The organism is Jiangella asiatica (assembly GCF_004349065.1).
Taxonomy (GTDB): Bacteria; Actinomycetota; Actinomycetes; order Jiangellales; family Jiangellaceae; genus Jiangella; species Jiangella asiatica.
On sequence record NZ_SMKZ01000024.1, the window covers coordinates 1 to 92521 of the forward strand.

Consider the following 92521-nt stretch of genomic DNA (forward strand, 5'->3'; position numbering starts at 1 on the left):
CGCCCACCCCGTAGCCCCCCGGCTACACGACGCCCGCGGCCCGGGCGATGTCGCGGTAGGCAGCGGCCAGCGTGTCCAGGCTGGCGTGGGCGTTCAGGCCGCTGGGGTTGGGCGCCACCCACACCTGCGCCCCGGCGAGGTCCCCCGGCTGCCGCCCGGCCGTTGCCGACGGCTCGCCGAAGGCGGAGCGGTACGCGGTGATGCCGAGGACCGCCACCACCGCCGGGCGCAGCCGGGCCGCCCGCGCGGCCAGGTCGCGGGCGCCAGCGGCCAGCTCGCCGGCGGCCAGCTCGTCGGCCCGAGCGGTGGCCCTGGCGACCAGGTTGGTGATGCCGACGCCGCGCTCGACCAGGTGGTCGTGGTCGGCGGTGGACATGCCGCCGGACGGGTCGATCAGCCGGTCGACGATGCCGGCCCGGAACAGCGCCGGGTAGAAGCGGTTGCCGCGCCGGCCGAAGTGCGCCTGCACGGCGGCCGTCCAGAGCCCTGGGTTGATGCCGACGAACAGCAGTTTCAATCCCGGACCGGCGAGGTCGGGCACGGTCGCATCGCGGAACGCCTCGAGCTCGGCGCGGGTGAACCGCACCACGGGCACGGACGGGTGCCGCCCCTCAGTTGACATGTCTTTGTCTCCAAATTAATTTTGCTCGCAAAGCAAAGGTTCTTAGACTCCGATTCTATGCCGACGAGAGGCCTGCCGTGCCAGTCAGCGACACCACACCAGGACCCACGACCCCACCACCGGGCGAGCCCTGGAGCGACCCTGCTCCCGGCGACCGCTCCTACAGTCCTCGCCGACGGGCCGCGCTGGCCATCACGCTGCTCGCGGTGCTCATGGACATGGTCGACGCGACGATCCTCAACGTGGCGCTCCCGTCCGTGCAGGCCGACCTCGACGCGTCATCGACGCAGCTGGAGTGGTCGCTGGCGGGGTACACGCTCGCCTTCGCCACCGCGATGATCACCGGCGCCCGGCTCGGCGACCGGTACGGACGGCGGCGGGTCTACCTGGCCGGGCTGGCCGGTTTCGTGGTCACCTCGACGCTGGCCGGCCTCGCCACCGGCCCGGAGACGCTGGTGGCCGCCCGGGTCCTCCAGGGCGCGTCGGCCGCGCTGATGGTGCCGCAGGTGCTGGCCATGCTGCAGGTGGAATTCCCGCTGGCGGAGCGGGCGCGTGCGATGTCGCTGTACGGGATGACGTTCGCCGTCGGCGGCATCGGTGGTCCGCTACTCGGCGGGGTGCTGCTCGAGGCGGACCTGTTCGGCCTGGGCTGGCGGCCGATCTTCTTCATCAACATCCCCATCGGGATCGCGGCGTTCATCGGGACTCTCGTGCTGGCCCGCGAGTCGCGGGCCGAGCACGCCGACACCGCGGACCTGCGCGGCACGCTGATCGCCACCGGCGGCCTGCTGGCGGTGCTGTTCCCGCTGGTCGAGGGCCGCGAGCTGGACTGGCCGCTGTGGACGTTCGCGCTGATGGCCACCGCGCCGGTGCTGCTGTGGCTGTTCATCCGGTACGAGCGGCGGGTGGTGCGTCGCGGCGAGTCGCCCATCATCGACCCGGCACTGTTCCGCCACCGTGGCGCCGTCGGCGGCCTCACCGTCGCCGTCCTGTTCTTCGCGGCGCAGGCGTACACCCTGGTCATGACGCTGCATCTGCAGGCGGGCGTGGGATTCTCACCACTGCGCACCGCCGCGGCGCTGGTGCCGTTCACCGTGGGGATCGGGATCGGCGCCGTGTTCGCCGGGCGGCTGGTGCCGCTGGGCCGGCGCGTCGTCATGGCCGGCTCCCTGATCATGGCGCTCGGCATGGCTATGATCCTCGTCGCCGTCGACCGGTCCGGCGCCGAGCTGGAGCAGTGGCAGCTGGTGCCCGGCATGGTGGTGGGCGGCCTCGGGATGGCGATGGTGGCGCAGACGCTGGTCACGATCGTGCTGGCCAAGGTGCCGACCACGGCGGCCGGCGGCGCGTCGTCGCTGGTGAACACGTCTATCCAGGTCGGCGTGGCCGCGGGCATCGCCGTCGTCGGCACCGTGTACTTCGCCATGCTCGACGGCGGTGAGCCGCCGGTCGACTCCGCAACGGTCGGCCTGCTCGTCGTCATCGGTCTACTCGTGCTCGCGGCCGCGCTGGCCTTCGTTCTGCCGCCCGACCGGCTGCCCGCCGACGACGGGTCAGAGCAGCGGCGCGGTGAGGAGCCCGACGCCCACGACGACGTCGACGACGGCGCACCACTCGGCGTACGTCCGTGACACCACCCGGTCGCGCCGCAGGTGGATGAGGTCCCAGGTGCCGTGGGCGATCCAGCCGGCCGCGACGACGTACCGTCCGAGGTCCGGGTCGAGCGCGAGCGCGACCAGCGCGACCGTCGTGAAGGCGGCCATCCCGGCTACCTGGAGGCCGACACCGGTGCCCCGGTGCCGGCCGAGCCCGGCGCCCAGGAGGAACACGACCAGGGCGATGCCCAGGTACGCGACCGGTGGTTCGACGACGTCCTGGGCGAGCACGCCGAGATGAACCGGCCCGGACGCGATCAGCACCGGCCAGGTCCAGCGGCGCCGTCCGAGCAGGGCGACGACCAGGTAGATCAGGGCCAGCAGCGGAAGCGTCTCGCCGAGCCCGCGGGCGGTGTCGTCGGTCGTGGCGCCCGCGACGAACACTGTGCCGGCGGCGGCGCCGAACAGGGCCGGCCAGCGCCGGGCCGCGGCGGTGAGCAGGGAGCCGCGCGAAGCGGCCGGGATGGTGGAGACGGAGGTCGATGTCATGGGTCCAGCGTCGCGCCGGTGCCGCCCGGCCCCAAGGTGCGCGGTGTCACCATTCATCCGTGCGTTGTGCCCGGCCGGGCCGTGTGCCGGCCGGGGACCGCCCGCGGGTCAGAGCCAGCCGTGCTCGCGCGCCGTCGCGATCGCCTCGGCCCGGCTGCCGGCCTCGAGCTTGGCCACGGCCGCGGCCAGGTAGTTGCGGACGGTCCCCGGTGAGAGGTGGGCCTGACGTGCGATGACGGCCACCGGCTGGTCGCGCGCGGCCAACCGCAGCACGTCGAGCTCGCGCGGCGTGAGCGGGCACTCCGGGGCGAGCAGCGCCTCGGCGGCAAGCGAGGGGTCGACGTAGCGGCCGCCTTCGTGGACGCGGCGGATGACCTCCGCCAGCACCGAGGCCGGGGAGCCCTTCGGCACGAAGCCGCGGGCACCGCTGTGCAGCGCTCGTTTCAGCAGCGGCGGCCGGCCGTGACCGGTGAGGATGACGACGGCGACGTCCGGCGCCGCGGTGGCCAGCTCGGCAGCGACCTCGATGCCGGTCAGTCCGGGCATCTGCAGGTCGACGACGGCGACGTCCGGCCGGTGCGCGAGCACCTGCTGGACCGCGTCGTGGCCGTCTCCGGACCGCGCCACCACCTCGACGTCGGGCTCGAGCTCCAGCAGCGCGGCGACCGCGCCGCGGATGAGCTCTTCGTCGTCGGCGAGCAGGACCCGGATCATGCGGCCACCGGGACCGTCGCGGTGACGGTGAACGTGCCGGCCGAACCGTCGGCGACCACCGTGCCGCCGACCTCCGCCAGCCGGTCGGCCAGGCCGCGCAGTCCGTGGCTGTGCGGGTCGCGCTCGTCGGTGCGTGTGCTGACGCCGTCGTTGGTGACCACCATCCGCACCTGCTCCGCGCTCGCCTCCACGTCGATGGTGCAGTGTACGGCCCGGCTGTGCCGCAGCAAGTTCGTCACCGCCTCGCGCAGCACCGGCACCAGGTGCGTCGCGACCGGCGGCAGCTCGCCCTCGGGCAGGCGCACGGTGCAGCGCACCCCGGCTGAGTCGAGCACGTGCCGGACGGCGTCGAGCTGGTCACGCAGGTCGATGGCGCGGTAGCCGTGGACCGCGCGCCGGACCTGCTCGAGCGCCGCTCCGGCCAATCGCTGGATCTCCGCGGCCTGCTCACCGGCGCGGTCGGCGTCGACCGGTGCCAGCCGTTTGGCAAGCTCGGCCTTGAGCGCGATGACCGAGAGGTCGTGACCCAGCAGGTCGTGCACGTCGCGGGCGAAACGCAGCCGCTCCTCGGTGGCCGCCAGCCTTGCCCTTGCCTCCTGCCCGTCCCTGGCCTGCACGACCAGCCGCCACATGCCGAGCTGCAGACCGTTGGCCAGCGCCAGCGTGACGCCCACGGACAGGGTGATGACGACGTACGCCAGCACCGACCCGCCCACCGCCAACGCCACGCCCACCGCCGTCGCCACGGTGACGACGACGGCGAGGACCGCCGCCAGGCCGCGCAGCAGCAGCGGCACCACGCCCACGACCACGCCGGCCAGCCACGCCCAGCTCTCCCACTCACCCGACGGCGCACCCACCGGCCCGACCAGCGGCACCGACGCGACCGTGGCGGCGACCAGCGCCACCGACGACGCGCGCACGCCGCCGCCGTCACCGTCGCCGGGCCGGAACTCGTCGTGCAGCGCCCACGCCAGTGCGGCCGTGAACGCCGCGATGCCGGCCCCGCCGAGCACCCGCCACAGCGGCCGCTCCTCCACGACCAGACCCACGACCGGCATGGCCACCCCGGACACGAGCATGACCACGACAAGGGCGACGGTGCCCGTCCGCGCCCGTCGGTACGCGGCGTCGACGCCCACCTCCGCCCAGGCGATCGGCGGGACGGCGCCCAGCCCGGCGTCGTCGGCAGCGCTCGGCATCCCGCCATCGTGGCATACCCCCGCCACCCGCTGCCTTGATCATCGAGGGAGCGGAGCAGCCGTCAGGCCAGGTCGGGGCCGAGCACGCCTGCTCACCGGCGGCGACGCTGATCATCAACGGGTGGCGACGTCATGGTGTCGCCACCGGTTGATGATCATGGAGGATTGGCGATCACGTGGCGATGGACTTGACCTAGAGCGCGCTCGAAGCGGAAGGCTGTGCCCATGACCACGCGGTTGATCCTGGGTGCCATGAACTTCGGCACCACCGTCGACGAAACCACGTCCTTCGCGCTGCTCGACCGGTTCGTCGAGCGCGGCGGGGAGTGGATCGACACCGCCGACTGCTACTCATTCTGGAACAGCGAAACCGGCTACGGCGGGCAGAGCGAGGCTCTGATCGGCCGTTGGCTGGCCGCCCGTCCCGGCATGCGCGAACGGGTCAAGATCGCCACCAAACTCGGCGCCGAGCCTCGCGTCGCGGGCCGGTGGCCGACCTCCCGGACGGGCCTGTCCGCGGCGGCGGTCCACGATGCGTTCGAGGGCAGCCTGCGCCGGCTGGGCGTGGACGCCGTCGACCTGCTGTGGCTGCACATGGAGGACCGCTTCACCCCGATCGAGGAGACCGCCGCCGCCCTGGCCGAGCTCACCGAGTCCGGCCGGACAACCCGGGTCGGCGCCTCCAACCACCCGGTCTGGCGGGTCGAGCGGGCCCGGCAGCGCGCGCTCGCCACCGGCGCCCGGCCGATGGACGCCCTGCAGCACAACCACACCTACCTGCGGGCGCGTCCGCACACCCAGGTGACCGACCACCGCTTCGGCGTGCTCAGCGACGAGCACCTCGACTACGCCGCCGAGAACGGCCTGGAGCTCTGGGCCTACAGCCCGCTCATCGTGGGCGCCTACGACAACCCGGCCAAGCCGATCCCCGAGGTCTACGACCACTCGGGCACCACGGACCGGCTGGCCGTGCTCACCGCGGTGGCGCGGGAGCTCGGCCTGCAGCGCGGCCAGGTCGTGCTGTCGTGGCTGGCCGGCGGCGACCAGCCGATCCGGCCTATCCTCGGCGGCAGCAAGCTCGACCAGCTCGACACCGCGCTCGACGGTGTCGCGTTCGAGCTGCCGGCGGAGCTGCGGGCCCGCCTCGACGACGCGGTCCCCGCCGATCCCGGCCCGGCGCAGGCGGCAGCCGCGGCGCAGGCCTGACCGGCCGAGCCGCGCCCGGGCTGAGCCCGCCCGAGGGCCCGGTCAGCGCAGCCGCACGATGCTGCCGGTCAGCAGCTTCGCCTCCTCCGACACCATCCAGGCGATGACGTCGGCGACCTCCTCCGGCGAGGCGACGTGCGTGTGGTCGGAGCTGGCGGCGACGGCGGCGCGGACCTCGTCGGTGACCCAGCCGGTGTCGGTGACCGGCGGGTACACGGTGTTGGCCGTCACGCCGTACGGCGCCAGCTCGGCCGATGCCGACATCGTGTAGTTCTCCTGGGCCGCCTTCGCCGCGCCGTACGACACCTCCTCCGGGAAACCGTGCTGGCTGCCCGAGGTGAGGCCGACGATGCGGCCCCAGGTGTCGCCCCGGGCCACGTGCCGGCGCGAGAACTCGGCGATGAGCAGCGCCGGCGCCATCGCGTCCACGGCGAACTGGCGCTGGAACGTCTCGGCGCCGACCGGCCGCATGGGCCGGCCGAACCGGTCGGTGGCGGCGGGCTTGAACGTGTCCTGGACCCAGCCGCTGGCGTTGTTGACCAGGATGTCGACCGGCCCGAGCCGCTCCTCGGCCGCGTCGAACAGCGTGGCCGCGCTGGCCGGGTCGGCGAGGTCGGCCTCGACGGCGTGCGCCCGGCCGCCGGCGCTCTCGACGGCGGCGACGACATCGCTCGCGTCGCCCCTGCGGGCGCGGTTGTATGCCTCCTCCTGGCCGGCGTCGTCGCCGGGGCGGTAGAACGTCACCAGCACCGCGACGCCGCGCCGGCCCAGCGCCATCGCCGTGGCCGCTCCGATTCCCTGGTTCGCGCCGGTGACGAGGGCGACGTGACTCCCGATCATCACGTCAGCATCGCAGAGCCGCACACACGCTTCGGCGCCACCCTTTACGCCACTGGCCGCCACGACTAACCTACAACCTAATGGTTGTAAATGAGGTGTCCGACGAGACGGTGGACCAGCTGTTCCACGCGCTGGCCGACGCCACGCGCCGCGACATCCTGCGCCGCTGCGTAGCCGCCGAGGCGTCGGTGTCGCGGCTGGCCGAGGCCTATCCGATGAGCTTCGCGGCGGTCCAGAAGCACGTCGCGGTGCTCGAGCGCGCCGGTCTGGTCACGAAGCAGCGGCGCGGGCGCCAGCAGCTCGTGCGCACCGACGTCGACGCGCTGGCCCGTGCTCGGCGGGCGCTCGACCAGCTCGAGCTGGCCTGGCGCGGTCGCGTCGAGCGGATGTCCGGTCTGCTCGGCGAGGACACCTCAGCCGACGACGACGCATCGCCACACATCGAAGGGAACGACAGATCATGAAGTTGGTCCTCAACGAGTTCCTCAGCCTCGACGGCGTCATGCAGGGCCCCGGCGCCGTCGACGAGGACCGCAGCGACGGCTTCGACCGCGGCGGCTGGATCGTCCCGTTCGCGACCGAGGAGTCGTGGGGACAGGTCGTCGACGGCTGGTTCCGCCGGGTCGAGATCTTCCTGCTCGGCCGCACCACCTACGACATGATGTACGGCTACTGGAGCCGGGTCACCGACCCCGACAACCTCGTCGCCACCAAGCTCAACACCTACCCGAAGTACGTGTCCAGCTCCTCGATGACCGACCCGGCGTGGGCCAACACCACCGTCCTGCCCGGCGACCCGGTCAAGGCCGTCGCCGAGCTCAAGGTCCGCGACGGCGGCGAGCTCCAGGTGCACGGCAGCTGGCGACTCGCGAAGACCCTGCACGAGGCGGGGCTCGTCGACGAGTACCGCCTGCTGACCTTCCCCGTCGCCGTCGGCACCGGCAAGCGCCTGTTCACCGACACCGCACCGGCGACCGGCTTCACCGTCCTGGAGACCCGAGCGCTCGGTTCCGGCATCACCTACCACGCCCTCACCCCTGCCCCGTACGCCCAGGGGGACCTCGACGTCGTCGACGGCCAGGAGGCGGTGACCGACGCCTGACTCTCAGGTGAGCACGTCAGGCCAGCGGCGCCACCGGGTAGTCGACGAAGTAGTGGATCTGCTCGGGCCCGTAGTCCTGCGCCTCGAAGTAGCTTTCGCTCCGCACCTGGACCTGGACGTAGTCGTAGGCACCGATGGCGTACACGCCAAGGAAGATCAGGCCGGCCAGCCACAGGTGCCGCGGTGTCGCAGCACGTGCGGATGGCCGGTCGCTGCCGACGGCGTTCTGCGGCCCACTCGGGTCCACGGCCACCCTTTCACCACGACGGAACGAACATAGCGGCTCAGCGGGGTTAACCCATGTCCTACATCTTTGAGGAGATCATATTCGTCCGCCGCGAGCCGGAACGTGAAGCGCCTGATCCTTGGCGACCGGGCACCGGCCGGAATCTCGATGGCTGATCCGCCGCGGGTCGCCTGAGGTGACCGCGCCAGAACGCACCTCGACCATCGGGACGGACAGAGTGGACCTTCCCCACGCCTTGGGGCATCTTCGCCCTCACCGAACGCTGAGGCCGAACGCGTCGCGCGCAGCCGGGGCCGGCCCGGCCGGCCGTCTCAGGTCAGGAATGAGGAGGCGACCAGACGTACGGCGTGGTGGTGGTCACCGCGTGGAAGCCCAGGCGCCGCAGGATCGGGGCGCTGTTGTCGGAGGCGTCGACCTGCAGGTATCGGACGCCCCGGGCGACGGCGAGCTCGGCGCGTGCGGCGACCAACGATCGGTAGATGCCCCGGCCCCGCCAGGCCGCGAGGGTCGAGCCGCCCCAGAGGCCGGCGAACTCGGTGCCCTGCCTGAAGACCAGCCAGGCCGCCGCGATCACCTGACCGCCGGAGCCGCCGGCCTCGGCCACCAGGATCACGATCTCGTCCGGCGCCGCCGAGACACGGCGAATCAGGTCGTCGCCGAGCCAGCTCCAGTCCTGCCCCCACACCGCCGACTCCATGGCGGCGATTCGGCGCAGGTCGGCGTCGGCGCTCACCTGCCGCAGGGTGACACCGTCGGGGAGGCCCGGCGCCGCCGTCATCTCCCGCGCCATGCCGATGAGGACGGTCTCCTGCTCCTCGCCGGCGAAGCCCGCGGCGCGCAGGCGGTCGGTGAGGTCGGCGGGCAGGTCGTGTCCGCGGGTCTTCCACTCGACCTGCTCACCGCGCGCGCCGAAGTAGTCGCGCTGGCGGGCGATCAGCCGGTCCAGGTCGGCACCGCGTACACCGAGATCGCGAGGGCCGGTGACGAAACCGCGGTGCATCCCGACCATGCGCAACAGCGGGCCGTCCTGCTCGTAGGTGACCCCGGCCGGCGGCGTGGGAGGCGTACCGCGCAGCTGCTCGTCGTACGCCGCGAGCAACCCGTCGATGTCCGTCATGAGGGTCGACAGTACGAGGCGCGGCGACCGGTTCTCCGGCGGGTGCGAGCGACGGCGTTTGGTCCCTCGCCGGCGGTAGCGTGTCGGGTGACCGGTCGGCGCCCGCCGCACGCTCGACGAGAGGACGTTCCGCATCATGGGTTCCATCGCAGTGCACGAGTTCATCTCGCTGGACGGGTTCTTCCAGGACCCGAGCTGGACGGCCGACTACGGGTTCCTACCGGAGATGGGCGAAGCACTCGGGCCGATCACCGACGCGGCGACGGCGATCCTGCTGGGCCGCACCACGTACGAGATGTTCGCGCCGGCCTGGTCCAACCGCACCGTCGAGGACGACGAGGGCGCGCCGTTCTTCAACGACACCCCGAAGTACGTCGTCGGCTCCACCGCACCGAACGTCGACTGGCCGCCGCTCACCCGCCTCGGCTCGTACGACCCCGCGAAGATCGCCGAGCTCAAGGCCGACATCGACGGCGGCATCTTCACCTCCGGCAGCGGCACCCTCGTGCGTGCCATGCTCCGCGACGAGCTGGTCGACGACCTGCACCTGTTCGTCTACCCCATCGTCCTGGGCACCGGGAAGCGGTTCTGGGGCGAGAGCGCCGACCCCACCCGGTTCGCGCTGAAGGGGCAGCAAGTCTTCGACAACGGCGTCGTCCACCTCCACTACGGCCCAGCCTGAGCGGACCGCGGCAGCGCCAGCCGTGGCCGCGCAGTCATTTCGGGCTCTCCTGTGGCTTCGGTGGGTTGTTCCGAGGTTGCTTTGGTGGGGGCGTTCGGATCGGTGCGATGTCGATAGCCGGCGTCGACCGTGATGGCGCCAGACGCGGACCGACTCCGGTTTCGGGTCCTGGAGCGTGATCATGGCCATCGAGGTCGGGCAGCGCTATCTGGCTCAGGCTGTGGCGGTGGGACATCCCAGGTGAGTCGACATCGTCGTCGGGCCTGGTGTGTCGCAACCGCCGGGATGTGCCGGGCGCCTGGTATCGGCCGGCCCGCTCAGGCGCCCTGCGGATCGGGTCGGAGCGCCTCAAATGATCACGTTCAGCAGGATTCCCCGAGCCTCACCATGCTTGCGAGCATGGTGTGACACGAGATCTCGTGCTGAACGTGATCATTTCGGCGTGGGCGCCCCGGGGCGACGACGGCCAGGTTGAGATTCCGAGAACTCAGCGCGTTCGGGATGTCGAGAACGTGGCGCTGGCTCCGTCCCAGCCACACCAGTGGCCCCGACGGGCCGCGCGACGAAGGAGAACCCACCATGACGATCCAGCGGATGGACAACGTCGCCATTGTCGTCGAAGACCTGGATGCCGCCGTCGCCTTCTTCACCGAGCTCGGCATGGAGCTGGAAGGCAGAGCGCAGATCGAGGGCCTCACGGCGGACCGCACCGTCGGACTCGACGGCGTCCGCAGCGACATCGCGATGATGCGGACCCCAGACGGCCACGGCAGGCTGGAACTGACGAAATACCACGCCCCCGCGGCGATCGGCGCCACACCGCACGACCCGCCGCCCAACACGCCGGGCCTGCATCGCGTCATGTTCGCCGTCGACGACATCGAGGACGTCGTTGCCCGCCTGCGCACTCACGGCGCCGAACTCGTCGGTGAGCTGGCCCAGTACGAAAACAGCTACCGGCTCTGCTACGTCCGCGGCCCCGAGGGGATCATCGTCGCGCTGGCCGAGCAGCTCAACTGACGGCCCGTCGCGGCCGACCTGCGACCACCCACAACGATCCGCTTGGACCGACCGAGAACGACAACTGGAGGAACAACCGTGCAACCGAACGAGATCACCGAGGTTCTGAACCGACCGGTCAGTCAGGAACTGTTGGCCCGCGACGTGACCCGCTTGGCCTACGTCGCCGAGGACGGCACACCGCGGAACGTCCCGATCGGGTTCACCTGGAACGGCTCGGAGATCGTCATGTGCACGTCGAAGAATGCTCCGAAGCTTCCGGCCTTGGTCGAGAACCCGATGGTCGCCCTGACGATCGACACCGAGGTGCACCCGCCCAAGATCTTGCTCATCCGGGGCCGGGCCGAGCTGGACTTCGTCGATGGCATCCCGGCCGAGTATCTCCAGGCGACGAGCACCTACGAGATGACGCCCGAGCAACGGGTCGAGTGGGAGGCGGAGGTGCGCTCGCTCTACCGCGACGGCATGGTCCGGATCGTGGTGACCCCGACGTGGGCGAAGCTGATCGACTTCGAGACGACTCTGCCGAGCGCGGTCGAGGAGCTGGTCCGGCGGCGGGAAGAGCGTCAGCGCGCCTGAGCACCGGGCGGTCGTCCGTCAGAATTGTCGCGGGAGGATGTCGAGAACCCGCCCGCGGCTCCGTCCCCGCGGTGAACACGGCCACAATGGCCGTACGCCACAAGGAGAACATGATGGCCAAGTACCTGCTGCTCAAGCACTACCGGGGTGGCCCGGCCCCCGCCGTGGACTTCGCGCCGATGGACCAGTGGACGCCGGACGAGGTCGACGCGCACGTGCGGTTCATGCGCGACTTCGCGGCCCGGCTGGAGGAGGCGGGCGAGTTCGTCGACACCCAGGCGCTGGCGCCCGACGGCGCGTTCGTGCGGTACGACGGCGAGGGGCGGCCGCCGGTGACCGACGGGCCGTTCGTCGAGACCAAGGACCTGATCGCCGGGTGGTACATCGTCGACGTGGAGTCGTGGGATCGCGCGGTACAGCTGGCAGGGGAGCTGTCGGCGGCGCCCGGGCCTGGCGGCAAGCCGGTCTGCGAATGGCTGGAGGTTCGGCCGTTGTGGGGCGACTCGCCCGCGGTCACCGAGTGAACGAGCCGCTGCTGCGGGAGCTGGTGCCCGCGGTGATCGGAGTCCTCGTCCGTCGCGGAGCCGACTTCGCGGCGGCCGAGGACGCCGTGCAGGACGCCCTGGTCGAGGCCGTTCGCGTGTGGCCGGATGCTCCGCCGCAAGATCCCAAGGGCTGGTTGGTCACCGTGGCTTGGCGCAAGTTCCTCGACGCCTCCCGCGCCGATACCTCTCGACGGCACCGCGAGGCACGCGTCGAGAGCGAGCCCATGCCCGGCCCGGGCGAGGCGGTCGACGACACGCTCCAGCTGTACTTCCTGTGCGCGCACCCGTCCCTGACACCGGCGTCGGCCGTCGCGCTCACGCTGCGCGCGGCCGGCGGCCTGACCACGCGTCAGATCGCACAGGCCTACCTCGTGCCGGAGACGACCATGGCCCAGCGGATCAGCCGAGCAAAGCGGACGGTCTCGGGCGTCCGGTTCAACCAGCCCGGTGACGTCGCCACGGTGGTGCGCGTGCTCTACCTGGTCTTCAACGAGGGCTACTCCGGCGACGTCGACCTCGCCGCCGAGGCGATCCGGCTCACCCGTCAACTGGCGGCCATGACCAGCCACGAGGAGGTGGCGGGCCTGCTCGCGCTCATGCTGCTGCACCACGCTCGGCGCCCGGCACGGACCCGCCCCGACGGCAGCCTCGTGCCCCTCACCGAGCAGGACCGCAGCCTGTGGGACACCCGCCTGATCGCCGAGGGCGTCGACGTGCTCCAGACAGCCCTCGCCCGCGACCGCCTGGGCGAATTCCAGGCCCAGGCCGCCATCGCCGCGCTGCACGCCGACGCCCGGACGGCCGAGGAGACCGACTGGGTGCAGATCGTCGAGTGGTACGACGAACTGGTGCGGCTCACCGCCAGCCCGGTGGCCCGCCTCAACCGGGCAGTCGCGGTCGGCGAGGCCGACGGCCCGCGGGCCGGCCTGGCCGCCCTGGCAGAGCTCGACCCCGCACTGCCCCGCCACACCGCCGCCGCGGCGTACCTGCACGAGCGTGACGGTGACCCGGTGACCGCGGCACGGCTCTACGCCGAAGCCGCCCGATCAGCTCCCAGCCTCCCCGAACGCGACCATTTCACGCGACACGCCGCACGGCTCAACGCGCAACTGCGCGGTTGAGCGGCGGGCGCAGTCACTCACCGCCCCGATTGGGACGGTCCGCCCACCCAGTTGGCCGGCCGGACCGCGTCACTACCACTCTTGCCCGTCGTCCCGGAAATGACGCACCTGTGACGCTTGGCCGACCTGAACGCATGTGGTCGGTGTAGGTCGGTGGCTGCTGGGACGATGCGTCTCGAGCAAGACCGAGTCCGTGCAGACCGTGCTCAGGTTCTCGCCCCAGAACCGATGATGAATTCGAGCTCGGCCTCGAGTCCGTCACCTGATTCGAACTGCGTCAGGCGGTCGCGGACCTCCGCCCATGCCTTCGCCCGGTCGGCCTCAGCGAGGTCTGCCAGCACCGCTCGATAGGCCCCGGCGGCCTCCTGCAACATGTGCGTGGCGCTATCGGCGCTCGCCAGCCGCAACGTGGCACCGACGACATGGGTGCGTACGTCCACCAGGCCGCCGTCGATCAAGAGCCGCTCAAGGACACCCGCGTCCCCCAGTGCGAAGATTCCGGGCTGTCCCGGGCCCGGCGGCGCCGCCCCGGCGTGCCGGAGCAGGATCGCCATCGGGTCGGCCATGAACGAATTGTGGAGGGGTGTGGTGAAGACCAGCGATGCGAATCTGCCGCCCGGCTTGAGCGCGGCCCGGACCGTCTCCAGCGCTCGGCCGGGCGCGGCAAAGAGCATGAGCCCCAGCCGGGAGATGGCCGCGTCGAAATGCGCTGTCGGCAGGTCGAGGTCCTCGGCCGGACCTTCCAGCGTCGTGATGTTGTGCAGGCCTGCCTCGGCCGCGTTGTGTAGCACATGCTCGAGCATGGTCGGCGAGATATCGCTGGCGACCACGCCGCCGGCGGGCCCGACTCGCTCAGCTACCCGGAGGGTCTGGCTGCCTGCTCCGCATGCGAGATCGAGGACCTGCATTCCCGGCCGCACTCCGGCCTCGTCGATCATGGTGTCGGTGGCGTCCGCGGCCGCGCGCGCCCACACCGGCTCCCATTTCGCCCAGCCAGGCGCGGCTGCCTCCCAGGTGCTGCGCAATCGCGATGTCGTCGTCTCTTCGACCATCCCGACCTCCCCAGGGAAAGCGGGCCGGCACACTACCGGGGCATCACTGAGGGACCCGCCCAGCCGGCGCCGCACGATCTGCCACGACCAGCGTATCGGTCCTTCAGCCCGCCGCACGGGCCAGGCCTGCCACCGCTCACCGTGAGCGCGTCTACAGCCGAATCGTCGTACCAATGTCAGCCGTGCTTCGGTACGTTCCCCGCGACAGGCCTCGAGGACTCGCAGGACCGGGACGGTCAGCGGCATAGTGGCCGGCTTGCCGCCCTTGTCGCCCTTGCCGACCAGGTGCAGCACCCGGTGCCCGCGCAGCGTCGCGCGGTGACCCCAGTCGCCGAGGTATCGGATGTTGTCCGACATGGCATGCTCCCGGGCGCAACGCAGCTGCTGCCCGGAACGACGGGCCTCGAGTCGCCGGCGAACGCCGACAACCGATGAGTCCGGGCCGCCATCGGAGTCAACCTTGGAGACGTCACGCACGAGGAGCGGATTCCTATGGACAGGACCAACCAGGGTGATTGCGGGCTCTCGACGGCGCGCGGACGGGCGGCGGCCCCGCCCATGATCAAGGGGTTCCGAGCATGGCGGTGATCGAAGACGTTCGGTCGCTGGGTGAGGGGTTGGAGCGCTCATACCAGGTGTACGTACGAGGCGCGTTGAGGTTCCGCGTCGGGCAGATCGTCTACGTGGCGTTCTCCCTCGACGAGACAGTGATGGGCTTCGCGTTCCCCAAAGAGGAGCGGGCGGCCCTCGTCGCGAGCGAGCCGCACAAGTTCCAGATGCCGTCGGCGTCGGAGATGCGCTTCAACTGGGTCCACGCCGACCTGGCGGCACTGGACCCGACCGAGGCCCGCGAGCTCGTCGTCGACGCTTGGCGCATGGTGGTCCCCAAGAAGCTCTCCCGCGCCTACGATCTCACCCATCCGAACGGTCCGGGCTGAAGCCCGGACTCCGTGGCGACTCCGCTCCCAGGCAGATTCCCAGAAAGCATGAACGCCGTCCTGCCGCCCGGGCGTTCAAGTCTGGAGGGACGCGACCACTGGTTCGAGTCTGGCCAGGGGAGCATCTGGCGTACCCGCCACTTCGATGACCTCGGCTCCTCCCGTCAGGTCCTTGTCGTCGGCCAGCTCGAGAAGCGCCGCGGTTGCGCTGTCGCGAACGCATCAATCAGGGAGGTCTTCCCGCTCGCGTGCGTTCCGGACACCACAATGACCATGGTCGGATCGTAGGAACGCGCGGTGGCCGACAAGCTCGCGGTCCATCCGGATCGTCCCCGTCCTGATCGCGACGGAGGGCCGCTGCGCGGCCTGCACCTCCGCGGCCTCCTCGTCGATGAAAACCCGGAGACCTCGCGTCGTTGTCCTGCCACGACTCACTTCGCTGAGCGAGATCGAACACGTTCCGGCGTCGTGGCCACTACCGGACCCGCGACCGAGCCACCGTGGAGTGCGGTGACGGTTGTGGAGTCGCACGAACACCCCGGCCCGCTCTCTTACCCCGCGTGAATGCGGTGACGCTGCGTCCACGACAGCCTGGAAGGACCGGCCCGGTCGCCGGCGAGCTGTTGGCGACCTCGCCGGACCCGCGTCGACTGCGAGGAGACGGAATGAGCATGAACGAGGGCACCGACCCGGCGGCAGCCGATCCGGAGTGGGCCGCGTGGATCGACGGGAGCCTGTGCTCGGGACGTGGGGCGGCCGTGCCGGTCTGGGACCGGGCCTTTCTCTACGGCGACGGCTGTTTCGAGGGCATGCGAGTCCGCGGCGGGCTTCTGTTCCGGCCGCAGGACCACCTTGCCCGTCTGCGCCGGTCCGCGGCCGCCCTCGGCGTCCAGCTCCAGTGGCGGCCCGACCAGCTGATCGCGGCCGTCGCGCAGGTCATGGCCGCGAACGAGCTCACCGACGCGCACGTCCGGGTGATCGTGTCCCGCGGCGCCAGCGCACCCGGCGGGCTCGACCCGCGGCCGGCGACGCGGCCCAGGGTCGTGGTCATCGCGTACCCGCTCCCGCTGCGAGAGCGCCCAGTGCGGGTCATGATCAGTTCCATCACGCGCAAGGCGCCCCGCTCGGTCGACGCTGGCATCAAGTCGCTGAACTCGCTCGACGCGATCCTCGCCAAGCAACAGGCGAACGCCGCCGGCATGGACGACGCCTTCATGCTGGACGGCGACGGGACCATCGCCGAGGCGACAACCACCAACGTCTTCGTCGTCCGCGACGGCCGCGTCGCGACACCGACAACGCGCGCCGCGCTGCCGGGAATCACCCGTCGCACCGTCATCGAGCTGCTGCGCGAGGCCGACGTCGAGATCGTGGAGCGCGACGTCACCTGGGGAGAGCTCTACTGCGCCGACGAGTGCTTCCTGACCGGCACAGCCGCCGGCATCGTCCCGGTCTCCGCGGTGGACGGCCGCGAGCCGGCCGCGGCTCCTGGCCAGATCACGACCCTGGTGAGCGAGGCGTACGCGCGCACGGTCACCAGGGCCGACCTCACCATCGACCTGGCCCAGCAGCGCGCTGAACCGGCGGCAGCCGAGTAGACCGCGCGACCGCCGAGAACGCGCCGCTGGCGTTGGCGGCTGTCGACAGCCGAGGAACGCCGGCTCGAACAGCGCCGCCGACCGCGTGCGGGGGTCCGGACACCGCCAGCACACCGGTCGCGGCCGACGGCGCGGCTCCCCGCATCCCCAGTACGGCCCGGCGGGCTACCGGCAATGGCCGACCGCTCATGAGGCCGTCCTCTCGTAGATGACCGTTGCGATCTCTCCCAGCGCCTCCATCGCGACCGATTGCAGCTCCCGGCCTTCTTCTTCCGATGCGATCGGACGTTCGATGAACGACGCGAAGGCGATCCACTGTCCGTCCGGGTTCTCGATGAATCCACACAGTGCGCGGATGCCGACGGTTTCTCGTGTGCTACCGCCGGTCTTGGCGAAGACGTGGCCGGCGGCCGGCGAATCGACCCCTACATGGGTGAGGGTTCCCTCCTTGCCCAGGACGGGCAGTGCGCCGAGATACTCCGGCAGATAGGTCTGCCGCGACATGTGCGTGAGGAACTGGACGAAGAAGTCCGGGGAGTAGCGGCCCTCTTCCGTGCCCGGGGTTCTCGGATCCAGACCTGCCTGCGTGAACAGGTCATCGCGCATCCGCTCGTACACCGGTTCCGGATTCTCCTGCTCGTGGCCGGCGACTGCGCCGACGACGTACGGCCAGTGAGCGGTGTGAATGTTGTTGCTCAGCTTGAGCATGGGCTTCACGGCCTCCGACAGCGGTGGCGACACCAGCTCGGCCAACTGGTTCGTCGGTTCGCCGTGCGCCGCCGTCAGCTTCTCCGGATGCACATTGCCCCGAGGATGTGGCTCGATGTGGATCGCCTTGTCCCGCAATGCTTCGGCAAAGGCCAGCTCTGCGAACCTGACCGGGTCGGGAAGCCAGTAGGGCAGCAAGGTGTGCGGATCGGTCAGGGAGATGTTGCCGGTGAGCCGTACCGTGTGGCTGCCGTCCGGATTCTCGACGTCGTCGACGAGCCGCAACGGCGCGCCGGATTCCTCTGAGATCGTTGTTGCTTCGTTGATGATGTCGACGTAGCCGAGTTGCGGTGTCACCTCCAGCACGGCTGGATCGTCGGGGTTGGTGCCTGGGCGCACCACGACGTCGATCACGTTGTCGTTGACCATCATCGGGGAGACCGGCACATCGGACGCGTTGCCGGTCGATGCCCGGCCTTCGCGGAAGAGCGAAGCGTCCACCAGTACGCTCCCTTCGACCCGCCGGACACCTGCCGCCGCCACCTGATCCGCGAGATCGCGCAGCGATTGCAGCGGATCGCCCGGCACGGGAAGGGCGTCGCCGCCATACGTGTGATCCGGAGCGACGAGCGACAGCGAGCCATCGGGCCGCACGCGTCCTCCCAGCAGAAGGTCACCGCCGGCCACCAGCAGCACATGTCCTCTGAGGACGCCACGCACGACAGGACCGGTGCGGTAGACCCTGGTGTGGAAACGATGGTCGACGCCGAGCATCTGGTAGGCAGTCCCACCGATGAAGAGCTTCATCGCTGAGGCGGGGCGGCTCGGCGAGTCGGAGTTCAGCGCGAAAATGGGCTCGTGTGAGTCGATGGCCTGGTACTTCAAGGCCCATGTGGCGCCGTCCCACACGGGACGGTCGAGGATCTCCTGAATCCTGGCGTTCAGTTCCGGATCGCTCAGCGCCGATGGCGCCTGGCCCACGGTTGCCGCGTTTGCGGTCCGGGGCAGCGCCAGCAGGCCGCTCGCCGCCAGTGGAGCAGATCCCAGCATGCCCAGCACCGTTCGCCGGGTCGGTCCATCCACGCGCCGTAGCTGGTCGGCCATGACAGGCTCTCCTCACTGTCGACAAGGCTCAGAAGGGATAGCGGGGCGCGGCGCCCCGGATCGTCACCCACTGCTGCTCGGTGAAGGCTTCGAGGTTCGCCTGGAGTGATCCGTGCCGTGACCCGTTCCCCGAGTCCGCCACGCCGCCGAACGGGGCCGTCGCTTCGTCATTGATGGTCTGATCGTTGATGTGCACCAGGCCGCTCGGGATCCTCTCGGCCAGCTCCATGGCTCTCATCAGGTCCTGCGTGAGGATGCCGAGGGAGAGCCCGTACTCGGTACCCGCGGCGAGCCGGGCGGCGTCGTCGAGGTCGCGGAACGGCACGACCGGCGCGACCGGACCGAAGATCTCCCGTGCGTAGGCGGGCGCGGTGGAGGGCACGCCGGCCAGCACCGTCGGCCGGTAGAACAGGCCGTCGTACTCCCCACCGGTCAGCAGCGCGGCGCCGGCCGCGACACTGCTGGTGACCATGGAGTGGACGAGGTCGCGCTGGCCGGCGTCGATCAGCGGCCCGACGGTGACGCCGTCGTCCATCGGGTTGCCGACCGGCAGCTTCCGGGCGTGCTCGGCGAGCACCGCCGCGTAGTCGTCGGCGATGGACGCCTCGACGAGGTGGCGGCTGCTGGCCATGCAGATCTGCCCCGCGTGGTTGAAGGAGCCGAACGCACCGCACGACGCGGCATGCTCGAGGTCGACGTCGTCGAACACGACGAGCGCCGAGTTGCCGCCGAGCTCGAGGTGCACCCGCTTGAGCCGGTCCGCCGCGGCGCGCGCGATCGCCCTCCCGGCCGCGGTGGACCCGGTGAACGCGATGACCGGGATCGCGGGGTCGTCCACGACGGCGGCACCCACGTCCGCGCCGCCCGGGATGAGGTGCAGCAACCCCTCGGGCAGGCCGGCCTCCTCGAAGACCCTGGCGATCGCCACCCCGCCACACACCGCGGTGCGCGGGTCGGGTTTGAGCACGACGGCGTTGCCGACGGCCAGAGCCGGCGCCACGGCACGGATCGCCAGCACCATCGGCGCGTTGAACGGCGCTATGACCCCGACCACACCGACGGGGAGCCGTCGGGTGAGGGACAGCCGGGGCTGGCTGGACCGGATCAGCTCGCCGTACGGGAGGGCCGCCAGCGCGGCCGCCTGCCAGCACTCCTCAGCCGCGCCGGCCAGCGTCTGGTGGCTCGCGAAAGCGCTCGACGCCCCCGCCTCCCGCACGATCCACCGCGCGATCTCCTCGTGGTGTTCGGCGAAGAGCTCGCCCGCACGGCGCAGCACGGCCGCGCGGCGGTCGTAGGTCAGCCCCGCCCAGCTCCGCTGCGCCTCGGCGGCCACCCGCGCGGCGGTCCGGACGTCGGGCGCCGACCCCGCGCCGACCCGGGCCAGCGCCAGCCCGGTGGCCGGCTCGACCGTGTCATACGACCCGCCGCCGCCTGGCGTCCACGTGCCGTCGAAGATCTGGCCGCTCCAGGTCCGTGGTTCGAGAAGACTCATCGTGACCCTCCAGCCGAGCCGGTCAGACGCGCGGTGACGGTGTCGTGCCGGGTAGGTGGTCGTCGCCTACCTCGGCGTCGACCAGCGCGGCGACCTGCTTCTCGAGTCGGAGCAGCTCGTCGCGGTGGTTCTCGTCGTGCGCCAAGTTGCGCACCTCGTCGGGGTCGGACGCGGTGTCGTAGAGCTCCAGGTCGCTGCCTGTCCGCAGGGCGTCCCAGCCGTCGGCCCGGAGCGGGTCGTCGGCGCCGAAGTACCGCGCGTACTTCCAGCGACCGTCGAACACGCCGCGCAGGTTGCGTCGCTGTGCCGAGCCGGCGAACCCGGTGTCCCGGCCGCCGAGCGCCGGCGTGGGCCGGGACATGTTGAACAGCACGCCGGTGTCGTCGCGGCCAGTGCGTGCCGCGTCGCCGGCCACGACGGGGCTGAGGTCGTGGCCGGTGAGCTGCTGGTACCGGTCGGTTCGCTCGCCCTCGGCCACGCCGGCGAAGGAGAGGATCGTGGGGACCAGGTCGACGGTCGAGGACAGTGCCTCGGCCGTCGACCCGCCGTCGACGTCCGGGTGGCAGATGACCAGGGGCACGTTGACCACTTCGCGGTAGACGCTCGTGGGTTTCTCGCGCAGCCCGTGCGCGCCGGCGGCCTCGCCGTGGTCGGTGCTGTAGACGACGAGCGTGTCGCGGTCGTGGCCGGCCTCGACGAACGCGTCGAGCACGGTCTTGACGTGCTGGTCCAGGTCGCGCAGGCAGTTGTAGTAGTAGTCGCGGTAGCGCCGCCACGCGTCCACGTCGTCGTGCGGGATCTCACCCAGACCGGCCGCCACCGCGGCGCTCAGGTCGGCCTGGATCGCGGGCTTGCGGGCGAGGTCGTCGTCGAAGCTCGCGGGGAGGTCGACGTCCCAGGTTCGCTGGTAGATCGCCGACCTGGGCGCGGGCTGCCGCGGCGTCGGTGCCGTCGCCGGCGGCTCGTTCATCCGGCCGGTGGCGTCGAAGTACATGATGTCGTGCGGGTTGACGAAGTTGACCGCCAGGAACCATGGCCGGTCGGCCGGCTTGCCGCCGCTCCCGCCGAGCAGCCAGTTGGCCGCCTCGGACGCCACGGCGGGGTCCTGCCGGAAACCCTCCCAGGCCACCCCGACCGGGTCGCCGCCGGAGTTGAACTCGGAGAAGCCGAATTCCTCCAACGCGTGCACCGTCGACGCCGCGAAGGGCGTCGGCGGGTCGATCACACTGACGTGCCACTTGCCCTTGTACGCCGTGTGGTAGCCCTGGTCGCGCAGCATGCGCCCGACGGTCGCCACCTCGGGCGACATGCTGATCCCGCGGGCTCGGCTCGGGTTGCCGTACACCTTTGTGTGCTGTGTGTGCTGCCCGGTGTAGATGGTCGATCGCGACGGGCCGCACGGGAGGGTCACCACATGGTGGTTGGTGAAGGCGGTGCCGTTGGTCAGCAGCCACCCCAGGCCCGGCCTGGTCAGCCCGGGCGGCAGGATCGACCAGTGCTGCTCCTGGTCGCTCATGATGAACAGGACGTTCGGTCGCTTCACGGGATCTCCCAGGGGACGACGGGGCCGACGGCGGGGCCGGCGACGGCCGGGGTCATTCTTCGAAGTACCAGTTCTCCGGCTCCAGCCGACCGTGCAGGTTCATCGGCGAGGCGCCGCGCAGGTCGCTGTCGACGGCGTTGATGATGCCCACCGTTGCGGGGATCCAGATGTACGGAACCTGCTCGGTGAGGTGGTCTGCGTAGGCGTGGAGGCTCGCCAGCTCGGGCGAGGTGGTCGAGGTCTGGATGAGCTGGTCCGTGGCCGGGTCGTCCCACCCACCCACGTTGCTCGCGGCGGAGCTGGCGTAGGACTGCTCGCCGGTCGGGTAGGCCTGCGGCGGCGCCTGGCCGCCGAGGAAGAACGCGCCCCAGCTGGTGCACTCCGCGACGTCGTCGATGCAGGCCGTGCTCTTGCCCAGCCAGGTCTGATAGGTCTCGCCGGCGACGTCCAGGACGATGCCGGCCTGGGCGGCGTCGGAGCGCCACTGCTCCATGATCACCTCGGCTGAGGGATCACGGCCGGTCGCGAACGTGACGGGGATGACGAGCTCGTGGCCGGCCGCGATACCCGCACCGCAGTTCTCCGGGCCGGTTCCCGGCGACGTGCACACGGCCGGCCCGTTGTCCGGAATCGACCAGCCGTGCGACGTCAGGTAGTCGCGGGCGTTCTCGATGGAGAAGGGATACGGCGGGTCCTGCTGAGCGGGAGAGATGAACTCCGTGTCCGGCCGCAGCGGGATGGGCCCGACGACGGGAACGCCGTAGCCGTTGAGCGCCTTGTCGATGATCAGCTCCTGGTTGACGACCGACGTCAGCGCCTGCCTGATGTAGAGCTGGTCGAACAGCGGGGCCAGCTCGGGGTTGCGGTAGTTCAGTGAGACATAGGCGATCCGCGGGATCTCCTCCACCATGAGCTCGTAGTTCGGTGCGAGTGTCTGGCTGCTAGGCTGGCCGTCGCCGTCCGCGGGCGGCGCGTAGGTGGTCGGCACCTCACCGATCGTGAGGTCGCTGCCGGCACGCAGGGCCGTCAGGATCGCCGACGCCGAGGTGTACGGCACCATCCTCAGCTCGCTGAGCGAGGCCTTGACGGGGCCGGAGTAGCTCTCGTTCGGCACCATCGTGATGTGCCCGTCCGGCGAGAAGCTGGACAGCTTCCACGGTCCGCTCACCACCTGCCACAGCGGGTTGGTCGCGTACGTCGACAGGTCCTTGGCCTGGCCGTCGAGATACTCGTACACCGCGGGGCACGACTGTTCCTGCGCCGCCAGGTCCCCCGACGAGCATTGGCCGGGCTGGTCCCCGGCGACGAGGTCCCACGCCGTGGGCAGCGGGATGATCTGGGTGAGCTGGTCGTTGAGGAACCAGTCCGGTGAGTACGACTGCGTGAGCTCGAGGGTCACGGTGTTGGCATCCTCGTCATAGCTGACCGAAGCGACGTTGTCCGGGAAATAGCCGGGGGTGTACCCGAAGTACTTGTTCTTCTGGGTGATCGCCAGGCCCATCCAGAAGGCCACGTTGGCCGGACCGAGCGTGGTGCCGTCGGAGAACTCATACGACGACTTCAACGGGATCGTCACCGTGCGATTGTCATTGGACCAGATCGGCGGATCGGCGAGCGACTTCTCGAAGTCGACCGTCGGATCATCACCGTCGCCGGTCCAATACAGCGGCCGCCACATCAGCACTTGAAAACGATTGATGTTCGCGGCCAACTGCAGCTGATTGAACGGGAAGATGTAATTCGGCAGCCCGGTCGTGTACACGGGAATGGTGGCGACGTTCTGGTCGCGAGCCGGCGACGACGTCTCCGTGCAACCCGCGCCGATTGCTGCCGCGGTCAGCGCCGTAGCCAGTGCGACAAAGCGCCGTGCCCACCTGGCTCGCATCGCTGTTCTCCCTTGTCCAAGGCATTCAGTCGCTGGGCGAAAGGCACTCCCACCGAGGCCCGATCGTTGACACCAACAATGGCATCGGTGAACAACCGCCACATCGTGTCGTCAGCACAATCGGCCGGCATTGGCTCGGTGCATCGGCCCAGCCGCCGCGGACGCCGTCACCACCAGACGGTGCGCTCACGCCGAGAGGTTCGACGCCGCCGTCAACTGCATGAGGACGGCCAACCGCGTCCTGGAGTCGTTGAGGTCGATGCCGCTCACCTCGTGAATCCGCTTGAGGCGGTAGCGGAACGTGTTCGGATGCACGTTGACCGCGCCCGCGGCCGCTTTCACGTCACCGAAGGCCTCCAGGTATGCGCGCAGCGACACCGTGAGGTCGGTCCCGTTCGACGCGTCGTAGGTCATCAGCCTGGCGATCGGCCCGCGCGCGTGGTCCGCCTCGCCGGCGAGCACGTCGCTCAGCTGATCGAGCACGGTCTCCAGGTAGACGTCCTCGAAACAGGCCACGGCGGCCTTGTTCCCGGCCCGCAACACCCGCACCGTGCGTTCGGCCTCGGTCCTGGCCTTGCCCAGACCCGGCAACGACGGCGCCAGGCCCCCGATGCCGATGACGACACGGTCGCGGGTGCCCAGGCGGGAGACGAAATCGGACGTGATGGACTGCATGTGGCGCAGGACGTCCTCGCGCGCCTTGCGCGCGGCCACCGAGATGACGGCGTAGACGAACCGCCCCACTATGGCCACGGCCGACTGGGCCCGGATGGCGGCCAGGTGCAGGGCGAGGGCATCGGCCAGCCGCTGGCCGGCCGATTCGAACTCCGCGCCCGGCGCGCACAGCGGCTGACCGGCCAGAACGCACAAGGGCCCGTCCCGTAGACCGAGACGACTGGCCGCCTCGGCCGCCCCCACGCCACCGGCCAGGACCGATCCGAGCAGCTCCGCGCTGAGCTGTCGGTCGAAGTCCATGGTGTTGCGCTGGCGCAGCATGTGCAGCGCGGCCAGCTCGGCCGCATCGGCGAGCGCGCGCAAGCGGTGCTCGGGCAGCGGTTCGCGGACGACCACCCACAAGGCACCGAGCACCTCCGAGCCGGCACGGACGGCTACGGCTACCCGCGGCAGCATGCCCGGCCCTATTGCTGGTACGTAAATCGGCTCATGGCTGCTGTACAGGTCGCGGAAGACCCCTCGCTCCTCGAGGATCTGGATCGGGCCCTTGGGCATCTGCCGCCCGAGGATCGTCTCAACCCTGCCCCTGTCGGCCTCGTCCTGCCGCCCGGAGAAGGCGAGCACCCGCGACGCCCGGTCTTCCACCGTGACCGGGGCGTCCACCAGTGCGCTGACCGCGTTCGCGAACGCGAACAGATCACCGACCGGACTGTCGCCGAAATGTCGGCCTTCGATGACGGTCCACCGGTCGAGCAGCGTCTGCAGGAGCACCGCCACCTGGAACCAGGACGCGGTCCCGTTCAGCCCGAGCAACGACACGTCGTGTGCACGGACCGATTCCCTGATCGCCGTGCCGATCTGGGCGGGTGTCTTGATGACCAGAGCCGCGGCGCGAGCCGCCCCCAGCTTGCGGATCAGGTCGATGATCTCGACTTCGCTGTTCAGCCCGACACCGAGCACCAGCTCCCCGGGCCAGATCATGAGCTCGTCGCGCGGATCGAAGATCGTGACCCCCGTGACCTCTGCCGCGAGTGCCTCGGAGCCCTCGATGACCTCGAGCAGGGTCCCGCCCAGGTCGTCCACCAGCCGTTGCAGCCGGACCCGCGCCATCTTCTTCTCGGTATCTGCCATGAACACGCCTGGCCAAGTAGTCGGGATGGGAGACGCGCGGCCCGCCGCTGCGGTCGTCCTCCCGCACAATACCGTCGCGGGCAGCGCGATCATCTGGCAATCGGCCCAACGCAGCCTCGCCTGTTCGTGCGATCGACCAACAGCGTGGCCTGACCTTGGCCTCCTCCCCACCGGGCCACCAGTCAGCTCGTGCATCCACACATAGCCCGATCTGGTCGGAAGGCGGATCATAGTTCGACATTCCTGAACGTGCCGGTTCGCGCGGACCGGATGGCCGATGTCACGCCGACACGCTGGCGCGGCGATGCCCCACCTGCTGCTCCCTGTGTTGAAGCACGTTCGACACGATCCCCGAACCTTCGCCTGTCCCGGCGGCGCTCCGCTCTCTCGTCGATTGATCATCGGAAGGACTGAAGATGGGTGACCACGACCAGACACCACGTCGACCGCCGCGACGCGTCCGGCTCACCGCGCTGTCCGCGGCGATCTGCGGTGCCGCGCTGCTGACCGCGGCCGGCTGCGGTGACTCGACAAGCTCCGGCAATGCCGACTACGACCTCGTGGGGAACGATGTCGTCCTGGTGTCCACGGCAGCGTCGATGCCGAACACCGGCATGGATGGCCGGGAGTTCATCGGTTTCGAGGCCGAGATGCTGAAGCAGGCGCTGGACAACCTGGGCCTGGAGTACGAGGTCGCCCTCAGCGACTTCCCCGGGATGCTCGCGTCCGTCCAGTCGAAACGCGCCGATATCGGCGTGGCCAACATCGCCTGGCTCGAATCGCGAACTGCCGACGGCCTGTTCAGCGATCCGATCTTCTACGGGCGGCCCGTCGTCGCCCAGACCCCAGGACTCGGCGTCGACTCCGTCGAGGGCCTGAAGGGCCACACGGTCGGCACCGTCTCCGGATTCGTCTCCGTTCCGGTTCTGAGCAACATGGAGGGGGTCGAGCTGCGTACCTATCCCGACATCGCGGCCACCCTGGCCGACCTCGACGCCGGGCGCATCGACATCGCGCTGATCGACCCGTTGCTGACGCTCTACACGCACAAGACACGGCCTGATCTGAACTTCGACGTCATGCCCATGACCCCGCCGACGACCGCGGAGATCGAGGCGAACCCGGATCTCGAGGTCTTCGGGCCGCACATGATCGGCTGGTACCTGCCGGAAGGCGGCGAAGAGCTCCGCGACGCTCTCAACGAGGAGATCCGCGCGATGTACGAGAACGGCGAAACCGCGCGGCTGATGCAGGAGCATGGCATCGACGCACCGGACGACCTGCTGACCGTCTCCGACGAGTGGCAGACGTTCTTCACCGATCAGCGCCACTCGGTCGACCGGCCCGACGAGTGGACGCTGCCGTTGGGCTGACTGGCGCCAGCGCGGCCGGGCGGTCGGCCCGGCCGCGCACGTACGAGACATCCGAAGGACGAGAGGTGATGACGTGACACTTGAAGGACTCGGGCTGTCCGTGCCGTGGTTCGACTATCTCCCTGACCTGTGGGCAGGCCTTCTGACCACACTCAAGTTCACCATCTCAGGGTTCGTCGGCAGCATCGTGCTGGGACTGGTCGTCGCCCTGATGAGGGTCTCTCGCGTGGCTCTCATCAGGGCGGTCGCGTCGATCTACACGGAGATCTTCAAGAACCTGCCGCTGATCACCGAGATCTACATCATCTACTTCGGGCTGGCGTCGATCGGCATCCGCTTCGGCATCTTCGCCGCCGCCACTTTGTCCTTCGCGCTCTTCTACGGGGCGTACGTGTCCGAGGTCTTCCGGGGCGGGCTCCAGGGTGTGCCACCCGGCCAGCGCGAGGCATCGCTCGCATTGGGAATGACGCCGCGCTCGGTCACCCGCCACATCATCGTGCCGCAGGCATTGCGACTGGCACTGCCCGGCGCCGGCACGATGATGGTGGACCTGCTGAAGGGGACGGCGTTGCTCGTCACCATCGGCGGCGCCGAGCTGATGACCCAGGGCGCCATCATCACCTCGACGACCTTTCGCGCGCTCGAGGTCTACCTCGTCATCGGGCTCATCTACTTCTCCCTCTGCTACCCCTTGTCGCGGGGGGTGGTGCGGCTCGAGCGCCGCCTCGACAGTGGCGCACCACTGACGCCCTCCCGGCGACGACACCTCAAGCTCGTCGACGAAGCGATGCGTCGCCGTGTACCCAGGACAGGAGACGTACCCGCATGACCAGGCGAGGTGTTTCGTTACCGGACCCCGCGGCCTCGGCGCGTGACCGTGCGACCCGCACCGCCGAGCTAGCCGTCCAGGTCGACGGTCTATGCAAGTCGTTCGGGACCAATGTCGTACTCGACGGCGTGGACCTCCACGTCACCGAGGGTCAGGTGGTGAGCATCCTCGGGCGCAGCGGCAGCGGCAAGAGCACGCTCCTGAGATGCATCAACCTCCTGGAGATTCCCGACGGCGGCCGCGTCCAGGTCGGCCGCCATCGGGCGTTCGACAACGGCCACGCACTGCGGGGGAACGACCTGGTGAAGCTGCGACAGGCAGTCGGCATGGTCTTCCAGAGCTTCCATCTGTTCCCCCACCTGACCGCCATCGAGAACGTCGCGCTGCCACTCATGCAGCTACGCGGCCGCGACGTGTCCAAGGCCATCGCCGAATCGCTGGAGCTGCTCGATCGCGTCGGCCTGGCGGAGAAGTCCAAGCAGGCACCACACCAGCTGTCAGGCGGTCAGCAGCAGCGAGTGGCCATCGCCAGGGCGCTCGCCGTCAATCCGAAGGTCCTGCTCTTCGACGAGCCCACATCGGCGCTCGATCCCGAGTCGACCGTCGACGTGCTCAATGTGATGAGGAACATCAGCTCCGACGGGATGACCATGATCGTCGTCACGCACGAGCTTTCCTTCGCCACCGAGGTCTCGAACCGGATCGTCATGATCGACGAGGGGAAAGTCATCGAGGACGGCTCCCCCACGTCGGTGAGCAGGTCTACGAATCCCCGCACCGCGTCCTTCTTCAAGTTCTTCGACAGAGGACCGCGGCTGCGCCGGGACGACGACCAGCCGTGACCCGCTACCTGGCCCGCAGGTTGGCGCATGCGCTCGTCGTGACGCTCTGCGTCACCGCGGTCGTGTTCGTCCTGCTCCACATGCTGCCGGGCGGTCCCGTGCGCGCATCACTGCCGATCAACGCCACCCCGGCGCAGGTGGCGGAACTGACGCGACAGTACGGGTACGACCGGCCTCTCCACGTCCAGTACGGCACCTGGATGTGGAACCTCCTGCGGGGAGACCTGGGCTTCTCCCCCCAGCTGAACATGCCGGTGCGCGACGCGATCACCGAGCGCCTGCCGAAGACCATGACGCTGATGGTGCTCGGCATCGGGGCGTCGCTGCTGATCGGCGTGCCCATGGGCATCTACCAGGCGGCTCGGCGCTACCAGCGCAGCGACTACCTGCTGACCGGTGCCACGTTCCTCAGCTACGCGGCGCCGGTGTTCTTCGTCGGCCTGCTGCTCATCGACCTGCTGGCGGTGAGCTTCCGGGTGTTCCCGGCGGGTGCGCCGCAGGGCGACTCGGTGGCGGAGATCCTGTCGCAGCCGAACGCCCTCGTGCTCCCGGTCGCGACGTTCGCCTTCTGCGGCTTCGCGCAGTGGAGCAGGTTCATTCGCTCGGCCACCATGGACAACCTGGTCCAAGACTACGTGAGGACAGCGCGGTCGATCGGGGCGAGTGAGCGCCAGGTGCTCTGGGTCCACGTGACCCGCAACTCTCTGATCACCATCGTCACGCTGCTCGGCCTGCACCTTCCCACGTTGTTCGCCGGCGCGGTCATCGTCGAGACGGTGTTCAACTACCCGGGCATGGGGCTGATGTTCTGGCAAGCGGCCCAGAACCACGACTATCCCATCCTGCTCGGCGTCGTGCTCTTCGGCACGATCCTGACGATCGTCGGGAGCATCCTCGCCGACATCGGCTACGCGGTCCTGGATCCGCGGGTGCGGTTGACCGCATGAGAGGAGGGACGAGATGACGATCCGGCGGAGACCGACACTCCGCGGACGCGACCAGGCCGCGAAACCCGAAATGGTGTCGGAGGTCGACGCCACGCTGACCGGGCCGCCGAACGGCCAGCGCCCGGAGCCGGTGTCGGGCACCTGGAGGCGCTTCCTGCGCCATCCGATGGCGCTGGTCGGCCTCGCGGTCATCGCCGCGCTGGTGGCCTTCTCGTTCCTCGGTCCGCTCGTGTACCGCACCGACCAGGTCCACGCCGACCTGGCCCAATCGATGCTCCCGCCCAGCGCCGACCACCCGCTCGGCACCACCGACGCCGGCTACGACGTGTTGGGCCGACTGATGGTCGGCGGTCAGGCGTCGCTCGCGGTCGGGTTCGCCGCCGCGCTGCTCTCGGTCATCTTCGGCACGTTGTACGGCGCCGTCGCGGGCTACCTCGGCGGGGTCGTCGACGACGTCATGATGCGAGTGGTCGACGCGGTCTTGTCGATCCCGCCCATCTTCGTGCTCATCCTCCTGTCGGCCATCTTCCATCCCGACCCCACCGTCATGATCTTCATCATCGCGGCGTTCTCGTGGCTGGGCGTCGCACGGCTGGTGCGCGGCGAGACCTTGACCCTGCGCACCCGCGAGTTCGTGCAGCAGGTGAAGATGATCGGGGGCGGTCCGGTCCGATGCGTGGTCCGGCACATCGTGCCCAACGCCGTCGGGACCATTGTGGTGAAGGCCACCTTCGAGGTCGCCGACTCCATCCTCGTCCTCGCCGGCCTCGGCTTCCTCGGCCTCGGCATCCAGCCGCCGGACACCGACTGGGGCGGCATGCTGTCCAACGGCCTGGCGTACCTGCAGAACGGTGCGTGGTGGCTCATCTACCCGCCCGGTATCGCGATCATGCTCACCGTCGTGGCGTTCAACTTCGTCGGCGATTCGCTGCGCGACACCTTCGAGACTCGGTTGCTTCGCCGGTAGTCCGATCAGAGGAGACGTAGCCGTGGAGCCTGTACTGCGGATCGAAGACCTGCGCGTCGAGGTGAGGCTCAGGGACTCGGTGGTTCGCGCCGTCGACGGCGTCTCGATCCATCTTCGCGCGAACGAGATGCTCGGCATCGTCGGCGAGTCCGGCTGCGGCAAGACGATGACCGCACTGTCGGTCATGCGCATGCTGCCGCCCCGCGGCCGGATCGCCGGCGGCAGCATCCGGCTCGCCGGCAAGGAGCTCACCGCGCTCACCGACGCCGAGATGCGCCACGTCCGGGGCAACGACGTCGGCATGATCTTCCAGGACCCGTTCACGTCCCTCAACCCGACGATGTCGATCGGCCGGCAGATCGCACGGGCGGCCCGCCTGCACCGCGGCCTGTCCCGGGCGGAGGCGGCCGAGCGGGCGACCGACCTGCTCGAGCTGGTCGGGCTGCCGCACGCGCGGCAACGCTTCGACGACTATCCCCACCAGTGCTCCGGCGGGATTCGCCAGCGGGTCATGATCGCCATGGCGCTGAGCCGCGAACCCAAGGTGCTGATCGCCGACGAACCCACGACCGCCCTTGACGTCAGCATCCAGCACCAGATCCTCGACCTGATCGACGACCTGCGCCAGCGGCTGGGCATGGCGGTGCTGCTGGTGAGCCACGACCTCGGTGTCGTGGCCGGCCGCGCCGACCGGGTGGCCGTGATGTACGCCGGTAAGGTCGCCGAGTCCGGTGACACCGACGCGCTGTTCGCGGCGCCGCGGCACCCCTACACCGAAGCCCTGTTCGAGGCACTGCCCGAACGGGCCGCCGCGACCAGGACACCTCTCTACACGATCCCCGGCATGCCGCCGGGCCTGGCCCGGCCACTGGTCGGGTGCCGGTTCGCGCCGCGCTGCCGCTACGCCGAGGAACGATGCACGGTCGAGGAGCCGCCGTTAGCCGTCGCGTTGGACGGTCGGCGCCACGCCTGCTTCCACCCGGTCGGCGACCCGCCGCAGCCGTTGGCGCGTCCGGCCGCCGGCGCTCCCCAGGTCCCGACGGTGGCCGACGACGCGGCGGCCGCGGTGCCGCTACTCTCTGTCCTTGGGCTGGTCAAGGACTATCCGCTGGCCAGCGGCGCCATGCTGCGCCGGCGCGAGGGCACGGTGAGCGCCGTCGCCGACGTGACCTTCGACGTGCACCGGGGTGAGACGTTCGGCCTGGTCGGCGAGTCCGGGTGCGGCAAGACCACGATCGGGCGGCTCATCGTCGGGCTCGAGAAGCCTACGCGAGGATCGATCGAGCTGGACGGCGAGGAGCTCACCACGCTCAAAGGCGCCGCCTACCGGCGGGCGCGACGCGACATCCAGCTGATGTTCCAGGACTCCTCCACGTCGATGGACCCCCGCATGCGCATCGCGGCCACGCTGCGCGAGCCGCTGGCCGTGCAGCGCGTCGGCAATCTGCGCGAGCGGCGGCACCGAATCGAGGAACTGCTGGGCAAGGTCGGACTGCCCGCGGCCGCGCTGCACCGCTACCCGCACGAGTTCTCCGGCGGGCAGCGGCAGCTACTGTCCTTTGCCAGGGCACTGACACTGATGCCGAAGCTCGTGGTCACCGACGAGCCGGTCAGTGCCATGGACATGTCCGTCCAGGCGCACATCCTCAACCTCATGCGGGACCTCCAGCACGATCTCGGACTGACCTACCTGTTCATCTCGCACGACCTGGCGGTCGTTCGGTACCTGTCCGACCGCATCGGTGTCATGTACCTGGGCAAGATCGTCGAGGTCGGGCCGGCCGAGGAGGTCTATCGCAACCCGGCACATCCCTACACGAAGGGACTCGTCGACTCCGCGCCCGTCGCCGATCCGGTGATCGAACGCCAGAAGCTGCGCAGCGGCATCAAAGGTGAGCTGCCCAGCGCCATCGATCCGCCGTCCGGCTGCCGGTTCCGGACCCGCTGCGAGTTCGCGCAGGACGTCTGCGCCGAGGTGGAGCCGCCCGCGCGCCCGTTCGGGCCCGGCGGTCACGTCGCGGCGTGTCACTTCCCGTTGGCTCGCCCCGCGGGCGTGACCGCTTCCCCGGCGACGTGACGACGACCGGGTGCCGATGGGCCTCGGCACCCGGTCGTCAGCGGTACGGCCCGGTCAGCGCGGGGTAACCACGTCCACCACCGCGCACCGGCCGGCGTCGGTGGCGTCCAGCGCCCGGGTGAGGGCCGCCACCAGCTGTGAGCGGTCAGTCACCCGCTCGCCGTGCGCGCCGCACGCCTCGGCCAGCGCTACGAAGTCCGGTGGCCGGCGGAAGCGGGTCCCCGGTACCTCCGCGCTCGCGGCGGCCGCGCCGTCGGGGTAAAGGTCGGTGACCGGCAGCCGGCTGGCTCGGTAACCGTCGTTGTTCAGCACGATCGTGACGAACGGTGCGCCGGCCTCCGCGGCCAGGCACAGCGCCGCGGTCGGCACCCCGAACATGAAGGCACCGTCGCCGACGACGGCCACCACCCGGTCCGCTGGACGGGCCAGCTTGACCCCGACCGACGCACCGAGCGCCCAGCCCAACCCGGGGCCGCCGGGCGTGCACAAGGTGCCGGGCTCCGCGCGCGACAGCCCGCCGGCCACCGCCGCGCTGTTGGTCACCGCCTCCTCCACGACCACGTCGGCCGGGCGCAGGACCTGGTCGAGCGCGGCCACCACGTCGGCGGCCTCGGGAACGCCCCGTGCGGGCCGCGGCGCGGGTGTGACACCGTCGGACCGGCCGGTCGCGGACGCCATCCAGGCGCGTCGCGCCCGGCTCAGGTCTGCGGGCACGCCGCCGCGCTCACGTACCGCCCGCGCGAGCTGGGCCACCGCGACCGCGGGGTCCGCGGTGATCGCGAGGTCGACGGGGAAGGCCCACAGCGGCATGTCAGCGTGCACGGGGTCGAGCTCGATCTGGGCCACCGTCGCGTCCGGCGGCGGCGTCACGGCGCGGGGGATCCACGGCACGTCGCAGTCGAGGCACACCACAAGATCCGCCTCGGCCACGAGCGCGTCGGTCTCAGACGGCGCGACCCGCATCGGATGCGCGGTGACGAGGTTGACCGCCTCGGGCCGCCCGCCGACCGGCACGCTCGCCGCCGCGGCCAGCTCCGCGAGCGACCGCGCCGCCGCGGGCGACCGGCCGAGCCGACTGGTCACGATCACCGGCCGCTGTGCCGTCACCAACAGCTCCGCCAGCCGCGACAACGCGGCCGGCTCGACGGCGGGCGGGCTCGGCCGGGCGAACCGGGTCGCCCGCCGCGAGAGCGGGCTTGCCGGCTCCATGAGAACGTCGCGCGAGACCATCAGGTAGGCCATTCCGGGCCGTCCGCCGGCGGCCACCTGCAGCGCCCGGCCCACGACCACCGACGTGTCCGCGCTCCGGGTGAGCTCCGAGGTCCACTTGGCGTAGCCACGCACGATTCCGGCCTGGTCCGCGACGTCCTGCCGCCAGTGGATCTCGTTCGAGCGCCCTCCGACCGCATCAGCAGCCGTCCCGTACGGCGTCTTGCCCGCCAGGACCACGACGCCGGCGCCGTCGCGGAGGACGTCGTGCACCATGGCGCCGAGGTTCTGCGTGCCCACGTCGACATGGACGAACACCGCCTGCGGACGCCGCGTCAACTGCCAGTATCCGTGCGCCGCCGCCAGCGCGACGCTCTCGAACGAGCAGGTCACCACCCGCGGGATCGCCACGCCACGGGCCTGGAGCGCGGCCACCGCCTCCTGGAGCGGGGCGGAGTCGGTCCCCGGGTTCAAGAACAGGTACTCCACACCGTGCTCGTGCAGTAGGTGGAGGATCTCCTCCGCGCACGTCGCGACGTTCGCGGTCTTCATCGTGCCGCCACGGCCTCGGGCGGGGCGATCAGACCTACCGCGGCGGCCATTCGCACGACGTCGGCCATCGTGAGCAGCCCGGGCCGGGCGTCGGCTACCACCGGGACGAGGTTGCCGATCACCGCGACGGTTCCGACGTCGCCGTTCACGCCGCCGACGATCCGCTGGTGAACGGCAGGCTCACCGTCGATCTCGATGACATCCGTCGCCTCCGCGCCGGCGCTCATCTCCAGGTCGTACTGGATCACGTCACGGCCGCCGGAGGTCGCCACGACCCGCTGCCGCTGGCCGATGACGTCACCGGGCGCGATCACGCCGAGACCGGTCGCGGTGGGCTCGCCGGCGACCACCGGCTCGATCCGCTCCTCGTAGCCGTCGAGCCTCCAGCCGAGCCGGTCCGCGACGACGTGGGCGGACTGCCGCAGGCCGACATGGCCGAGGCGGCCGTGCCGCGCACGTCGTACGAACTCCTCACGGGTCAGGCCGACGCCGGCCTTCACCTGCAGCGGAATGCGCCGGGCGTTCGTGTCGACGACGCGGGTCACGTGTACGCCGCGCACGGCCGTGCACGCTCCGGTCAGCATCAGGACCAGCGTGTCCATGAGGTATCCGGGGTTGATGCCCGAACCGAGCACACTGCGCTCCCGGTCGTGCGCGAGCGCGTCCAGGCGCAGCGCGACCTGCGCGTCGACCGACCAGGGGTGGACCAGCTGCTCACAGGTCGACACCACGTTCCAGCCACGGTCGAGCAGTTCCTCCAGCTGCGGTGCGACGTCGACCAGCCCGGACCCGGTGGCGTGGACCGCGACGCCGCCGGGCGGCGCCGCCGGTACCTCGCTCGTCACGCGCACACCGTTCTTGCCGCCGCCGTGCAGCAGCCCCAGATCGGTGCCGATCTTGTCCGGGTCGATGTCGACCGCGCCGACGAGCGTGACACCGTCGCGCCCGGCGAGCAGGGCCGCGACACCTAAGCCGATCGGACCCAGACCGTAGCCGAGCACCGGGATCCCTTCACTCAGCGGCTGGTGTGCTCCCTCAGACATGTCCTTCCTCCTTCATCCGCTTCAGGGCGCTGGAGTGCGCGGAGATGACGAGGTCCACGTCCTTCTCCGTGTGTGCCGTGCTGAGGAAGCCCAGGTGCACGGGGGCGGACATGACCACCCCTTCCAGCAGCAGGTAGGCGGCCAGCACCCGCGCGACCGACGGGGACGCGGTGGCCAGGTCGCGGACCGTGCGCGGCGACTCGGCCGAGAAGTGCAGGCCCCACAGCGAACCGACCCCGGTGACCCAGCCGCGGATCCCGTGGGCCGCCAGCACCTGGCGCAGCCCGTCGCGCATGCGCTGGCCGAGCACGGCGAGCCGCGGATACGTGTCCGGGTCGTCCAGCAGGACCGACAGCTGCGCGACACCCGCCGCCATTGACAGGGGGTTCGCCGCGAAGGTCCCGCTCGCGGCGACCGGACGGCCCTCGCGTGAGGCGACCCGCCCCATCAGGTCGGCCCGGCCCGCGACCGCCCCGATGCTGAGGCCGCCACCGATGATCTTCCCGAGGGTGACGAGGTCGGCGGTCACTCCGTACAGGCCGCCTGCCCCTGCCGGGCCGAGGCGGAAGCCGCTGATCACCTCGTCGAACACGAGCAGCACGCCGGTCTCGTCGCAGACCGCGCGCAGCCGCTCGAGGAACTCCCGCTCCGTCGGCAGGCCGCCCGCCGCACCCTGGACGGGCTCGACGACGACACAGGCGAGCCGGTGCGCCTCGTCCCGGATCCGGACCAGCGCGGCGTCGTGGTTGTAGGGCAGCACCACCACGTCCCGAGAAGAACTGCGCGACAGCCCCGCCGACGACGGCACCGCACGCGGTGCCGTCAGCTCGCCGTCGGTCTCTGTGAAGCTGTGCAGCAGGAAGTCCTGCGCGCCGTGCCAGCCGCCCTCGAACTTGGCGACAACGTCCCGGCCCGTCGCCGCGCGGGCGATGCGCAGCGCCGTCATCGTCGCCTCGGTTCCGCTGCCCACGAACACGGCACGCTCGGCACCCGGGACGTTGGACACGACCAGCCGGGCCAGGTGCTCCTCCTGGACGCAGGGCGCCCCGAAGACCGTCCCGAGGGCGACCTGAGCCGCCACCGCGTCCGTCACCGCGGGGTGCGCGTGACCGAGGATCATCGACCCGAAGCCCACCAGGCAGTCGATGTACGTGCGGCCGTCGATGTCGTGGAGGCTCACGCCCCGCGCACGCTCGACGTAGATCGGCGCCGGCCACCAGAACCGCCCCCTGCTCGCGCCGCCAGGGATCAGCTCGGACGATCGGCGAAAGTGCTCCGCGCTGGCCGGCAGCACCCTAGACGTCTCCTCATCGATGGAACGTCCGATGGCATGTGCGTCGACCATCCCCGTCATCTCCATTCGGTTGCCTCTTCGTGAGCGCAGGAATCGGACAGAATGCGATGGAATGACGAAACCAGCTCACGGCATTCATCGCGTCGTGTGGACGGCAGGAGCGACCGATTGCCCTTGGTGGAATTGGCCAATGCATCGCTACCGGTCAGCCCGGGTGGCCGGGCGTTGGGCGAGAACACGAAACGGAAGATCCGCGCTCACCTCATTGCACGAAGCAGGCACGCTCCGCGGCTGATCTAATGGCCGCAATAGCAGCCACACTGAGGTCGGATGAGGGAGCGATAGCGGTGACGCCTTCTGCCCGTCAATTCCACGCCTGGTTGACGGCTGTGAATAGTGGCGACGCCACCCGTGTGTCGTCCTTCTTCGCCGACCACTGCGTGCAGCCGTCGGCCGTCGACATCATCCCGGAGACCACCTACTGGCGGACCGGCGGCTTCACGCTGCACAGCACCGAGCAGGACACCGACACCACGTTCGTCGGTATCGTGCGCAGCCGGGCGCGCGGCATCCACGCCCGCGTGTCCGTCGATGTCACACCGCGGGAGCCGTGGCAGGTGACCCGGTTCGACATCCACGACCTGCCGAGCCCACCGGGAACGGCCGTAGAGCGCGAGACGGAGGCGGCGGCCCTCTCGCACCTGAGCCAGCGGCTGACCGACGCCACCGCGGCCGACCAGTTCTCCGGTGTCATGCTCGTCCACCGGCGCGGACTGCCCGTCTTCGGCCAGGCGCACGGCCTCGCCGACCGCGAGCACGGTATCGGCAACACGATGGACACCAGGTTCAGCATCGCGTCGATGGGCAAGATGTTCACCGGCGTGGCTGTTCTCCAGCTCGTGCAGGCGGGCGAGATCGAGCTCGAGGCGACGCTCGACGACTACGTGCCCGATTATCCGAACCGCGACCTCGCGAGCGCCGTCACCGTCCACCACCTGCTGACGCACACCGGTGGCGCCGGTGACTTCTTCGGCCCCGAGCTACCCCGCATCTGGCACGAGCTGGACACGGTCGACGCCTACGTGCGCCACTTCGGCCACCTGGGGCCCGAGTTCGAGCCGGGTAGCCGGTGGGTCTACAGCAACTACGGCTTCGTGCTCCTCGGCCTGCTCATCGAGCAGGTGTCCGGTCAGGGCTACGCCGAGTACATCGCCGACCACGTCTTCGGACCGGCCAGCATGCGGGACACGACGTTCGAGCCCGAGCGGAACGTCCCCGGTCACGCCACCGCCTACTCGAGGACCTCCGTGGCGCTGCCGTGGCAGCCGGTGACCGACCGGCACGACTACCCAGGCTCGCCAGCCGGCGGGGCCTACTCCACCGCGGGCGACATGGCACGGTTCGCCGCGGCACTGCTCGACAACCGTCTCCTCGACGCCGAGCACACCGAGCTGGTCACGACGGGGAAGGTCACCGCCAGGGGCGGCGCGTACGCCTACGGCTTCGTCGACGTCACCGAGAACGGCACCCGCTGGTTCGGACACACCGGCGGCAACAACGGCATCAACAGCGAGCTGCGGATCTACCCCGAGTCCGGCTACGTGCTCGTCGGCCTGTCGAATCTCGACCCGCCCGCCGCCGCCATGGTCATGAGGTACGCCGGCGACCGCCTGCCGGCACGGTGACCCGGCCCGGAATCGCTGACCCACCGCCTGAACCGACCCGAGCCCGCGCCTCGCCGGGCTCACAGCGAGAGGAGTGCTGAATGATCAACGGTCTCGGACACACCGGCCTGTGGGTGAACGACCTCGACACCATGCGGAGGTTCTACGAGGAGTTCCTCGGCCTGACCGTCACCGACGAGGACCCGGAGCTCGGCATCGTGTTCCTCTCCGCGCAGCCCGAGCTCGAGCACCACGAGTTCGTGCTGCAGCGCGGGCGGACAGCCCCGCCGGGCGTGAAGCTGGTGCACCAGATCTCGTGGCGGGTGGAGTCGCTGGAGTCGATCATCGAGTTCCACCATCGATTCACCGCCGCCGGCATCGAGGTGCAGCAGGAGGTCACGCACGGCAACGCGATCGCCATCTACTTCTTCGACCCCGAGGGCAACCGCAACGAGGTCTACGTCCGAATCGAGCGCGACGTGCGGCAGCCGTTCCGCAAGACGCTCAACCTCGACCAGCCGCTCGACGCGGTGCTGCGCGAGGCCGACGCGCTCGTCGACGACGGCGGGCCCGCGTACCAGCCGGTCCAGTAGCCGACGTCGATGCGCGCGACGACGACGCCGGTGCCCGGCGCCGGTCCCCTGGTCACCGAGGTCCTGGTTGTCGGCAGCGGTCCGACCGGGCTCACCGTGGCCAACCTCCTCGGCACGTTCGGCATCACCACTTTGCTGGTCGAGCGCAACACGTCGACCAGTGAGGAGGCCAAGGCGATCAGCCTCGACGACGAGTCGCTGCGCACCCTGCAGGCGGCTGGTTTGGACGCCGAGGTGTACTCCGTCGTCGTACCGGGGACCGGCACGCGGTACTTCTCCGCACGAGGGCGGCCGCTGTTCCACGCGCGCGGGCCGGGTCGCCGTCTTGGCCACTCGTTCAAGAACTCGTTCGCCCAGCCGGACCTGGAGCGTGTACTCGCCGCCGGACTCGCGAGGTTCCCGCACGTCACCGTGCTCTTCGGAACCGAGCTTCACGATCTCGACGAGGACTCGTCCGGTGTCGACGCCGTGCTCACCGACGTCGATGGCCAGGAACGCCGGGTACGGGCGAGGTACGTACTCGGCTGCGACGGCGGCCGCAGTACCGTCCGCGACCTGGCCGGCATCCAGATGACCGGCGTGACCTTTCCGGATCGGTGGCTGGTCGTCGATGCCCTCGGCGACCAGCACGACCAGCGGTACGCGATGCACGTGGGCGACTGGCGCCGCCCGCATGTCATCGTGGCCGGTCGCGACGGCCGCTGCCGCTACGAGTTCTGGCTGCGCCCGGGCGAAGCCGATCCCGGACCCGACCCGCCCTTCGACCTGGTGCGGCGGCTCGTCGGACGCTACCGGCCACTGCGGCCGGACGACGTCGAGCGATCCGTGGTCTACGGATTTCATGCCCTGCTCGCCGAGCGCTTCAGCCACGGCCGCTGCTTCCTGCTCGGCGACGCCGCGCACATGATGCCGCCCTTCGCCGGTCAAGGCCTCAACTCCGGCGTGCGAGACGCGACGAACCTGGCCTGGAAGCTCGCGGCCGTGCTGTCCGGCCGGGCCCGGCCGACGCTGCTCGACACCTATGAGCAGGAGCGCCGGCCCCACGCGCAGGCGACCGTCGACCTGTCCGTCCGGCTCGGATCGATCGTGATGACCACGAGTCGCACCCGGGCCCTGGCTCGCGACGCTTTCGTCGCGTCGGCGATGCGGCTACCCGCCGGCCGGCGCTTCCTGGAGCAGATGCGCTACCGCCCGGCGGCCCACCTCCGCCAGGGATTTCTCGTCGGTGGCGCCGGCGGCGTCGGCGGGCGGCTCGTCGGTCGGCCACTGCCGCAACCCACCGTCCTCGCCGGCGACGACCATGCGCCGGCCAGGCTGGACGACGTCCTCGGCCCCGGCCCGACTGTTCTGGGCATCGACCTCGAACCGGAGCTCTGGGCGGCGCTGAGCGACCTCGACCTCCGGCCGCTCGACGGACGCCGCGTCGACGTGCGGCTGGACGACCGAGCGTCGTGGTCGCGCAACGGCCGCACGGCGGTCGCCGACCTGGACGGTCAGCTCGAGAAGACGTTCGGCCACGCTCGCGGCCGGCTGGTCTTCGTCCGGCCGGACCGGATCGTCGCCGCAGTCGTGCATCCGTCCCGGCTCGGCGGGCTCCCGGCGGCCCTGTCTCCGTACACGCCGGCGCCGGAGGACGTCGTCGCGCCGGCACCCGGTCCCGCAGCGACCCGGACCAACTGATCGATCCCGCGTCACCCACACCGTCGAATCCGAGAGAGGTTCAGCATGCGACTGGCCACCATCCGGCTCCCCGACGGCGGCACGAGCGCAGCTCGCGTCGACCGCGACCGCGTGCGCGTCCTGCCCTGGCCGGACCTCGGCCGGTTGCTCGCGGACCCGAACTGGAGGCAGCTCGCACTCGTCGGCGAGACGCTGCCCGGCGAGGAGGAGCCCCAGTACGCGCCGCTCGTCCCGCACCCCAACAAAATCGTGTGCCTCGGCCTCAACTACGCCTCCCACATCGCCGAGATGGGCCGGCCGACGCCCCAGTATCCGACGCTGTTCGCGAAGTACGACGGCGCCCTCATCGGCGCGCACGACCCGGTCGTGCTCCCCGCCGTCAGCGACGCCGTCGACTGGGAGGCCGAGCTGGGTGTCGTCATCGGCGCTCCCGCCCGTCATGTCCCGCCCGACCACGCACTCGACGTCGTCGCCGGTTACACCGTCGTCAACGACGTCACCGTGCGCGACTGGCAGCACCGCACCCGCGAGTTCCTGTCCGGCAAGACGTTCGAGGCGACGACGCCCGTGGGCCCCGTCCTGGTCACCCCGGACGAGCTGCCGCCCGGAGCGAGCGGCCTCGCGATCACCTGCACGGTCGACGGCGTCGTGATGCAGCACTCGACCACCGCGGACCTACTGTTCTCGGTGGCCCGGATCGTGTCGTACGTGAGCACCATCATCACCCTCAAGCCGGGCGACCTCATCGCGACGGGGACCCCGGGCGGCGTCGGCGCCGGCCGGTCACCGGAGATCTGGCTTCGGCCGGGCAGTGAGCTCGTGACGACCATCGAAGGCATCGGCCAGCTGCACAACCGTTGCGTACGGGAGGAACGCCCGGCTCTGGCCCCCGCGTCGTCGACAACCCGCTAGCGAGGCACCGCGCGCACCGGGACTCCCGGCAGCGCGTCCGGGACGACGTCGCCGTCGCGGACGACCAGCGTGCCGCCCACCATGACGTGGCGCATCCCCACCGAAGGCAGCGAGCTGTTCGCATAGCTCGCGCGGTCGGTGATCGTCTCGGGATCGAACACCGCCAGGTCGGCGTCGCACCCCACCTGAACCCGGCCCTTGCGGCGCATCGCCGGAGCCATCTCCTCCAGCAACAGGGCCGGCAGCAGGCTGCACCTGCGCATCACCTCGACCAGCCCGAGGTCGGCATCGTCCCTGGTGAGCATCCGAATGCTGCGCGCGTACGTGCCGGCCGTCCGCGGATGCGTGAGCCCGCCCGGCGGGAGCGGCCATCGCATGGGGTCCGGCGGCGGCGCGGTCCAGACCAGCGGCATGGCGTCGCTGGCGATCACCGTGTCGGGGAAGCAGAGCGCACGAAGCAGGAAGCCGCGATCGCGTGGATCGTCCTCGCGCAGGTGCTCGTCGACGACCAGGCCGCCCGGGTCGCTGGCCCGCAACCGCCGCAGGTGCTCGGCGTCACGGACGCGCTCGCCGCTGCGCAGGTGGACCAGCGAGTCCGGAGTGCGGCCGCGGCGGGCCAGAGCGTCCGGGTCCAGGAACGCCGCGCCGATCCCCGTCATGGCGAAGCCGTACGGGTAGGCCTCGGTGGAGACCCGTGCCCCTTCCGAGCGCGCCCGGTCGACCAGCGCCAGCACCCGGTCGACATGGCGACTGGCCACGCTGTTCACGTGGCACATGTGCGTGGGCGCGCCGGTCTCCGCGGCCGCCATGACGATCTCCTCCGCCCCGTCGACGACGCCGATCGACGGACCGCCTCCGGCGTCGCCGCGGTCCTCCACCAGCGAGCGTGCATGGGTGAACGTCACACATCCGGCAGCGGCCGCGAGCCGTGCCATCGCCAGGTACTCCTCCGATCCGGTTCCCGGCCCGTAGCCGAGCAGGATGCCGATGCCCAAAGCGCCGCCGGCGAGGTCCGCGCTGACGGTCGCGACGATCCTGTCGATCTCCTGCCGGCTGGCGGCACGTTGCCATTCCGGATGCCCGATGTTGTCGAGGATCGCGTGCTGCTTGCCCTCGGTGCGGATGCCGGCGAGCACCTCCATACGCGCCGCCGCCCATGACGCGGAGAACCCGTAGTTGACCGGCCGCCCCTCGGCCGCGGCCCGCTCGTACGCCCGGCTGATCGGACCGGCGCCGGCCTCCAGGTCCAGGGCCGTCGTGACGCCGTCGAGAGCCTGGAGCCGAAGCTCCGGAATTCCGGGCGAGTGACTGTGCAGGTCGATGAAGCCAGGAGCGACGACAAAGCCGCTCACCTCCAGGCGAAGCCGCGCCTGCGGCAGCGGTCCGGCCGCGACAACCGTCACCGTTCCAGCACTCACCCCGACGTCCCGGATCGCGTCCAACCCCGTCTCGGGGTCGAGCACACGACCACCCTCCAGCACGACATCGAACGTCATAGGAGCAGACCCCTCCAGGCGGAAGACTCCACGATCCCACCAGACTCCACCCGCCGCATCGTGCGCCGGCCAACGGGGCAGGCCGATGCTTCGTGCCGGACTCCAAGCCCTGAGCCCGAGCACGTACACGAGTGCTCAGCCGGTTCAGCCCGCTCTGCCTGCGTACGGTCTCGGACGCGTCGCACGCGGTCGTGCAGGAGGCGAGAAACGTTGGTGTATGGGTGTTCGGCGGCGGCATCGACGAAAACGTTCCGCCTGTCATGGTCGATGGCGACGGGACCGTGGTCGAGGGCACCTACCCGCAGACGAAACAGCTCGAGGGCGGCTACACGGTGCTGGAGCTGCCCTCCCGTGAGGCGGCACTGGAATGGGCCGCGAAGATCGCGACCGCGTGCCGCTGCGCGCAGGAGGTGCGCGTCCAGTACGACCCCGCCAGCTGACGGGCATCGTCGCGGACCGGGTATCCTCCTCAGCTCGCTCCGCGACAAGGTGGCGCACCTGCAACCGCTGCATACGCCCTGGCCAGAAGGCCGGACGTCCTTCGGTAACCAGAAACCGAACGCAGGCCACGACAGATGGCAATCCAGACAAGCTGGAGCACCCGACCCATCCGACGCCCATGAACCACAGCAGCGTATTCACGCGAGTTCTATGGTGTCAGCGACCTCGTTCGGTGGCTCGTGCTCCCAGAATCTCGCCGGGAGAAGGTCGAGGTCGAGGACCTCGGCAGCAGCACCTACCGTCCCGACGATTCGATCGCGACGACGATTCCGGCCAGCGCTGGCCCGCCCCGACGCCGTCAATGCCCTGGGGCCGGCAAGCAACCGCCGTCGGCGATGCCCCCGCCGACGTGAAGGGTGACCTCGGTGTCGCGAACCTCGCCGTAGACGCACCCGGACCCGGTGCTCACGCCGATGGCCAGCCCGCCGTTGGCTACCTCGGACGACCCATGGGCCTGCACGTTTTCGTAGCCCAGTGGTTGCAGGACCGCGAATGCGTCGTCCACCGTCAGCGGGCCGGCCGCGACGGCTTCGGTCAGAGCCGCGGCGATCCGGTCCCGGTGCTCGACGGCGCCGTCCCGCCATTCCGGCGGCAGCTCGCTGCGCTGCCGATAGGCGTCGTTCGCGCGCATGCCGGCGTCAGGGTCGTAGCCCACGCAGTCGTCCGGCACCAGCTGGTCGTGCACCGAAGGGCAGGCGCCAGTGGGCGAGGAACCGGCCCGCCCGTCATCGGCAATCGAGCCGCAGCCGACGAGACAGACTGCGGCCAGGATGCAGAACGCGGGGACGGCGAAAGCCTTCACCGTCTCAGCGAACAGCACCGCGTCCGCAATGTCGAGCCTCGCCTCCTCACTGTGGGGCGGGCCATGAAGTTCGTGCCGAAGCTCTCCGCACTGTGCTGCGCCTAGGCATGGTGTGATGCCGGCGCCGTTGAGCGAGCCGATGCGCGCAGGTCGCCGAGGCGCTCACGGCTGCGACGTGCCTGATGTTCACCAAAGAGCGGCATGCCCGGCGGTGTCGAGCTGCGTGCGGCGCTGAAGCGGTGGGCCATCAACACCCGCCGCCGCGGCGAACCGCACCAGCCCGGCTGGGTGAGCGACACCATTGCGCTGGGCCGCCGGCCACAGCAGGCCGGCCTCCGCGCCCGCCGACACCAACGTGCTCCGCCAGCTCCTCCACAGCCTCGCAGTCCGCCTCGACGGTGGCATGCGCGCAGCCAGCCTCACATCACGGTGGCGGACGATCGGCGAGGTCGGCAAGGTCCCGTCACCACCGGAACTCACCCGCGCTCCATCACCACCTCGACACCTTCGGCACCACACCCGACGGACGCCTGTTCGTCGGCGAACGCAGCACCGACCACCTCCCCGCCCTCACCGTGTTCCGCGTCTGGAACCGCGCTCGCCAAGCGGTGTTCGGCGCCGACGCAAGGCGCTCACTCGTGGCGCTGCGCCCCTACGACCTCCGCCACGCGGCCGTCTCCACCTGGCTCAACCCCGGCGTCCCACCGACCGAGGTCGCGACCTGGGCCGCTCACTCCGTCGACGTCTGCTCAAGATCTACGCCAAGTCCATCGACGGCGACGACGCCGGCACCGCGCGGCGATCGAGCAGGCCTTCCGCGACTGCGGCCCCACCGCCCGTCAGCGATACCGGTCGATGAGGCAGCGGGCCATGTCCTTCGCCCGTTGCGCGGCCTCTCGATCCCCTTCGGCAGCGGACACTATCGAGCCCTTCATCAGGATGTGCCAGGAGCGGGCGAACGCGTCCGGGTCACGCAAGCCCGCCTCCTGCGCCCGCTCCCGGACGATCGCCCGGATGTTCTCCAGGTATTCGATGCTCGCCGCCCCGAGCGGATGATCCCCGCCCATCTCGAGTAGCACGTTGATGAAAGAGCAGCCGTCGAACCCGTCGCTGCCGAACCAGTCGTCGAACACGTCGAAGATGGCCAGCAGCCGCTCCTCCGCGGTGGAACCCCGCTGCTCGGATCCGGCCTTCACGAAGCCGAGAGTCCATTCCTGTTCACGCCGCTCCAGGAAGGCCAGAACGAGATCGGTCTTGGACCGGAAATGCCGATAGAACGTCGCCTTTGCCACCTTCGAACGGTCGATGACCTCGTCGACCCCGACCGCGCGGATACCGCGTCGCGCGAACAGGTCGTAGCTGGCCGACAGGATACGTTCTCTGGCGTCGACGGTTGGCGTCCGATCACTGTGGAGCATGCCACGAACGCTAGCTTGTAACAGACCGTCTGTCTTACGGCTACCCGCTCGTTGCCCTGGTTGGCGGTAGTCGCAACCCCACGCCGCCGCGGTCTGGATCTCCATCGGCGTAGCGATACAAGCCGGGGACGACATGCCCGGGCGGGAACTCCTCCAGCACCGCACGCCCCTCATGCCAACCTCCACATCTTGCCTGGAGTTCCAGACGATGACGAATCGCATCTGGTGCGGCCTCGTCATCGTTGCTGGCTGTCGCCTAGGAAGGTCCGGTCCATCCCACGCTTTCCCATATGGGTATATGATAGGGGTCATGGCACGGGCAGCGACGACGTCGGACGTCTTCAACGCGATCGCCGAGCCGCAGCGCCGGAAGATCCTTGTGCTGCTGCGGGCCGGTGAGCGGCCGGTGACCGAGTTGGCCGTGGAGCTGGGGATGACCCAGCCGGGAGCGTCCAAACACCTACGGGTGCTCCGGGAGGTCGGACTGGTGCGGGACCGCAAGGCGGGCAAGCACCGCCTGTACGGCCTTGACGCCCGCGGGCTGCGACCGGTCCACGAGTGGACCGGCGGATTCGAGCGGTTCTGGAACGAGAGCTTCGACCGGCTGGACGCGTACGTGCGGGACCTCAAGCAGGCAAGGCAGGAGGAGTAGCTGATGAGGGCGACGGGACGAGGAGCGCCGGCGCAGTCCGCGACGGCGGACCGGGAGATCGTGATCTCTCGAGTCATCAATGCCCCGCGGGAGTTGGTGTTCGAGGTGTTCACCGAGGTGCGGCACCGGTCGCGGTGGTGGGGCCCTGACGGGTTCACCACCACTACGCGGGCGTTCGAGTTCCGGGTCGGCGCGGAGTGGGACTTCGTGATGCACGGACCGGACGGGACGGACTACTCCGAGTGGATCACCTGGACCGAGATCGCCCCGCCGGAGCGGATCGCACTGCGCCACGGTGAGTCCCGCGGCGATCCGAACGCATTCGAGTCGGTCCTGACGTTCGCGCCCGACGGGGCGGCGACCCGGATCGAGATGCGCACGGTCTTCCCCACCACGGAACTGCGTGACGAGGCGGTCGAGAAGTACCACGCGATCGAGGGCGGCCAGCAGACCCTGAGCAACCTGGCTGCCTACGTCACCGAGATCGCTCGGACACGAGTTGAGGACTGATGGCCGGAAAGGTGTTCTTCAGCGTATCGATGTCGCTGGACGGGTTCATCGCACCCGAATCGGTCTCGGAGTTGATGGGGCGGCAGTGGGTGGAGCTGCAGGCGTGGATGTTCCCGCTGCGGTTCATCCGGGAGAACTTGAGTCTCGGCGAGGGCGGCAAGGGGGGACGCGACAACGACATCGTGCGGGAGACGTTCGAGCGCACCGGCGCGAGCGTCATGGGCAAGCGCATGTTCGACGCCGGCGAGCAGATGTGGCCGGAGAACGCCCCGTTCCATACACCGGTGTTCGTCGTGACGCACGAGAAGCGTGATCCCTGGGAGCGGCTGGGCGGCACAACCTTCCACTTCGTGAACGACGGCATCGAGCCAGCGCTCGACCAGGCCCGCGAGGCCGCCGGCGACCGCGACGTCCGCATCGCCGGCGGCGGCGCAACGATCCTCGAGTACCTGAGCGCCGGCCTGATCGACGAGTTCACGATCGCGCTCTCACCCGTGCTCTTCGGCTCCGGAATCCGCCTGTTCGAGGGCGTCGACGCCGCCCGCGTGGCCCTCGAGCCGCTACATGCGGAGCCAACCGATCGGGTCACCCACCTGAGCTACGCAGTGCGAAAGCGGTGACTGTCTGATCTCTGCGCCACGGGCGGGGCCAGGGGAGGGTGAGATTCGAAGCTCTGAGCATCGGGAGGCTGTCTCTTCGAGGCTATTCGCCCCACGTGAATACGACCGGGCAGAGCCACCGGGAGACCTGGCCGCATGGCTGGTCACCGACGAGCATGGCAGGGTCGGCTCCGTCACTGTCGTACGGGCGTCGGAGTTCCATCGGGCGCACGTACCACGTCCCGGTTCCCTGGCGAGGATCAGCCTGATCGGTCTCGGATCTCGAAGCTGACTTGTCCCTGGTTTCCGACGTGGGCGTCCAGGGCCTTGTCCTCGAGGGCCGCAACCGCCGTCGGGTCCAGGAAGACACGAGCCCCCTCCGCCTCGATCACCTGGTCGCCGGGCCCAGGGCGGGCGGCGAGCTCAACAGAGAGTGCCGAGGCGCCGTTCGTCGGTGCTGCCGCCGCGATCCGAAGGCCGATCGCCCGCGGAAGCTCAGGCTCCTCGACGAGCGAACGGATCACGGATACGGCATTGGCGGTCAGAGCGAGCACGTCTGCCTCCCATCGAGTCCACCGCTTCTCTGTACGGCAATACCCCTCGGCCGGGACCGCAAGCCGTGGCGGAACACTGCGACATAGCCAGGTGCGCGGGAACTGCCGGGAACCGACAGTTGGTCTGGTGCTCCCACGCGTTGACGGCGAGGACCGGCGAACTACTCGACATCTTCCGGCTTCACACCGGTACCGCCGGCATGCACCTAGATGAGTGATTCCCAACCATGGGTCCGTCGCCGTAGGTCATCGGCGACCGCTTTCGTGGATGCGTCGATCTTCCAGTCGTGCCAGATCGCGACCGTGCACACGAGCTGGCGTTGGGCGACGCGCACGATCACGCCAGCCGGGGTGCGGCGGCCATGCCTGGTCCCTCGAGCGCCCTCGAGCGGCATAGTGCAGCAGGGAGACGCCGTTTCGGTAGCGGCGGGCCTGTACCAGCTGCAACCTCGGCACGTCGCACCCTTCAGGGAACAGCCTCCGCCCGCGGCCCTGGACGGCAGGGTAGACGAACAGGCGGTACTCGTCGACCAGCCCGGTCCCGATCAGCGCATGGCTCAACGTGATGCTGCCGGTGACCACGATGTTGCGGCCCTCCTGCTCCTTCAGGGCCCGCACCTGGGCCATCCAGTCGCCGGCGAGCACGGTTGAGTTGTGCCACTGCGGGTCGGTCATGGTCGAGGAGACCACGTACTTGTGGACCTCGTTGAGCTCGTCGGTGATCCCGGACTGGTCGTCGGTCTGCAGGGGCCAGTAGCCGCGGAAATCCTCGAACGTCTGCCGACCCAACAACAGGACGTCCCCTGCTCCGGCCGCAGGCGTCCCGCCTCCACCAGTTCCTGATCCTGATCGGCGGGATCGAACCAGTCGCCGAGCATCTCGATGGAGCCGTCGAGGGTGATGTTCTGGGTGATCGCGAGTGTCATCATGTGTGTGCAGACCATTCCGCGGTCGCGGAATCATCCCCAACCCAGCTGTGCGTTGGTGCGGGTTGTAGGTCGGTGTGGTCCACGCCAGGATGACCGGATGCGGCTCTACCTGTCGTCGTTCCGGCTCGGCGCCGAGCCGGAACGGCTGCGTGCGCTCGCCCGCAGCGACCGCCCGGTAGCGGTGATCGCAAACGCCTGCGACGCCGCGTCCAGCGATGACCTGCGGTCGGCCGCGGTGCGGGCCGAGCTGGACGCTCTCACCGGCATCGGGCTGGCCGGGTTCGAGCTGGACCTGCGCGACCACGTCGGCGACCCGGACGGTCTGGCCGCCGCACTCGCCGAAGCCGAGATCGCCTGGCTACGCGGAGGGAACGTCTTCGTGCTGCGGCACGCGCTGGCCGTCAGTGGGGCGGACCAGGTGTTCAGGACGCTCCTGGCCGAGGACCGCATCGTCTACGCCGGCTACAGCGCCGGGCCGTGCTGCCTCGCGCCGAGCCTACGCGGGCTCGAGCTGTGCGACCCGGTCGACGACCTGCTCCGCCTGCACCCGCGGGCGGAGGTGCCGTGGGACGGACTGGGCGTACTGGACCGCGCGTTCGTGCCGCACCTGGACACGCCCGGGCACCCGGAGACCGGCGCGGTCGGCGAGATCGCCCGCCACTACCGAGAGCAGGGGCAGCCGTACTGGGCGCTGCGCGACGGCCAGGCGCTGGTCGTCGACGGCGACCACGTCCAACTGCGCTGACCCTCCCGCAGCGCCTGCGCAACGTCTGGGCGGCTCCGCGCCGCCAGCCGAGGCCGCCACCCTGATTGTCCGGAAGCCGTCCTCACGTCCGCCGGCGCGCCAGTAGGCCGACCAGCACCGCCGCGCCACTAGAGCAGCTCAGCGGCCGTTTGGTGTGATCACGACCTTGAGACCGGTTCGCTGGTCGGCCTGCCGGAACGCCTCGCCTGCCTGGTCGAGTGGGAAGGTGTGCGTGACGATGGAGCTGACGTCGACTAGGCCGCGCTCGACGAGCCGGATGGCACGGGGGTAGGTCGCCTTCATGCGGCGGGACATCTTGAGGGTCAGTCCTTTGCGACGTGCCTCGGCGGCCGGGAAGGTGGTCCGGTCGTCATCCGGGATGCCGGCCAGGACCACCCGCCCGCCGGGACGGGCGGCGGTCACGGCCAGCTCGACCGCGTCGTCGGTCCCAGCCACCTCGATGACCACCTGCGCGCCCTTGCCGCCGGTCGCCGTCGCCAGCTGTGCCGAGGCGTCGTCGGCCCCGGCATCGACGACGACGTCGGCGCCCACCGCGGCAGCCGCGTCGCGACGATGGGCCAGCGGCTCGACCGCCACCACCAGCCCGGCGCCGGCCGCCCTGACCAGCTGAACGGCGCACAGGCCGATGGGCCCGCACCCTACGACCGTGACCGTGGAACCCGGCCTCGGCCGGCCGAGGTCGACGGCGTGCAGGGCCACGCCGAGCGGCTCCAGCATCGCTGCGTCCGCATCGCTGAATGCGTCGGGAACGACGTGCAGCAACTCCACCGGCCAGGCAAGATGCTCTTGAAGGCCCCCGTCCTGGCCGCCATGGCCGGCGAATCGCACCCGGGGACACAGGTTGTGGTCACCCTCGAAACATTGGTCACACGCGCGGCACGGCTGCGCCGGGTCGACGGCGACACGACGGCCGTCGTACGGCCCGCCCTCCACTGTGCCGGCCATCTCGTGCCCGAGGACCAGAGGCTTCTGCAGCACCGCGTCGCCGATGCCGCCTTCGGTGAACCAGTGCAGGTCCGAGCCGCAGAGGCCCACAGCGGTGACTCGGACGAGCGCCTCTCCGTGACCCGCGGCCGGGCGGTCCTCCTCCGTGATCCTGACGTCTCCGACCCCGTGCAGCCGGGCAACCTTCATGCGTGTCCCATTTCCGTGACGTGAGGGGCATCGGGATTGATGTCCGGGCCGAAGAACTTGATGATGACGAGATCGTCGTCGCCGGTGTTCACGTACTCGAGCGGCTGAACCGCGCGGTCGTGGACGACGAGCAGCTCGTCGGCGCCGACCTGCCCACCGAGCACGGCGGTGCCGCCGATCGTTCCGCGTCCCCGCCACGCCAGCAGGTTGAAGACCCCACGTTCTCGAGCGACGTACCGAGCGCCCGGCGCGATGATCAGCCGCTTGCCGCTGAACTTCGTCGAGCCGTACAGGATCCATGCCTCGGTGACGCCGTCGGCGTCGTGGAAGACCCGCGGGGCGAGATGACGGTTCTCGTAGAAGTATGGATCGGCGTTGGCCGGCCAGTCGACCCAGTCGAGAACGGCGTCCTCTCCGCGGACGTCCCGCTCCGCCCTATCGACGTCCTTGTACAACAGGTCCTTGCTGATCAGCGCCCCGGCGTTGAGGGCCTGGAACATCGAGAGCGTGTCGGAGTCCTCCTGCAGCTCGATCGTCAGCGCTGTCCCCGGGGCATGCAGGACGCCCGACGGTACGAAGAAGCCTTCCTCGGCCACCTGCAGGTACGCGGGCGCGTGCTTGAGGATCTCATCGGAGTCCCATGACCTGAGGTACTGCAGGAAGATCCTCCGGCCGGACCCGTCAGCCAGGCTCGGATGCGTGCCCAGGAACGTTTCTGGATGCGTGCCCAGGTCGACGCCGGGCGGCAGGTAGTACGCCTCGTCCTTGGACTTCCGTCCGACCAGTTCCGCGTACCGCGACGGCGGGTGGATGTGGTACGGGATGCGCGCGGCGAAGTCGTAGATCTTGGCCAGCCGCCCGAGCCCGTCATGTGTCGCCGCATAGGCCGTCCCCAGAATGTCCGTGGGTGCCGCGCGGACCGCCGCCTCGAGGGACAGCCGGCGGCCATCGGCGAGGCGGATGTGGCTGATGCCCTCGTCCGGCGGGCCGACCTCGTTGTCGGCGTGCGTGGTCGACGCCAGCCAGCGCTCGCAGATGAAGCCGCGGTCGCCGACGTCGTACTCGTCCTCGGCCAGGCCGAGGCGCCGGCCGGGCGGCAGCCAGTCGCGCGCGACCAGGGCCGGATCGAGTTCGAGGATGCCGTCGCCGTCTCCCATGGCGTCCTCCAGCACCGACCGGACGTCAGTCGTGGTCATCAGCGCTCCTCCGGTTTAGGTGGGTGGACGGCGACGGCGCGGCTCGCGTCGTGTCCGGGTCACGTTGTCGCCCCGTGCTCATCCGCACGACGAGCTCGCCTTCCAGACGCCGGCTCTCGGCCGGGGAGGTGTCCAGGCCCGCCTCTCGCGACAGCTCCTCCAGGGCGACTCTCGCCATCTCGCGCAGTGGTTGCCGGACGGTGGTGAGGGTCGGCTGGAACAGGCCCGAGAACCCGATATCGTCGATGCCGCCGACGGCGATGTCGGCTGGCACGCGTGTTCCGAGGCGAGTGAGCTCCTCGATCAGGCCGAGGGCGATGATGTCGTTCGAACACACGACGGCGTCGGCGCGGAATTCGCTTCCGACGACCTCGTGTGCGCCGCGCCGGCCGGTGTCGACGCTGTAGTCCCCTCCGGGCACCTCGATGAACTGTGCGACGTGCGGCGACTGTCTCGCGATCTCGGCGAAGGCCTCGTACCGCTCGATGTCGGGACTGGTCGCGAGGCCGCCGCCGATGAAGGCGATCCGACGGCGCCCCTGCTCCGTGAGATGGGCGATCAGCAGAGACACCGCATGCCTGTTGTCCATCCCGATGTGCGGGACGTCGGCGCCCTCGGCCCGGCCGTCGAACTGGATGACTGGAACCGATGCGTGCGCCTCCCGGATTCCAGCACCCGACGACTTCCAGCTGGCGGGTACGACCACGCAGGCGTCGACGTTCCGGGCCACGAGCTCGCGCAGTCGTTGCCGTTCGATCTCGGCGTCGTAGTTCGACACGGCGATGAGGACGTGGAACTCGATCTCCTGCGCGGCTGCCTCGAGTTCCTCGAGGACGGACGGGAAGAACGGGTTCGTGATCTTCGGTACCAGGACGCCCAGCGTGGCGCTCTGCTGGCGGCGCAGAGCGCTCCCGAAGTGGTTGGGCACGTACCCAAGCTCCCTGGCCGCCGCGACGACCCGCTCGCGGACCTCCTTGGTGACCGGCCGGCGGCCTGAGAGCGCGCGAGAGACGCTGGCGGTGGAGACCTTCGCCAGCGCGCCGACGTCCTTGGCCGTGGCACGTCTGCGTTCGCCCACTGTCGCTCCCGTTGCCGTCGGTTGGGTTGGATGGGTCGGTCAGAGTAGTTCGACGACGAGGTACGAGCTGAGTGCCCGGACCGTGAACGTGAACCGGTCACCGACGGTGCTCACCGCACCCTCGTAGGGCTCTTCGCCGGGGGTGTGGACACGAACCCGCGTCACGGGCTCCGGCAGGCGGACCGAGACCTCGGCGTTGTCCACCGCGGCGGTCCGGTCGAGAGCGTCGTCGTACTCATAGTTCACGATGTGCAGGGCGACCGTGCCGCGTGAGGTGCGTTGCAAGTTCACCGCGACGTCGGTGAGCGCCTTGATCTCAACCTGAGCGTCACCGGCGTCGTCGGCCACCGTGCGGGCACTGGCGACCACTCTTGTCCCAGGGTGCTCGAGAATCCGCGCGGTGCTCGTTCCGTCGTCGCCACCGCGCAGGTCGCCGATCACGATCACCCGTCCGCCGTCGTCCAAGTAGCCGGCCACCGCGTCGACCTGCCCGCCGGACAGTGCCCAACAGTCCGGCAGCACGAGGTGACGGTACTGGCGCAGGCGCTCCGGCGTGACGTCGTCTTCGCGCAGCACGCCGTCGTGGAATATGACCACGTCGAACGGATGCTGGGCGCGCGCCAGCGCGTCGGTCGCGCCGAAGAACGCCGACGACGAGTGCGCCTCGCCGCGACGACCGGTCACCGGATCCAGGCGCGCCTGGACGGCACCACCGAACGCCTCGTCGTGCAAATTGCTGTCCATGCTGTAGACCACGGCGGTGTCATTGACGGTGCTGCGGGTGTAGAAATGCTCGTTGTCGGCGAGGAAACCCTGGATGACCTTGGTCGGATTGTGGGGCGCGTACATGGCGTCCTCGATGACGCTGCCCATCCACGCACCGTAGGGGACCGACATGTTCGCGCCCAGCGCCGCGGCTTCGTACATCATCGTCCGGTAGCGGTCGATGCCTCGGCCGTCGTTGAGCTCTTCGACCAGCGCCGGCAGAATCCCGCCGTAGGGATTGAAGCTGATGGTGACCGGCTTCTCCCCGCCGAAAGCGGCGATGTAGCGCATCCACCCGGGCTGCCGGTACAGCGTGTGCCGCTGCTCAGGCACCAGCACATCGACGTCGGCGGCCAGCGGGTCGTGCCAGGGGGCTCCGTCGTACAGGTTGGCGGAGATCAGCAGGGATCGGCCCGCCCTCGCCGCGTATTCACGCGCGTAGCTCGCCAGCTCGTGGAAGTTGGCTGCGTTCCGGGCGCGGACGAAGGTCACGTAGGCACGAGCGAGGAAGTCGGGATTCTCGGCCGGGATGCGATCGGCGCCGTGGGCGAGCAACCACCGGCCATAGTGGAAGTCGTCGAGGGCCCCGGCGACATCGGCGGGCACCTGACGGGCCGGCAGCGAGCGGAGGTAGGCCGTGAACCCCTTCATGCAGTCCTTGCAGAAGCAGCCGCCGTACTTCAACGAGCCCATGGGGCCGTCGGGTTCGTCGAACTGGATCCCGTCGACACCGGCATCGACCTGGATCCGGATGACCGCCTTGACGTACTCACGCCAGACTGGGTTGTTCGTGTCCATCAAATGACAGATATGCTCACGGTCGGGGCACTCCAGCCAGTCCGCCCGCAACGCCTCGCCGTGGATGTCGCGAGAGCAGCACTCCTCCCAAAGGTCCGTGACGACGTCGCCTTCGCTGTTACGCAGCCCGCCCGGGAAGTAGGACTCGTAGCTGTTCCAGAGCCTGGGGTAGGTGTTCTGGGTGAATTCCCGCAGCCCCAGCCTGGTCCGCTTTCCCACACCGCGCAGCTCGTTGAGGCTCAGGACCTCGTCCTCGTCCTCGGACAGTTCGGCCGGGAACTCCCATCCCTGCATCAGGAAGATCACACCGAACGCCTTGATTCCCCGTTCCGAGCACGCGTGGTTGAACTCCTGATCGGTGACATAGCCGTAGAACCGGAATCTCGCCGGAATCTCGCCGGCCGCCTCTTGCTCGAGATACGGCAGCGAGATGCCCCCGCCGCCGAGCGCGGGCCAGGTCAGCATAGTCGCGCGGTAGTCGGTGAAGTCGTCCAGCATCTTCAACCGGCGTGCCGGGCGACTCGGGTGGTAGTTGTGTTGCCGTGCATACCAACCCTGGGCATAGACGCCTCGTTCCATGAATTCCTCCGCCTTTGACGGCCGCGTTCTCACCCGCGGCTCGAACCCTCGAGAACGGACAACTTGAAGTACCGCATGAATGGAGCAACCAAGATCATCGGGATGATCAGCGTGATGACACTTCCGGCGAGCACGGGTCCCCACGTCGGCATCTGTACCGTCCCTTGCATCGCCGACAGGGCCAACTGGACCACCCACGTGTCGCGCGAACGCAACACCACGAGTGGGAGGAACAGCGCCTGCCACACGGCGAGAAAGAGCACGATCGACGACGTCACGAGAATCGACTTCGACAACGGCAGGTAGATGTGCCAGATCACCCGGCCGACACCGGCACCGTCGATCATCGCCGCCTCGTACATCTCGCGCGGAATTCCCAGGAAGAACTGGCGGAACATGAAGATGAGGAACCCGTTGGCGAGCGTCGGCAGAATGAGCGCGGCGAGGGTGTCCACGAGGCTGAGCCGCTGCACGAGCGTCAGGATCGGGATGACGATCGCCTCGAACGGCACCATGAACGTGATCAGGCTCGTGGTGAACAGCATGTTCTTCCCCTGGAAGTCGTAATAGGCGAAGGCGAAGCCGGCCAGGAAGTTGACCACCGCCCCCGCCACCACGACGATCACACACACGATGAGCGTGTTCACGAGCGACGCTCGGAAGATCGAGCCCACGGCCATGACATCGCGATAGCCGCCGAGATCGAGGTCGTACGGAACGAGCGCTTGGAACCGGAACGGGCTCCAGTCGCGGAACACCCCGCCGCCGTCGCTCGACCGCGTCGACGTGACCACCATGAGCCAGACCGGCACGATGTAGATCAGCACCATGCCGACGAGGTAGATGTGGGCCGCCGCCCGGGAACGCTTACGCATCCTTGCTCCTCAGCAGCCGGAACTGAAGGGCCACGGTGGTGGCGATGATCAGCAGCAACAGTGCCACCAAGGCGTTCGCCGTCCCCGGGTGCCCGTAGCGCAGGACCTCCTGCGACGCCATGTACATGAGGAAGTTCGTCGCTCCGCCAGGGCCGCCCTGGGTCAGCAACTGGGCCGGCACGAAGACCACCAGCCCGGCCGACATCAACACCACGCCCGCGAGAAGCGTGGTACGGCGCAGCAACGGGAAGATCACGTAGAAGAACTTGCGGATCGGCCCGCAGCCGTCGAGCTCCGCCGCCTCGAAGATCTCGGTGCTGACCGAGTTGAGCGAGGCGAGATAGACCAGCGTCCAGAAGCCGACGTTCGTCCAGACCGCCATGGCGACCAGCACGTACAACGCCTGCCCGGTGCTCTCGTAGAAACCCTGCTCGGGGATGCCGAGCCGGGTGAGAATGCCATTGACGGCGCCGGTGTTCCGGTTGAACAGTGCCCTCCACAAGATCACGACCACCGGCGGCGCCACAGTGAGCGGAATGAGCAGCGCGGCCTGGTACACGCCCGCCCCACGACGCACCGTCTTGATCGCCAGTGCGGTCAGGATGCTGAACGCGATGCACAAGAACGTGGTGAGCAGGGCATAGGCCACGGTGACGCGCAGCGAGTCGAGTGTCCTGCTGTCGGTGAGGACGCTACTGAAGTTCTCGAGCGTGAACCCAGTGATCGTCCCGTTCTTCCCCGCCCCCCGAGGCTGGACACTGATGGCGAGCGCCCAGACCAGGGGAAAGACCGAGAACATCGCCAGCAGCGCGCCCGCCGGCAGCAGGAAGGCGTAGGGGGTCCAAGGGCGTCCCACTCGCGGACCGCCTCCGGCGAGGCTGGTCCGGTTGGCGCGTCCGGGCGGTGGCGGAGTGCTGCCGGTCAGTCGTCCGGACACGGCATCACGGTCCGGCACGATCTGTTCGGTGCCTGTTCGAGCAGCCATGGAGTGAACCTTCCGGATCCGTGGAGTCCTCAGTGCGACCGGCAGGTCTGCCGACCCGGTCAACCTCGATAAGCCTCGAGGTCGCGTTCGACCCGTTCGGTCATGGTGCCGACCGCCTCTTCGGGGCTCATCGCGCCGACACGGACATCGAGGAAGGCGTCCGACATGACCGTGAAGACGGTGGCGGCCGCGGGGGTTTTGATGGCCCTGGACGGCCAGTTCTGGAACTGGTAGGCGCCGAGGCGCTTCACGCTCAGCGGGAACTCCGCGTAGGCGGGGTCGGTCGTGATGGCGTCCAGAGACGCCTGCTGCCACGGGATCGCCGCGAAGTAGTTCCCGTCGACCAGGGCGCTCTGGCCCTCAGGGTCGAGCAGGATGAACTTGAGGAAGGCGGCGGCCTCGTCCTTGTGCTCCGACGCAGCGTTCATCGCCAGGGCGATGCCGTTCGACTGCACTGCGGGCACGCCGTCGGCGAAATGGGGCTGTGCGGCAGCGTCGCATTCGAAGCTGGCCGAGGCGCACATGTCGAAGTCACCGATGTGCGCCAGCTGGAAGGCCGACTCGCCGGCGAGGAACTGGTCCGTGGTCCACTCCGGGTTCGTGATGTCGGCGACGCCATCCTCGAACCACGACTGGTAGCGAGTCGCCAGCTCCACCCATTGGTCCCCGTCGAGGTAGCCCTCCACCTCGAGCCCGTCCTCGTTGGTCGTCTCACCGCCGAGCTGCTGGCCGAACGGCGCGAGGATCCAGGTCTCGTCGTTCGGGATGAGCAAGCCGGTCTTGCCGGTGGCCTCCTTGACCGCGGCGGCCGCGTCGACGACCTGCTCCCAGGTCCAGACCCCTTCGACCACCTCGTCGAAGGAGTTGCGTTGCAGACTTGGCGGCCCCTCCACGCCGGCCTCTGCGAGGAGGTCGTAGTTGACGGCGAGGTACATCGTCGAGTTGTCGACGGGAACGGCCAGGAACTCACCGTCGAAGGTCTCGTTGTCCACCAAATGCTGATCGATCTGGGCCAGTTCCTCGTCCGTGACGTACGACGTCAAGGGCTCGATCCAGCCCTCGGTGTACCACTGGTACTCATAACCCACCTCGGTGGTCACGATGTCGAGGGACGGATCGCCCTGCCCGAGGCGGAGGATCGCGCCCTCTTCCGCGTCAACTCCGGCAGCCGGCTCGAACTCGACATTGATCTCAGGATGCGCCGCCTCGAACCGCTCGATGAGATCGAGCTGCGCCGCCATGAACGTCTCATCCGAGGCACCCGAGAAGGTGATGGTCGTGACGCCATCCTCGCTCTGCGACTCCGAACCGCCGCACGCCACGGTCAGCGCCAGGGCCGCCGAGACCAAGATCGCCACGCATACCGCCCGTCCGTTGTGGTGCGTCATTGTCAACCTCGCGGATTGTCGGCAATCGATTGCCATGTGGCAATCGATTGCCGGGAACCTAACACCGGGCTACGGCGCGGTCAATAGTGTTGTGGCCGAGTGCATAGCGTGCCGGTCCCAGCGCCCCCGGACACGGCCCAGGTAGTCGGCGCCCGGGCTCAGTCCCGCCACCCGCTTTACGCGCGCTTTATCTGGATTGACGCACGCTGGATACGTCGTGACCGGAAGGAGTCCGCCGTCGGATGGCTGACTCCTCAACCCGTGAGGAGCAACTCGATGAGACGCAAGCGACAGGTTGCAACAGCCGCTACAACGATCGCGATCGTAGCGATGGGAGGGTACGGCCTCGCCGCCGCGGAGGACTCGACTGAGTCCGAGTCGCTGCTGCCCCGCTCCGATTTGTTGGAAGGGGAGCCTCTCTACGGCGAGTCGTCCCAGCTGAACGACGACGGAGACGTCGTGACCAGTGCGTGGCAACAGGGAGAGGTGACCGAGGTCGCCGACACCCAGGTGACCGTGCGCAGCGCCGACGGCACCGAGTGGACATGGACACTGACCGAGGAGACGGGGGTCACGTCGGACGGCGACGCGGCATCGACGTCGGACATCGCCGTCGGAGACACGATCCGGGTGTCCGGTCGACGCAGCGGTGACGAGCGAACCGCGTTGCAGGTCCAGGACCCGCCCATGAGGCTCGGCGCGAGACTCGAGGGGCGGCTGGAGAACCTCCCTGACGACATCCGCGAGCGACGTGAAGAACGTCTCTCGGCGTGGACGCAGTCGCTCTGACTCGGTCCGAACCCCACCCGAGGCTCGCCGGAACCAGCTGATCCCTTGACCGCCGCACAGGGTGCGGCGGCCGGGTGATCTGCTCCACTGCGCCTTCCTGCGGTGCGGGTCGCCGGCGCGTGCCGGTCGGCGACCCGTGCCATCAACCGGAAGCGTCGGGCTCGTCGCCGCCCATCGAGAACTCGTCGCGCACCTGCCCGGCCGGTGCGCCGGGAACCCGATGATGACAACAACAGATGTGTCAGTGGAGAACCGCTTCTCCATCATCCGCAGCGCGGACGACTTGCCACCACCCCACCTTGATTGGATCGCCACCGTCACGGGGTCGAGCGCCGGTGACAGTAGTGCCGCGACGACGGCCTCGACGACCGTGTCGATACCTGCAAGGTCATGATCGTTGGATTGTCGTCCCAGAGACGCATGGCATCGTCCTGCATGCCTCCCGCGCTTCGGCCCGCCGATCTCCATGGATGGCCAGGCATCTGGGTCACCCTAGTGACAGCCCAGGACAGATCAGCTGAGACTCGGCGCATCGCGCCGTCGAGAGCCGCCTGATACTCGTCGACGAGTACCAGTTGTAGCCCCGGAAGCCTGATGGTCGATTCGTCGGCGCCCTGCCTCGACAATTCGCGCGGCGACGCCGCGAGCTAGCCTACGAGGTCGAGCGCTGCGCGGAAGATGCTGTCGGTGTCGATGCCGTGGTGGCGGTAGACGTCCTCGAGTGAGCCGGACTGGCCGAACCCGGCGACGCCGAGGGCGAGGTGGTCGACCCGGTGGACGGTGGCGAGGAATGCCAGGGTGTGCGGGTGCCCGTCGAGAACGGTGACGAGCGGGCAAGCCCGGCCGGCGGGCAGCAGCTGGTCGAGGATCCAGGACGGGGCGTCGTCGCGGCCATGGCGGGCCTGGATGGCGCGGAACAGCAGGTCCGGGCTGGTGACGCAGACGACGTCGGCGGCGACCCCGCTCTCGGCCAGCCGGTCGGCCGCGTCCAGCGCCTCGGGAAGGACGGCGCCCATGGCCGCGATGGTGACGTCCGGCCGGGCGGCCCGTCGCAGCGGGTAGCCGCCCGCCACGGCCTGCCGCCGGCGCCGCTCCCGGGCGGCCGGGTCGGCGGGCACGGCGGCGAGGGTCTGGTCGACGGGACGCGTGGACAGCCGCAGGTACGCCGACGAGCCGTCCGGCCGCCCGAGCCGGGCCAGCGCGGCGAGCAGGGTCCATTCCAGGTCGAGGGCGAACGCCGGCTCGTAGCTGACGCAGCCGGGTTGTTCCAGCCCGATGGACGGCGTGATGATCGACTGGTGCGCGCCACCCTCGGAGGCCAGCGTGACGCCGGACGGCGTGCCGACCAGGATCGACTGGCCGCCGGCGTAGATGCCGAACGTCCACGGCTCCAGCGCCCGGGCGACGAACGGGTCATAGAGGACGCCGATGGGCAGCAGCGGCTCGCCCCACCGGCTCCACGTCGCGCCCAGTTCGCCGAGCAACCCGACCAGGTTGGTCTCGGCGATGCCCAGCTCGATGTGCTGCCCGGTCGGCCGCTCGCGCCAGTGCAGGATGGTCTCGGGGTCGTCGGCGAACCAGTCCACCCGTTCGCGCGGCGACCAGACGCCGACCTTGTTCACCCAGCCGCCCAGGTTGGTCGAGGACGAGACGTCCGGGCTGACGGTCACGACCCGCCGGGCCGCGTCCGGCGCCTGCCGGGTCAGGTCGACCAGCGCCCGGCCGAGCGCGGCCTGGGTGGTCGCGGAGCCGCTCGGCGTCCGGCCGAGGTCCACCGGCAGCTCCGGCGCGGCTGCCGGGCGAAGGGTCGGCGGCGACAGCCGCTCCGCCGTCGTCGCGCACAGCCGGGCGGCGTCGGTGCCGTCGGCGAACCGTTCCCACGGCCGGTCCGGGTCGATGCCCATGGTGGCGGCGAGGTCGCGCAGCTGCGCGTCTGTGAGCAGGGCGGAGTGGTTCTGCGGGTGGCCCTCGGTGGGCAGGCCGTGGCCCTTGATGGTGTAGGCGAAGACCACCGTCGGCAGGGCGTCGTCGATGGCGGCGAACGCACCGTCCAGTGCGCGCAGGTCGTGGCCGCCGAGGTTGCGCACCGCCTGCCGCAGGCCGGCGTCGTCGAGATCGGCGATCAGGCCGGCGACGGCGGCGTCGCCGTCCGGCAGCCGGTCACGCAGTTCGGCGGCCGTGCAGCGCAGCAGCCGCTGGTACTCGGGGTTTGACATCTGATCCAGCCGGTCGCGCAGCGCCGGGCCGCCCGGCCGGGCGAACAGGTCGTCCAGCAGCCGGCCGTACTTCACCGTCAGCACCTGCCAGCCGGCGGCGGCGAACATGCCCTGCAGCCGCGGGATCGCGATGCCGGGCACGACGCGGTCCAGCGACTGCCGGTTCACGTCGACGAGCCACACCACCTCGCCCAGCTCGGCGACTTGCGGATCGAGGATCGCCTCCCAGACCGCTCCCTCGTCCAGCTCCGCGTCACCGACCAGCGAGTACTGCCGGCCGGTGCCGTCGCCGCCAAGGTAGCGGCGGGCCAGCGCACCCCAGATCGGCGCCGTCGCCCCGATGCCGACCGAGCCGGTGGAGTAGTCGACCGGGTCCGGGTCCTTCGACCGGCTCGGGTAGCTCTGCAGGCCGCCGTACTCCCGCAGCGTCGTCAGCTTCGCCGCGTCCAGCCAGCCGAGCAGGTAGTTGACGGCATGCAGCACCGGCGACGCGTGCGGCTTCACCGACACCCGGTCCTCGGCGCGCAGGTGCCGGAACCACAGCGACGTCATCAGCGTCGTCATCGACGCCGACGACGCCTGGTGGCCGCCCACCTTCACGCCCGACGGGTTCGGCCGGACCCGGTTCGCGTGGTGGACCATCGCCGTCGACAGCCACAGCACCCGCCGCTCGATCTGGCCGAGCACCTCGAGCCGGTCCACCTCCGGCACCGCCGCGGTCATCGCCATCTCGACCTCCACGCAGTTCGGGCAGAATGCGCTCGATCACAGCACGAGTAGCACATGGTGCACCATCTCCCGATCCAAGATTCAGCACTGTGCTCACGCAGGTCACGCGGACCGCGGGCCGCCTCGCCAGGTGGGCATCGGTCGCGTGCCGACGGCGACGTCGAAGGCGGTGTGCGCGAGCAGGCGGGTGGAGTCGAGGGTCGGCAGCGGGGAGCTGCCGTCGTCGACCAGCAGCGGGATCTCGGTGCACACCAGCGCCACCGCGTCGCAGCCCCGTCGCTTCAGCCTGTTGATGATCTCGACATAGACGCGGCGGGACTCGTCGGTGAAGACTCCCTCGACGAGTTCCTCGAAGATGATGCCGTTGATCGTCGCGCGCTCGTCGGGGTCGGGCACCATGGAGTCGATGCCGATGCGTCGGAAGGCGTCGGGATACAGGTCGGCGTCCATGGTGTACCTCGTGCCGAGGATCCCCACGGTTCGCCGCCCCTCCTGCGCGGCTCGTTCGGCCACGATCTCTGCGATGTGCAGGCCCGGGAGGGCCAACGGCTCGGGCGCTGCCTCCAGCGCCAGATGGGCGGTGTTGTCGGGGCAGACGAAGAAGTCCGCGCCGGCCGCGCGGAGTCGCGTTGCGCTGGTGGTCAGGATGGCGGCGATCGGCGGCAGGTCTCCGGCGTCCCAGGCCGGCATGCTCTCTCCCATCGCGATACAATCGAGGCTGACATCCGGGTGCAGATGCGGGCCGAGCTGGTCGAACCCGTCCGCACAGAACGTTCGCAGGCACAACGAGGCGCCCTCGACACTGTGCGCCAGGATTCCGAGATGCTTCACGTGATGGTCCTTCCGGATAGCGTGTGACTGCCTAGACGTGGGTGCGTTCGTTGAAGCCGCGGAGGTAGACCCAGGCCGACGCGATGAGCAACAGGGCCATGCAGACGGCCAGTGCCGAGGCCTGCCCGATCGAGCCGGACTCGAAGGCCAGCGACCGGATGGCGAGTGGCACGGTCACCGCGGACCCACTCGGACCGCCGCCGGCCGACAACAGGTACGGGATGTCGAAGTCGTACGCCGTCCAGATCGTGCGCAGCAGCATGGCCACCAGCAGCACTGGCAGGATCGAGGGCAGCGTCACCGCGCGGAGGCCGGCCCATCGGCCACCACCGTCGATGGAGACCGCCTCGTACAGATCCCGCGGGATGGTCTGCAGCCGGGCCAGCACCACGATCACGAAGAACGGGGTGTACTTCCACACGTTGACCAGCACCAGCGTCACCATGATGACGTCGGGGTCGCTGAGCCAACCCAGCGGCGCGTCGATGAGCCCGAGATCGAGCAGGACGTAGTTCGCCAGGCCGGTGACGTCGTTGAACATGTAGCGGAACATCAGCGCGACCACGATCGCCGGCACCATGTACGGGAACAGCACCAGGCCACGAGCCAGGCCCTGGCCCCGCAGTCGCGCGTTGAGCAACAGCGCGACCAGCACGCCGAGGCACACTTGCAGAACCATGTTGGACACAGTCCACACCACGGTCCGCCCGAACGCCGCGCGGAGGTCTGGGTCGGATCCGATCGTGACGAAGTTGTCGATCCCGATGAACGTGCGGCGGCCGCTGGCGGCGTCGACGTCGGCGAAGCTGTTGAGCAGCGCCGTGAGGAACGGGTAGACCACGAAGAGCGCCAGCAGCGCCGCGGCCGGTGCGGCGAGCAGGAGGGCGAGCCGCCGGTCGCTCATGGCCGGCCGGCGCGGCGCGCGTACGCGAGTACCGATGACGGCCATCAGCCCTTCACCGCCCCGGCCGCCAGCCCGGAGACCAGCCAACGTTGCGCGACCAGATAGAGCACGACGACGGGCGCCACGATGACCAGACCCGCCGCCATCAGAAGTCCCGCCGACGTCGTTCCATAGTGCCCCATGAGCAGGTAGGTCGCCGGATTGGCGGTCAGGTTGGAGGTGCTGGTCATGAGCGTGGACGCGTAGAGGTACTCGCTCCACGCCGCGGCGAACGTGAAGATGGCCGCGGTGATCACACCCGGAACCGAGATCGGGATCACCACCCGGCGGAAGGCGCCGAACCGGGTGCAGCCATCGACCATGGCGGCTTCCTCGAGCTGGATCGCGACGCCCTGAAAGTACGACCGCAGCATCCAGAGCGCGAACGGCAGGAACACTGCCGTGTAGAGGGCGGCCAGGGCGATCAGGTTGTCGCCCAACCCGGCCCCGAAGATCACCTGAGTGACCGGCACGAGGATGAGGATCGGCGGGACCAGGTAGGCGACGATCGCCAGCCGGCCCATCACCCGCAACGGGAGGAAGTCGAACCGGGACAGCGCGTACGCGGCGATGGTTCCCAAGATCACGACCCCGGCGGTCGCCAGGCCGGACACGACCAGGCTGTTCTGCAGGTACTGGCCGAACCCGTACGTCCCGAAGAGGCTGGTGAAGTTGTCCAACGTCAAGGTGTCGGCGTCGACGCTGGGCGGATACTGCTTGTTCGCCGCTTCGGTGCGGAACGCGCTGAGGATCATGAACAGCAGCGGCAGGTCGGCCGCCAGCACCACGACGACCAACATCACGTACTGACCGGCCCGGAAGGGATCGACCGGCTTCCGGGGCGGCGACGCGCGGGACATGGCCTGTGCCGGCGAGGCGACCGCAGCCATCACACGATCTCCGGTTCCCAGTCCGGATGCTTCGCCTTCCAGCCGTCGGCGACCACGCGCATCTCCTCCGCCGCCGTCTGCCACGCCCGCTCGACCGGCTCGCCGTCGATGAGGATGCTCTGGAACATCATCCCGTCGACCGGCGGCGATTTCCAGATCTCCGCGGCCCACGGGCAGACGTTGGTGAACTTCTCCTCGAAGGACTTGTCGTGGACCGCGCCCATGCTCACCGACGACGTCATCGCCGTCGGGACGTACTCGGCGAAGGTCTCGATCCAGTCGGCGTGCTCGCTCACGTAGGGGTCGGCCGACGTGGACAGCATGCCGAGCAGCTGATCCCGCACGCTCTTCATCGGCGGCAGCAGGTGCCCGGGGACGGTCATGGCGAACTCGACGGCGTGCTCGCCCACGGTGAGCTCCTTGAGGAACTCCTTGGCCAGGTCCGGTTGCGCGGTCTGCGCATAGAGGGCGTACTGCTGGCCGGAGCCGAAGTGCAGCTGCCCGGTCATGAACGGTCCGGCGGGAATGGGAATGACGCCGGACTTCTCGGCGATGTCGGGCGCGCTCTCGTGCAGGTTCACGCCGAGCCGGCCGGGGAACGGCGCGAACGTGGCCTGTCCCGAGCTGTAGGCGCTGACGATGTCGGCGTACTCGCCGTTGTGGAGCGACTGGGCCGAGAACCGCATCATCGAGACGAACCGTTCCAGAGCCTCCAGCACCTCGGGCCGGTCGAAGGTGAGGTTGCCGTCCCGGTCGAAGTAGTCCCAGCCGGACTGGAAGATGTATGGCGAGAAGGAGAACAGCGGCAGCTGCGGTGTCGGCCCGACGGCCAGCGCGATGCCGATGTGACCGTCGCCGCCGTGCGTCTCGCTCACCGCCGCCAGGAAGTCGTCGAACGTCTCCGGCGGGGCGATGTTCGCGTTCTGCAGAATGTCCTTGCGGTAGTACATGAGATGCGAGTTGGCCTGCAGCGGGATGGCGTAGTCGGATCCGTCGACGACGATGCGCGTGCCGGGCATGAAGTCGTCGGGGCCGATCTCCTCGACCAGGTCGTCCAGAACGGCCAGGTAGCCGTCGCGTGCCCACGACGCGAACTGGCTCACCGGCGGGGAGAAGATGCCGACGTCCACCTTGTTCCGGAACGCCGTCGTGAGGTGCTGGAGCTGGGTGGAGTCGGAGTAGACCGACACCTCGACGCGAGCCTCCGGGTACTTCTCCTGGAACGTGGCGATGACCATGTTGTAGAACGCCAGGCTTTTCGGGTCGTTCTCGACCGTGTAGAGCGGGATGACCCCGCCGTCGCCGGAGCCGCCGTCGCTCTGCTCGATGCCGCCGCAGCCGGCGAGGAGCGCGGTCGTCGAGAGCGCCGCGGCCCCGAGGAGGAACTGACGGCGGCCGATGTCGCCGGCCACCAGCCCTTGCCGCAGCCGGGCCAGGCCGGCGGAATCGTCGTGAACGCTGTTCATGTGCTCCTCCAGAGATCAGGCCTCGAGCCAGGAGAGGAAGGCCTCGACGGCGTCGCCATCGGCGGCGAGCGGATGGCCGATGACCGTCGAGGAGAGCGTGACGATTGCCGCGAGATGCTGGTGCGGGGTGCCGAGCCGGCGCGCCAGCGCGAGGTAGGCGGCGACGCCGTGCGGGATGTCGTCGGTGAGGTAGCGGTGGTCGAGCGTTGGCGGAGCGGGTGTCTCCATGAGCGGCTGGAACGATCGGATGCAGGCGCCGATGTCGGCACCGCTCATCCCGGCCTGTCCGTAGTAGCGCAGAAGCCAGGTGGCGGTGTCGACCGGGTCGCCGCCGGCGGCCTCGACCAGGGCGAGCCGTTCCTGGTCGAGCGCGGTGAGGAAGCGACTGGTCGCGGCCGTGAGCCCGTCCCGGCAGATGAGGAACGGCTCACCCGCGTCGATCCGTGCGGCGTTGAGCAGCACCAGCGGGGGATGCGTCACGGTGTTGACGTTGGACAGCGACGTCGTGGCGAGCGTGGCCGGCACGAGCGCCGGCAGGTACGGCCCGTAGTCGAGCAGGGCCTGGTCGGTCCCGGCCGCGTCGAGGCCGGCGATGGGCATCGATCGCTTGACCGCCACGATCCGCACCTCATCGACCTGCGGACGGCGGGCGAGCACCGGAAAGCCCGGCGCCTCCGCGACGGCGATGTCCGGACGGCCGGCCCGGTCCAGCGCGGCCCTCGCCCGCAGCGCGCCGGCGAACCCGCCGGGGGCGAGCAGGATCGACCGGATCGACGAGCGGTCGGCCAGCACGGTGACCTCGTCCGGGATCTCCCGGGTGTCGGCGACCACGATCGCCAGGTCGGAGCCGACCTCGTCCAGCGTGGCGCGGACGGCGAGCGACACGTCGGCGGGCGTCTCCTCGATCGCGGCGATTCCCGTCCCGGCGAAGCGCGCGACGTCCGGCGCGTCGGCCGCGAGGAGCTCGACCTCGTCGCCCGAGCACGCCGATGCGTATAGGGCGCAGGCCAATGCCGGCAGTCCGGATCCGACGACAACGATGCTCATGCGACTCCTCCGGCACGACGGGTGGAAGGACTGCACGCTATGGGCGCCTCCAATCTGATGTCAAGGGAAAGTTTCCTTGAAATTTTAGCGAGATTTGAGCTGAGCGGCAGTCCATGTATCCTGATCGCGATGAGCCAAGACCGGAAGAACGAACGCGCCTACCTGGCGCTGAAGGCCGACATCGTCGAGGGGCGGTTGCGGCCCGGCCAGCTGATCGTCGAGGGCGAGCTGGCCGAACGGTACGCCCTCAGCAAGACCCCGGTCCGGCATGCCCTGAACCGGCTCGAGGTCGAGGGCATGGTCGAGATCCTCCCCCGGCGCGGCTCGATCGTGCGGTTCTTCAGCGTCCGCGACGTCCAGCACGTGTACCTCCTGCGAAGGCTGCTCGAGCCGGAGGCGTCGGCGCTGGCCGCCAAGCGCGCCACGCCGGAGGACGTCGAACGCCTCCGTGAGCTGGAGGCCAGGGCGGAGGCGGCCCGCATCGATGGGGACTTCTCGCCCGGCGCAGCCTTCCACGTCGCCGTCGCCGAGCTTGCCCGCGTCCCGCCGCTGACCGCCATCATCGAGGGGCTGCAGACCAAGGTCCAGTGGTTCCTCCGAGTGCAGCAGCTCAACGGCGAACCGATCCCGCTCCAGCACCCCCACAAGCCGCTCATCGACGCAATCGCAGCCGGTGACGCCGACCAGGCGCGAATGATCACCGAGTCGGCTCTGACGAGGTCGATCACCGTGATCCTCGAGTCGATGGCTGAGCTGAGCGTGCCGAGCCACACAGCGTAGTGGCGCACAAGGAAGCTCCACCGACTGCTGCGCTGCGCGTGCCCTCGGTCGGGCTCCACCGGGTTGCACAATGCCACGACGCCACCGGCACGAGGTACCGATGCGGTGACGAGGCCTCTCCCCCGACCACGTGGACCAAGCGATCCACCTGTACCACCTTGGCTGGTCGACCCCACCCCCTGCGAGCACGAACATGCCTGCATCCGCTGCCCCATGCTGCACGTCGACCCCAAGATGCTCGGCCGGCTCGACGAGACCACACCGACCTGCTCGCCCGACGGGCCCACGCCGAAGCCCAGGCGTGGCTCGGAGAGATCGAAGGAATCGACCTCACCCTGCGGTTCCTGGTCGACAAGCGCGCCGGAACCGAACGACTCGCCCACCACGATCACGACACCGTGACCGTCCTAGGCATGCCCACGATCGGAGCACCCGCTCGACCTGCCCGACCGTGACACCGACCTGGCCCGCTTCACCTTCCTACTCGGTCACAACGATGGCGAACGCCCCTTCGGCGGTGACAATCGTGACGCCGAGGGACCCTCACTCTGAGGTCGCTGGGCCCGTTGGTTGCGGGCAGCAAGAGCAGCGCCGTGGAAGTGCCGCGGGACCTCCGGGTTGGAGGCAAAGTGCGCATGGATGTAGCTCGCGACAAGATCCCGATCGTGGTGCAGGTGGCGGAGAAGCTGCAAGATCGCTGAACTCACGCCGGTGACGATCGTCGCCTCTAACGACGGCGACGAGCTCAACATCCTGGCCGAGGACGGTTCAGTTCTCGGCGTGGTCGTCGCGCGTGATCACGCGGGTGTCGCCGCAGTCCTCGACAGCGGCCTGCTTCTCGAATTCAGCCTGTACGGCACGACGTTGACGCTGACACGCGCAGCGACCGGTCAGCTCAGCTTCATCTAGGCCGCCTCGAACCACCGTGGGGCTATACGAAGTTCGCCCAGCTACATGAGGGAGGCGCCTACCGCGGGCGAGCGCGGCGATGTGACGCAGTTAGTGCCGCAGGGCGGAAGGTGGACAAGTCGTATGGCCCGTGGCTCAGATGCGGGAAGTCTCACGAAGCGTTGCGTGACCTACTGCGTCCGCGAGCGGTAGGTGAGCTTGCGGGCGTTGGCGTCGAAATCGACGAAGCCGCCGTTGTTCGCGTGGAGCTGGCGGAATACGTTGAAGCCCTGGAGGATGGCCCGCTCGAAGTCGGCTTGCGAGCGCGCGCCGACCTCGAGCCCGTGGGTCATCAGGGTGATCGAGTCGAGGAACTGCTGGTCGAGGCGTGTTACGCCGTTGAGGAACTCGTGCCGAGCGGCGTACGCAAACGTGAACGCCGCCAGGCCTTCCTCGATCACGATCGCGCGGCCGCCGTCCTCGCTCTCGTCGACGTCGGAGTCGGACTTGCGCTTGCGCTTCATCAGTGCGCGGGTGACCGGTGACCAGCCCAGCACTGTCGCGTAGGCCAGGTGGAAGGCGTCGTGGAAGCGGTAGCCGTCGTCGGTTAGTGCGTTGTCAGTGAGCTGGGCGCCGAGCTCTGCACCGTCGTACATGACGGTGATGACGGGTCGCCCGTCGTCGTTGATGCTAGGTATGAATTCGTAGGTGCCGGTCCGGGGTAGCCGCTCGGCTTGGTCATAGTCGAGGTCGAGAGGGTCACTGGTGCCGAGAAGCCAGCGCCCGCGGGTCTTGTCGAGGTTGGCCGAAGCGATCTCGTCGAGGTTGAGCTTGAGGTGGTCGGTGATCGTCGCGACGTACCAAAGGACGTCGCCGAGCTCCTCCCGCATACGCAGCTTGAAGCCGCTGTCGGCTGCGCCGTCGCGGATGTACTTCTTGTAGGCGCTTGCGACCGACCCGGCCTCCCCGGCCAGCCCGAGGAGGTGGACGGTGATGTCCTCGAGCGCGGCTCCAGGTCGCTGGTCGGTCTCTCGGATGCTCTTCTGGTAGTCGCTGAACTTCATCGTGGCCTCCATGACGGCCTCAGTGTTGGATTTCTCGTCAACCTGTTCTACTATCGAACGGATCGATTATCAAGCGGGGGGTCTACTTTCCCAACAGGAGGGGAGAGATGACGAAGGACGACATCGAGTGGCTCATCATCCAGCTCATCGCGGAGGACAACGCGATGGACGCCGACGACCTGCTCGAGGAGCTCGCGGCGGCCGGCCAGGACTTGCCGGTGGACTCGCTGCTTGCTGCCGAGGTGCTGACCCGGGTGCAGGAACAGGTGGGGGCGGAGTTGCCGACCAACGCTGAGACTGCGCGCGCTCTGCGGTCGGTCAAGGCGTTCGCCGACGCGGTGTGGCGACTTCTGCCCGAATCGCACGGAGAGGTGGCGACGGCGTGAGCGACCTTCCCGGCATCGAGGGCGACGGCGATCTTGACCAGGAGGCGTTGGGCCAGCGACTGCGCCAGATCCGGGAGTACCTCGGGTTGTCACAGCAGTATGTCACCTCGGCCACCGGGATCCCGCGGTCGGCCGTCTCAGAGATCGAACGCGGCAACCGGAAGGTGGACAGCCTGGAGCTGCGCAAGCTCGCAAGGGCCTATCAGACATCGGTGGGGCGGCTGCTCGGCGATGTCGAGGAGTCGGCCGGCGCATTCTCGGCTCTGGAACGGGCGATGGTGGACCTGACCCCGCAGGACCAGGATGAGGTCTTGAGATTTGCGGAGTTCCTCACCCACAGACGATCCCGTGAGCCGGGAGAGGTCACGTGAACTGGCTGATGGCGAACCGCCTGGGACACATCGCCGCGGCGAAGGCCCACGGTCGGCTACGTGTGGACCCCGGTGTCTACCCGGTGAACGTGAACAAGGCGATCGACGACGCCGACCTGTCGCTGATGCGGCGTCCGCTTCCCCGGCTGTTCGGGATCTACGTCGAGGCCGCCGGGAAGAGAGGGGTCCTGGTGAACTCGATGATGACTCGGGCTACGCGGCGACACACCGCGGCTCACGAGCTCGGTCACCACGAATTCGGCCACCGGCCCGACCCTGCCCGGCGATGCGCCATCGAGTCGGCCGGCGATTCCTCGCCCGGCGCGCCTGTTCCGGTTCGCGCGCGCGGAGAGGTCGAGATGACCGCGGAGGCATTTGCCGCGTGGTTCCTCATGCCGCGACGGGCAGTGATCGCAGCGCTGGCCGACCTGGGACAGCGCAAGCCGACCTCGGCCCGGGAGGTGTACCAGCTCTCTTTGATGCTCGGGACCACCTTCCGTGCGACCTGCCGGCACCTGGCGAACCTGCGGATGGTCCGCCAGACCGACGCCGAGGCGTGGGCCCGAACTCAGCCTGCGCGGCTGAAGCGGGACGCTGGTCTCGCCGCCGGGCTGCACCTGGACTCGACCCTGGACATCGATGTGTGGGACCTGCGGACTCGTGCCGCAGGCCGGGTCGAGGCATCTCTCGGGGACATCCTGGTGGCGCCGTCCGACTCCAGCATGATCGCCGACCAGGTGGCCGGCATGACCGTCGCAGCCGGTAATGACCAAACCGTGGCGCTGGCTTGCGGCGCCCCGCAGTCTCTGACCTCCGTCACCCTCGGCGCGGCTGCACTCGAGATCGTCGTCCATCCGCGACCCACTGGCCTGTACCTGCCTGACTCTGATTTGTCCCGCGGCGGCGTGCCGCTCGACGACGTGGAGCCCGCCTGATGAACACCGATCTCGTCATCATCGGCGACGATCTCTCGGTCGCGTGGGCACGCACGGTGGTCGCCGTCGCCGCGGAGGCCAAGCATCGAGCATGCCATGTCATCACCCGCATCCAGGACACCACCGTCGAGGACCCGAAGATCCGCGAGATGGCTGACGGGATCCTCGCCGACCGCCGCCTCCCGCCCGTCGACACCGTCGTCAATACCCTCTTCCCGGTCGGCCTCGCAGCTCGTACCACCGATCCGGTCGACCTGGCCGCCCGGTACCTGAAGCTCCTGCCGACCCTCAAGCACCTCGACCGGGGAAACTCGAGGGGTACCTACTTCGAGCGGCTGGTCAACTACGAGACGAGCGACGGCCACCTGAACCAGATCGCCGAGCTCGTGCGTCGTTTGAAGGTCGAGATGGGCACCGACGGTCCGAAGACCGCCCGATACGAGGTGGCGCTCGACCAGCTCACCGCAAGTCTGCCGGTTCACCACGCCGAGCACGACACGAACCCGATGGGGTTCCCGTGCCTGTCATTGCTCTCGTTCCAGCTCGACAATGGCCACCTGCACGTCGTGGCGCACTATCGGTCGCACTACCTGTTCCAGCGGGCCTACGGGAACTACCTTGCCGTGTGCCGGCTCCTCGGCTATGTGTGCAGACTGGCTGGCCTGGTGCCGGGCAGAGCCACGATCGTCGCCGGGTACGCCCAGGTGGACAAGCACCGGGCCTCGAGCGTCGAGGTCCTACGCGAGTACCTGAACACCGACCAGCTCACGCTCGCGCCGTAGCGGGGATGCCGCGCGGCGCACCGGGCCGGTTCAGACGGTCGCGGGCGTGGGAACGTTGATGCCCCACTTCGGTGGGAACCAGTTGGTGAGTATCGAACCCGCGGGTACGAAGCGCTGCTTGATCCGGGATCTGCCGCTGAGTCCGGCGACCGCCGGATGGGCGACTCTTGCGTACTTGTCGACCTCGCAGAACAGGTTCTGGCAGTCGATGAGCTGTAGGGGCCGTCCGAACAGCCCGTCGAAGCGCAGCTCGAGGCGTTCGAAGTGCTCATCCTGACTCTCGGCCATGTAGGCGATGATGTCGGACTCGATGCCTGCCGCTCCAGGACCGAAGCACTTGCGGATCCCGTCCTTGGCTCCTGGGCCGGCGACCACAAAATCCATCTCGTCGAAGTCCAGGCCCTCGGAATAGTTCAGGTCGATGACGTACTGGAACGCCAGGAAGTCGCCGAGCCCTGGCAGGGCGCGCAGAAGCTCGAAGGCTCGCTGCATCGTCGGGGCAGACTGCAACGCGGCCGGTACATCGGCCTCCATGATGTCGCGCAGCAGTCGTAGATGGTTGGTGTGCTTGCGTTCGGCCCCCAGCTTCGGCGGTGCCATGACGTAGGCCGCCGAGTACAGGCGGCGGCCCGACGCGAAGTTGCGGGTCAGGACGGCGTCGTACTCATCGAGGTCGAAGGACTTCCAGGTCGGCGTCTCTCCTACTTCAGCCAGGAGGAGTTCCCAGGTCTCTATCTTGTTGAACAGCTTGAACAGCAGAGTTCGGAAGACCACCTCGTCGAAGTCCTGGATTCCGTCGTAGATGACGTTGGCGAGCAAGTACTGGCTGACTCGATCCGAGGCGCGGAAGCAGTTGGTGAACCGGTGATTGCGCAGGATGGGGTCCTCAGTCCACGGGCCTGCGTCGCCGCGCAATCGTGCGGTGTAGATCTGCTGTCGCCTGGCCGCGAAGGTCCAGTACGTGTCGAACACCTCGGTCGGGCGCAGCGTGCGGCCCGCGACGGTCACCTCTGTGATGCTGCCAGGACCGCGCGCGCGTCCTGCTGCAGGAATCGGTTGCTCAGCGGGAAGCATGTCGCGTTCCACTGTCAGCATGCTCGGCATTGTCTCACCAATCTCACCAGCACCACGGGACCATGGTGCGTGTCGGCGCTGCCGACATCAGAAGGGCCAGCGGCGCCCGCAATGTCCTGCTGCCCTCACCCCCATGCGCGGAGTCCGGCGTCTGCGTGAAACCGCACGGCGATGCTCCGAGTCAGCCTGTCGTAACAGAGATATGTACGCAGTCGATCCCATCGATGGCGTCATATTGGGCGGATCGACACACCGGCAGCGCTCGCCCCGATGGCGCGCAAGCTCAGGCTGAGGTGAGCCGCTCACCGGCCCGGCGACGAACCAGTCGAGTACCAGTTCGAGATCGACGCCCCGTGCCTTGACCCGTCGGTCAAGTGTCGACCCACGGGATTTGCCATCAAGTCTCAGTTCCCCGCAATCTCAGCCCGCTGACCTGCAGGTTCGCACCCGACCAAGCTGCACTCAAGCCTACAAGGCGCCGCGAACGACGCGCGAAGTGTCGAGTTTCTGTCGAGTCGGCGACTGACAGGGGATCGAATCGCCCTGCCGCAACGCGCTGACCTGCGGAAATGAGTGGAGCTGAGGGGACTCGAACCCCTGACCCCCTCCATGCCATGGAGGTGCGCTACCAGCTGCGCCACAGCCCCGTGCCGAACGGCTTCGTAAGCTTAGCTGACCGGTGCCGTAACCTCATAATCGGGATCGACACACCTCGTCAGCGCCGGTTCAGCCCTCTTCGATCACCACCGGGGTCGGCAGCGTGCCGGCGTTGTGCTCGACGAGGATCCAGCCGTCGTCGCCTTCGCGGAGCATGGACCACGAGCAGTTGGACAGCCCGCCCACGTTGGTGAACCGGTGCAGGGGCAGTCCGATGGCCGCGGCGATGCCCAGGCGTGCCGATCCGCCGTGGGAGGTCAACACGACGAGGCCGTCCTCGGGCAGCCGGGCGGCGGCGTCGGTGATGGCCGCGAACATGCGCTCGGCCACCTCCTGCCGGCTCTCGCCGCCGCCGACACGCAGCAGGGGGTCGCCGGAGCGCCAGGCCTTGTAGTCGTCCGGCCAGCGGGACGCGATCTCTGTGCTCGTGCAGCCCTGCCACTCGCCGGCGTAGGTCTCACGCAGCCGCGCGTCGAGCTCGACGTCGAGACCGACGAGCCCGGCCAGGGCGGCGATGGTGTCCTGGGCGCGTTGCAGGTCCGACGAGATCAACAGGTTCGGTTGCAGGGCGGCCAGCCGGGAGGCGGCCTCCCGGGCCTGCTGCCGGCCGAGGTTGTCGAGGGCGACATCGGTCTGGCCCTGGAACCGCCCGGCCGCGTTCCACTCCGTCCGGCCGTGGCGCCACAGGACGACGCGGCGGCTCACTCCCCGTCACCAGGGCGGCCGCCCCGTCCGACGTTCACGTCCTCGGGCAGCTCGATGGTCGGGCAGTCCTTCCACAGCCGCTCCAGGGCGTAGAAGATGCGGTCCTCGGCGTGCTGGACGTGGACGACGATGTCGACGTAGTCGAGCAGCACCCAGCGGCCCTCCCGCTCGCCCTCGCGGCGCACGGGCTTGGCGTCGAGGTCCCGCAGCCCTTCCTCGACCGCGTCGACGATCGAGCGGACCTGACGGTCGTTGGAGGCCGAGCAGACCAGGAACACGTCGGTGATGGCCAACTGCTCGGACACGTCGAAAGCGACGATGTCGTCGGCCAGCTTGTCGGCTGCGGCCTCGGCGGCCGCGATCGTGAGCTGGATCGCGCGATCGGTTGCGGTCAAGCCGGCGTCCCCTTCTCCTGTGGTCGTAGGGTCTAGCGTCTCATGCCCCGACGTAGAGGCCGCGTTTGTTGATGTACTGGACGATGCCGTCGGGCACCAGGTACCAGATGGGCTCGCCTGCGGTGACCCGGTGCCGGCACTCGCTGGACGAGATGGCCAGCGCCGGCACCTCCACCAGCGTCACCTTGTCGTCGGGCAGCCCGACGGCGGAAAGGTCGTGGCCCGGCCGCGTGCAGCCGACGAAGTGGGCCAGGTCGAACAGCTCGTCGTGGTCGCGCCAGGACAGGATCTGCTCCAGCGCGTCGGCACCGGTGATGAAGAACAGCTCGGTGTCCTCGCCCCGGTCGGCCCGCAGGTCGCGCAGGGTGTCGACGGTGTACGTGGGGCCACCGCGGTCGATGTCGACCCGGCTGACGGAGAACACCGGGTTCGACGCGGTGGCGATGACGGTCATCAGGTAGCGATCCTCGGCCGGCGTGACCTCGCGATCGGTCTTCTGCCAGGGCTCACCAGTGGGGACGAAGACGACCTCGTCGAGGCCGAACCAGTGCTGCACCTCGCTGGCGGCGACCAGGTGACCGTGGTGGATCGGGTCGAAGGTGCCGCCCATGACCCCGATCCGGGTTCGCTTGCCCACAGTGGTGCCCGCCCCGCGCTCAGGCGTGCGGCCGGCCCTTGCCGAACGACAGCACGATGAGGAGCAGAACGAGCAGGATGGCGAACGCGGACAGCCCCCAGCCCAGCGCGGGGAAGCCTTCGGACTCGGAGTGGGCCTCTTCGGCCAGCAGCACCAGGGTCTTCATGAGGCGACAGCCTATCGTCAGCCGCGGACGTGCCCGTCACCGGTGACGACGTACGTCGTCGTGGTGAGCTCCGGCAGCCCCATCGGCCCGCGCGCGTGCAGCTTCTGCGTGGAGATGCCGATCTCGGCGCCGAAACCGAACTGCTCGCCGTCGGTGAACCGGGTCGAGGCGTTCACCATGACGGCGGCGGAGTCGGTGGTGGCGGCGAAGCGCTGCGACGCCGGCAGCGACCGCGTCACGATGGCTTCGGTGTGCCCGCTCCCCCACCGCCGGATGTGCGCCACCGCGTCGTCCAGGCTGTCGACGACGGCGGCGGCGAGGTCCAGCGAGAGGTACTCCGCGGCCCAGTCGTCGTCGGTGGCCGGCACGACGGCGTCGTCGTACGCCCGCACGCGATCGTCGCCGTGGACGGTGACACCCTCAGCGCGCAGGGCACCTAGCGCCGCCGGAAGGAACTCGCCGGCTACGGCGGAGTGGACGAGCAGCGTCTCGGCGGCGTTGCACACGCTCGGCCGCTGCACCTTGGCGTTGAGGACGATCGCCAGTGCCTTCTCGAGGTCGGCGTCGGCGTCGACGTAGACGTGGCAGTTGCCGACGCCGGTCTCGATGACCGGGACCGTGGACTCCTCGACGACGCTGCGGATGAGCCCGGCGCCACCACGCGGGATGAGCACGTCGACCAGGCCGCGGGCGCGCATGAGCTGCTTGGCCTCGTCGTGCCCGCCGGGGACCAGCTGGACTGCGTCGCGCGGCAGCCCGGCGGACGCCACCGCGGCGGCCAGCACGTCGACGACGGCCTCGTTGGAAGCCGCGGCGCTCGAGGAACCCTTGAGCAGGACGGCGTTGCCGCTCTTGAGCGCCAGGCCGGCGGCGTCGGCGGTCACGTTGGGCCGCGCCTCGTAGATGATGCCGACAACGCCCATGGGCACCCGCCGCTGCGTGACCTGCAGGCCGTTGGGCAGCGTGTAGCCGCGGAGGACCTCGCCCACCGGGTCCGGCAGCCCGGCCACCTGGCGCAGTCCGCCGGCCATGCCGGCGATGCGCGCGTCGTCGAGGCGCAGGCGGTCGACGATGGCCTCGCTGGTGCCGTTCTGCCGTGCCCGCTCGACGTCGGCGGCGTTGCGCTCGATGATGCCCGCGGAGCTCGCCTCCAGCGCGTCGGCCATCGCGTGCAGGGTGGCGTCCTTCTCGGCGCGGGTGCGCACGGCCAGGTCGGCGGCGGCCGCGCGAGCGCGTCGGCCCATGTCGGAGATGGTCACCGGCTCAGTCTACGGCGCACGGCGCGTTCACCTGCGCCGGGCGGGCGGACTGCCCAGCAGGACGAGGTCGTCGCGGTGCACGACCTCGCGCTCGTACTCCGGGCCGAGCTCGCGGGCCAGGTCCTTCGTCGACCGGCCCAGCAGCGCCGGCAGCTCGGCGGCGTCGTAGTTGACCAGCCCGCGCGCCACGGCGTGACCGGCCTCGTCGAGCAGATCGACCGGGTCGCCGGCGGTGAACGTCCCGTCGACGGCGATGATGCCGGCCGGCAGCAGCGAGGCGCCGCGCTCGACGACGGCCCGCACGGCGCCGGCGTCGAGCGTCAGGCTGCCCATGCCATCGGTGGCGTGCTCTAACCACAGCAGCCGGGTGGCTCGGCGGGACGCGCGCCGGTGGAACCAGGTGCCGACGGGGTCGCCGTCGAGAACGGCCGAGACCTGGGGCGCCGAGGCCAGCACGACGTCGACGCCGGAGCCGGTCGCGATGGTGGCCGCCTCCACCTTCGTCACCATGCCGCCGCTGCCGAGCCCGGACCGGCCCGCCGAGCCGATGTCGACGCCGGCGAGGTCGGTGGGGTCGTGCACGTCGGCGATGCGGGTGCTCCCGGCCCGGTGCGGATTGCCGTCGTAGAGGCCGTCGATGTCGGAGAGCAGCACCAGCAGGTCTGCGTGGACCAGCTGGGCCACCAGCGCGGCCAGCCGGTCGTTGTCGCCGAAGCGGATCTCGTGGGTGGCGACGGTGTCGTTCTCGTTCACGATCGGCACCACGCCGAGCGCGAGCAGCTGGTGCAGGGTCCGGTAGGCGTTGCGGTAGTGCGAGCGGCGGGTGACGTCGTCGACCGTGAGAAGCACCTGCCCGACGCGCAGGCCGTGGCCGGCGAACGCGGCGGTGTAGTGCGCCATCAGCAGTCCCTGGCCGACGCTGGCCGCGGCCTGCTGGCGGGCCAGGTCGCGCGGCCGGCGCGGCAGGCCCAGCGGGGCGAGGCCGGCGGCGATGGCGCCCGACGACACCAGGACGACCTCGCGACCGGCCGCCCGCGCCTTCGCCAGCGCGTCCACCAAACTCGCGACCGGTCCGTCGTCGAGGCCTCCGTGTGCCGTCGTGAGCGACGACGACCCCACCTTGACGACGACGCGCGGGGCGGTCGCCACCGCCGAGCGCGTTCGGGCATCGTCGTCGGCCACGTCATTCCTCCCGTTCGTGGCGAGCCATCACCAGGACTTTGCGTGCCTCACCAGGCTTACAAGCATGGTGCGACATGGGATTTCGTGCTGAACGTGATCATTTGGGGTCACTGGAGGCGGGGGTCGGTGCCGCGCGGACCGAGCAGCTCCGAACCCGCGTGGATGCTCGGCTCCCAGTCGAAGATCACCGCGTCCTCGCCGCCGATGACCACCTCGTCGCCGGCCTGCGCGCCGGCCTTGATCAGCGCGTCCTCGACGCCCAGCTTCGCCAGCCGGTCGGCGAGGAACCCGACCGCCTCGTCGTTGGTGAAGTCGGTCTGACGGATCCAGCGCTCCGGCTTCACGCCGCGCACCCGGAACCGCTCACCCTCGTTGGTGACGGTGAAGCCGGAGTCGTCGACGGCGGTGGGACGCAACACCAGGCGGGTCGCCTCCGGCGGCGGTGCAGCCGCCCGCGCCGCCGCGACCAGCTCACCCATGGCGAACGTCAGCTCACGCAGGCCCTCGTGGGTCGCCGCGGACACCGGGAACACCCGCCAGCCGCGCGCCTCGATGTCGGCGCGGACCAGGTCGACCAGCTCCCGCGCGTCCGGCACGTCGATCTTGTTCAGCGCCACCATCCGCGGCCGGTCGTCCAGGCCGCCGTGCTTCTCCAGCTCCGCCTCGATGACGTCGATGTCGCTGAGCGGGTCGCGGCCGGGCTCCATGGTGGCGCCGTCGACGACGTGCACCAGCGCCTTGCATCGTTCGACGTGGCGCAGGAACTCGTGGCCCAGCCCGCGGCCCTCGCTGGCGCCCTCGATCAGGCCGGGCACGTCGGCGACGGTGTAGCGGACGTCGCCGGCCTCGACGACGCCGAGATTCGGCGTCAGCGTCGTGAACGGATAGTCGGCGATCTTCGGCCGCGCCGAGGAGATGGCGGCGATCAGGCTGGACTTGCCGGCGCTGGGGAAACCAACCAGGCCGACATCGGCGACGCTCTTGAGCTCGAGGACGACATCGAGGGTGTCGCCCGGCTCGCCGAGCAGCGCGAAGCCCGGCGCCCGGCGTCGCTTGGAGGCCAGCGCGGCGTTGCCCAGCCCGCCGTTGCCGCCCTTGGCGACGACGAAGCGGGTACCGGCCCCGACGAGGTCGACGAGCTCCTCGCCGTCGCGGGTGCTCACGAGCGTGCCGTCGGGCACCGGCAGGACGATGTCGGCACCGTCGGCACCGGATCGGTTGTCGCCCTCGCCGGGCGCGCCGTTCCTGGCCTTGCGGTGCGGCGAGCGGTGGTAGTCCAACAGCGTCGTGGTGTTGGGGTCGACGACGAGGACGATGTCGCCGCCGCGACCGCCGTTGCCGCCGTCCGGGCCGCCCAGCGGCTTGAACTTTTCCCGGTGGACCGACACGCAGCCGTGGCCGCCGGCGCCGGCCGCCAGGTGCAGCACGACGCGGTCGACGAAGCTGGGGATCGCCATCTCTGCACCTCCTTCAGGTCTGTTGTCATGGCAGCTGGTGGCTGGTCGGGAAGACGCGAGGGCGGGCCGGTCGAGGTGACCGGCCCGCCCTGGTGCGTTCACTGCTGTTGCTCGCGCGGAGCGGGGGTCACTCCCCCGCCGGCACGACGATGTTGACGACCTTGCGGCCACGCTTGACGCCGAACTCGACGGCGCCCGCGGACGTGGCGAACAGGGTGTCGTCCTTGCCCCGACCAACGTTCTCGCCCGGGTGGAAATGGGTGCCGCGCTGGCGGACGATGATCTCGCCGGCGTTGACCAGCTGGCCGCCGAAGCGCTTGACACCGAGCCGCTGCGCGTTGGAGTCGCGCCCGTTCTTACTGGACGAGGCGCCCTTCTTGTGAGCCATGAGTGGGTTCCTTGCCTACTTCGTCTCGATGCCGGTGACCTTGACCTGCGTGTACTTCTGTCGGTGCCCCTGGCGCCGCCGGTACCCGGTCTTGTTCTTGTACCGGAGGATGTGGATCTTCGGGCCCTTGGTGGCGCCGACGATCTCGGCCGTCACGGTCACCCCGGCCAGCGCCTTGGCGTCGGACGTCACGGTCTCGCCGTCGACGAGGAGGACCGCCGGCAGCGTGATGGTGGCGCCGACCTCGGCGTTGTCGAGCTGGTCGACGTCGATGACGTCTCCGACGGAGACCTTCCTCTGGTTGCCGCCGCTGCGGACGATCGCGTACACCGCGGACTCACTCTCTCACTCGGGCTTCGGGCGCGCATGCCCCCGCGAGGAGTCGCGGGGCATGCGAGTATGGGCGCGAGATGCGCCGACGCCCTAGGGTACGGAATCTTGCCTGGTGTGGTCAAACTCGCCGGCGTATCCCATGATCATCAACGATCGCGGGCGCCATCACGCCCGGAACGGTCGATGATCATGGGACGCTGATCGGCTCGTCAGGGCTTCCGGCCGGGCGCTGGGCCCGACGGCGGGTGCGTCGAGGGCGGGCCGGCTCGGCGTCGGTCGTCGACGGTGTCGGCTCACCCTCGGCGGGCTCGGCCGTCGCGGGCTCTCCGGTCGCGGCCGCCTCCACGGCGGCGGGACCGGTGACCAGCGTCTCTGCCGGTGCCGGCGGCGGGGGTGGCGGCGGAGGGGGCGATGCGGCCGACTCCCCGCCCGCGCCGGAGTCGTCGGACTCCTCGCCCGCGGCGGTGCCGTTGGCGGGCACCGGCATCAGGTCGGCCGGCGACGCCTCGCCGGGGCTAGCCATCGCTTCGAGCTTCGGTGTCAGCGGCTCAGCCGGCTTCTCCGGCGCCGGCTCGCTCTTGCGCCGGCGGCCGCGCCGCTCCGACCGGCTGGACCGGGCGCCGTCGTCGGAGGCACCGTTCGACGAGCCCGACCCGGACTCCACCGGGTGCGTGTGCACGATGAGCCCGCGGCCCTTGCAGTGCGGGCACGGCTCGCTGAACGCCTCGAGCAGGCCGGTGCCGATGCGCTTGCGGGTCATCTGCACCAGGCCCAGCGACGTGACCTCGGCCACCTGGTGCTTGGTGCGGTCGCGACCCAGGCACTCCACCAGCCGGCGCAGCACGAGGTCGCGGTTGGCCTCGAGCACCATGTCGATGAAGTCGATGACGATGATGCCGCCGATGTCGCGCAGCCGCAGCTGCCTGACGATCTCCTCGGCCGCCTCCAGGTTGTTCTTGGTGACGGTCTCCTCCAGGTTGCCACCGGAGCCGGTGAACTTCCCGGTGTTGACGTCGACCACGGTCATCGCCTCGGTGCGGTCGATGACCAGCGACCCGCCGCTGGGCAGCCACACCTTGCGGTCCATGGCCTTCGCGATCTGCTCGTCGATGCGATAGGCGGAGAAGACGTCGTCGGAGCCGGTCCACTTCTCGACCCGGTCCCGCAGTGAGGACGCCACGTGCGAGATGTACTCCTCGATGGTGTCCCAGGCGCGGTCGCCGGAGACCACTAGCTTGGTGAAGTCCTCGTTGAACAGGTCACGGACCACCTTGATGGCCAGGTCCGGCTCGCCGTGCAGCAGCGCCGGCGCGTTGCCGGAGGAAGCCTTCTTCTCCAGCGCCTCCCACTCGGCCTGCAGCCGGGCGACGTCGTTGGTCAGCTCCTCCTCCGAGGCGCCCTCGGCGGCGGTGCGGACGATGACGCCGGCGTCCTCGGGGACGACCTGCTTGAGGATCTTCTTCAGCCGGCTGCGCTCGGTGTCGGGCAGCTTGCGGCTGATGCCGTTCATGGACCCGCCCGGCACGTATACCACGTACCGGCCGGGAAGGCTGACCTGGCTGGTCAGGCGGGCTCCCTTGTGGCCGATGGGGTCCTTGGTGACCTGGACCAGCACCGGCTGGCCAGACTTGAGCACGTCCTCGATGCGCTTGGGGCCGTCGTTGCGGCCCAGGCCGGTCCAGTCGACCTCGCCCGCGTAGAGCACGGCGTTTCGGCCACGGCCGATGTCGACGAATGCCGCTTCCATGGCCGGCAGCACGTTCTGCACCCGGCCCAGGTAGACGTTGCCGATGAGCGACTGCTGCGAGGCCCGGCTGACGTAGTGCTCGACGAGCACGTCGTCCTCGAGGACCGCGATCTGGGTGAGGTCGCCGGACTGCCGGACCGCCATGACACGGTCGACGGCCTCGCGGCGGGCCAGGAACTCCGCCTCGGACAGGATCGGCGGGCGGCGCCGGCCGGCCTCGCGGCCCTCGCGGCGGCGCTGCTTCTTCGCCTCGAGCCGGGTCGAGCCCTTGACCGACGACACCTCGTCGTCCAGCTCGCGGGCTTCACGGACGCGCACGACGGTGTTCGGCGGGTCGTCCGGGCGGGTGTCGTCGCCGTCGTCACTGCGGCGGCGACGCCGGCGACGACGCCGGCGGCTGCCGCCGTCGCCGTCCGCGTCGGCCGAGCCCTCTGCGTCGTCGTGGTCGGACTCGGAGTCGTCGTCCTGGGTGTCGTCGTCCTGGCCGTCGTCGTCGCCGCTGGCCTCGGAAGCATCGTCGGACCTGCGGCGACGGCCGCGGCCACCGCGCCGGCGGCGGCGCCGGCGGGTGGCGTCACCGTCGCCGTCGCCGTCCTCGTCGGAGTCGGCCTCGGACTCGGCTTCGGCTTCGGCGGACGGCTTCTCGACGTCCTCGTCAGCCTCGACGACCTCGGTGGTCTCGGCCTCGACCGCGGTCCGGCGGCCGCGGCGGGACCGGGTGGGCTGCGCGGCCTCCGGGTCGGGCGCAGCGAACAGCGGGGTGGCATCGAAGCTGGGTGGTTGGAACAGCACGCCGGCGGAAGCGCGTTCCTCGACGAACGCGCTCTCGGTGCCGGTGGGCGCGAATGGGGCGGCCTGGTCAGCAGCATCCGCGCCGGTGGACGCGGTGGCGGCCGGCTCCGCCTTCGGGGCTGCGCCGGTGCTGGTCACGGGATCGGCGACGGCGTCGACCGGCAGCTGGTCGGGCGCGGGACGGGTGGCCTTGCGGGCCCTGCTGGCCCGCTTGCGCGGTGCCCGCCCAGCAACTGGCTGCTCAGTGGCCGGCTGCTCGGCCACGACAGGCTGTCCGGCCTCGCCGGGCTGATCAGCGACGCCCGGCTGCTGCTCGACGGCGGGCGGGGTGGCGGCCGCGGTCTCGTCGACCTCGGCGACCTGGGTCTGGGCGGCGGCCGCGCTCTTGCGGGCCGTGGCCTTTTTGGTGGTCTTCTTCGCGGCGGTCTTCTTCGCCGCGGTCTTGCGCGGCGCGCGCTTGGCCGGGGCGGGCGGAGCCGCCGCGGCGGCCGCCTCAGCGCCGTCGCCAGCGGCGTCGCCGCCGGCCGCGGTGCCGGCCGGGGCGCCCAGTGTGTCGGGCGCGGCGGGCGGACCGGCCGCCCGGCTGGCCGCCCGCCGCCGGCGCGGCTGTGGCGTGTCGGTACCGGCTGGCGTGGTGTCGGCGGAGTCGGTATCGCCGGATGTACCGGTGTTGTCTTCTTGCATGTGGTGCACTCCCGTCGGCTCCGGCGCAGGTGCGCCGCGCCGTTGCTCGGCGCGCTGCTGACCTCGTCGGAGCGCTACGTCGGCCACCCGTTGCGGCCTGCATTGGCCGCGACAGGTGGAAAGCCTGTTGCGGCGACGTCCACCGGACTACGCGTCGGAGGCCGTGCTCACGGCCCGCCGCGGCGGCGCGCCTCGAGTACGGGCGCCTCGCGGCTGAACCTTCTCAGCAGCCTGCCGTGCCGAACGTCTCCGCACCGGCCGTCGTCGCCAGCCGCTCCCCGAGGGTGAGCCGGCGGCGTCGTGTCGATCACGCGCGGGACGACGGCGAGGACGTCGTCGGATCGAGCGGCGTGGACCGCACGACCGTTATCGAGTATCGCACAGGTTCGCGTGAAAACCGTTACCCCGCCCGCCCGTCCGGGCTCGCGCCGAGCCGTTCGCGCGCACGTTCGCGCAGGCCGGAGCAACCGTCCCGGAGTGTGCCGGAGATCACGTCCGGTTCGCGCTCCCCGGGCACGTCGCGAGGTGCCTACCCGGCCCGGTCCGCCGCCAGCGGATCGCCCAGCCGGTAGCCGTCGCCGTCGCCGTCCCAGGTCCCTTGGGCGAGCCGGATCGAGCGCGGCGGCGCCGGCGGCACGAAGCCGGCCACCGAGAGCAGGCCGGCCAGCACCTCGTCGGGCCGCACGGTCGGCGACTGGTGCCTGACCACCAGCCGGACGGCGACCGGGTCGGCCGCCTCGTCGACCGAGGCGGACAGCACCGCCCGGCGAGCGTCCAGTCGTCGCACGCCGTTCTTGGTCAGCCGCTCGACCTCGACGGACTCGGCCGCCTGGAAGGTCTCGACGGCGGCGGTGACCTCGCGCGGCGAGGCGCCGGGCAGGTCGATCCGCCACTGCGATGCCTGCAGGCGGTCGGCCAGCGCACCAGGGCCGGCCTCCACCACCTCGACGATGTCCAGGCCCGGCGGCAGGGCCTCGTCGAGTGCCGCCCGGACCTCGCGCGGATCGCAGGCCCGGGTCAGCGACAGCTCCAGGTATTCGGCCTCGCTCGCCGCGCCGGTCGGCGCCGCGCCCGCGTAGGACACCTTCGGATGCGGGGTGAAGCCGTGCGAGTACGCCATCGGAACGTCGGCGCGGCGCAAGGCGCGCTCGAACGCCCGCTGGAAGTCGCGGTGGCTGGTGAACCGGAGCCGGCCGCGCTTGGCGAAGCGGACCCGCAGCTTCTGCACGGCCGGGAGTTGCTGGTGCGGTGGTGTGCTCAGGGCGGTTCCTCTCGGCGGCACGATCGGGGCGCGGCGGCTGCCGCTCCCACATTCTCCCGTCATCCCCATTGTCACCGCCGAGCGGCGGGCGTACGTTCGCAAGCAGTCATCCGTTGCTGGGGGGCAGACCGATGACCGATCTCCGCGACGACGCGACGTTCGATGCGCTGCGGTCGCTGCTTGCCGGCGACCTGCTGTCTCCGCGCACGCCCGGGTACGACGACGCCCGCACCGTGTTCAACGCCATGATCGACCGGAGTCCCGCGCTGATCGTGCAGTGCGAGAACCGCACCGACGTGGCGCTCGCGCTCGCGTTCGCCCGTGAGCACGGCCTCGAGATCGCCGTGCGCGGCGGCGGGCACAGCGTGGCCGGGCTGGCGTTGACCGATGGTCTGGTCGTCGACCTTCGTCGAATGAACGACGTGGTCGTCGACCCGGTGGCCCGCACGGCCACCGTCGGCGGCGGCGCCGTCATGGCCGACCTGGACCGCGCCTGCGCGCCGCACGGCCTGGCCACCACCGGCGGCCGGGTGTCCACCACCGGCATCGGCGGGTTCGTCCTGGGCGGCGGCACCGGCTGGTTCGACCGGCTGTTCGGCCTGGCCTGCGACAACTTGCTCGAGGCGGAGGTCGTCACCGCCGACGGCGAGATCGTCCTGGCCGCCGCGGACAGCCATCCCGAGCTGTTCTGGGCGCTGCACGGCGGTGGCGGCAACTTCGGCGTGGTGACCTCGATGGTGCTGCGGCTGCACGCGCTGATGGCCTCGACGTTCGCGCTGCTGCTGTGGCCGCCGGAGCGCGGTCCGGAGGTGGTGCGGACGTTCCGCGACGTCGTCCAGGCCGGGCCGGACGAGCTCGGCGGCGGCGCCGTCTACCTGACCGGCCCGGAGGGCGAGGACTTCGTCCCCGACCACCTGGTCGGCCGGTTGGCGCTGGCGATCGTCCTCGTCTACGCCGGGACCGAGGCGGAGCTGCGGCGGGTGGCCGCGCCATTGTTCGACGCCGCGCCGGAGGGCCGGTTCGTCGCCGAGCTGCCGTACGACCAGGTCCAGTCGGCGATGGACGACCCGCCGGGGTACCGCAACTACTGGTCGGCCGAGCATCTGGACGACCTGCCGGACGAGGCGGTCGACGCGTTCTGCGCCCGTGCCGCCGACATGCTGGTGCCCTCGGCGTCGCAGCACGTGCTGTTCACCATGGGCGGCGCGATTGGGCGCGGGCCGGAGGACTACCCCGTGCCGTGGCGCCACGCCGCCTGGGTGGTGCACCCCTTCGGGCTGTGGACCGATCCCGCCGACGACGAGCGCGCCATCCGCTGGACGCGCGAGGTCCGGGCGGCGGTCCGGCCGTGGAGCACCGGCGACGTCTACCTGAACTTCATCGGCGACGAGGGCCGCGACCGGGTGGTCTCGGGCTTCGGCGACGACGGCTACAGCCGGCTGGCGGCGGTGAAGGCGCGCTACGACCCGCACAACGTGTTCCACCGTAACCACAACGTCCGGCCCGAGTGAGCCCGGCCTCAGACGGCGAGCAGGCCCTCCAGTACGGTCCGGGCCCGCCCACCGAGCTCGACGCGGTCGCCGCTCATGCGCACCTGGACGGTGCCCCCGCGGGGAGAGACCTGGAGGCCGGTCAGCGGCCGGCCGTCCGGCGTGCCCAGCGCGGCGGTCCAGTACGGCGCCAGCACGCAGTGCGCCGAGCCCGTCACCGGGTCCGCACCCCGACCGCCGGCGCGAAGAAGCGCGAGACGAAGTCGTACGGCGCGTCGCCGTCGCCCCGGGCGGTGACGATGACGCCGCGCGCGTCGATTGCCGCGACCGCGGCCGGATCGGGTGCCAAACCACGCACGCTGGCCTCGTCGGCCACCTCGACCAGGACGTCGAAGCGGCTGCGGGCGGTGCGGACGGGCTCGACGCCGAGGGCGTCCGCGAGACCGTCCGGCGCTGGCGCCTCGGCCGGCGGCAGCGCCGGGAAGTCCATGACGACGTCGCCGTCGTCGCCGCGGCGCACCGTCAGCACGCCGCTGCGGGTGCTGAACCGGATCGGACCGGCCTCGCCCCGCTCGAACAGCACGTGGGCGGTGGCGAGCGTGGCATGGCCGCACAGGTCCACCTCGACCGCGGGGGTGAACCAGCGCAGCCGGTAGTCGACGGCCGGCGTTGCGCGGGCGGCTTCGTCGCCCTCGACCGGCTCGACGAAGGCCGTCTCCGAGTGCTTCATCTCCGCCGCGACCGACTGCATCCAGTGGTCGCTGACCTGGCGGTCGAGCAGACAGACACCGGCGGGGTTGCCACCGAACGGCCGGTCCGTGAAGGAGTCGACGACGAGAATCCGCATGCACTCATCCTCTCCCATGATCATCAACGGTTGGCGACGTGATGGCGTCGCCAACCGTTGATGATCATGGGAGAGGATGGGCGGATGCTCCAGCACCTGACCGGGCCGGTGTGGCTCTGGCCGGCCGACCCGGATCCCGAGAAGGTCCAGGCCGCCGTCGGCATCGTCGCCGGCCCGGCCGCAGCATCGCCGTCGACGCCGGTCACAGCCCCGCGCTGGCCCGCCGCGTGCGCCACGCCGTCGCCGCGGCCGGGCTGCCACCGGTGCGGCGGGTGGTGCTCACCCATCACCATTGGGACCACACCTGGGGCGCCGCCGCGTGGGAGGCCCCGCTCGTGGCCCACCGGCTGTGCGCGCGGTTCATGGCCGCCGAGGCGCTGGAGCCGTGGAGCCACGACCACCTGCGGCGGCGGATCGCCGACAACCCGCTGCTGGGACCGAGCTACCGCGCCCGCGGCCGCGCCGTCGACGACTTCACCGACCTGACGTTCGTCACCCCGTCGACGACGTTCGAGGACCGGCTGAGAGTCACCGAGGGCGGCGCGACGGTCGAGCTCGTGCACGTCGGCGGCGGGCACACCCCGGACTCCACCGTGGTGCGGGTGCCGGCGGCGGGCGTGCTGTTCCTCGGCGACTGCTACTACCCGCCGCCCCACCACCTGCGCCGTCCCGGCGACGGTCCGGACCTCGACCTCGTCGCATCGCTGGTCAGCGATGACATCGAGTGGTACGTCGAGAGCCACGACGTGCCCCGCCGTCGGGCCGAGGTCGAGGAGGCGCTGCGCGCGGCCCGTTGATCAGGCGACGGTCAAAGGCAGCAGCTTGCGGCCGGTGGGGCCGGTCTGGATCTCGGTGCCCAGCTGCGGGCAGACGCCGCAGTCGAAGCACGGGGTCCAGCGGCAGTCGTCGATCTCAACCTCGTCCAGCGCGTCCTGCCAGTCGTCCCAGAGCCAGTCGCGGTCGAGGCCGGAATCGAGATGGTCCCAGGGCAGCACCTCGTCGCGGTCACGCTCGCGGGTGGTGAACCAGGCGAGGTCGACCGCCTCGCCGGCCAGCGCACGCTCCGCGCAGGCGACCCAGCGCCCGTAGGAGAAGTACTCGCCCCACCCGTCGAAGCGGCCGCCGTCCTCCCAGACCGCGCGGATGACGCGGCCCACCCGGCGGTCGCCGCGGGAGAGCAGCCCCTCGATCATGCTCGGCTTGCCCTCGTGGTAGCGCAGCCCGATGGCCTTGCCGTAGGAGCGGTCGGACTTGACCACCTCGCGCAGCTTGCGCAGCCGGGCGTCGACGACCTCGTGATCGCACTGCCCGGCCCACTGGAACGGGGTGTGCGGCTTGGGCACGAACCCGCCGATGGACACCGTGCAGCGGATGTCGCCGCGCCCGGACGCCTCGCGCCCGGCCTTGATGACCCTCTTGGCGAGGTCGGCGATGGCCAGCACGTCCTCGTCGGTCTCGGTGGGCAGTCCGCACATGAAGTAGAGCTTCACCTGCCGCCACCCGCTCCCGTACGCGGTGCTGACGGTGCGGATGAGGTCGTCCTCGCTGACCATCTTGTTGATGACCCGGCGCATCCGCTCGGTGCCACCCTCGGGCGCGAATGTCAGCCCGGACCGGCGGCCGTTGCGCGAGAGCTCGTTGGCCAGGGTGACGTTGAAGGCGTCGACGCGGGTGGACGGCAGCGAAAGCGAGGTGTTGGTGCCCTCGTACCGGTCGGCCAGGCCCGAGGCGATCTCCCCGATCTCGGAGTGGTCGGCGCTGGACAGCGACAACAGGCCCACCTCGGTGAAGCCGGAGCTCCGCAGACCCTCCTCGACCATGGCGCCGACGGTCTCGATGGAGCGCTCGCGAACCGGCCGGGTGATCATGCCCGCCTGGCAGAACCGGCAGCCCCGGGTGCAGCCGCGGAAGATCTCGACGCTGTAGCGCTCGTGCACGGTCTCGGCCAGCGGCACCAGCGGCTTGCGCGGGTACGGCCACTGGTCGAGGTCCATGACGGTGTGCTTGCGCACCGTGGCCGGCACGCCGGGCCGGTTGGGCACAACCCGGGCGATGGCGCCGTCGGGCAGGTACTCCACGTCGTAGAACTTCGGGACGTAGACCCCGCCGCCGGCGGCCAGCCGCAGCAGCAGCTCGTCGCGGCCGCCGGGCCGTCCCTCGGCCTTCCACTCGCGCACGACCTCGGTGATGGCGAGCACGACCTCCTCACCGTCGCCCAGCACCGCGGCGTCGAGGAAGTCGGCGACCGGCTCTGGGTTGAAGGCGGCGTGTCCCCCGGCGATGACCACCGGGTGGTCGTCGCCGCGCTGCGTCGCCAGCAGCGGGATGCCGGCGAGATCCACTGCGGTGAGCAGGTTGGTGTAGCCGAGCTCAGTGGCGAACGAGACGCCGAGCAGGTCGAATGCCCCGACCGGGCGGTGGGCGTCGACGGTGAACTGGCCGATGCCGTGCTCGCGCATGAGCCGTTCGAGGTCGGGCCAGACCGCGTAGGTGCGCTCGGCGAGGACGCCGTCCTGCTCGTTGAGCAGCTCGTACAGGATCTGCACGCCCTGGTTGGGCAGCCCGACCTCGTAGGCGTCGGGATACATCAGCGCCCAGCGGACCTGGGCGTCGTCCCACGGCTTGACCGTCGCGCCCAGCTCGCCGCCGACGTACTGGATGGGCTTGGCCACCTTCGCCAGCAACGGCTCCAGGCGTTCGAACAGCGACTCGACGGGCATGGACGGGGTCTACTCCGCGGAAGACAGCATGGTCACCGCCAGCTTAACCGCCTGCGTCGCGGGGTGCTCGGCTCGTTGCGTCCCACGCTCGACCGGTAGGGTAACCACCACGAATACCCCGAGTCTTGGGCACGACCGGAGGATCGACGTCGGCGACGAAAGGCGAAGGCATGACGGATCACGACGGCGCCCAGCCCACTGACGGTGCCCAGACGGCGCCCGACGAGCTTTACACCCTCCCTGACCAGTTCGAGCCGCCGCCCGTCGAGACGCGCCCGCTGGAGATCCAGCCCGACTACGAGATCCTCCCCGATCGGCCCGACACCGGCCCGCCGGACGGCTGCTTCCCCGACCTCGCCAGCCGCGAGGAGCTGGAGATGGCGCTGCGCCGGGCCCAGCTGGTGATGGACGACTGCGAGACGCTGCTCGACCCGGCAATCCGCGCGATGGAGGACGGCGCCTGGGTGAGCCGGCTGGCCGACGAGTTCTCCAACGGCCTGACCACACACGCCCGGTTGGCCGGCACCATCGCCGGCAACTGCGTCGACCTGATCCAGGAGGCCCTGGAAAACAGGGGCAGTGACGACGTCATCGATGCGAGGCCGATGTGACCAAGGCAGCAGGCGGCCTCGGGCCGGACACGGGCAAGACCGCCGGCGGCGACCTGGACAAGAGCTCGCTCCCGGCCGGCGAGGAGTCCCCCTACGCGGACTACGACGTCTCCACCGACCCGAACGCATACTCCGACGACGGCGGCGGTGGCGGCGGCTACGACGGCGGCGGCGGTGAGGACTACGGCGACGACTCGACCAGCACGGGGCCCGACACCGAGGACGGCACCGGCACCGACGCGGAGACCGACGGCGACCAGGAGGTCGACGCCGAGACCGACTCCGGGACGGACGCCGAGACCGACACGGACACCGAGACCGACAACCCCGTCGTCGAGCACGAGTTCGAGACCGAGACGCCGACCCGGCCCATCCCCGAGGAGCCGCAGCCGCCGAAACCCAACCAGGTCTCCATCGACATCGAGGCCATGACGAGGCTGGTCGCGGCCATGGAGCGGGCCGGAGAGCAGGTCCATGCACTGCGTGAGGAGATGCGCTCCATCCTGTCCGGCGTGCACATCGAGACCTCCGAGACCAACCGGTTCGAGGAGGTGTCGACGTGGATCGCCGACGAGCTGCCCGGCCTGCGCCGCCGGCTGGCCATGGCGCAGGACCTCGCCGGCGAGGGCGGACTGTCCACCCAGCCCGACGGCAACCACGTGCCACGGCCCTACGTCGGCGACGAGACCAAAGTGCCGACCTGTCCGCCGCACGAGTCCTACGACAACGGTCGGCAGACGGCGGAGCGCTTCACCGTCCCGCACGACCCCGACACCACCCGCCAGCTGATCGCGGACCTGAAGGCCGGCCGGCACGACCCGTACTACGCCCGCGAGTTCGCGCACACCACCGACCCGGAGACGCTGGTGCGGACCATCGCCTCGGCCGGTGACGGCGAGGCGGCGGCCGAGCTGGCCGAGCTCACTGCATCGACGGTGGCGACCGCCGCCCGCGGCACCGGCGAGCTGGCGCCGCCGGCCGGCTACGAGGAGCAATGGGCGGCGCTTCGGGAGAGCGACGACCCCGACGTGGCCGCGGCTGCGGAGCAGCTGCGGCCGGCCTGACGCCGGCCAACCATCAGCGGTTCGGGCCCTCCAGCCTGCTGGACCGGGCGTCTGCCGGCGGAGATCTCGCAGGCCGGGCGGCATCGCATGGCCGTCCTGGGGTCCGCCCCTGGCGATTTGCCCAGCGTGCAGCAAACTGCGCTCGCCGACCCAATGCCGACCGTAGTCACGGCTCCAGCTCGCGGCCGGCCCCGCGGCGCGTCGCCCCTGACCGATCCACTGGCCGAAGTTGCAGATCGAACATGTGTCCGGTATCTTCATTGCCAGATTTAGACGGGCGTCCGGTTCGGAGGCCACGTCTTTCACGGTCAGACGCCAGGTGGCGTCGTGGTCGTCCGCCCCAGCCGGTTGGTGAACGCGGGTGGTCCGCTCGTGCGTCGAGCGCATCCGGATAGTCATGGCGGCTGGGAGGTCGTAGTGGTGTTCGATCAGGCCGGCATGGCCGCCTACGCAGATGACGATGATGGTGCGGGTGCGAGGAGTCACCACGACGTCGCCGTGCTGTCGCAGTTCCTACCGGGTCCAGAGCTGGCTGCCGCGCTCGCCGAGGTCGACCCGGCCGAGCTGCCCACCCACGATGTCGTGCTGGTGGCGCGAGCGTGGGAGCGGCTCAAGGCCCACGCCGAGGCGCAGCAGGTCCGGGTGTTCGCCGAGCTGGCCG

General features: G+C 70.0%; 84 protein-coding genes, 1 tRNA gene and 3 pseudogenes. 38 read left to right on the top strand and 50 right to left on the bottom strand.

Annotated elements, in window-relative coordinates; translation table 11 throughout:
• Nucleotides 1-22 precede the first annotated feature (22 nt).
• A complete protein-coding gene (locus E1269_RS17125) occupies nt 23-586 on the bottom strand; it encodes a mismatch-specific DNA-glycosylase (RefSeq protein ID WP_131896831.1) in 564 nt (187 codons plus the stop codon).
• A 113-nt stretch (nt 587-699) separates the two neighbouring features.
• Between E1269_RS17125 and E1269_RS17130 the strand changes: the two genes are divergently transcribed.
• On the top strand, nt 700-2253 hold the full coding sequence (locus E1269_RS17130; RefSeq protein WP_131896687.1) for an MFS transporter: 1554 nt from the start codon (nt 700-702) through the stop codon (nt 2251-2253).
• Here E1269_RS17130 and E1269_RS32325 read toward each other — a convergent pair.
• The 3 genes from E1269_RS32325 to E1269_RS17150 form a co-directional block, all read right to left on the bottom strand.
• Entirely contained in the window at nt 2176-2766 is a 591-nt protein-coding gene (locus tag E1269_RS32325) for a hypothetical protein (protein ID WP_162606464.1), read from the bottom strand. The two genes, E1269_RS17130 and E1269_RS32325, sit on opposite strands and share 78 nt — an antisense overlap.
• Before the next feature lie 108 nt (nt 2767-2874).
• Complete coding sequence (locus E1269_RS17145) at nt 2875-3480, bottom strand: response regulator transcription factor (protein ID WP_131896693.1); 606 nt, start codon at nt 3478-3480, stop codon at nt 2875-2877.
• Nucleotides 3477-4682 (bottom strand): sensor histidine kinase, encoded by a 1206-nt coding sequence (locus E1269_RS17150; protein WP_203433788.1) that lies wholly within the window; start codon nt 4680-4682, stop codon nt 3477-3479. Before E1269_RS17150 ends, E1269_RS17145 begins: the two co-directional genes overlap by 4 nt.
• Before the next feature lie 225 nt (nt 4683-4907).
• On the opposite strand from E1269_RS17150, the gene E1269_RS17155 reads away from it, so the two are divergent.
• Nucleotides 4908-5888 (top strand): aldo/keto reductase, encoded by a 981-nt coding sequence (locus E1269_RS17155; RefSeq protein WP_131896695.1) that lies wholly within the window; start codon nt 4908-4910, stop codon nt 5886-5888.
• Between the two features lie 42 nt (nt 5889-5930).
• On the opposite strand, the gene E1269_RS17160 is transcribed toward E1269_RS17155, so the two are convergent.
• Complete coding sequence (locus E1269_RS17160; protein WP_131896697.1) at nt 5931-6728, bottom strand: SDR family NAD(P)-dependent oxidoreductase; 798 nt, start codon at nt 6726-6728, stop codon at nt 5931-5933.
• A gap of 80 nt (nt 6729-6808) precedes the next feature.
• Here E1269_RS17160 and E1269_RS17165 point away from each other — a divergent pair, with 80 nt between their 5' ends.
• The gene (locus tag E1269_RS17165) at nt 6809-7192 is read left to right on the top strand and encodes an ArsR/SmtB family transcription factor (protein WP_131896699.1); all 384 of its coding nucleotides are present in this window, start codon (nt 6809-6811) and stop codon (nt 7190-7192) included.
• Nucleotides 7189-7830 carry a dihydrofolate reductase family protein gene (locus E1269_RS17170; RefSeq protein WP_131896701.1) on the top strand — a complete coding sequence of 214 codons (642 nt, stop codon included), beginning with the start codon at nt 7189-7191 and terminating at the stop codon, nt 7828-7830. Before E1269_RS17165 ends, E1269_RS17170 begins: the two co-directional genes overlap by 4 nt.
• Nucleotides 7831-7846: 16 nt before the next feature.
• Here the strand turns inward: E1269_RS17170 and E1269_RS17175 are convergent, their stop codons facing one another.
• Together E1269_RS17175 and E1269_RS17180 are read right to left on the bottom strand one after the other, a co-directional pair.
• Entirely contained in the window at nt 7847-8083 is a 237-nt protein-coding gene (locus E1269_RS17175) for a hypothetical protein (RefSeq protein ID WP_131896703.1), read from the bottom strand.
• A 310-nt stretch (nt 8084-8393) separates the two neighbouring features.
• The gene (locus E1269_RS17180) at nt 8394-9194 is read right to left on the bottom strand and encodes a GNAT family N-acetyltransferase (RefSeq protein WP_131896705.1); all 801 of its coding nucleotides are present in this window, start codon (nt 9192-9194) and stop codon (nt 8394-8396) included.
• 136 nt (nt 9195-9330) lie between these two features.
• Here E1269_RS17180 and E1269_RS17185 point away from each other — a divergent pair, with 136 nt between their 5' ends.
• The 5 genes from E1269_RS17185 (at nt 9331) to E1269_RS17205 (ending at nt 13141) form a co-directional block, all read left to right on the top strand.
• Complete coding sequence (locus tag E1269_RS17185; protein WP_131896707.1) at nt 9331-9876, top strand: dihydrofolate reductase family protein; 546 nt, start codon at nt 9331-9333, stop codon at nt 9874-9876.
• 579 nt (nt 9877-10455) lie between these two features.
• Nucleotides 10456-10896, top strand: a complete 441-nt coding sequence (locus E1269_RS17190) for a VOC family protein (protein ID WP_131896709.1) — start codon at nt 10456-10458, stop codon at nt 10894-10896.
• 78 nt (nt 10897-10974) lie between these two features.
• A complete protein-coding gene (locus E1269_RS17195; protein ID WP_131896711.1) occupies nt 10975-11475 on the top strand; it encodes a pyridoxamine 5'-phosphate oxidase family protein in 501 nt (166 codons plus the stop codon).
• A gap of 113 nt (nt 11476-11588) precedes the next feature.
• Nucleotides 11589-11999 carry a YciI family protein gene (locus E1269_RS17200; RefSeq protein ID WP_131896713.1) on the top strand — a complete coding sequence of 137 codons (411 nt, stop codon included), beginning with the start codon at nt 11589-11591 and terminating at the stop codon, nt 11997-11999.
• Nucleotides 11996-13141 carry an RNA polymerase sigma factor gene (locus E1269_RS17205; RefSeq protein WP_131896715.1) on the top strand — a complete coding sequence of 382 codons (1146 nt, stop codon included), beginning with the start codon at nt 11996-11998 and terminating at the stop codon, nt 13139-13141. Before E1269_RS17200 ends, E1269_RS17205 begins: the two co-directional genes overlap by 4 nt.
• A 206-nt stretch (nt 13142-13347) precedes the next feature.
• Here E1269_RS17205 and E1269_RS33460 read toward each other — a convergent pair whose 3' ends face one another.
• Complete coding sequence (locus E1269_RS33460; protein ID WP_239000935.1) at nt 13348-14550, bottom strand: class I SAM-dependent methyltransferase; 1203 nt, start codon at nt 14548-14550, stop codon at nt 13348-13350.
• Nucleotides 14551-14771: 221 nt separating this feature from the next.
• On the opposite strand from E1269_RS33460, the gene E1269_RS17220 reads away from it, so the two are divergent.
• Nucleotides 14772-15131 (top strand): MmcQ/YjbR family DNA-binding protein, encoded by a 360-nt coding sequence (locus E1269_RS17220; protein ID WP_131896719.1) that lies wholly within the window; start codon nt 14772-14774, stop codon nt 15129-15131.
• 665 nt (nt 15132-15796) lie between these two features.
• On the top strand, nt 15797-16729 hold the full coding sequence (locus E1269_RS17225; protein ID WP_131896721.1) for an aminotransferase class IV: 933 nt from the start codon (nt 15797-15799) through the stop codon (nt 16727-16729).
• Nucleotides 16730-16915: 186 nt separating this feature from the next.
• On the opposite strand, the gene dacB is transcribed toward E1269_RS17225, so the two are convergent.
• From dacB to E1269_RS17250, 5 genes are all read right to left on the bottom strand, one after another.
• Complete coding sequence (gene dacB, locus E1269_RS17230; protein ID WP_131896723.1) at nt 16916-18541, bottom strand: D-alanyl-D-alanine carboxypeptidase/D-alanyl-D-alanine endopeptidase; 1626 nt, start codon at nt 18539-18541, stop codon at nt 16916-16918.
• Nucleotides 18542-18569: 28 nt separating this feature from the next.
• The gene (locus E1269_RS17235) at nt 18570-20033 is read right to left on the bottom strand and encodes an aldehyde dehydrogenase family protein (RefSeq protein WP_131896725.1); all 1464 of its coding nucleotides are present in this window, start codon (nt 20031-20033) and stop codon (nt 18570-18572) included.
• Nucleotides 20034-20055: 22 nt separating this feature from the next.
• On the bottom strand, nt 20056-21576 hold the full coding sequence (locus E1269_RS17240) for a sulfatase family protein (protein WP_131896727.1): 1521 nt from the start codon (nt 21574-21576) through the stop codon (nt 20056-20058).
• 52 nt (nt 21577-21628) lie between these two features.
• A complete protein-coding gene (locus E1269_RS17245) occupies nt 21629-23461 on the bottom strand; it encodes an ABC transporter substrate-binding protein (RefSeq protein WP_131896729.1) in 1833 nt (610 codons plus the stop codon).
• 186 nt (nt 23462-23647) lie between these two features.
• Complete coding sequence (locus E1269_RS17250; RefSeq protein ID WP_203433794.1) at nt 23648-25360, bottom strand: helix-turn-helix domain-containing protein; 1713 nt, start codon at nt 25358-25360, stop codon at nt 23648-23650.
• A gap of 323 nt (nt 25361-25683) precedes the next feature.
• Here E1269_RS17250 and E1269_RS17255 point away from each other — a divergent pair, with 323 nt between their 5' ends.
• The 6 genes from E1269_RS17255 (at nt 25684) to E1269_RS17280 (ending at nt 32302) form a co-directional block, all read left to right on the top strand.
• Entirely contained in the window at nt 25684-26640 is a 957-nt protein-coding gene (locus tag E1269_RS17255) for a substrate-binding periplasmic protein (protein ID WP_131896731.1), read from the top strand.
• 100 nt (nt 26641-26740) lie between these two features.
• Nucleotides 26741-27469, top strand: a complete 729-nt coding sequence (locus tag E1269_RS17260) for an amino acid ABC transporter permease (protein WP_203433796.1) — start codon at nt 26741-26743, stop codon at nt 27467-27469.
• Complete coding sequence (locus tag E1269_RS17265) at nt 27466-28311, top strand: amino acid ABC transporter ATP-binding protein (RefSeq protein ID WP_131896735.1); 846 nt, start codon at nt 27466-27468, stop codon at nt 28309-28311. Before E1269_RS17260 ends, E1269_RS17265 begins: the two co-directional genes overlap by 4 nt.
• On the top strand, nt 28308-29258 hold the full coding sequence (locus E1269_RS17270) for an ABC transporter permease (protein WP_131896737.1): 951 nt from the start codon (nt 28308-28310) through the stop codon (nt 29256-29258). The genes E1269_RS17265 and E1269_RS17270 overlap by 4 nt, the downstream gene beginning before the upstream one ends.
• A gap of 70 nt (nt 29259-29328) precedes the next feature.
• Nucleotides 29329-30225 (top strand): ABC transporter permease, encoded by an 897-nt coding sequence (locus tag E1269_RS17275; RefSeq protein ID WP_131896839.1) that lies wholly within the window; start codon nt 29329-29331, stop codon nt 30223-30225.
• A 22-nt stretch (nt 30226-30247) separates the two neighbouring features.
• Nucleotides 30248-32302, top strand: a complete 2055-nt coding sequence (locus E1269_RS17280; RefSeq protein ID WP_203433798.1) for an ABC transporter ATP-binding protein — start codon at nt 30248-30250, stop codon at nt 32300-32302.
• A gap of 54 nt (nt 32303-32356) precedes the next feature.
• Here E1269_RS17280 and E1269_RS17285 read toward each other — a convergent pair whose 3' ends face one another.
• Genes E1269_RS17285 through E1269_RS17295 form a run of 3 tightly spaced genes read right to left on the bottom strand, consistent with a single transcriptional unit; the run spans nt 32357 to nt 36400 of the window.
• Nucleotides 32357-34063, bottom strand: a complete 1707-nt coding sequence (locus tag E1269_RS17285; RefSeq protein WP_131896739.1) for a thiamine pyrophosphate-requiring protein — start codon at nt 34061-34063, stop codon at nt 32357-32359.
• Nucleotides 34060-35106 carry an NAD(P)H-dependent amine dehydrogenase family protein gene (locus E1269_RS17290; RefSeq protein WP_131896741.1) on the bottom strand — a complete coding sequence of 349 codons (1047 nt, stop codon included), beginning with the start codon at nt 35104-35106 and terminating at the stop codon, nt 34060-34062. Before E1269_RS17290 ends, E1269_RS17285 begins: the two co-directional genes overlap by 4 nt.
• The gene (locus E1269_RS17295; RefSeq protein ID WP_162606465.1) at nt 35099-36400 is read right to left on the bottom strand and encodes an aspartate aminotransferase family protein; all 1302 of its coding nucleotides are present in this window, start codon (nt 36398-36400) and stop codon (nt 35099-35101) included. The genes E1269_RS17290 and E1269_RS17295 overlap by 8 nt, the downstream gene beginning before the upstream one ends.
• Before the next feature lie 413 nt (nt 36401-36813).
• Here E1269_RS17295 and E1269_RS17300 point away from each other — a divergent pair, with 413 nt between their 5' ends.
• The 4 genes from E1269_RS17300 (at nt 36814) to E1269_RS17315 (ending at nt 41249) form a co-directional block, all read left to right on the top strand.
• A complete protein-coding gene (locus tag E1269_RS17300; RefSeq protein WP_162606466.1) occupies nt 36814-38085 on the top strand; it encodes a serine hydrolase domain-containing protein in 1272 nt (423 codons plus the stop codon).
• Nucleotides 38086-38165: 80 nt separating this feature from the next.
• Nucleotides 38166-38657: a VOC family protein gene (locus E1269_RS17305; protein ID WP_131896747.1), complete on the top strand. Its 492-nt coding sequence runs from the start codon at nt 38166-38168 to the stop codon at nt 38655-38657.
• Between the two features lie 9 nt (nt 38658-38666).
• Nucleotides 38667-40337 (top strand): bifunctional 3-(3-hydroxy-phenyl)propionate/3-hydroxycinnamic acid hydroxylase, encoded by a 1671-nt coding sequence (locus tag E1269_RS17310; RefSeq protein ID WP_131896749.1) that lies wholly within the window; start codon nt 38667-38669, stop codon nt 40335-40337.
• 45 nt (nt 40338-40382) lie between these two features.
• Nucleotides 40383-41249: a fumarylacetoacetate hydrolase family protein gene (locus E1269_RS17315; RefSeq protein WP_131896751.1), complete on the top strand. Its 867-nt coding sequence runs from the start codon at nt 40383-40385 to the stop codon at nt 41247-41249.
• Here E1269_RS17315 and E1269_RS17320 read toward each other — a convergent pair.
• The gene (locus E1269_RS17320; RefSeq protein ID WP_131896753.1) at nt 41246-42745 is read right to left on the bottom strand and encodes an amidohydrolase family protein; all 1500 of its coding nucleotides are present in this window, start codon (nt 42743-42745) and stop codon (nt 41246-41248) included. The two genes, E1269_RS17315 and E1269_RS17320, sit on opposite strands and share 4 nt — an antisense overlap.
• Nucleotides 42746-42876: 131 nt before the next feature.
• Here E1269_RS17320 and E1269_RS17325 point away from each other — a divergent pair, with 131 nt between their 5' ends.
• The gene (locus E1269_RS17325; protein ID WP_131896755.1) at nt 42877-43185 is read left to right on the top strand and encodes a YciI family protein; all 309 of its coding nucleotides are present in this window, start codon (nt 42877-42879) and stop codon (nt 43183-43185) included.
• Nucleotides 43186-43544: 359 nt separating this feature from the next.
• On the opposite strand, the gene E1269_RS17330 is transcribed toward E1269_RS17325, so the two are convergent.
• On the bottom strand, nt 43545-44048 hold the full coding sequence (locus tag E1269_RS17330) for a hypothetical protein (RefSeq protein WP_131896757.1): 504 nt from the start codon (nt 44046-44048) through the stop codon (nt 43545-43547).
• Between the two features lie 839 nt (nt 44049-44887).
• Nucleotides 44888-45466 (bottom strand): TetR/AcrR family transcriptional regulator, encoded by a 579-nt coding sequence (locus E1269_RS17335; protein ID WP_131896759.1) that lies wholly within the window; start codon nt 45464-45466, stop codon nt 44888-44890.
• A 310-nt stretch (nt 45467-45776) separates the two neighbouring features.
• Here E1269_RS17335 and E1269_RS17340 point away from each other — a divergent pair, with 310 nt between their 5' ends.
• From E1269_RS17340 to E1269_RS17350, 3 genes are read left to right on the top strand one after another with little or no spacing between them, the layout of a single operon-like run.
• A complete protein-coding gene (locus E1269_RS17340; protein ID WP_131896761.1) occupies nt 45777-46118 on the top strand; it encodes an ArsR/SmtB family transcription factor in 342 nt (113 codons plus the stop codon).
• A gap of 3 nt (nt 46119-46121) precedes the next feature.
• Complete coding sequence (locus E1269_RS17345) at nt 46122-46628, top strand: SRPBCC family protein (protein WP_131896763.1); 507 nt, start codon at nt 46122-46124, stop codon at nt 46626-46628.
• Complete coding sequence (locus tag E1269_RS17350; RefSeq protein ID WP_131896765.1) at nt 46628-47248, top strand: dihydrofolate reductase family protein; 621 nt, start codon at nt 46628-46630, stop codon at nt 47246-47248. Before E1269_RS17345 ends, E1269_RS17350 begins: the two co-directional genes overlap by 1 nt.
• A gap of 239 nt (nt 47249-47487) precedes the next feature.
• Here E1269_RS17350 and E1269_RS17355 read toward each other — a convergent pair whose 3' ends face one another.
• A complete protein-coding gene (locus E1269_RS17355) occupies nt 47488-47781 on the bottom strand; it encodes a Fe-S cluster assembly protein HesB (RefSeq protein ID WP_131896767.1) in 294 nt (97 codons plus the stop codon).
• A 393-nt stretch (nt 47782-48174) separates the two neighbouring features.
• Nucleotides 48175-48710 (bottom strand): annotated as a pseudogene (locus tag E1269_RS17360) (dihydrofolate reductase family protein); the annotation flags it as partial.
• A 97-nt stretch (nt 48711-48807) separates the two neighbouring features.
• On the opposite strand from E1269_RS17360, the gene E1269_RS17365 reads away from it, so the two are divergent.
• On the top strand, nt 48808-49455 hold the full coding sequence (locus E1269_RS17365) for a Type 1 glutamine amidotransferase-like domain-containing protein (protein ID WP_162606467.1): 648 nt from the start codon (nt 48808-48810) through the stop codon (nt 49453-49455).
• A 138-nt stretch (nt 49456-49593) separates the two neighbouring features.
• Here the strand turns inward: E1269_RS17365 and E1269_RS17370 are convergent, their stop codons facing one another.
• Genes E1269_RS17370 through E1269_RS17400 form a run of 7 tightly spaced genes read right to left on the bottom strand, consistent with a single transcriptional unit; the run spans nt 49594 to nt 58244 of the window.
• Nucleotides 49594-50610, bottom strand: coding sequence for a zinc-dependent alcohol dehydrogenase (locus E1269_RS17370; RefSeq protein WP_131896771.1), 1017 nt, complete (start codon nt 50608-50610; stop codon nt 49594-49596).
• Nucleotides 50607-51806 carry a cupin domain-containing protein gene (locus E1269_RS17375; RefSeq protein ID WP_131896773.1) on the bottom strand — a complete coding sequence of 400 codons (1200 nt, stop codon included), beginning with the start codon at nt 51804-51806 and terminating at the stop codon, nt 50607-50609. The genes E1269_RS17370 and E1269_RS17375 overlap by 4 nt, the downstream gene beginning before the upstream one ends.
• Entirely contained in the window at nt 51793-52884 is a 1092-nt protein-coding gene (locus tag E1269_RS17380) for a LacI family DNA-binding transcriptional regulator (protein WP_131896775.1), read from the bottom strand. Before E1269_RS17380 ends, E1269_RS17375 begins: the two co-directional genes overlap by 14 nt.
• 39 nt (nt 52885-52923) lie before the next feature.
• Entirely contained in the window at nt 52924-55026 is a 2103-nt protein-coding gene (locus E1269_RS17385) for a hypothetical protein (protein ID WP_131896777.1), read from the bottom strand.
• A 29-nt stretch (nt 55027-55055) separates the two neighbouring features.
• A complete protein-coding gene (locus tag E1269_RS17390; RefSeq protein ID WP_131896779.1) occupies nt 55056-55901 on the bottom strand; it encodes a carbohydrate ABC transporter permease in 846 nt (281 codons plus the stop codon).
• Nucleotides 55894-56886 (bottom strand): carbohydrate ABC transporter permease, encoded by a 993-nt coding sequence (locus E1269_RS17395; RefSeq protein ID WP_131896781.1) that lies wholly within the window; start codon nt 56884-56886, stop codon nt 55894-55896. Before E1269_RS17395 ends, E1269_RS17390 begins: the two co-directional genes overlap by 8 nt.
• Nucleotides 56887-56945: 59 nt before the next feature.
• Nucleotides 56946-58244: an ABC transporter substrate-binding protein gene (locus tag E1269_RS17400; RefSeq protein ID WP_162606468.1), complete on the bottom strand. Its 1299-nt coding sequence runs from the start codon at nt 58242-58244 to the stop codon at nt 56946-56948.
• 360 nt (nt 58245-58604) lie between these two features.
• On the opposite strand from E1269_RS17400, the gene E1269_RS17405 reads away from it, so the two are divergent.
• A complete protein-coding gene (locus E1269_RS17405) occupies nt 58605-59063 on the top strand; it encodes a hypothetical protein (protein ID WP_131896785.1) in 459 nt (152 codons plus the stop codon).
• A 647-nt stretch (nt 59064-59710) separates the two neighbouring features.
• Here the strand turns inward: E1269_RS17405 and E1269_RS17410 are convergent.
• The 6 genes from E1269_RS17410 to E1269_RS17435 all read right to left on the bottom strand — a co-directional run bounded on the left by E1269_RS17410 (nt 59711) and on the right by E1269_RS17435 (nt 67185).
• Nucleotides 59711-62008 carry a transketolase-like TK C-terminal-containing protein gene (locus E1269_RS17410; protein ID WP_203433802.1) on the bottom strand — a complete coding sequence of 766 codons (2298 nt, stop codon included), beginning with the start codon at nt 62006-62008 and terminating at the stop codon, nt 59711-59713.
• Nucleotides 62009-62110: 102 nt separating this feature from the next.
• A complete protein-coding gene (locus tag E1269_RS17415; RefSeq protein ID WP_131896787.1) occupies nt 62111-62839 on the bottom strand; it encodes an aspartate/glutamate racemase family protein in 729 nt (242 codons plus the stop codon).
• 31 nt (nt 62840-62870) lie between these two features.
• Nucleotides 62871-63788, bottom strand: a complete 918-nt coding sequence (locus E1269_RS17420) for a carbohydrate ABC transporter permease (protein ID WP_131896789.1) — start codon at nt 63786-63788, stop codon at nt 62871-62873.
• Nucleotides 63788-64672, bottom strand: coding sequence for a carbohydrate ABC transporter permease (locus tag E1269_RS17425; RefSeq protein WP_203433804.1), 885 nt, complete (start codon nt 64670-64672; stop codon nt 63788-63790). The genes E1269_RS17420 and E1269_RS17425 overlap by 1 nt, the downstream gene beginning before the upstream one ends.
• Nucleotides 64672-66138, bottom strand: coding sequence for an ABC transporter substrate-binding protein (locus E1269_RS17430; protein ID WP_131896791.1), 1467 nt, complete (start codon nt 66136-66138; stop codon nt 64672-64674). Before E1269_RS17430 ends, E1269_RS17425 begins: the two co-directional genes overlap by 1 nt.
• Nucleotides 66139-66153: 15 nt before the next feature.
• Complete coding sequence (locus E1269_RS17435; protein ID WP_131896793.1) at nt 66154-67185, bottom strand: NAD/NADP octopine/nopaline dehydrogenase family protein; 1032 nt, start codon at nt 67183-67185, stop codon at nt 66154-66156.
• A 129-nt stretch (nt 67186-67314) separates the two neighbouring features.
• On the opposite strand from E1269_RS17435, the gene E1269_RS17440 reads away from it, so the two are divergent.
• Together E1269_RS17440 and E1269_RS17450 are read left to right on the top strand one after the other, a co-directional pair.
• Nucleotides 67315-67965 carry a GntR family transcriptional regulator gene (locus E1269_RS17440; protein ID WP_162606469.1) on the top strand — a complete coding sequence of 217 codons (651 nt, stop codon included), beginning with the start codon at nt 67315-67317 and terminating at the stop codon, nt 67963-67965.
• Between the two features lie 711 nt (nt 67966-68676).
• Nucleotides 68677-68874: a hypothetical protein gene (locus E1269_RS17450; protein ID WP_131896797.1), complete on the top strand. Its 198-nt coding sequence runs from the start codon at nt 68677-68679 to the stop codon at nt 68872-68874.
• A 170-nt stretch (nt 68875-69044) separates the two neighbouring features.
• Here E1269_RS17450 and E1269_RS17455 read toward each other — a convergent pair whose 3' ends face one another.
• Nucleotides 69045-69917, bottom strand: a complete 873-nt coding sequence (locus E1269_RS17455; RefSeq protein WP_131896799.1) for a nucleoside triphosphate pyrophosphohydrolase family protein — start codon at nt 69915-69917, stop codon at nt 69045-69047.
• A gap of 107 nt (nt 69918-70024) precedes the next feature.
• Here E1269_RS17455 and E1269_RS17460 point away from each other — a divergent pair, with 107 nt between their 5' ends.
• The 4 genes from E1269_RS17460 to E1269_RS17475 are packed head-to-tail and all read left to right on the top strand — an operon-like array spanning nt 70025 to nt 72391.
• Entirely contained in the window at nt 70025-70303 is a 279-nt protein-coding gene (locus tag E1269_RS17460; protein WP_131896801.1) for an acyl carrier protein, read from the top strand.
• On the top strand, nt 70300-70674 hold the full coding sequence (locus E1269_RS17465) for a helix-turn-helix domain-containing protein (RefSeq protein WP_131896803.1): 375 nt from the start codon (nt 70300-70302) through the stop codon (nt 70672-70674). Before E1269_RS17460 ends, E1269_RS17465 begins: the two co-directional genes overlap by 4 nt.
• Nucleotides 70671-71609 (top strand): ImmA/IrrE family metallo-endopeptidase, encoded by a 939-nt coding sequence (locus E1269_RS17470; RefSeq protein WP_131896805.1) that lies wholly within the window; start codon nt 70671-70673, stop codon nt 71607-71609. Before E1269_RS17465 ends, E1269_RS17470 begins: the two co-directional genes overlap by 4 nt.
• Nucleotides 71609-72391 (top strand): thymidylate synthase family protein, encoded by a 783-nt coding sequence (locus E1269_RS17475; RefSeq protein WP_131896807.1) that lies wholly within the window; start codon nt 71609-71611, stop codon nt 72389-72391. Before E1269_RS17470 ends, E1269_RS17475 begins: the two co-directional genes overlap by 1 nt.
• Nucleotides 72392-72421: 30 nt before the next feature.
• Here E1269_RS17475 and E1269_RS17480 read toward each other — a convergent pair whose 3' ends face one another.
• The 13 genes from E1269_RS17480 to E1269_RS17535 form a co-directional block, all read right to left on the bottom strand.
• A complete protein-coding gene (locus E1269_RS17480) occupies nt 72422-73486 on the bottom strand; it encodes a nucleotide kinase domain-containing protein (protein ID WP_162606470.1) in 1065 nt (354 codons plus the stop codon).
• Nucleotides 73487-74039: 553 nt separating this feature from the next.
• Nucleotides 74040-74112 (bottom strand) — tRNA-Ala (locus E1269_RS17485).
• Between the two features lie 79 nt (nt 74113-74191).
• Nucleotides 74192-74827 carry a histidine phosphatase family protein gene (locus E1269_RS17490; RefSeq protein WP_131896809.1) on the bottom strand — a complete coding sequence of 212 codons (636 nt, stop codon included), beginning with the start codon at nt 74825-74827 and terminating at the stop codon, nt 74192-74194.
• Entirely contained in the window at nt 74824-75222 is a 399-nt protein-coding gene (gene rsfS / locus E1269_RS17495) for a ribosome silencing factor (RefSeq protein WP_131896811.1), read from the bottom strand. Before rsfS ends, E1269_RS17490 begins: the two co-directional genes overlap by 4 nt.
• A 40-nt stretch (nt 75223-75262) precedes the next feature.
• On the bottom strand, nt 75263-75859 hold the full coding sequence (gene nadD / locus E1269_RS17500) for a nicotinate-nucleotide adenylyltransferase (RefSeq protein ID WP_275264604.1): 597 nt from the start codon (nt 75857-75859) through the stop codon (nt 75263-75265).
• Nucleotides 75860-75878: 19 nt separating this feature from the next.
• A complete protein-coding gene (locus E1269_RS32950; RefSeq protein WP_203433806.1) occupies nt 75879-76025 on the bottom strand; it encodes a hypothetical protein in 147 nt (48 codons plus the stop codon).
• Nucleotides 76026-76042: 17 nt separating this feature from the next.
• Nucleotides 76043-77269, bottom strand: a complete 1227-nt coding sequence (locus tag E1269_RS17505) for a glutamate-5-semialdehyde dehydrogenase (RefSeq protein WP_131896847.1) — start codon at nt 77267-77269, stop codon at nt 76043-76045.
• Between the two features lie 42 nt (nt 77270-77311).
• A complete protein-coding gene (gene proB, locus E1269_RS17510; RefSeq protein WP_239000938.1) occupies nt 77312-78466 on the bottom strand; it encodes a glutamate 5-kinase in 1155 nt (384 codons plus the stop codon).
• A gap of 107 nt (nt 78467-78573) precedes the next feature.
• A complete protein-coding gene (obgE, locus tag E1269_RS17515; RefSeq protein ID WP_131896851.1) occupies nt 78574-79917 on the bottom strand; it encodes a GTPase ObgE in 1344 nt (447 codons plus the stop codon).
• 133 nt (nt 79918-80050) lie between these two features.
• Complete coding sequence (gene rpmA, locus E1269_RS17520) at nt 80051-80311, bottom strand: 50S ribosomal protein L27 (protein WP_131896815.1); 261 nt, start codon at nt 80309-80311, stop codon at nt 80051-80053.
• Nucleotides 80312-80326: 15 nt separating this feature from the next.
• The gene (rplU, locus tag E1269_RS17525) at nt 80327-80641 is read right to left on the bottom strand and encodes a 50S ribosomal protein L21 (protein WP_131896817.1); all 315 of its coding nucleotides are present in this window, start codon (nt 80639-80641) and stop codon (nt 80327-80329) included.
• A gap of 190 nt (nt 80642-80831) precedes the next feature.
• Nucleotides 80832-83867, bottom strand: a complete 3036-nt coding sequence (locus tag E1269_RS17530) for an Rne/Rng family ribonuclease (protein WP_131896819.1) — start codon at nt 83865-83867, stop codon at nt 80832-80834.
• 529 nt (nt 83868-84396) lie between these two features.
• Nucleotides 84397-85095, bottom strand: a complete 699-nt coding sequence (locus tag E1269_RS17535) for a TIGR03936 family radical SAM-associated protein (protein ID WP_131896821.1) — start codon at nt 85093-85095, stop codon at nt 84397-84399.
• A gap of 164 nt (nt 85096-85259) precedes the next feature.
• Here E1269_RS17535 and E1269_RS17540 point away from each other — a divergent pair, with 164 nt between their 5' ends.
• Nucleotides 85260-86639 carry an FAD-binding oxidoreductase gene (locus E1269_RS17540; protein WP_131896823.1) on the top strand — a complete coding sequence of 460 codons (1380 nt, stop codon included), beginning with the start codon at nt 85260-85262 and terminating at the stop codon, nt 86637-86639.
• An 8-nt stretch (nt 86640-86647) separates the two neighbouring features.
• Here the strand turns inward: E1269_RS17540 and E1269_RS17545 are convergent.
• A pseudogene (locus E1269_RS17545) lies at nt 86648-87465 on the bottom strand (PhzF family phenazine biosynthesis protein).
• Nucleotides 87466-87692: 227 nt separating this feature from the next.
• Between E1269_RS17545 and E1269_RS17550 the strand changes: the two are divergent.
• Complete coding sequence (locus E1269_RS17550) at nt 87693-88262, top strand: MBL fold metallo-hydrolase (RefSeq protein ID WP_239000940.1); 570 nt, start codon at nt 87693-87695, stop codon at nt 88260-88262.
• Here E1269_RS17550 and E1269_RS17555 read toward each other — a convergent pair whose 3' ends face one another.
• Nucleotides 88263-90185, bottom strand: coding sequence for a TIGR03960 family B12-binding radical SAM protein (locus E1269_RS17555; RefSeq protein WP_131896825.1), 1923 nt, complete (start codon nt 90183-90185; stop codon nt 88263-88265).
• 170 nt (nt 90186-90355) lie between these two features.
• Between E1269_RS17555 and E1269_RS17560 the strand changes: the two genes are divergently transcribed.
• From E1269_RS17560 to E1269_RS17570, 3 genes and pseudogenes are all read left to right on the top strand, one after another.
• Complete coding sequence (locus E1269_RS17560) at nt 90356-90796, top strand: hypothetical protein (protein ID WP_131896827.1); 441 nt, start codon at nt 90356-90358, stop codon at nt 90794-90796.
• Nucleotides 90793-91860, top strand: coding sequence for a hypothetical protein (locus E1269_RS17565; protein ID WP_131896829.1), 1068 nt, complete (start codon nt 90793-90795; stop codon nt 91858-91860). The genes E1269_RS17560 and E1269_RS17565 overlap by 4 nt, the downstream gene beginning before the upstream one ends.
• A gap of 420 nt (nt 91861-92280) precedes the next feature.
• Nucleotides 92281-92521 (top strand): annotated as a pseudogene (locus tag E1269_RS17570) (hypothetical protein); the annotation flags it as partial.

Coding starts and splice junctions, on each gene's coding strand:
- E1269_RS32325 (WP_162606464.1), bottom strand. CDS start 2,766: ATGACATCGACCTCCGTCTCCACCATCCCGGCCGCTTCGCGCGGCTCC.
- E1269_RS17145 (WP_131896693.1), bottom strand. CDS start 3,480: ATGATCCGGGTCCTGCTCGCCGACGACGAAGAGCTCATCCGCGGCGCG.
- E1269_RS17150 (WP_203433788.1), bottom strand. CDS start 4,682: ATGCCGAGCGCTGCCGACGACGCCGGGCTGGGCGCCGTCCCGCCGATC.
- E1269_RS17155 (WP_131896695.1), top strand. CDS start 4,908: ATGACCACGCGGTTGATCCTGGGTGCCATGAACTTCGGCACCACCGTC.
- E1269_RS17160 (WP_131896697.1), bottom strand. CDS start 6,728: ATGATCGGGAGTCACGTCGCCCTCGTCACCGGCGCGAACCAGGGAATC.
- E1269_RS17165 (WP_131896699.1), top strand. CDS start 6,809: ATGGTTGTAAATGAGGTGTCCGACGAGACGGTGGACCAGCTGTTCCAC.
- E1269_RS17170 (WP_131896701.1), top strand. CDS start 7,189: ATGAAGTTGGTCCTCAACGAGTTCCTCAGCCTCGACGGCGTCATGCAG.
- E1269_RS17180 (WP_131896705.1), bottom strand. CDS start 9,194: ATGACGGACATCGACGGGTTGCTCGCGGCGTACGACGAGCAGCTGCGC.
- E1269_RS17185 (WP_131896707.1), top strand. CDS start 9,331: ATGGGTTCCATCGCAGTGCACGAGTTCATCTCGCTGGACGGGTTCTTC.
- E1269_RS17190 (WP_131896709.1), top strand. CDS start 10,456: ATGACGATCCAGCGGATGGACAACGTCGCCATTGTCGTCGAAGACCTG.
- E1269_RS17200 (WP_131896713.1), top strand. CDS start 11,589: ATGGCCAAGTACCTGCTGCTCAAGCACTACCGGGGTGGCCCGGCCCCC.
- E1269_RS33460 (WP_239000935.1), bottom strand. CDS start 14,550: ATGTCGGACAACATCCGATACCTCGGCGACTGGGGTCACCGCGCGACG.
- E1269_RS17220 (WP_131896719.1), top strand. CDS start 14,772: ATGGCGGTGATCGAAGACGTTCGGTCGCTGGGTGAGGGGTTGGAGCGC.
- E1269_RS17225 (WP_131896721.1), top strand. CDS start 15,797: ATGAGCATGAACGAGGGCACCGACCCGGCGGCAGCCGATCCGGAGTGG.
- dacB (WP_131896723.1), bottom strand. CDS start 18,541: ATGGCCGACCAGCTACGGCGCGTGGATGGACCGACCCGGCGAACGGTG.
- E1269_RS17235 (WP_131896725.1), bottom strand. CDS start 20,033: ATGAGTCTTCTCGAACCACGGACCTGGAGCGGCCAGATCTTCGACGGC.
- E1269_RS17245 (WP_131896729.1), bottom strand. CDS start 23,461: ATGCGAGCCAGGTGGGCACGGCGCTTTGTCGCACTGGCTACGGCGCTG.
- E1269_RS17250 (WP_203433794.1), bottom strand. CDS start 25,360: ATGATCGCGCTGCCCGCGACGGTATTGTGCGGGAGGACGACCGCAGCG.
- E1269_RS17255 (WP_131896731.1), top strand. CDS start 25,684: ATGGGTGACCACGACCAGACACCACGTCGACCGCCGCGACGCGTCCGG.
- E1269_RS17265 (WP_131896735.1), top strand. CDS start 27,466: ATGACCAGGCGAGGTGTTTCGTTACCGGACCCCGCGGCCTCGGCGCGT.
- E1269_RS17275 (WP_131896839.1), top strand. CDS start 29,329: ATGGTGTCGGAGGTCGACGCCACGCTGACCGGGCCGCCGAACGGCCAG.
- E1269_RS17285 (WP_131896739.1), bottom strand. CDS start 34,063: ATGAAGACCGCGAACGTCGCGACGTGCGCGGAGGAGATCCTCCACCTA.
- E1269_RS17290 (WP_131896741.1), bottom strand. CDS start 35,106: ATGTCTGAGGGAGCACACCAGCCGCTGAGTGAAGGGATCCCGGTGCTC.
- E1269_RS17305 (WP_131896747.1), top strand. CDS start 38,166: ATGATCAACGGTCTCGGACACACCGGCCTGTGGGTGAACGACCTCGAC.
- E1269_RS17310 (WP_131896749.1), top strand. CDS start 38,667: ATGCGCGCGACGACGACGCCGGTGCCCGGCGCCGGTCCCCTGGTCACC.
- E1269_RS17315 (WP_131896751.1), top strand. CDS start 40,383: ATGCGACTGGCCACCATCCGGCTCCCCGACGGCGGCACGAGCGCAGCT.
- E1269_RS17320 (WP_131896753.1), bottom strand. CDS start 42,745: ATGACGTTCGATGTCGTGCTGGAGGGTGGTCGTGTGCTCGACCCCGAG.
- E1269_RS17335 (WP_131896759.1), bottom strand. CDS start 45,466: ATGCTCCACAGTGATCGGACGCCAACCGTCGACGCCAGAGAACGTATC.
- E1269_RS17340 (WP_131896761.1), top strand. CDS start 45,777: ATGGCACGGGCAGCGACGACGTCGGACGTCTTCAACGCGATCGCCGAG.
- E1269_RS17345 (WP_131896763.1), top strand. CDS start 46,122: ATGAGGGCGACGGGACGAGGAGCGCCGGCGCAGTCCGCGACGGCGGAC.
- E1269_RS17350 (WP_131896765.1), top strand. CDS start 46,628: ATGGCCGGAAAGGTGTTCTTCAGCGTATCGATGTCGCTGGACGGGTTC.
- E1269_RS17365 (WP_162606467.1), top strand. CDS start 48,808: ATGCGGCTCTACCTGTCGTCGTTCCGGCTCGGCGCCGAGCCGGAACGG.
- E1269_RS17370 (WP_131896771.1), bottom strand. CDS start 50,610: ATGAAGGTTGCCCGGCTGCACGGGGTCGGAGACGTCAGGATCACGGAG.
- E1269_RS17375 (WP_131896773.1), bottom strand. CDS start 51,806: ATGACCACGACTGACGTCCGGTCGGTGCTGGAGGACGCCATGGGAGAC.
- E1269_RS17385 (WP_131896777.1), bottom strand. CDS start 55,026: ATGGAACGAGGCGTCTATGCCCAGGGTTGGTATGCACGGCAACACAAC.
- E1269_RS17390 (WP_131896779.1), bottom strand. CDS start 55,901: ATGCGTAAGCGTTCCCGGGCGGCGGCCCACATCTACCTCGTCGGCATG.
- E1269_RS17395 (WP_131896781.1), bottom strand. CDS start 56,886: ATGGCTGCTCGAACAGGCACCGAACAGATCGTGCCGGACCGTGATGCC.
- E1269_RS17405 (WP_131896785.1), top strand. CDS start 58,605: ATGGGAGGGTACGGCCTCGCCGCCGCGGAGGACTCGACTGAGTCCGAG.
- E1269_RS17410 (WP_203433802.1), bottom strand. CDS start 62,008: ATGGCGATGACCGCGGCGGTGCCGGAGGTGGACCGGCTCGAGGTGCTC.
- E1269_RS17420 (WP_131896789.1), bottom strand. CDS start 63,788: ATGGCCGTCATCGGTACTCGCGTACGCGCGCCGCGCCGGCCGGCCATG.
- E1269_RS17425 (WP_203433804.1), bottom strand. CDS start 64,672: ATGGCTGCGGTCGCCTCGCCGGCACAGGCCATGTCCCGCGCGTCGCCG.
- E1269_RS17430 (WP_131896791.1), bottom strand. CDS start 66,138: ATGAACAGCGTTCACGACGATTCCGCCGGCCTGGCCCGGCTGCGGCAA.
- E1269_RS17435 (WP_131896793.1), bottom strand. CDS start 67,185: ATGAGCATCGTTGTCGTCGGATCCGGACTGCCGGCATTGGCCTGCGCC.
- E1269_RS17440 (WP_162606469.1), top strand. CDS start 67,315: ATGAGCCAAGACCGGAAGAACGAACGCGCCTACCTGGCGCTGAAGGCC.
- E1269_RS17455 (WP_131896799.1), bottom strand. CDS start 69,917: ATGAAGTTCAGCGACTACCAGAAGAGCATCCGAGAGACCGACCAGCGA.
- E1269_RS17460 (WP_131896801.1), top strand. CDS start 70,025: ATGACGAAGGACGACATCGAGTGGCTCATCATCCAGCTCATCGCGGAG.
- E1269_RS17475 (WP_131896807.1), top strand. CDS start 71,609: ATGAACACCGATCTCGTCATCATCGGCGACGATCTCTCGGTCGCGTGG.
- E1269_RS17480 (WP_162606470.1), bottom strand. CDS start 73,486: ATGCTGACAGTGGAACGCGACATGCTTCCCGCTGAGCAACCGATTCCT.
- E1269_RS32950 (WP_203433806.1), bottom strand. CDS start 76,025: ATGAAGACCCTGGTGCTGCTGGCCGAAGAGGCCCACTCCGAGTCCGAA.
- E1269_RS17505 (WP_131896847.1), bottom strand. CDS start 77,269: ATGGGCCGACGCGCTCGCGCGGCCGCCGCCGACCTGGCCGTGCGCACC.
- rpmA (WP_131896815.1), bottom strand. CDS start 80,311: ATGGCTCACAAGAAGGGCGCCTCGTCCAGTAAGAACGGGCGCGACTCC.
- E1269_RS17530 (WP_131896819.1), bottom strand. CDS start 83,867: ATGCAAGAAGACAACACCGGTACATCCGGCGATACCGACTCCGCCGAC.
- E1269_RS17540 (WP_131896823.1), top strand. CDS start 85,260: ATGACCGATCTCCGCGACGACGCGACGTTCGATGCGCTGCGGTCGCTG.
- E1269_RS17555 (WP_131896825.1), bottom strand. CDS start 90,185: ATGCCCGTCGAGTCGCTGTTCGAACGCCTGGAGCCGTTGCTGGCGAAG.
- E1269_RS17560 (WP_131896827.1), top strand. CDS start 90,356: ATGACGGATCACGACGGCGCCCAGCCCACTGACGGTGCCCAGACGGCG.